General features: G+C 66.4%; 105 protein-coding genes, 1 tRNA gene, 1 other RNA gene and 1 pseudogene (1 of these 108 running past the window's edge). 72 read left to right on the top strand and 36 right to left on the bottom strand.

From position 1 onward, the window contains the following. Nucleotides 1–384, bottom strand: a 384-nt coding sequence (locus O5O53_RS06320) for a hypothetical protein (protein ID WP_269510063.1), incomplete at its 3' end; no start/stop codon positions are given. 199 nt (nucleotides 385–583) lie between these two features. Between O5O53_RS06320 and O5O53_RS06325 the strand changes: the two genes are divergently transcribed. The 3 genes from O5O53_RS06325 to O5O53_RS06335 are packed head-to-tail and all read left to right on the top strand — an operon-like array spanning nucleotide 584 to nucleotide 3,255. Further along, the gene (locus tag O5O53_RS06325; RefSeq protein ID WP_269510066.1) at nucleotides 584–1,399 is read left to right on the top strand and encodes a trimeric intracellular cation channel family protein; all 816 of its coding nucleotides are present in this window, start codon (nucleotides 584–586) and stop codon (nucleotides 1,397–1,399) included. A 41-nt stretch (nucleotides 1,400–1,440) separates the two neighbouring features. Next, entirely contained in the window at nucleotides 1,441–2,283 is an 843-nt protein-coding gene (locus O5O53_RS06330) for a trimeric intracellular cation channel family protein (RefSeq protein ID WP_269510069.1), read from the top strand. 54 nt (nucleotides 2,284–2,337) lie between these two features. Next, complete coding sequence (locus tag O5O53_RS06335; RefSeq protein WP_269510072.1) at nucleotides 2,338–3,255, top strand: DMT family transporter; 918 nt, start codon at nucleotides 2,338–2,340, stop codon at nucleotides 3,253–3,255. 394 nt (nucleotides 3,256–3,649) lie between these two features. On the opposite strand, the gene O5O53_RS06340 is transcribed toward O5O53_RS06335, so the two are convergent. Beyond that, nucleotides 3,650–4,765 (bottom strand): hypothetical protein, encoded by a 1,116-nt coding sequence (locus O5O53_RS06340; RefSeq protein ID WP_269510075.1) that lies wholly within the window; start codon nucleotides 4,763–4,765, stop codon nucleotides 3,650–3,652. Nucleotides 4,766–5,147: 382 nt separating this feature from the next. Between O5O53_RS06340 and O5O53_RS06345 the strand changes: the two genes are divergently transcribed. The 3 genes from O5O53_RS06345 (at nucleotide 5,148) to O5O53_RS06355 (ending at nucleotide 7,396) form a co-directional block, all read left to right on the top strand. Further along, a complete protein-coding gene (locus O5O53_RS06345; protein WP_269510078.1) occupies nucleotides 5,148–5,468 on the top strand; it encodes a hypothetical protein in 321 nt (106 codons plus the stop codon). Then, nucleotides 5,458–6,852 carry an NAD-dependent succinate-semialdehyde dehydrogenase gene (locus O5O53_RS06350; protein WP_269510080.1) on the top strand — a complete coding sequence of 465 codons (1,395 nt, stop codon included), beginning with the start codon at nucleotides 5,458–5,460 and terminating at the stop codon, nucleotides 6,850–6,852. The genes O5O53_RS06345 and O5O53_RS06350 overlap by 11 nt, the downstream gene beginning before the upstream one ends. 82 nt (nucleotides 6,853–6,934) lie before the next feature. Continuing rightward, nucleotides 6,935–7,396: a nucleotidyltransferase domain-containing protein gene (locus tag O5O53_RS06355; RefSeq protein WP_269510083.1), complete on the top strand. Its 462-nt coding sequence runs from the start codon at nucleotides 6,935–6,937 to the stop codon at nucleotides 7,394–7,396. 146 nt (nucleotides 7,397–7,542) lie between these two features. Here O5O53_RS06355 and O5O53_RS06360 read toward each other — a convergent pair whose 3' ends face one another. Further along, nucleotides 7,543–8,343, bottom strand: coding sequence for an HAD-IIA family hydrolase (locus O5O53_RS06360; protein ID WP_269510086.1), 801 nt, complete (start codon nucleotides 8,341–8,343; stop codon nucleotides 7,543–7,545). Further along, a complete protein-coding gene (locus O5O53_RS06365) occupies nucleotides 8,340–8,633 on the bottom strand; it encodes an acyl carrier protein (RefSeq protein ID WP_269510089.1) in 294 nt (97 codons plus the stop codon). The genes O5O53_RS06360 and O5O53_RS06365 overlap by 4 nt, the downstream gene beginning before the upstream one ends. A gap of 17 nt (nucleotides 8,634–8,650) precedes the next feature. Between O5O53_RS06365 and O5O53_RS06370 the strand changes: the two genes are divergently transcribed. Further along, on the top strand, nucleotides 8,651–9,532 hold the full coding sequence (locus tag O5O53_RS06370; RefSeq protein WP_269510093.1) for a YPDG domain-containing protein: 882 nt from the start codon (nucleotides 8,651–8,653) through the stop codon (nucleotides 9,530–9,532). 370 nt (nucleotides 9,533–9,902) lie between these two features. Here the strand turns inward: O5O53_RS06370 and aceE are convergent, their stop codons facing one another. Then, nucleotides 9,903–12,698 carry a pyruvate dehydrogenase (acetyl-transferring), homodimeric type gene (gene aceE, locus O5O53_RS06375; protein ID WP_269510524.1) on the bottom strand — a complete coding sequence of 932 codons (2,796 nt, stop codon included), beginning with the start codon at nucleotides 12,696–12,698 and terminating at the stop codon, nucleotides 9,903–9,905. A gap of 199 nt (nucleotides 12,699–12,897) precedes the next feature. On the opposite strand from aceE, the gene O5O53_RS06380 reads away from it, so the two are divergent. Further along, nucleotides 12,898–13,308: a DUF3052 domain-containing protein gene (locus O5O53_RS06380; RefSeq protein ID WP_239357024.1), complete on the top strand. Its 411-nt coding sequence runs from the start codon at nucleotides 12,898–12,900 to the stop codon at nucleotides 13,306–13,308. A 93-nt stretch (nucleotides 13,309–13,401) separates the two neighbouring features. Here the strand turns inward: O5O53_RS06380 and O5O53_RS06385 are convergent. The 5 genes from O5O53_RS06385 to O5O53_RS06405 all read right to left on the bottom strand — a co-directional run bounded on the left by O5O53_RS06385 (nucleotide 13,402) and on the right by O5O53_RS06405 (nucleotide 16,244). Then, a tRNA-Val gene (locus O5O53_RS06385) sits at nucleotides 13,402–13,477 on the bottom strand. A 274-nt stretch (nucleotides 13,478–13,751) separates the two neighbouring features. Further along, nucleotides 13,752–14,186 carry a hypothetical protein gene (locus O5O53_RS06390; RefSeq protein WP_269510096.1) on the bottom strand — a complete coding sequence of 145 codons (435 nt, stop codon included), beginning with the start codon at nucleotides 14,184–14,186 and terminating at the stop codon, nucleotides 13,752–13,754. 26 nt (nucleotides 14,187–14,212) lie between these two features. Beyond that, nucleotides 14,213–15,139 (bottom strand): SURF1 family cytochrome oxidase biogenesis protein, encoded by a 927-nt coding sequence (locus tag O5O53_RS06395; protein ID WP_269510099.1) that lies wholly within the window; start codon nucleotides 15,137–15,139, stop codon nucleotides 14,213–14,215. Nucleotides 15,140–15,145: 6 nt separating this feature from the next. Next, nucleotides 15,146–15,622, bottom strand: coding sequence for a low molecular weight protein-tyrosine-phosphatase (locus O5O53_RS06400; protein WP_269510102.1), 477 nt, complete (start codon nucleotides 15,620–15,622; stop codon nucleotides 15,146–15,148). Further along, complete coding sequence (locus O5O53_RS06405; RefSeq protein ID WP_269510105.1) at nucleotides 15,612–16,244, bottom strand: HAD-IA family hydrolase; 633 nt, start codon at nucleotides 16,242–16,244, stop codon at nucleotides 15,612–15,614. The genes O5O53_RS06400 and O5O53_RS06405 overlap by 11 nt, the downstream gene beginning before the upstream one ends. Nucleotides 16,245–16,280: 36 nt before the next feature. Here O5O53_RS06405 and O5O53_RS06410 point away from each other — a divergent pair, with 36 nt between their 5' ends. From O5O53_RS06410 to O5O53_RS06430, 5 genes are all read left to right on the top strand, one after another. Further along, on the top strand, nucleotides 16,281–17,414 hold the full coding sequence (locus tag O5O53_RS06410) for a Nif3-like dinuclear metal center hexameric protein (RefSeq protein WP_269510108.1): 1,134 nt from the start codon (nucleotides 16,281–16,283) through the stop codon (nucleotides 17,412–17,414). A 9-nt stretch (nucleotides 17,415–17,423) separates the two neighbouring features. After that, nucleotides 17,424–18,104, top strand: coding sequence for a zinc ribbon domain-containing protein (locus tag O5O53_RS06415; RefSeq protein ID WP_269510111.1), 681 nt, complete (start codon nucleotides 17,424–17,426; stop codon nucleotides 18,102–18,104). 3 nt (nucleotides 18,105–18,107) lie between these two features. Beyond that, a complete protein-coding gene (locus O5O53_RS06420; protein WP_269510114.1) occupies nucleotides 18,108–19,250 on the top strand; it encodes a bifunctional RNase H/acid phosphatase in 1,143 nt (380 codons plus the stop codon). Between the two features lie 193 nt (nucleotides 19,251–19,443). Next, an RNA gene (gene rnpB / locus O5O53_RS06425) (RNase P RNA component class A) lies at nucleotides 19,444–19,834 on the top strand. A gap of 26 nt (nucleotides 19,835–19,860) precedes the next feature. Continuing rightward, nucleotides 19,861–21,246 carry an RNB domain-containing ribonuclease gene (locus tag O5O53_RS06430; RefSeq protein ID WP_269510118.1) on the top strand — a complete coding sequence of 462 codons (1,386 nt, stop codon included), beginning with the start codon at nucleotides 19,861–19,863 and terminating at the stop codon, nucleotides 21,244–21,246. Between the two features lie 13 nt (nucleotides 21,247–21,259). Here O5O53_RS06430 and O5O53_RS06435 read toward each other — a convergent pair whose 3' ends face one another. Beyond that, the gene (locus tag O5O53_RS06435; protein ID WP_269510121.1) at nucleotides 21,260–22,420 is read right to left on the bottom strand and encodes a galactokinase family protein; all 1,161 of its coding nucleotides are present in this window, start codon (nucleotides 22,418–22,420) and stop codon (nucleotides 21,260–21,262) included. 84 nt (nucleotides 22,421–22,504) lie between these two features. Here O5O53_RS06435 and O5O53_RS06440 point away from each other — a divergent pair, with 84 nt between their 5' ends. Beyond that, the gene (locus O5O53_RS06440; protein WP_269510124.1) at nucleotides 22,505–22,711 is read left to right on the top strand and encodes a hypothetical protein; all 207 of its coding nucleotides are present in this window, start codon (nucleotides 22,505–22,507) and stop codon (nucleotides 22,709–22,711) included. A 12-nt stretch (nucleotides 22,712–22,723) separates the two neighbouring features. Here O5O53_RS06440 and O5O53_RS06445 read toward each other — a convergent pair whose 3' ends face one another. Further along, the gene (locus O5O53_RS06445) at nucleotides 22,724–24,298 is read right to left on the bottom strand and encodes a CYTH and CHAD domain-containing protein (protein ID WP_269510127.1); all 1,575 of its coding nucleotides are present in this window, start codon (nucleotides 24,296–24,298) and stop codon (nucleotides 22,724–22,726) included. Nucleotides 24,299–24,380: 82 nt separating this feature from the next. Between O5O53_RS06445 and glnA (O5O53_RS06450) the strand changes: the two genes are divergently transcribed. The 6 genes from glnA (O5O53_RS06450) to O5O53_RS06475 are packed head-to-tail and all read left to right on the top strand — an operon-like array spanning nucleotide 24,381 to nucleotide 31,766. Continuing rightward, nucleotides 24,381–25,715 carry a type I glutamate--ammonia ligase gene (glnA, locus tag O5O53_RS06450; protein WP_194559604.1) on the top strand — a complete coding sequence of 445 codons (1,335 nt, stop codon included), beginning with the start codon at nucleotides 24,381–24,383 and terminating at the stop codon, nucleotides 25,713–25,715. Next, nucleotides 25,712–28,726, top strand: coding sequence for a bifunctional [glutamine synthetase] adenylyltransferase/[glutamine synthetase]-adenylyl-L-tyrosine phosphorylase (locus O5O53_RS06455; RefSeq protein WP_269510131.1), 3,015 nt, complete (start codon nucleotides 25,712–25,714; stop codon nucleotides 28,724–28,726). Before glnA (O5O53_RS06450) ends, O5O53_RS06455 begins: the two co-directional genes overlap by 4 nt. 44 nt (nucleotides 28,727–28,770) lie before the next feature. Then, the gene (locus tag O5O53_RS06460; RefSeq protein WP_269510134.1) at nucleotides 28,771–29,040 is read left to right on the top strand and encodes a Cgl2226 family protein; all 270 of its coding nucleotides are present in this window, start codon (nucleotides 28,771–28,773) and stop codon (nucleotides 29,038–29,040) included. Nucleotides 29,041–29,065: 25 nt separating this feature from the next. Beyond that, complete coding sequence (thrC, locus tag O5O53_RS06465; protein WP_269510137.1) at nucleotides 29,066–30,517, top strand: threonine synthase; 1,452 nt, start codon at nucleotides 29,066–29,068, stop codon at nucleotides 30,515–30,517. A gap of 27 nt (nucleotides 30,518–30,544) precedes the next feature. Then, on the top strand, nucleotides 30,545–30,691 hold the full coding sequence (locus O5O53_RS06470) for a hypothetical protein (protein WP_181888786.1): 147 nt from the start codon (nucleotides 30,545–30,547) through the stop codon (nucleotides 30,689–30,691). Then, nucleotides 30,675–31,766, top strand: a complete 1,092-nt coding sequence (locus O5O53_RS06475; protein WP_239356999.1) for a S1 family peptidase — start codon at nucleotides 30,675–30,677, stop codon at nucleotides 31,764–31,766. Before O5O53_RS06470 ends, O5O53_RS06475 begins: the two co-directional genes overlap by 17 nt. On the opposite strand, the gene O5O53_RS06480 is transcribed toward O5O53_RS06475, so the two are convergent. Beyond that, on the bottom strand, nucleotides 31,747–32,481 hold the full coding sequence (locus O5O53_RS06480; RefSeq protein WP_269510140.1) for a hypothetical protein: 735 nt from the start codon (nucleotides 32,479–32,481) through the stop codon (nucleotides 31,747–31,749). The genes O5O53_RS06475 and O5O53_RS06480 overlap by 20 nt on opposite strands. A gap of 27 nt (nucleotides 32,482–32,508) precedes the next feature. On the opposite strand from O5O53_RS06480, the gene O5O53_RS06485 reads away from it, so the two are divergent. The 3 genes from O5O53_RS06485 (at nucleotide 32,509) to O5O53_RS06495 (ending at nucleotide 34,713) form a co-directional block, all read left to right on the top strand. Further along, entirely contained in the window at nucleotides 32,509–33,033 is a 525-nt protein-coding gene (locus O5O53_RS06485) for an NUDIX hydrolase (RefSeq protein WP_269510143.1), read from the top strand. After that, a complete protein-coding gene (locus O5O53_RS06490) occupies nucleotides 33,030–33,587 on the top strand; it encodes a GH25 family lysozyme (RefSeq protein WP_269510146.1) in 558 nt (185 codons plus the stop codon). The genes O5O53_RS06485 and O5O53_RS06490 overlap by 4 nt, the downstream gene beginning before the upstream one ends. Nucleotides 33,588–33,675: 88 nt before the next feature. Further along, nucleotides 33,676–34,713 (top strand): HNH endonuclease signature motif containing protein, encoded by a 1,038-nt coding sequence (locus O5O53_RS06495; protein WP_269510149.1) that lies wholly within the window; start codon nucleotides 33,676–33,678, stop codon nucleotides 34,711–34,713. 55 nt (nucleotides 34,714–34,768) lie between these two features. Here O5O53_RS06495 and O5O53_RS06500 read toward each other — a convergent pair whose 3' ends face one another. The 3 genes from O5O53_RS06500 to glnA (O5O53_RS06510) all read right to left on the bottom strand — a co-directional run bounded on the left by O5O53_RS06500 (nucleotide 34,769) and on the right by glnA (O5O53_RS06510) (nucleotide 38,000). Then, nucleotides 34,769–35,695, bottom strand: coding sequence for a TDT family transporter (locus tag O5O53_RS06500; protein ID WP_269510152.1), 927 nt, complete (start codon nucleotides 35,693–35,695; stop codon nucleotides 34,769–34,771). A gap of 162 nt (nucleotides 35,696–35,857) precedes the next feature. Continuing rightward, nucleotides 35,858–36,457, bottom strand: coding sequence for a VIT1/CCC1 transporter family protein (locus tag O5O53_RS06505; RefSeq protein ID WP_269510155.1), 600 nt, complete (start codon nucleotides 36,455–36,457; stop codon nucleotides 35,858–35,860). A 76-nt stretch (nucleotides 36,458–36,533) separates the two neighbouring features. Then, on the bottom strand, nucleotides 36,534–38,000 hold the full coding sequence (glnA, locus tag O5O53_RS06510; RefSeq protein WP_302471000.1) for a type I glutamate--ammonia ligase: 1,467 nt from the start codon (nucleotides 37,998–38,000) through the stop codon (nucleotides 36,534–36,536). 45 nt (nucleotides 38,001–38,045) lie between these two features. Here glnA (O5O53_RS06510) and O5O53_RS06515 point away from each other — a divergent pair, with 45 nt between their 5' ends. Then, on the top strand, nucleotides 38,046–38,522 hold the full coding sequence (locus tag O5O53_RS06515) for an RDD family protein (protein ID WP_269510161.1): 477 nt from the start codon (nucleotides 38,046–38,048) through the stop codon (nucleotides 38,520–38,522). On the opposite strand, the gene O5O53_RS06520 is transcribed toward O5O53_RS06515, so the two are convergent. The 9 genes from O5O53_RS06520 to sucB form a co-directional block, all read right to left on the bottom strand. After that, nucleotides 38,519–39,808 (bottom strand): threonine/serine exporter family protein, encoded by a 1,290-nt coding sequence (locus tag O5O53_RS06520; protein WP_269510164.1) that lies wholly within the window; start codon nucleotides 39,806–39,808, stop codon nucleotides 38,519–38,521. The two genes, O5O53_RS06515 and O5O53_RS06520, sit on opposite strands and share 4 nt — an antisense overlap. Then, on the bottom strand, nucleotides 39,805–40,596 hold the full coding sequence (locus O5O53_RS06525; protein WP_437177847.1) for a DUF4191 domain-containing protein: 792 nt from the start codon (nucleotides 40,594–40,596) through the stop codon (nucleotides 39,805–39,807). The genes O5O53_RS06520 and O5O53_RS06525 overlap by 4 nt, the downstream gene beginning before the upstream one ends. Before the next feature lie 42 nt (nucleotides 40,597–40,638). Further along, on the bottom strand, nucleotides 40,639–41,682 hold the full coding sequence (gene lipA / locus O5O53_RS06530) for a lipoyl synthase (RefSeq protein ID WP_269510171.1): 1,044 nt from the start codon (nucleotides 41,680–41,682) through the stop codon (nucleotides 40,639–40,641). A gap of 5 nt (nucleotides 41,683–41,687) precedes the next feature. Beyond that, nucleotides 41,688–42,473 carry a lipoyl(octanoyl) transferase LipB gene (gene lipB / locus O5O53_RS06535; RefSeq protein ID WP_269510174.1) on the bottom strand — a complete coding sequence of 262 codons (786 nt, stop codon included), beginning with the start codon at nucleotides 42,471–42,473 and terminating at the stop codon, nucleotides 41,688–41,690. A gap of 28 nt (nucleotides 42,474–42,501) precedes the next feature. Beyond that, nucleotides 42,502–42,888: a glycine cleavage system protein GcvH gene (gene gcvH / locus O5O53_RS06540; protein WP_269510178.1), complete on the bottom strand. Its 387-nt coding sequence runs from the start codon at nucleotides 42,886–42,888 to the stop codon at nucleotides 42,502–42,504. Nucleotides 42,889–42,890: 2 nt separating this feature from the next. Beyond that, nucleotides 42,891–43,964 carry a glycine cleavage system aminomethyltransferase GcvT gene (gene gcvT, locus O5O53_RS06545; protein WP_269510181.1) on the bottom strand — a complete coding sequence of 358 codons (1,074 nt, stop codon included), beginning with the start codon at nucleotides 43,962–43,964 and terminating at the stop codon, nucleotides 42,891–42,893. A 9-nt stretch (nucleotides 43,965–43,973) separates the two neighbouring features. Then, complete coding sequence (gene gcvP, locus O5O53_RS06550) at nucleotides 43,974–46,787, bottom strand: aminomethyl-transferring glycine dehydrogenase (protein WP_269510183.1); 2,814 nt, start codon at nucleotides 46,785–46,787, stop codon at nucleotides 43,974–43,976. A gap of 74 nt (nucleotides 46,788–46,861) precedes the next feature. Beyond that, a complete protein-coding gene (locus tag O5O53_RS06555) occupies nucleotides 46,862–48,562 on the bottom strand; it encodes a dihydroxyacetone kinase family protein (RefSeq protein ID WP_269510186.1) in 1,701 nt (566 codons plus the stop codon). Nucleotides 48,563–48,633: 71 nt separating this feature from the next. Further along, entirely contained in the window at nucleotides 48,634–50,745 is a 2,112-nt protein-coding gene (gene sucB, locus O5O53_RS06560) for a 2-oxoglutarate dehydrogenase, E2 component, dihydrolipoamide succinyltransferase (RefSeq protein ID WP_269510189.1), read from the bottom strand. A gap of 122 nt (nucleotides 50,746–50,867) precedes the next feature. Between sucB and O5O53_RS06565 the strand changes: the two genes are divergently transcribed. Then, nucleotides 50,868–51,263: an oxidoreductase gene (locus tag O5O53_RS06565; protein WP_269510526.1), complete on the top strand. Its 396-nt coding sequence runs from the start codon at nucleotides 50,868–50,870 to the stop codon at nucleotides 51,261–51,263. A 208-nt stretch (nucleotides 51,264–51,471) separates the two neighbouring features. Here O5O53_RS06565 and O5O53_RS06570 read toward each other — a convergent pair whose 3' ends face one another. Beyond that, complete coding sequence (locus O5O53_RS06570) at nucleotides 51,472–52,959, bottom strand: leucyl aminopeptidase (RefSeq protein WP_269510192.1); 1,488 nt, start codon at nucleotides 52,957–52,959, stop codon at nucleotides 51,472–51,474. A 70-nt stretch (nucleotides 52,960–53,029) separates the two neighbouring features. Here O5O53_RS06570 and O5O53_RS06575 point away from each other — a divergent pair, with 70 nt between their 5' ends. Beyond that, nucleotides 53,030–54,136: a branched-chain amino acid aminotransferase gene (locus O5O53_RS06575; RefSeq protein ID WP_269510195.1), complete on the top strand. Its 1,107-nt coding sequence runs from the start codon at nucleotides 53,030–53,032 to the stop codon at nucleotides 54,134–54,136. On the opposite strand, the gene O5O53_RS06580 is transcribed toward O5O53_RS06575, so the two are convergent. Beyond that, entirely contained in the window at nucleotides 54,133–55,119 is a 987-nt protein-coding gene (locus O5O53_RS06580) for a nicotinate-nucleotide--dimethylbenzimidazole phosphoribosyltransferase (RefSeq protein WP_269510197.1), read from the bottom strand. The two genes, O5O53_RS06575 and O5O53_RS06580, sit on opposite strands and share 4 nt — an antisense overlap. A 3-nt stretch (nucleotides 55,120–55,122) precedes the next feature. Continuing rightward, nucleotides 55,123–55,827 carry a DUF3043 domain-containing protein gene (locus tag O5O53_RS06585; RefSeq protein WP_269510200.1) on the bottom strand — a complete coding sequence of 235 codons (705 nt, stop codon included), beginning with the start codon at nucleotides 55,825–55,827 and terminating at the stop codon, nucleotides 55,123–55,125. A gap of 140 nt (nucleotides 55,828–55,967) precedes the next feature. Here O5O53_RS06585 and O5O53_RS06590 point away from each other — a divergent pair, with 140 nt between their 5' ends. Next, a complete protein-coding gene (locus O5O53_RS06590; protein WP_034998489.1) occupies nucleotides 55,968–56,312 on the top strand; it encodes a HesB/IscA family protein in 345 nt (114 codons plus the stop codon). A 61-nt stretch (nucleotides 56,313–56,373) separates the two neighbouring features. On the opposite strand, the gene O5O53_RS06595 is transcribed toward O5O53_RS06590, so the two are convergent. After that, nucleotides 56,374–57,360: a S41 family peptidase gene (locus tag O5O53_RS06595; protein WP_269510203.1), complete on the bottom strand. Its 987-nt coding sequence runs from the start codon at nucleotides 57,358–57,360 to the stop codon at nucleotides 56,374–56,376. Between the two features lie 61 nt (nucleotides 57,361–57,421). Continuing rightward, entirely contained in the window at nucleotides 57,422–59,344 is a 1,923-nt protein-coding gene (asnB, locus tag O5O53_RS06600; RefSeq protein ID WP_269510207.1) for an asparagine synthase (glutamine-hydrolyzing), read from the bottom strand. Between the two features lie 345 nt (nucleotides 59,345–59,689). Here asnB and ctaC point away from each other — a divergent pair, with 345 nt between their 5' ends. From ctaC to O5O53_RS06670, 14 genes are all read left to right on the top strand, one after another. Next, nucleotides 59,690–60,784 (top strand): aa3-type cytochrome oxidase subunit II, encoded by a 1,095-nt coding sequence (gene ctaC, locus O5O53_RS06605; protein WP_269510210.1) that lies wholly within the window; start codon nucleotides 59,690–59,692, stop codon nucleotides 60,782–60,784. An 18-nt stretch (nucleotides 60,785–60,802) separates the two neighbouring features. After that, nucleotides 60,803–61,234, top strand: coding sequence for an aa3-type cytochrome oxidase subunit IV (gene ctaF, locus O5O53_RS06610; protein ID WP_239306640.1), 432 nt, complete (start codon nucleotides 60,803–60,805; stop codon nucleotides 61,232–61,234). 404 nt (nucleotides 61,235–61,638) lie between these two features. Further along, a complete protein-coding gene (gene ctaE, locus O5O53_RS06615; protein ID WP_239306639.1) occupies nucleotides 61,639–62,259 on the top strand; it encodes an aa3-type cytochrome oxidase subunit III in 621 nt (206 codons plus the stop codon). Nucleotides 62,260–62,322: 63 nt separating this feature from the next. Then, nucleotides 62,323–63,171: a cytochrome bc1 complex diheme cytochrome c subunit gene (gene qcrC / locus O5O53_RS06620; protein ID WP_239306638.1), complete on the top strand. Its 849-nt coding sequence runs from the start codon at nucleotides 62,323–62,325 to the stop codon at nucleotides 63,169–63,171. Beyond that, nucleotides 63,168–64,388: a cytochrome bc1 complex Rieske iron-sulfur subunit gene (gene qcrA / locus O5O53_RS06625; RefSeq protein ID WP_269510213.1), complete on the top strand. Its 1,221-nt coding sequence runs from the start codon at nucleotides 63,168–63,170 to the stop codon at nucleotides 64,386–64,388. Before qcrC ends, qcrA begins: the two co-directional genes overlap by 4 nt. Next, the gene (gene qcrB / locus O5O53_RS06630; protein ID WP_181888756.1) at nucleotides 64,388–66,019 is read left to right on the top strand and encodes a cytochrome bc1 complex cytochrome b subunit; all 1,632 of its coding nucleotides are present in this window, start codon (nucleotides 64,388–64,390) and stop codon (nucleotides 66,017–66,019) included. The genes qcrA and qcrB overlap by 1 nt, the downstream gene beginning before the upstream one ends. 540 nt (nucleotides 66,020–66,559) lie before the next feature. Beyond that, on the top strand, nucleotides 66,560–67,309 hold the full coding sequence (locus O5O53_RS06635; RefSeq protein WP_338026594.1) for a C40 family peptidase: 750 nt from the start codon (nucleotides 66,560–66,562) through the stop codon (nucleotides 67,307–67,309). A 160-nt stretch (nucleotides 67,310–67,469) separates the two neighbouring features. Then, entirely contained in the window at nucleotides 67,470–68,498 is a 1,029-nt protein-coding gene (locus O5O53_RS06640; RefSeq protein WP_269510217.1) for a C40 family peptidase, read from the top strand. After that, nucleotides 68,482–69,630, top strand: a complete 1,149-nt coding sequence (locus O5O53_RS06645; RefSeq protein ID WP_437177848.1) for a glycosyltransferase family 4 protein — start codon at nucleotides 68,482–68,484, stop codon at nucleotides 69,628–69,630. Before O5O53_RS06640 ends, O5O53_RS06645 begins: the two co-directional genes overlap by 17 nt. Nucleotides 69,631–69,641: 11 nt before the next feature. Then, nucleotides 69,642–70,595 carry an ROK family protein gene (locus O5O53_RS06650; RefSeq protein ID WP_269510220.1) on the top strand — a complete coding sequence of 318 codons (954 nt, stop codon included), beginning with the start codon at nucleotides 69,642–69,644 and terminating at the stop codon, nucleotides 70,593–70,595. Between the two features lie 14 nt (nucleotides 70,596–70,609). Next, on the top strand, nucleotides 70,610–71,338 hold the full coding sequence (locus tag O5O53_RS06655; protein WP_269510223.1) for a lysophospholipid acyltransferase family protein: 729 nt from the start codon (nucleotides 70,610–70,612) through the stop codon (nucleotides 71,336–71,338). Then, entirely contained in the window at nucleotides 71,335–71,550 is a 216-nt protein-coding gene (locus tag O5O53_RS06660; protein WP_034998511.1) for a hypothetical protein, read from the top strand. Before O5O53_RS06655 ends, O5O53_RS06660 begins: the two co-directional genes overlap by 4 nt. Continuing rightward, entirely contained in the window at nucleotides 71,551–72,060 is a 510-nt protein-coding gene (locus O5O53_RS06665; RefSeq protein ID WP_239306631.1) for a polyadenylate-specific 3'-exoribonuclease AS, read from the top strand. 80 nt (nucleotides 72,061–72,140) lie between these two features. Beyond that, nucleotides 72,141–73,529, top strand: coding sequence for a class II 3-deoxy-7-phosphoheptulonate synthase (locus O5O53_RS06670; RefSeq protein ID WP_269510227.1), 1,389 nt, complete (start codon nucleotides 72,141–72,143; stop codon nucleotides 73,527–73,529). Between the two features lie 825 nt (nucleotides 73,530–74,354). On the opposite strand, the pseudogene O5O53_RS06675 reads toward O5O53_RS06670, so the two are convergent. Further along, nucleotides 74,355–75,665: pseudogene (locus O5O53_RS06675) on the bottom strand (protein kinase domain-containing protein); the annotation flags it as partial. Here O5O53_RS06675 and O5O53_RS06680 point away from each other — a divergent pair. Next, entirely contained in the window at nucleotides 75,664–76,053 is a 390-nt protein-coding gene (locus O5O53_RS06680) for an Rv2175c family DNA-binding protein (protein ID WP_269510233.1), read from the top strand. The pseudogene O5O53_RS06675 and the gene O5O53_RS06680 overlap by 2 nt on opposite strands. On the opposite strand, the gene O5O53_RS06685 is transcribed toward O5O53_RS06680, so the two are convergent. The 3 genes from O5O53_RS06685 to O5O53_RS06695 are packed head-to-tail and all read right to left on the bottom strand — an operon-like array spanning nucleotide 75,956 to nucleotide 79,151. After that, nucleotides 75,956–77,461: an alpha-(1->6)-mannopyranosyltransferase A gene (locus tag O5O53_RS06685; RefSeq protein WP_269510529.1), complete on the bottom strand. Its 1,506-nt coding sequence runs from the start codon at nucleotides 77,459–77,461 to the stop codon at nucleotides 75,956–75,958. The two genes, O5O53_RS06680 and O5O53_RS06685, sit on opposite strands and share 98 nt — an antisense overlap. Beyond that, nucleotides 77,461–78,543 (bottom strand): polyprenyl synthetase family protein, encoded by a 1,083-nt coding sequence (locus O5O53_RS06690; protein ID WP_269510236.1) that lies wholly within the window; start codon nucleotides 78,541–78,543, stop codon nucleotides 77,461–77,463. Before O5O53_RS06690 ends, O5O53_RS06685 begins: the two co-directional genes overlap by 1 nt. A gap of 44 nt (nucleotides 78,544–78,587) precedes the next feature. Beyond that, a complete protein-coding gene (locus O5O53_RS06695) occupies nucleotides 78,588–79,151 on the bottom strand; it encodes a GNAT family N-acetyltransferase (protein WP_181888745.1) in 564 nt (187 codons plus the stop codon). Between the two features lie 155 nt (nucleotides 79,152–79,306). Between O5O53_RS06695 and O5O53_RS06700 the strand changes: the two genes are divergently transcribed. From O5O53_RS06700 to O5O53_RS06810, 23 genes are all read left to right on the top strand, one after another. Continuing rightward, nucleotides 79,307–79,741: an SAV_6107 family HEPN domain-containing protein gene (locus O5O53_RS06700; protein WP_269510238.1), complete on the top strand. Its 435-nt coding sequence runs from the start codon at nucleotides 79,307–79,309 to the stop codon at nucleotides 79,739–79,741. A gap of 90 nt (nucleotides 79,742–79,831) precedes the next feature. Next, on the top strand, nucleotides 79,832–80,224 hold the full coding sequence (locus O5O53_RS06705; RefSeq protein WP_181888743.1) for a DUF3040 domain-containing protein: 393 nt from the start codon (nucleotides 79,832–79,834) through the stop codon (nucleotides 80,222–80,224). Between the two features lie 414 nt (nucleotides 80,225–80,638). Beyond that, nucleotides 80,639–81,073 (top strand): division/cell wall cluster transcriptional repressor MraZ, encoded by a 435-nt coding sequence (mraZ, locus tag O5O53_RS06710; RefSeq protein ID WP_171192781.1) that lies wholly within the window; start codon nucleotides 80,639–80,641, stop codon nucleotides 81,071–81,073. 190 nt (nucleotides 81,074–81,263) lie between these two features. Next, the gene (gene rsmH, locus O5O53_RS06715) at nucleotides 81,264–82,277 is read left to right on the top strand and encodes a 16S rRNA (cytosine(1402)-N(4))-methyltransferase RsmH (RefSeq protein ID WP_269510241.1); all 1,014 of its coding nucleotides are present in this window, start codon (nucleotides 81,264–81,266) and stop codon (nucleotides 82,275–82,277) included. Nucleotides 82,278–82,298: 21 nt separating this feature from the next. After that, nucleotides 82,299–82,991, top strand: coding sequence for a cell division protein FtsL (gene ftsL / locus O5O53_RS06720; RefSeq protein ID WP_269510244.1), 693 nt, complete (start codon nucleotides 82,299–82,301; stop codon nucleotides 82,989–82,991). Between the two features lie 178 nt (nucleotides 82,992–83,169). Continuing rightward, a complete protein-coding gene (locus O5O53_RS06725) occupies nucleotides 83,170–85,059 on the top strand; it encodes a peptidoglycan D,D-transpeptidase FtsI family protein (RefSeq protein WP_269510247.1) in 1,890 nt (629 codons plus the stop codon). A gap of 21 nt (nucleotides 85,060–85,080) precedes the next feature. Further along, entirely contained in the window at nucleotides 85,081–86,565 is a 1,485-nt protein-coding gene (locus O5O53_RS06730; protein ID WP_269510250.1) for a UDP-N-acetylmuramoyl-L-alanyl-D-glutamate--2,6-diaminopimelate ligase, read from the top strand. Continuing rightward, complete coding sequence (locus O5O53_RS06735) at nucleotides 86,562–88,082, top strand: UDP-N-acetylmuramoyl-tripeptide--D-alanyl-D-alanine ligase (RefSeq protein ID WP_269510253.1); 1,521 nt, start codon at nucleotides 86,562–86,564, stop codon at nucleotides 88,080–88,082. Before O5O53_RS06730 ends, O5O53_RS06735 begins: the two co-directional genes overlap by 4 nt. A 36-nt stretch (nucleotides 88,083–88,118) precedes the next feature. Continuing rightward, nucleotides 88,119–89,219 (top strand): phospho-N-acetylmuramoyl-pentapeptide-transferase, encoded by a 1,101-nt coding sequence (gene mraY / locus O5O53_RS06740; protein ID WP_269510256.1) that lies wholly within the window; start codon nucleotides 88,119–88,121, stop codon nucleotides 89,217–89,219. Continuing rightward, nucleotides 89,195–90,619 carry a UDP-N-acetylmuramoyl-L-alanine--D-glutamate ligase gene (gene murD, locus O5O53_RS06745; protein WP_269510259.1) on the top strand — a complete coding sequence of 475 codons (1,425 nt, stop codon included), beginning with the start codon at nucleotides 89,195–89,197 and terminating at the stop codon, nucleotides 90,617–90,619. Before mraY ends, murD begins: the two co-directional genes overlap by 25 nt. A 51-nt stretch (nucleotides 90,620–90,670) precedes the next feature. After that, nucleotides 90,671–92,071 (top strand): FtsW/RodA/SpoVE family cell cycle protein, encoded by a 1,401-nt coding sequence (locus tag O5O53_RS06750; protein WP_269510262.1) that lies wholly within the window; start codon nucleotides 90,671–90,673, stop codon nucleotides 92,069–92,071. A 7-nt stretch (nucleotides 92,072–92,078) separates the two neighbouring features. Continuing rightward, a complete protein-coding gene (gene murG, locus O5O53_RS06755; protein WP_269510265.1) occupies nucleotides 92,079–93,161 on the top strand; it encodes an undecaprenyldiphospho-muramoylpentapeptide beta-N-acetylglucosaminyltransferase in 1,083 nt (360 codons plus the stop codon). After that, nucleotides 93,158–94,579 (top strand): UDP-N-acetylmuramate--L-alanine ligase, encoded by a 1,422-nt coding sequence (gene murC, locus O5O53_RS06760; protein WP_269510268.1) that lies wholly within the window; start codon nucleotides 93,158–93,160, stop codon nucleotides 94,577–94,579. The genes murG and murC overlap by 4 nt, the downstream gene beginning before the upstream one ends. 2 nt (nucleotides 94,580–94,581) lie before the next feature. After that, on the top strand, nucleotides 94,582–95,229 hold the full coding sequence (locus tag O5O53_RS06765) for a cell division protein FtsQ/DivIB (RefSeq protein WP_269510271.1): 648 nt from the start codon (nucleotides 94,582–94,584) through the stop codon (nucleotides 95,227–95,229). 133 nt (nucleotides 95,230–95,362) lie between these two features. Further along, entirely contained in the window at nucleotides 95,363–96,547 is a 1,185-nt protein-coding gene (gene ftsZ, locus O5O53_RS06770; RefSeq protein ID WP_269510274.1) for a cell division protein FtsZ, read from the top strand. Between the two features lie 14 nt (nucleotides 96,548–96,561). Next, a complete protein-coding gene (pgeF, locus tag O5O53_RS06775; protein ID WP_181888729.1) occupies nucleotides 96,562–97,287 on the top strand; it encodes a peptidoglycan editing factor PgeF in 726 nt (241 codons plus the stop codon). Next, nucleotides 97,280–97,978 carry a YggS family pyridoxal phosphate-dependent enzyme gene (locus tag O5O53_RS06780; RefSeq protein WP_269510278.1) on the top strand — a complete coding sequence of 233 codons (699 nt, stop codon included), beginning with the start codon at nucleotides 97,280–97,282 and terminating at the stop codon, nucleotides 97,976–97,978. The genes pgeF and O5O53_RS06780 overlap by 8 nt, the downstream gene beginning before the upstream one ends. Before the next feature lie 38 nt (nucleotides 97,979–98,016). Next, nucleotides 98,017–98,520 (top strand): cell division protein SepF, encoded by a 504-nt coding sequence (locus O5O53_RS06785; RefSeq protein WP_269510280.1) that lies wholly within the window; start codon nucleotides 98,017–98,019, stop codon nucleotides 98,518–98,520. Nucleotides 98,521–98,538: 18 nt separating this feature from the next. Continuing rightward, complete coding sequence (locus O5O53_RS06790; RefSeq protein WP_269510283.1) at nucleotides 98,539–98,850, top strand: YggT family protein; 312 nt, start codon at nucleotides 98,539–98,541, stop codon at nucleotides 98,848–98,850. A gap of 126 nt (nucleotides 98,851–98,976) precedes the next feature. Further along, nucleotides 98,977–99,942, top strand: a complete 966-nt coding sequence (locus O5O53_RS06795) for a DivIVA domain-containing protein (RefSeq protein WP_269510285.1) — start codon at nucleotides 98,977–98,979, stop codon at nucleotides 99,940–99,942. A gap of 236 nt (nucleotides 99,943–100,178) precedes the next feature. Beyond that, on the top strand, nucleotides 100,179–103,355 hold the full coding sequence (gene ileS / locus O5O53_RS06800) for an isoleucine--tRNA ligase (RefSeq protein WP_269510286.1): 3,177 nt from the start codon (nucleotides 100,179–100,181) through the stop codon (nucleotides 103,353–103,355). Between the two features lie 599 nt (nucleotides 103,356–103,954). Continuing rightward, entirely contained in the window at nucleotides 103,955–105,253 is a 1,299-nt protein-coding gene (locus O5O53_RS06805; RefSeq protein ID WP_269510287.1) for an HNH endonuclease signature motif containing protein, read from the top strand. Nucleotides 105,254–105,296: 43 nt separating this feature from the next. Continuing rightward, a complete protein-coding gene (locus O5O53_RS06810; protein ID WP_269510289.1) occupies nucleotides 105,297–106,679 on the top strand; it encodes a DNA polymerase IV in 1,383 nt (460 codons plus the stop codon). Here O5O53_RS06810 and O5O53_RS06815 read toward each other — a convergent pair. After that, nucleotides 106,668–107,558: an asparaginase gene (locus O5O53_RS06815; protein WP_269510292.1), complete on the bottom strand. Its 891-nt coding sequence runs from the start codon at nucleotides 107,556–107,558 to the stop codon at nucleotides 106,668–106,670. The genes O5O53_RS06810 and O5O53_RS06815 overlap by 12 nt on opposite strands. Nucleotides 107,559–107,632: 74 nt before the next feature. Between O5O53_RS06815 and O5O53_RS06820 the strand changes: the two genes are divergently transcribed. Continuing rightward, nucleotides 107,633–108,253, top strand: a complete 621-nt coding sequence (locus tag O5O53_RS06820) for a WKL family lipoprotein (RefSeq protein WP_269510295.1) — start codon at nucleotides 107,633–107,635, stop codon at nucleotides 108,251–108,253. On the opposite strand, the gene O5O53_RS06825 is transcribed toward O5O53_RS06820, so the two are convergent. Continuing rightward, nucleotides 108,250–109,182, bottom strand: coding sequence for a DUF6263 family protein (locus O5O53_RS06825; protein ID WP_269510298.1), 933 nt, complete (start codon nucleotides 109,180–109,182; stop codon nucleotides 108,250–108,252). The genes O5O53_RS06820 and O5O53_RS06825 overlap by 4 nt on opposite strands. Before the next feature lie 72 nt (nucleotides 109,183–109,254). Between O5O53_RS06825 and lspA the strand changes: the two genes are divergently transcribed. The 6 genes in view from lspA to O5O53_RS06855 are tightly spaced (at most 37 nt apart) and all read left to right on the top strand, a layout consistent with a single transcriptional unit that may run on beyond the window. Further along, nucleotides 109,255–109,764: a signal peptidase II gene (gene lspA, locus O5O53_RS06830; RefSeq protein ID WP_181888718.1), complete on the top strand. Its 510-nt coding sequence runs from the start codon at nucleotides 109,255–109,257 to the stop codon at nucleotides 109,762–109,764. Between the two features lie 37 nt (nucleotides 109,765–109,801). Next, a complete protein-coding gene (locus tag O5O53_RS06835) occupies nucleotides 109,802–110,683 on the top strand; it encodes an RluA family pseudouridine synthase (RefSeq protein ID WP_302471038.1) in 882 nt (293 codons plus the stop codon). After that, nucleotides 110,684–111,217: a hypothetical protein gene (locus tag O5O53_RS06840; protein WP_181888717.1), complete on the top strand. Its 534-nt coding sequence runs from the start codon at nucleotides 110,684–110,686 to the stop codon at nucleotides 111,215–111,217. Nucleotides 111,218–111,230: 13 nt separating this feature from the next. Continuing rightward, nucleotides 111,231–112,931: an RND family efflux transporter gene (locus O5O53_RS06845; protein ID WP_269510304.1), complete on the top strand. Its 1,701-nt coding sequence runs from the start codon at nucleotides 111,231–111,233 to the stop codon at nucleotides 112,929–112,931. After that, nucleotides 112,932–113,669: an ABC transporter ATP-binding protein gene (locus tag O5O53_RS06850; RefSeq protein WP_437177849.1), complete on the top strand. Its 738-nt coding sequence runs from the start codon at nucleotides 112,932–112,934 to the stop codon at nucleotides 113,667–113,669. It begins immediately after the preceding gene. Further along, on the top strand, nucleotides 113,670–114,248 hold the 5' end (the start) of the coding sequence (locus tag O5O53_RS06855) for an ABC transporter permease (protein ID WP_269510307.1). 690 nt of this gene lie beyond the right edge of the window; only the first 579 of its 1,269 coding nucleotides appear in the window; it begins with the start codon at nucleotides 113,670–113,672; its stop codon lies off the right edge, out of view. It abuts the gene before it with no gap.

Genomic DNA, 114,248 nt, shown 5'->3' on the forward strand with positions numbered 1-114,248 from the left:
GCGTTCCATTGTCGCCGCATAGGCCTCGTCGAATGTCATCGACGCTGCCGAATCGCGTTCGTCATCGTCGGGCCAATACCGCTTCGTCCAGGTCAGTGCCGCGGTGTCGTGGACATCGAACTCCACGGCAATGTCACGCACTGTCGCCTGCGAGGTCAATCTGCGTGCGACAACTTTTGCGATGGTCTCAGCGTCGTAGGCGCGTCTGGCACCGTCCAAGCTCTGGCCACGACGCTTGGCCGCAACCCAGTTGCCGACCGTCGCCACCGACGGTCGGCGACCACACGCGTGTTCAGCCCAGTCGCAGACCTCACGGGCAGACGACCCAGCCAAAAACCTCTCAACCGCACCAACGCGGATATCAGATGGAAAACCTGCGGGCATCGGAATACCTTCCAGCCCCCAACACTCCAACTTTTTGTCCGCGCTCCCAAATCGCCTGGTAGCCGGTTCTAGGTAGCCGGTTTCGGCCATGAGGGGGTCTCACGTTCCCCACCGCGCCAAGCCGCCCCCAGCAACCCCACACCGACCACCTAATGCCCGTCCAGACGCCGCCCCCACCGGAAAGCTAGCCTTGGCGCCCATGGACTTCTCTGATGACGTGGGCACTCTTTACTTTGTCCTCGAATACACCGGTGTGTTGTTGGCGGCCACGATCGGCGGGACCGTGGCCAAGCGGATGAACTTCGACATTGTGGGGTTCGCGTTCGTGGCGCTGATTTCGTCGTTAAGCGGTGGCCTCATGCGCGACGCCATACTTAACGACGGCCCCGCCGCCGCCATGACCAACCCCGGCTACCTGATCACCGCCACGATCGGCGGGCTGATCGCGTACTTTGCGCCCCTGCGCGGCAAGCTCTGGGAGAACTTCCGGTTCTACGCGGACGTGGTCACCATCGGTGTGTGGGCGGTAGGCGGCACGATCAAGGGGCTCAATGCCGAGCTGAGCTGGGTGCCGTGCGTGCTGCTGGCCGTGATCACCGCAACCGGCGGCACGCTCGCCCGAGATGTTGTGCTGCGGCAGATCCCGGCGCTGTTTACTAGCGAGAAGATGACGGTGTTCCCGGCGATCATCGCGTCGGTGATCATGTTGGTGCTCAACCGCTTCGACCTTGTGTGGGAGGGCATGCTGGCCGCCGCGATCGCCGCGCCGCTGTTTGCGTTGGCGGTGTACTTCGGAGGCGACAAGCTGTTGGGGCTCCAGACCAAGCGTCTCGAGCGCCCGCTGGAGGAGAAGATCGGCGAGGCGCTTGGCGTGGACACCGATTCGCGCCAGCCGGTCAAGTCCGGCGAGGACGTGCGCAACGCACTGGACAGCGCCTCGGACGAGCAGCTGATCCAGGCGCTGCGGGTGATGCTGCAAAACGAGGTGCGGCAGCGCACGGAGACCAAAACCTAAACCGGCCCCGCAGCGGCGCCAACCCCTTTACGATGGCGCGCATGTACTTCGACAACGTGCTCACCCCTGTGGGTTTTTCGTTTGCCGTGATGGATCTGATCGGCGTGTTCCTCAACGCTTTGATGGGCGGGCTTGTGGCCAGGCGGATGCGTTTCGACGCCGTCGGGTTCATGATCATCTCCATCATCTCCGGCATGGCCGGCGGCATGATCCGCGACGCCCTGATCGGATCCACCCCGGCGTCCGCGCTGCAGAACCCGTGGTACATCGGCACGGCGCTCGTCGGTTCGCTGGTGGCGTTCGCGCTGTCTATCGGCGGTCGCGCGTGGGAGCTGTTCCGCTTCCACGGCGACATGGTCATCGTGGGCGTGTGGGCGGTCACGGGCACGGTCACAGCGCTGCGTGCCGACGTCACGTGGTTCGGCTGCATCCTCATGGGCGTGCTCACCGCCACCGGTGGCATGGTCATCCGCGAGATGATGATCGGGCAGATTCCCAACATTCTCATTGACCGCCAGTTGTACGTGGTCCCGGCGATAGTGTCGTCGATAAGCGTGCAGCTCTTCTACGACCTTGGCTGGCAGTCGGTGGGCCTGGCGGTCTCCGCGCTGCTCGGGATTGCGCTGGGTGTGGCCGCGTACTGGCTGGATTGGTCGGTGCCGGGCGTGGAGGCGCTCGCGCCCGTGGACAGCTATTTCACGCGCATGAAGCACCGGGTCGGCGGCAAGCTTCCGCCCGTTACGTACCGGCAGCGCAGCGCCAACCCGACCCTGATTTCCGCGCCGACGCGTAAAGACGTGCGCGACGAGCTCGCCGCCATCGACGGCGACATCACCCACGAGGAGTTCATCGCCGCGCTCTACCGCGCCTACGGGCTGAAGTAGCTACCGCTGCGGGCTAGGGAAGTGGCCGCGCGCTCGGCGTGAGAAGATCGGCGCATGCTGTTGCTTGTGGCGCTCGCGGTAGGCGGGCTGATTCCGATCCAGACCGCGGCGAACTCCCGCCTGCGTATGAGCGTGGGGAACAAGCCGGTGGTCTCCGCGCTGGTGTCGTTTACGGTGGCGCTGCTTGTGGCGATCGTGGCGACGACGGTGCTGCAGGGCAACCCAATGCCGCAGTTTGACGACGGCGTGAGCGCGCCCTGGTGGGTGTGGCTCGGCGGCGCGATGGGCGTGTGCTTCGTGCTGGGCAACATCCTGCTGTTCCCGCGGCTCGGGGCGGTGCAGACCGTGGTTCTGCCGATTCTGGGTCAGGTAGTGATGGGCATGTGCATCGACCGCTTCGGCCTGTTCGGCGCGCCCGTGCTGCCGGTGACGTGGATGCGCGTGGCGGGGGCGTTGGTGGTGCTCGCCGGCATCGTTGTGGTGCTGCGGGCGGGGAAGCGGCCGCCTATCGACGGCGACGCGGCCGGCCTCGAACTCTGGCTGTTCCGCGCCCTTGGCGTCCTCGTCGGCGTGGGGTCCGCGGTGCAGACCGCGGTGAACGGCTACCTGGGCACCATCGCCGGGTCGTCGCTGCACGCCGGCGAGATCAACCTGGCCGTCGGTGCCTTGTTGCTGCTGGTGACAGTGCTGGTGACCAGCCCCCGCCAGCTTGCGCGGCGTCCGGAGCCGGGGCCGTGGTGGATGTGGGTCGGCGGCCTAGTCGGCGCGACCTTCGTGATCTCCGGCGCGACCCTGTCCCCGCTGCTGGGCACCGCCACCACCGTGATCGCGTTCAACGCCGGCACCATCGCCGCGGGCCAGGCGCTGGAGGCGCGCGGGGCGTTCGGCGCGCGGAAGAACCCGCTGACGGCGACGCGCCTGGCGGGCCTGGTGGTGATCTTCCTCGGCGTGCTGGCGGTGCGGTTGCTGTAGGGGAGATCAGCCGTCTGCTCCCATGACTGGGACTTGATCTTCCAATGTTCGAACGCGTCTCGTTAGGGACTCGTGACTGCAAATCAGCTTGTTTATGGTATCGCGGATCGAGATGCTGGTCCCTAAGTCAAAGGATGACTTCCGTTTCTTTTGGCTATCTTCTGATCGAGAATGGTTTGTTCGATCGCTCCCACGATTATCAAGTTTCTCCTGGGCTTCACCGTCCGAGTTAAACAGTTCGAATTCGTATTGTCGCTCTGTGTATCGAACCTTGGTGCGCTTTTTGGGATCGGTTGCCTCGGGATCCATACTTTCGGTGTTTATTGATGTGCTACCCATTTTCATCCTCTTGATTGGTCTAAGGGCGTCGGTACGCTTGACAAACGGTTGAATGTTACTTAAAAATTCGGGAAATGGCTGTCATCTGACGCCGGTGGCGGTTGAGTCGTACGACCAAGAACACCGTCAGGACTGTGAACGGTGCAAGTCCCCAGAAGAAAGAAACTAACCAGTACAGCGTCGCGAGTGGTATCAGAAGAAATAGAATGCTGAACAGCTCTGACCTGGACACCAGTAAGCCTTTCGATATGCGGTGACGTTTATGCTTGAATGCTGCATACTCGACACTGAGCCAGATGATGAAAAGCGTTACCCACACAATGGCGGTGTGATTGTCGATGGCAGTTACAAGGGGGAAATCTCGTCCACCAATCGAGACCTTGCGGTCGGCCAGCCGTCTACCAAGTCCTGTAGCTATTAGCCCCATCAGTATGTAAGTTAAGGAGGAAATGGTTACTAGAAGGGTGACCTCAAGATTCCTCTTGATTTTGCCGGTTCCCGGAAAGCGGTCAGCTAGCACAATGAATCGCTCAACTTCGTTGTCGCGGTAGGCGGTTAGTATTGTTGTCTGGGTCTTCGTATTTTCGGAGACCGACGCCAATTCACGTCTGAAACCTCGCGACGTTAATTTCAGGCTGTCACGTGCGACATAGCAGATCCCGAACACCAGAGCTGTAGTGACTGAGATTAACAAAACGTTTGGCGTGAATGCATAATGCATCAAATCGATTTGTCGGATCGCATGCGCTTTGGTATTCACTGCAAGAACCCGCAAGTACTCCCACACGACATTTAGGATCCCAACGGCCAAGATGGCGGAAGCCGCAACATATTGGACAGACTCGCCCGCGCTGGATTTAAATCGTTTGAGGGGATCGACCTCGATGGCGAAGTACAGGCCCACAAGCGCGACTACCCCCGTCAAAAATGCCCCGAGTGTCAGCGGGTTATTGGAGCCGAGGTCTCGGGCAAGCGCGTCGCCGTTTGTGTACAGCGTCGACGCTATTGACCCAGTTGCATAAAAGATCGCCCAAATTATGACCTGAGTGGCAACCATTGATCCCAAAAAGTTTCGCACAGTTGGATCCTTGGTATCCGGGAGGTGCTCTTCTCCTTGGATGTGGGGTGTACCGGCAATATCTTCTTGCTCCGATGTATCGGTAGGGGACACAGGCACTCCTATATTAAAGAAACCATAGAACGTTAATGCGTCTTATTATCCTATGTTGCTTTAATCGAATCCCACTATCAGTCTCCTCAACCTCAACCGAAGCTCGAACAAATAGGGGGATCAACCAGCGGTTGAGGGTTGCTCGAGTCAACTCGTGTGAAGCAATATCGGCCGAGAGAAATCAGAGGCCGTTGGGGAAGACGAACCTCTCGTCTCACACTCCGCCGCGCGCCGGGTCCGCCTAGTCACCGGGCCGGGCCGCGCGGCAGTAGCCGCCGGCACCCGCCGCGGCGCAAACATCCTGCCTAGTCACCGGGGTCGGAGTGTGCCGCCACCGATGCGGGCCGCCGCCACCAGGCGCCCGCAAGAAGGGTCCCCACCAATGACGACAACACTGGCCGCACCCACCTGCCGCGCCCCGCGCACCCGACTCGCGTGGACATTCTGCGTTGAGGGGATGGGGGTGCGGGAACGGCGGAGCGTCGAAAAGCAAATGCTCTTGCTTCCCGACGGCGCGCCCGGCGAAATCTGGTTCACCCGCTGGCAGCAGCGCGCGGACCGCACGTACTCGTGCCGCGAGACGATTTACGCCACGCACGACGAGATCGAGCCGTTCGCGCAGGCCATGGACCGGCTGTCGCAGGAGAAAAATTTTGTGGCGAGCCTCACGCCACGCTCCTACGATGGGCCGCATGTCTACTAAATACCGCGTACAAAACCCGAAAAACAACGAGATCGTCGAGTCCTTCGACTTTATCACCGACGACGCGCTCGAAACCGCGCTGACCACCGCAAACGACACGTTCAAGCAGTGGCGCGAGAGGAGCTTCGAGGAGCGCGCGGAGGTCCTTCGCAAGGTTGCGAAGCTTTTCGACGAGCAACGTGCCGAGCTGACCCGCATCATCGCAGAAGAGATGGGCAAGTCGGTCAAGGAGGGCGACGGCGAGATCAACGACGTCGTCGAGATCTTTAACTATTACGCCGACAACGGCGCTGAGTTCGGCGCCGACGAGGAGATCCCGAACCAGCGCGGCGGCACCTCCGTCATGCGCAAGGTCCCGCTCGGTGTGATCCTGGGCATCATGCCGTGGAACTTTCCGTACTACCAGGTCGCGCGCTTCGCGGCGCCGGCGCTGATGGCCGGCAACGTGGTGATGGTCAAGCACGCCGAGATCTGCCCGCGCTCTGCGGCGGCGATTGCCAAGATCTTCGACGAGGCGGGCGCGCCGAAGGGCCTGTACACGAACCTGTACGCCAAGCACTCGCAGGTCTCCACGCTGATCAACGACGACCGCGTCCAGGGCGTGTCGCTCACCGGCTCCGAGCGCGCCGGCCGCACCATCGCGTCCCAGGCGGGCCAGGCGCTGAAGAAGTGCGTGCTCGAGCTCGGCGGCACCGACGCCTACGTCGTGCTGGACGCCTCCGACGTCAAGGCCGCCGCGGAGACCGCGTGGAACAAGCGCATTGGCAACGTGGGCCAGGCCTGCACGTCCAACAAGCGCATGATCGTTATGGAGGACATTTACGACGAGTTTGTGCAGGCGTTGGTGGACCTGGCGGCGTCGTATAGCGAAGGCGACCCGCTCAACCCCGGCGACGGCAACGAGTTCTACCCGCTGTCCTCCCGCGACGCCGCCGAGCTGCTCGCGCAGCAGCTACGCCTGGCTGTCGAGGACGGCGCGAACCTGCGCGTCGGCGGCGAGGTCACCGGCAAGGGCGCCTACATCACCCCGGCCGTGATCACCGACATCCCCGTCGGCTCCGACTCCTACTACGAGGAGTTCTTCGGACCCGTGGCCGAGGTATACAAGGTGTCCTCTGAGGAAGAGGCGATCGAGCTTGCCAACAACTCCCGCTACGGCCTCGGCGGCGCCGTGATGTCCGAAGACGCCGAGCGCGCCAAGAAGGTCGCCGCGAAGATCGACACCGGCATGATCCACGTGAACATCCCGCAGGCCCGCGGCGCCGAGCTGCCCTTCGGCGGCGTGAAGGCGTCCGGCCTGGGCCGCGAGCTCGGCCCGCTGGGCATGGACGAGTTTGTCAACCACCAGCGCTTCTACGTCGCCGGCTCCGACTCGGCGGTGTAGTTGGGCTTTGGTCTAGGGGGCTGTGGTGTCACTTTTGACGCAGCTGTTTCAAAAATGAAACAAGCGTGTCAAGATTGACGCCATGAAGCTTCAGAACCCGTTCACTGCCATCTGCTCAGATGCGGATGCGGCGGTGCTGCTCTCGCTCGGCCGAGCGCCGGTGGAGCTCACCGCCCAGCAGGTTTACGGCCTGGCGGCGGGTCCGTCGCTGTCCAGCGTGCGCCGGAGTTTGGAACGGCTCGCCCGGACTGCGGTGGTTCATGAGCGGGTGCTGGGGCAGGCGAGGGGGTACTCGCTGAATCAACACCACCTGCTTGCTGGCCCGATCCAGGAAATCGCTCACTCGACCGAGGAGCTGTACTCCCGCATCGCGCAGTCCCTGGATACTTGGCCTGTGCGCGTGGCGGGGTGCGTACTTTTCGGTTCGGCGGCTCGCGGCGACATGGGGGATTCCAGCGACATTGATTTGCTCATTTTGGTGGACAGCGAATCGGTGGCGGTGCAGGCGGAAAATGGAGCGTACGAGCTATCCCGGCAGGTATAAGCCTGGACTGGGGTGCCCGCCAACGTTGTCGTGTGGACGCGCAACCAGGAAAACCCGGGCGCGATCCTTGAGAACATAGCGGGCGAGGGCAAAATCATATACGGTGACCCGCAAGAAGTTCAGGGGATTCTGAGGGGGATTGGTGGCTACTCGCCGTCCGCGTAAAACCCGTCGTCGAACGGGTCGCGGATGCGGTCCACCAGGTCCGCTACGGAGTCCAGGACCGCGGTGGGGCGGAAGGGGTACTTAGCTATCTCCGCGTCGTCGGAAATGCCCGAGCGCACGAGCACGGTGCGCATGCCCGCCTCGAGGCCGGCCTTGACGTCGGTGTCCATACGGTCGCCGATCATCACCGTGTTCTCGGAGTGCGCGCCGATGTTGTTGAGCGCCGAGCGCATCATCACCGGGTTGGGTTTGCCCACGTAGTAGGGGCGCATCCCGGTCACGGCGGTGATCATGGCGGCCACGGACCCGGTCGCCGGCACCACGCCCGCGGGCCCTGGGCCGGTGAGGTCCGGGTTGGTGGCGATGAACCGCGAGCCGTTTCGGATCAGGTTCGACGCGGTGGTCAGCGCCTCAAACGAGTAGGTGCGAGTCTCGCCCAGCACGACAAAGTCGGGGTCCGCGTCGGTGAGGATCCAGCCGATTTCGTGCAGCGCCGTCGTTAAGCCAGCTTCCCCGATGACGTATGCGGAAGCCACGCCCGCCTGCTGCGAGAGGAACTTCGCGGTGGCGGTGGCGGAGGTCCAGATGCGCTCCGGCTCGATGTCCAGACCCATGCGCATCAGCTTCGCGGAGAGGTCGCGAGGCGTCTGGATCGAATTGTTGGTCAGCACCATGAAGTCGATGTCTTCGCTGCGCAGCGCGCCGATGAACTCCTTGGCGCCGGGGATGATCTCGCCCTCGCGGTGCAGCACGCCGTCCATGTCGGTCAAATACGAAATCATTGGTGCTCCTCCACATAGTCAGCGAGATCCTGGGCGGTGGTGCGTTGGGCGTACACGTGCTCGTCGATAGGCACTCCAAATGCTTCCTCGATGCGAACCGCGAGCTCAATGCGGCTTAACGACGAAACCCCGCTCCTGTCCAACCTCGTCCCGGGCTCAATGTCGACGCCCGAGACGTCCTCCACGAGCTCCGCGATGCGCGCGAACGTGCCCCGCGCCTCCGCCTGCTCTTGGGCGTCCGTGTCGTCGGCGAGCAAGCCGCCAAGGTCCAACCGCTGCGAAAGTTCCATGCCGTTATGATAAGCGCATGCAACGCTTCGCACTTCCGGCCGTGGTCGTCGTCGCCGCTGGCCTGCTCGCGCCCGCCGCCTCCGCCGCGATGTCCGACGAGTATTCGCCGCACTTCGATCCGGCGCCGCGGCATGCGGCTGTGAAGCCGGGGGACGGGTATTCGGAGACCGTCGAATACGAGCTTCTCGGTGTGCCGGAGGGGACGAAGTGGAAGCAGACCGGCGAGGACACGCTGCGGAAGAAGGCGCAGCTGTTCAACGGGGAAACCGAATTTGTGGACAAGCCGCTCGGCGTCAGGCTGAACAACTACACCAGGGAAACACCCCCGCAGCCCGGCGAAAACGTCATCGACTTTTCGGTCCGCGTTTTGTTCCCGGACGGGTCGAATGAGCTGTATTCGCAGAAGGTCGCGCTGACCTCCGACGACGCGTTCTACTACAACCCGCTTTACGACGCCCGCGTCACCGCCAACCCCGGCCAGACCGTGACCTTGACGCCGGAGAACCAATACCAGCTGGATCTGCCGACGAACGCTCGTTGGAAAGTCACAGGCGGCGAGGGGTGGGACTGGAGCGTCGACCAGAAGACGGGCACCATCACCGCGACGGTGCCGACCGACTCCTACAGCGACGCAAACTTCGAGGTAGTCACTACGTTCGCGGATGGGTCGGAGCGCAAGACTTGGACCAGCATCGACAACTCTGGTGTCGGTGTGGAGCTGCCGGAGCCCCCGGCGGCGAAGCCGGATCAGGACTCGCCGGCGCCGGGCGGAGAGGGCGGCTCTAACGGGTCGTCCACGGCGCAGAAGGCCGCTCTCGTCTTCGGCATCCTGGCGCTGCTGGTAAGCGCCGCCGCCTTCGCGTGGCCGCAGCTGCAGCAGTTCCTGCCCAAGATGTAGGGGCCCCGGGCTCTCCCGGGGCCATCCCCGGGAATTTGTTCACTCGCGGGCTGCTAGCTGGTGAACAAACCCCTCATCTTCGCGGTGGTTTGTTCATTTTGCCCAGGTCGGATGTTCGAAAGGGGTGGGTTGATTCATCACGTAGTGAACAAATCCAGGCGTGCCGGTAGACGAGGACGCGCGGCCCAGACGCATCGCGGCGGAATCTGTCAGTCTGGCCCCATCGGCCCAGGTCGGCACAAAGGGCCGCCGTAATCTGTCAGGAATCCACCCAAGCCCCGCCCAAAACCACCCCAAAAAGGCACACGAAAAGGGGCGTTCCGCTACCGGGAACGCCCCTCCGTCGCTAGGCAGAAGGCCCTAACTCAAGCTACTCAGCGGCGTTCTCGTCGCCCTCGTCCTCGCCGTCGGTCTTGGCGGCGGTGGCGGTCGGGTCGTCGATCTTCAGGTCCTTCGCTGCCTGGGCGGCGACGGAACGGTCGATCTTGCCCTCGTTGGCCAGGCCGAGCAGGGCGGCGACGGCCATGGACTCGGCGTCGATGTTGAAGAAGCGGCGGGCGCCCTCGCGGGTGTCGGCGAAGCCGAAGCCGTCGGCGCCGAGCACGATGTACTGGCCTGGGACGTAGGCGCGGATCTGCTCCTGCAGGTCGGAAGCGAAGTCTGAGGTCGCGATGTACGGACCGGAGGTCTGCTTCAGCTGCTTGGTTGCGAAGGCCTCCTCGACATCTTCGCCCGGGTTGAGCAGCTGCTCGGTGGCCTTGGCCTGGCCCTCGCGGGCGAGCTCGGTCCAGGAGGTCACGGAGTAGATCGCGGCGCCGACGTTGTACTGCTCCTGCAGGATCTCCTGCGCACGCAGCGCCTGCTGCATGCCCACGCCGGAGGCGAGCAGGGAGACCTTGTTGTCCAGGTCCTTGCCCTCGTCGTAGAGGTAGATGCCCTTGTGCAGGCCCTCCACGTCCAGGTTCTCCGGGCGTGCCGGCTGGTGGTGCGGCTGGTTGTAGACGGTGATGTAGTACATCACGTTCTCGTCCTTGCCGGCGCCCTGGCCGTACATGCGCTCGATGCCCTTGGAGATGATGTACGGCATCTCGTAGGCGAACGCCGGGTCGTACGAGACAATGGCCGGGTTGGTGGACGCCAGGATCGGGGAGTGGCCGTCCATGTGCTGCAGGCCCTCACCGAACAGGGTGGTGCGGCCGGCGGTGGCGCCGATGATGAAGCCGCGGCCCATCTGGTCGCCGGCGGCCCAGAAGTTGTCGCCGGTGCGCTGGAAGCCGAACATCGAGTAGAAGATGTACATCGGGATCATCGGCTCGCCGTGGGTGGCATACGACGTCGCCGCGGCGATGAAGGAGGCCGACGAGCCGTCCTCGTTGATGCCCTCGTGCAGGATCTGGCCGTCGGTGGCTTCCTTGTAGGACAGCTGCAGGTCGTGGTCCACCGGCACGTAGTTCTGGCCGTTCGGGTTGTAGATGCCCAGGGTGGGGAACCAGGAGTCCAGGCCGAAGGTGCGGGCCTCGTCCGGGATGATCGGGACGACGCGCTTGCCCAGCTCCTTGTCGCGCATGAGCGCCTTGAAGGTGCGCACGAGCGCCATGGTGGAGGCGACTTCCTGCTTGCCGGAGTCCTTGAACAGTGCCTTGAAGGTCTTTTCAAACTCGGGCAGTTCCAGCGGGGTGTACTTCTCGCGGCGCTCCGGCAGGTAGCCGCCGAGCTCCTCGCGGCGGGCCTTGAGGTATTTGATTTCCTCGGCGTCCTCGCCCGGGTGGTAGTACGGCGGCAGGTACGGGTCCTTCTCCAGCTCTTCGTCGGAGATGGGGATCTGCTGCTTGTCGCGGAAGAGCTTGAGGTCTTCCAACGTCAGCTTCTTCATCTGGTGGGTGGCGTTGCGGCCCTCGAAGTTGTGGCCGAGGCCGTAGCCCTTGACGGTGTGGGCGAGGATGACGGTCGGCTTGCCCTTGGTCTCCAGCGCGCGCTTGTAGGCGGCGTAGACCTTGCGGTAGTCGTGGCCGCCGCGGCGCAGGTTCCACAGCTCCTCGTCGGTCATGTCCTCGACGAGCTTCTTGGTGCGCTCGTCGCGGCCGAAGAAGTGCTCGCGGACGTAGGCGCCGTCGTTGGCCTTGAAGGTCTGGTAGTCGCCGTCCTTGGTGGTGTTCATGATGTGGACGAGTGCGCCGTCCTCATCCTTTTCCAGCAGCTCGTCCCACTCGCGGCCCCACACGACCTTGATCACGTTCCAGCCGGCGCCGACGAAGAAGCTCTCCAGCTCCTGGACGATCTGGCCGTTGCCGCGCACTGGGCCGTCGAGACGCTGCAGGTTGCAGTTGATCACGAAGGTGAGGTTGTCCAGGCCGTACAGGGAGGCCATCTGGATCAGGCCGCGGGATTCCGGCTCGTCCATCTCGCCGTCGCCGAGGAATGCCCAGACGTGCTGCTGGTCGGTGTCCTTGATGCCGCGGTCCTGCAGGTACTTGTTAAAGCGTGCCTGGTAGATCGCGTTCATCGGGCCCAGGCCCATGGACACGGTGGGGAACTCCCAGAAGTTCGGCATGCCGTGCGGGTGCGGGTAGGACGGCAGGCCGCCCTGCTTGCGGGAGTGCTCCTGGCGGAAGCCGTCCATGTCGTCTTCGCTCAGGCGGCCTTCCATGAAGGCGCGGGCGTACATGCCGGGGGAGGCGTGGCCCTGGAAGAAGACCTGGTCGCCGCCCTGCGGTGCGTCCTTGCCCTTGAAGAAGTGGTTGAAGCCGACCTCGTACAGCGCCGCTGCGGAGGCGTAGGTGGAGATGTGGCCGCCGACCTTGATTCCGGGGCGCTGCGCGCGGTGCACCATCACTGCGGCGTTCCAGCGCATCCAGCGGCGGTAGCGCTTCTCAATCTGCTCGTCGCCCGGGAATTCCGGCTCGAGCTTGGTGGGGATGGTGTTGACCAGGTCGGTCGAGGACAGCGCCGGCAGCGGCACGCGCTTGGCGTTGGCGCGCTCGATCAGGCGCAGCATGAGGTAGCGGGCGCGCTCCGGATCGGATTCCTCCAGCAGCCCGTCGAGGGAGTCCATCCATTCCTGGGTTTCCTCCGGGTCTGCGTCGTGCAGGTAGGACGCTACGCCTTCGCGCAGCGAGAGAATGTTGGTGTCAACTTCGGACGCGTTCTTCACGCGAGCGTCTTCCATCTTGGTCTCTTTCTGGGCCACTTCAACCTCCTGGCTTCAGTCGGGCAATACGTCCCCAAGGATACGTGCTTACGCGCGCGCTTTCTTACAGCGGGTGGCCTTTGGTGAGACTAATCACGAGTTTCCAAGCATTCTTTGCTTCTCGACGTTAAGCTATCGCCCAAACCACACCATTTTGATACTTGGAGGACATGGAGATTTGAGTGCCACAGGAGTGGACACCTACGCATCCCGCCTGGGGGTAAAACCGGGTGATGTTGTGCAGGAGATCGGCTGGGACGAGGACGCGGATTCCGCCATCTCGGAGGCCATCGAGGATGCCATCGGGGCCGAGCTTCTCGACGAAGACGCCGACGAACCCTGCGACACCATCCTCCTCTGGTTCCGCGACGGCGACGGCGACCTCGTCGACGATCTCGTCGACGTCTCCCGCGGCCTCGGCCCCGGCGGCCGCATCTGGCTGATGACCCCCGGCGCCGGCTCCGCCTCCGCCGGGGTGGTCCCGCCCAGCGAGATCGCCGAGTCTGCCCAGCTCGCCGGCTTCATCCAGACGAAGGCGGACCGCTTCGGCGCCTGGCAGGGCTCCTGCCTCACACCCCGCAACCGCTAGCCCCGCCGGGTTCGCCGGGTTCGGGCCGCTGGTTCCGTCTTGGCGGCAACGCGAATGGTCCCGTTCCGGAATGCCGGAACGGGACCAATGATTTGGTGCGCCATGACGGGCTCGAACCGCCGACCTACTGGGTGTAAACCAGTTGCTCTTCCAGCTGAGCTAACGGCGCGCGTAGCAAGCAGAGTAGCAGAGCCGTTACGGGAAGCGAAAACTGCTGCTGGCTGGGTAACTCAGCTCATCTGGGCCGAGGATGCTTACCCCAGGATGCTTACCCGGCCAAGATGCTTACCCGAGGATACTTACTTCTCGAGTGGCGTGGCGGGCGCGGCCGGAGGTTCGTCGAGAAGTAAGCGTTTAGGAGTAAGCATCTAGCCTGGGGCGGGGTTTCGGTGCCCACAGACCCTGGGCAGGGGCGCCAGCAGAGGAGCGCGGGCAGTGCGGGGCTACAGCGCGCGGGACTCGACGGCGGCGAGGATGGCCAGCTCGAAGCAGGGGGAGGGGCCATCGAAGGGCACGTCGGCGACGTCCCACTCGGAGAACTGCACCCGGGCGGATCCGGCCGTGGAGCCCTTGGCGTCGGGGACAACGGAAAGGTCCCACAGTTCGACGCCGGCGGCGGCGCAGGCGCGGGCGGCGCGGGTTTCCAGGGAGCCGGGGCGGGCGAGAGCGAACAGAGCTTCGTCGGCGGCAGACTCGGCAAGTTCCGCGACCTGCGCCAACACCGCGAACGGGCGGGTGGGGAACACTACCGGGTGGTCGGCGACGGCGTCGTCGATGTCGTCAACCTCGATGTCATCCGCAAGACCAACACCCGCGGACTCGAGCGTGAACAGGGCGGAGTGGAGCTGGTCGGCGGTCGAATTCACGGCGGTAGACATCCGTCCCCCTCAACGATCAAGGAAAGCTAGCGTTCTTCTTCCTTATCGTAGGCCTTGGCCCACGGGTTGGCGCGGGAGGAGCCGTAGCGCTGGCGGGACCGGGCAGTGGAAACAGCGGGCACAGCGGGAGAAGGATCCGGGTCGGGGCTGCCGGCGGCGGTGGTGTCGTCGAGAAGCAATTGCTCCTGCTCGGCCTCGAAGCGGCGCCGCTCGCGGGAGTCGGCGTAGAGGAAGTAGATCAGGCCCGCTGGGGCGGCGAGGCCGAACAGGATCCACTGCAGCCCGTAGGAGAGGTGGTTGCCCGTTTCCAGCTGCGGCAGCGGGATCGGGTCGAGCACGCCCGGCTCGCCGCCGAGGAGCTGCAAGTACGGCGAGACCACATCGGTGCCGGTCAACGAGCCGACCTGGGCGGGGCTGATGGAGTAGACCATGTCGTAGCCCTGCTCGTGCATGGGCGGGTTGGGGTGCTCGCCTTCGTCGGCACGCAGTAGGCCGGTGATGGTGACCTCGCCGGAAGGTGCGGGCTCCACGGCGGGGACTTGGGTGGAGTTTTCGGCCTTCACCCAGCCGCGGTGGACCACGATCACGCGCCCGTCATCCAGGGCAAACGGGGTGAGGACCTGGAACGCGGGTGTGCCGTCGACGGGCCGCAGGCGCAGCAGCACGTCCTGGCCTGTGTAGTGGCCGGTGGCGACCACGCGGGACCACTCGGCGTCCGCCCCCAAGGAGCCGTCGGCACCCACGCGGGAGGACAGCGGCTCCGGGTCGTGCTCGAAGGCGGCGGAGATATGCTCGTTGCGCTCCACAAGCGCCTCGTTTTTGCCCAGCTGCCACGGCGCCAGGAACGTAAACGCGTAGTAGGAAAAGACGCCGATGAGAAGCGCCGCGATGACCCAGCCGGGGGTCAGCATCTGCCGCCACCACGGCTTCGGGGTCTGGTTTCTGGCGCTCACGCCGGGTCAGTCTAGTCGGTCGCGCACCCAGGCAATAATGCCGTCAGCTGCGCTCTCGATCTGTTCGCGCACCACCGTAAAGCCCTCGGGCCCGCCGTAGTAGGGGTCGGCCACGCCGACGCCGTCTTCGGCAGCGGGGTCGAAGGAGCGCAGCAGACGCACCTTCTCTTCCGGTACGCCGCGCGCGACCAGCTCGGAGACGTGGTTGGTGTCCAGCGCGACAATCAAGTCGGCTTGCTCCTGTGCAAACCCGAACTGCTGGGCGCGGTGCGCCTCGCCGTCGTAGCCGTGGGCGGCCAGTTCGCGCCGCGCCCGCTCGTCGGCTTTCTGCCCGACGTGCCAGCCGCCAATGCCTGATGACGTCACCGTCACCGCATCCCCCAGCCCCGCCTCCGCGAGCTTGTCCCGCACGATCACCTCCGCCATGGGGGAGCGGCAGATGTTGCCGGTGCAGACAAAATCGATGTGCAATTTAGAACTCACGGATGATCCTTTCCAGCTCGGCGGCGTCGCGCGCCACAAAGTCAGCCAAATCCCACTCTTCGGCAGCGCCGTAGCCCCAGGTCATGGCCACGCTCGGGATGCCAAATTCCTTCGCGCCCTCGAAGTCGTGCAGCCGGTCGCCGATCATCAGCGGCCGCTTCGGCGCCACCTCATCCAGCACGTGCCGGATCACGTCGACCTTCTTCGCGCGCACCCCATCATTGGACGCCGCGCCCAAAAAGTCGATGTGTTCCAAAAGCCCCGCGCGTTCCAAGGCGGCACGGGCGAAGCGTTCGCTTTTCGACGTCGCCGTGCACACGCCGTAGCCCTCCCCAGCTAAACGCCGCACTAGCGCATCCATCCCGGGGTAGACCTCGAAGCGCTGCCACCCCTCGCCGGACATGTAGTCCGAGTAGGAGCGCATGGCGGTATCTACCTGCGCAGCACTCATGCCGAGTGAGCGCATCGTCTCCGGCATTGGCGGGCCCGGGATGCGGCGGATGAACTCCTCCTCCGGCGCCTCCCAGCCCACGGCCTCCAGCCCGACTAAAAAGCCGTGCCGGATGCCGGGGAAGGAGTCGATGAGCGTGCCGTCGACGTCGAAAAGCAAAGTAGCGTTCACGCCACCCCACTGTTCCAAATTTGTAGGCTGGCTGCCATGACAGACGTAACAGTGCAGAAAGTTGTGGACGCGCTGGAGGCCGCTTACCCGCCCGCGCTGGCCGAAAGCTGGGACCAGGTGGGGCTGATCTGCGGCGACCCGGATGCGAAGGTGACCAAGGTGGCCTTCGCGCTGGACTGCACCCAGGAGGTGGCCGAGCGCGCCGTCGCCGCGGGCGCCCAGCTGCTGGTCGTGCACCACCCGCTGCTGCTTCGCGGCGTGCACTCGGTGGCGGCGAACACGCCGAAGGGCAAGGTCATCCACACCCTGCTGGCCGGCGGCTGCGCGCTGTTTGCCGCTCACACCAACGCGGATTCGGCCCGCCCGGGGGTGTCCGACAAGTTGGCGGAGCTAGTCGGTATCACGCCGGGCCGCCCGATCAAGCCGGTGCTCCTCGACGCCACCGACCGCTGGGGCGTGCACGTCCCGCCGGCAGCCGCCGCGGACCTGAAGCGCGCACTGTTCAGCGCCGGCGCCGGCGCGATCGGGGACTACCGCGAGTGCGCCTTCTCCGTCGAAGGCACCGGCGAGTTCACCCCGGTCGAGGGCGCGAACCCCACAGACGGAGCCGTGGGCACGCACTACACGGGCGACGAGATCCGCGTCGAGTTTGTGGCGAGGGCGAGGGACCGCCGGAGGATCGTCGAGAAGCTGCGCGAAGCGCACCCCTACGAAGAACCCGCGTTCGACGTGGTGCAGATGGCCGACACCCAGGACCTAGAGAAAGCGACCGGCCTGGGCCGCATCGGCGAACTGCCCGAACCGATGACGCTGCGCGAGTTCACCCAGCAAGTGGCCAACGCGCTGCCGGAAACCGCGTGGGGCGTGCGCGCCGCCGGCGACCCCGACCAGATTGTGCAGAAGGTCGCCGTTTCATCCGGCTCCGGCGACAGCTTCCTCGCAGATGTGGCGCGGCTCGGCGTAGACGTCTACGTCACCTCCGACCTGCGCCACCACCCCGTGGACGAGCACCTGCGCGCAGGCGGGTCCGCCGTGATCGACACCGCCCACTGGGCCAGCGAGTTTCCCTGGACCGAGCAGGCGGAGAGTATCGTGGCTCCGTTAAGCGTGGACACCGAGATCCTACACATCCGCACGGATCCGTGGACCATCTCCGCGCACCCCGAGTAAGGAGAAACGATGCACCTTTCCAAAGACCTGCAGCCCGTCCTCCTGCAGCTCGCGCAGGCAGACGCCGCGTCCTCGCAGCCGCGCGTGCGCCCCGAGGAGCAGGAGCTTCAGAAGCTTATCGACGAGCGCAAGCGCCTCACCGACGCCTCCGCCGCAGCCCAACTCGCAGTCGACGACATGGAGCTGGAAATCCTGCGCATCCAGGAAGACGAGCGGAAGCTGAAGAAGCGCGAGCTGGACGACAAGCGCCAGTTGTCCGCCGAGACCGATCCGGAGCGCCGCAAGGACCTCGAGCACGACCGCTACGCCGCGAAGTCCCGCATCGCGGACCTGCTCTCCGAGCTGAAGGAGGCGCACAACGAGATCGCCGCGCTGCGCAACAACCGCGACGTGCACGCCGCCCGCGTCGACGAGGCCAACCGCAAGGTCGAGGCCGCCCAGCGCGCCGTGGACGCCCTACCCGAGGAAGAGATCGTGGACACCGATGCGCTTCGGGCGCAGCTGCCTGACGACGTGCTCCGCGCCTACGACGACATCAGCGCCGCCAAGTTCAACGGCCGCGCCTGCGGCGGCTGCTTCATCCAGCTGCCGCCGGCCGAGCGCGCCGAGGTGCTGGCGGAGCCGGAAGACGAGCTTCCCACCTGCCCGAACTGCGGCACGCTGCTGGTGCGGGTTTCTCCGGCGGAGTAGCTGATGCAGGTATCGATGTACTGCGACGGCGGCTCCCGCGGCAACCCGGGTGTGGCCGGTTCCGGCGCGGTGGTCTACGACGCTTCCGGGGAAACGCTCGGCGAGATCGCCTACGTCGTGGGCAAAAAGTCCACCAACAACGTCGCCGAATACTACGGCCTGGTGCGCGGCCTGGATGCCTGCCGTGAGGTCGGGGCGACGCAGGTGGACGTGTTCATGGACTCCAAGCTGGTCGTGGAGCAGATGACCGGCCGCTGGAAAATCAAGCACCCGGACATGCAAAAACTGGCGCGGGAGGCGCGCGATTTGGCCTCCTCGTTTGAGAAGGTCACCTACACCTGGGTCCCCCGCGCGAAAAACAAAAAGGCCGACGAGCTGTCCAACGTGGCCATGGACGCCGCCGCCCGCGGCGACAAACCCGGCATCGTCAAAGGCACTGGCGTGTGGGTGGGGGAGAAGCGGGGGGAACCGGAGGACGTCGAGAAGCACACGCACCAGACCGCGAGCCCCGCGCAGTGGGCGGGTGCCGACGCGCCGCGCACCCGGTTCATCCTGCTGCGGCACGGGCAGACCCAGCACTCCGCCGAGCAGCGCTTCTCCGGCGCCGCCGAGCCCGAGCTGACCGACACCGGCCGCGACCAGGCGCGCCGGGCCGCCGACGCGCTGAAGAAGTTCGGGCGCATCGACGCCGTCGTCGCCTCGCCGCAGGCCCGCGCGCAGGGCACCGCCCGCATCGCCGCCGGGGCGCTCGGGCTCGACGTGGTTGTGGAGGAGGGGCTGCGCGAGATCGACTTCGGCGACTTCGAAGGGCTCACTCGCGACGAGGCCGTAGCGCGGGATTCGTCGGCGTTCGACGAGTGGCAGTCCTCGCCGAATAACGCGCCCCCGGGCGGCGAGTCGCTGACCGCGCTGCACCGCCGGGTTTCGCGCACACGGTCGAAGCTGCAGGAACGCTACGAGGGGAAGACCGTGCTGGTGGTCACGCACATGACGCCGGTGAAGTCGTTCGTCCGCCAGGCCCTCGGCGCCGGGCCGGAGCTGTTCAAACACCTGTTTTTGGACCTGGCCAGCATCAGCGTCGTGGACTACTACGGCGACTTTGGCGTGGTGCGCTGCGTCAACGACGTCGCCCACCACCGCGGGTAGGTTTCGGGGCTAGATGCTTACCCCAGGATGCTTACCGGGGGAGAATGCTTACTCCTAAACGCTTACTCCTCGAGTGGCCGCGAGAAATGCTCGGCAACGCTCTCGAGGGATAAGCATCCTGGGGTAAGCATCCTCGCACGATGCCCGACAGTTCCGTTCCAACCGGCGGAAAGCGTATGCTGTACCTCGCGAATGAGCCGGCCGGGCGGCCGCGGCACCGCGAACCACCGTTGAACGGGAAGGCGCGGGTCGAGGAAAGTCCGGACTCCACAGGGCACGGTGGTTGCTAACAGCAACCCGGAGCGATCCGCGGGAAAGTGCAACAGAAAGTAGACCGCCTCGGCAACGAGGTCAGGGTGAAAGGGTGCGGTAAGAGCGCACCGGCATCTGCGGTGACGCAGGTGGCCAGGTAAACCCCACCGGGAGCAAGGCAAGAGCCCCCGCCGCAAGGCGGAGGTCGTCGGACGTAGGCTGCCCGCCCAGTCCGAAGGTAGCTGCTTGAGGCGCCCAGCAATGGGTGGTCCAGATGGATGGTCGCCGCCCCGCACGGGGAACAGAATCCGGCTCACAGGCCGACTCATTCGCCCTTTTCGTGGCACGATGGCTTCCTATGAAGCTCTACGCCGCGCCCCTGAACTTCCGCTCGATTGCGCGCGAATTCGACGTGCGCACAACATTTGCGCCGGAGCTCCACGCCGAAGCCGCCCAGCTTGAGGACCGCTTTTCGTATTTGCGTATCGACGCCCGCTCCGTGCCCCTGGTCACCATTGATCCCGTCGGGTCGAAGGACCTGGACCAGGCAGTGCACATCGAGGCCCGCGACGGCGGCGGTTACGTGGTGCGTTACGCGATCGCGGATGTGGCTGCGTTCGTGGAGCCGGATTCTGCGGTGGCGGCGGAGTCGTTGGAGCGCGGCCAGACCATCTACCTGCCCGACGAGCCCGCGCGCCTGCATCCGGAGGAGCTTTCGGAGGGCTCTGCTTCGTTGCTTCCCGACGTGGATCGGCCCGCCGTGCTGTGGACGTTCGAGCTGGACGAGCGCGGCGAGGTCGACTCCGCACACGTGGAGCGCGCGCTGGTGCGCTCCGTGGCACGGCTGGATTATGAGGGCGTGCACGAAGACATGCAGGCAGGGACGGTGCACCCGTCGATTGCGCTGTTGGAGGAGGTCGGGCAGTTGCGGCAGCAGTCTTCGCTGCGCAGGCACGCGATCAACCTGCGCCTGCCGTCGGTGCGCGTGGTCGGCGACGGCGACACCTTCGAGCTGGTCATCGAGCCGCGCCACCCGGTCATGGACTACAACTCGGAGATCTCGCTGCTCACCGGCATGGTGGCGGGACGGATGATGGTCGACGCCGGGGTGGGATTCCTGCGCACGTTGGGCCCGGCGGATGAGGGCGGCGAGGCGGAGTTCCGTCGAGAAGCACGCAACCTGGGCTACGAGGTCGCAGGCGACATCGGCGAGTTTTTGGCCGGCGTGGACGCCGACACCCCGCGCGGGATGGCGGTGATGCGCGAGGCGCAGAAACTGCTGCGCGGGTCCGGCTATGTGGACCTGTCCGAGAAGCAGGCGGAGGTGCACGCCGGCATCGGCGGGTTCTACTCGCACGTCACCGCGCCCTTGCGGCGGCTGATCGACCGCTACGCCACCGAAGTCTGCCTTGCCATCTGCGCAGGTGAGGACGTTCCAGAGTGGGTCGAGCGCGACGCCCCGCGGGTGATCAAGACGATGGGGCGGTCCTCCCAGCTCGCCAACACGGTGGAGAAGGCGTGCCTGCACTTGACGGAGGCGACGGTGCTCGAGCCGTGGGTGGGGCACAACTTCGACGGAGTGACGTTGAAGAGCGGGGAGGACGCTGCTCGCGTGTTCATCGTGGACCCGCCGGTGCTCGCGCCGTCCGCGGGTGCGCCCGAGGAAGGCGCCGAGACGAAGTTCTCCCTCGTGCGGGCGGAGCCGGCGGCGCGCGAGGTCGGGTTCGCCTGGCCCGCTGACTAGGGGGCGGGAAGCCCTACCCCTCGAGGCGGGCGGGCTCGCCGGCGGCGACCTCCACCACCTCGAACTCGCGCGCCATCGCGGACGCGAACGCGTCCGCCTCCTGCACAGGCACGAACGCGATCACGGCGTCGGAGGTGCCGATGGCGGCGGGACGGGCGGCGACGGCGCCGCGCTCGCGGGCCAGGGCGACGAGAGCATCGGGTGAGGTCAGGCCGTGGGACTCGGAAGGCGAGTTGAGCAGGGTGAACAGCTCGTTGGCGCGGCGCGAGCGCAGGGCCTTCGCGGCGGCGAGGGAGCGCAGCGTCTCCGATTCGCAGAACTGCACCCAGCGCCGCGCGGCCTCCGGCTCCGGCGCATTCGAGTCACCTGCGGTGCGGCGTGCCTCGACCCATTGGACGGCGCGGCCGGGGGCGTCGGGAAGCTGGCGCAGCGAGGAGACGCCGAAGTTGGAGCAGGCGGCGTCGATGAACGCGCGGCGCTCGGCGATCGCGTCGCGGGACTGCGTAAACGGCGCGCCGAGCTCCTTCGACACGGAGAACACGCGCACGCCGTGGCGCGACGGGTGCGGCGCCTGGGTTAACGAGCCGTCGGCGTAGTCCACCACCGACACCCCCTCGGCCCCGCGCAGCGCCACCGAGTGGCGGGCGCGCAGCACCGGCTGCGACGAGTAGGTGGCCACGGCGTGCGAGCAGATCTCTGCAAGCCGGGCCCGGAACGGGGCAGTGTCCACGTCGTCGTGCGAACCTGCCAGCGCCAGCGCGATCGCAGCGTCGGCGGCGTACAGCGCGCCCAGGCCCGCGCCGACGGGCACGTCCGACTCCACGGTGATGTCCATGCCAGCGGTGTCGCGGGAGAGCACCTGGCGCTGCACCAGCGTGTGCACCAGCCCCCACCAGCGGAGGGCGAGGCCGTCGGCGGGTTGGTCATCGTAAGGCAATTGTGCCTTAAACTCCTGGCCGAGCGGGCCGTTGGCCGCAATAGAGATCACGCCGTCCGAACGCGGGTGCACCGCCGCGGCCGCGCGCAGCGACACCGTGCCCGCCAGCGTCACGCCACCGAAGTGGTCGACGTTTTCACCGATGAGCACCCACGTGCCCGGCGCGGATGCGACACGCCCAGACGCTGCGCTAACGCGCTCCACAGGGGAGACGGAGGGGGTTTCAAACAATGCCATGTCACGCTCCTTTTAACCGCCACCACACTACCAACCGCCCCGGTACAGTCGGACGGGTAAGCAAACCACGAAAGGAACGAAACAATGGCAGACGAGCAGTTCTACTACAACCCGACCACCGGCGAGGTCACCCAGGGCAAGGAAGCCGCCTGGGACAACCGCATGGGCCCCTACGCCACCCGCGAGGAGGCCGAGTCCGCGCTGCAGATCGCCGCGCAGCGCAACAAGAGCGCCGACAACCAGGACGAGGCGGACGACAACTGGGGCGAGGCCCCGTCCTGGGAGAAGTAGCCCGGGTAAGCCCTACGGCTTGATCTTCTTAAACGCCTTGCGCACCTCGCGCACGGCCTCGTCGTAGCCGCTCAAGGCCTGCTCCCCGCGGTCGAGTTCGCGCTGGTAGAGCATGCCGTAGCTGAAGGTGTCCTCGCCGCGTTCGCGGGCCTCCTCGGCAAGCCGCTGGATGCGGTCGCGCGAGGTCACAGCGTCCTGGAAGTCGCCCAGCTTGGATTGCAGCGCCTTGCACGCCTTCGCCAGTCGCCCCGCCTTCAAACCGGCGTCGGCCGCGGCGTTAGCGGAGTACCGCAGCTTCTTCGCGGCCTTGCGCACGTCGTGGACGTAGTCTTCGCGCTCGTGCAGCGGCAGGTCGGTGTCGTGGTAGTGCTCGTCGACCTTGTCGTGGCGCTTCTTCAGCTTCTTGTAGCCGCGTTTCAGGTGGTCGTAGAGGACCTCCTTCGACTCCGCCGGGGTGTCCTCAGACACCTCTTGCTTTGCGACGGGCGGCACGGCCAACAACCCGTCAATCGCGTCCAGCAGATCCATGAAGCGCTGAGAGTCGAGCATGGCCACGATCTCGGCGTGGGCCTCGTTGTAGTCGCGGCGCATATCGCCGGCGATGTGCGCGCGGGCGGCGTCGTCAACCAGCCCGGACTCGTCCGAATCCAGAAGCTCCAGGAAACGCTCTTCGACCACTTCGGCGTCGCGGGCCACGCCCAGCACGCCGGCGGCGTACTTCAGCTCGTCTTCAAGCGCGCCGAGCTGCTCGCCCTCCAAAACACCCTCGAACGTCTCCAGCAGGGAGCGCATTTCGCGGGTTGCCACGCGCAGCTGGTGCACCGAGTCGTACTCGTCGGCGCGCACGCGCGGCTCCCAGGAAACGATGGCGTCGCGCTGCTTGCGCAGGGAATCCACCACGGCCGCCGCCGGGGAGTCCGCCTCCAGCTCGGCCTGCATGTGCGGCGGCAGGGGAGCGGTCTTGACCGAATCACCCAGCGCGGTGGCCAGCTTCGACGGCGAGGACGACTTGCGCGCGCCCGCCGAGATCAAAAAGCTCGTGCCCTGGTTAATCAGCGTCTCGCCCGCTTCGGTGCCGGCGAGCGCCTCGGCCAGCTCGAGCTCCCACTCGCGCCAATTGGTGCGCTCGCCGCCGGGAAGCAGCGACCAGGCGGTGACGTGGTCGTCGCAAAACTCAGCGACCTCGCCCTCAGCACCGGCCAGCAGGATCTCCACGCGGCGGTTGTCCACCTGCGCCACCGGCGCAAGCTCTTCGGTGCGCACAATCGAGCGCACCTGGGCCAGAAGTTCCTCGGGCACGGCCGATGGATCGTCGAGAGGCATCCGCACCTCGTTGCGCCCGCCCTCCTTAGGCAGCTTGAGGTGCCAACCGTCATCCGCACCACCGGTGCGGCGGCGCAGCGTGATCTTGGAACGCGTCAGGCGCAGATCCTTCGTGTCGTAGTACACGGCGGAGAGGTTGTGCTCGCGCATGCTGGCGATTTCCTCCACGCCGGGCAGTTGCGTCAGGTCCGGCATGCCGGTGCCCTCGTCCACGGCGAGTTTGATCTCCACCTCGAGGAACTGCTCGGGTGCTTGTGCAGCCATGATCGTTGTCCTCCTTCAATGGTTTGTCACCCCCAAGCTTAGCCTGCTTTTCGACGCCCAAAGGTCGCTACAGTTGAGCAGCATGAGCGCCCAAACCGACAACGTGCTGCGAATGGTGGAGCAGCAGGACATCGCCTTTATCCGCCTCTGGTTCACCGACATCTTCGGCTCCTTGAAGACCGTGATGATGTCGCCCGCGGAGCTGGAAAGCGCCTTCGAGGAGGGAGTGGGCTTCGACGGCTCCTCCATCGAGGGGTTTAGCCGCGTCTCCGAGTCGGACACCCTGCTGCGGCCCGACCCGTCGACGTACCAGCCGCTGCCCTTCGACGAGGAGGCGGGCCTGCAAACCGCGCGGATGTTCTGCGACATCACCATGCCCGACGGCGACCCGCTCTACGCCGACCCGCGCCAGGTTTTGCGCCGCCAGATCACCAACGCCCGCGACATGGGCTTCGAGTTCGTGGCCAGCCCCGAAATCGAGTTCTACGTGGTCAAACCCGGCCAAGGCGACCAGCCGCCCACACCTGCGGACAAGGGCGGCTACTTCGACCAGGCCAAGCGCAACGAGGCGCCGAAGCTGCGCCGCATGGCCGTCTCCGCCTTGGAGTACATGGGCATTGTCACCGAGTTCTCCCATCACGAGGGCTCGCCTGGCCAGCAGGAGATCGACCTGCGCCACACCGACGCACTGACCATGGCCGACAACATCGTCACGTTCCGCTACATCGTGAAAACTGTCGCGGAGATGAACGGCGTGCACGCCACGTTCATGCCCAAGCCGTTCAAAGACCTCGAGGGCTCGGCGATGCACACCCACTTCTCCCTGTTCGAGGGTGACACCAACGCCTTCCACGACCCGGACGACGAAATCAGCCTGTCCAAAACCGGCCGCCAGTTCATTGCCGGCATCATCGAGCACGCGGGCGAGATCTCCGCGGTGACCAACCAGTGGGTCAATTCCTACAAGCGCCTGCAGTTCGGTTCCGAGGCGCCCACCGCCGCCACCTGGGGTATTTCCAACCGCTCCGCCATGGTGCGCGTGCCCACCTACCGCCTGCACAAGGCGGATTCGCGCCGGGCGGAGGTACGCTCGCTGGATTCCGCGTGCAACCCCTACCTGGCCTTTTCCGCGATCCTCGCCGCAGGCCTGAAGGGCATCGAGGAGGGCTACGAGCTGGACGAGCCCGCCCGCGACGACGTGTTTGCCCTGACCCGCCGCGAGCGCCGCGCGATGGGCTACCGCGACCTGCCCAACTCGCTGGACCAGGCGCTGCGTCAGATGGAGCGCTCCGAGTTCATGGCCGAGGTGCTGGGCGAGCAGGTCTTCGAGTTCTTCCTGCGCGCCAAGTGGGCCGAGTGGCACGACTACACCGCCCAAATCACCCCCTGGGAGATTGATACGGGGATCGACCTGTGATTTCACCCGCCAAGCTCGGACTGACCAGCCCGCGCGCCGCCGAAGACATCGAGGAACTTTCGCTTCACGACGAAGCTTCGCTCTACACCCTCGCCGGCGCAAGCGACCCGGACCTGGCGCTCAACAACGCCCACCGGCTCTTCGACGCGCTGGGAAGCGGCTGGGCGCAGCTGCTCGAAGCGCTACGCGACTTTCCCGTCTTCCGCACCCGGTTGTTCGCCCTGCTGGGCGGCTCCACCGCGCTGTCGGACCACCTGATCGCGCACCCGCAGCAGTGGCGGCTGCTGCTCGAGGACCTGCCCGATGAGGCCGAGCTCTACCGCACCATGCTCGTCGCAGTGGGGGTCGACGCTGACGGGCCGGGGTTGTATAAGGCGGGGGAGGGCGAAGTAAGCGCGGCTAAGCAAAAGCTCCGCGCCACCCACCGCGACCTGGTGATGCGCATCGCCGCCGCCGACCTCGCCGGCACGTTCGCCGCGGTCAAGGGCTACGGCGAGGGCGAATCCATGAGCTACAGCTACACGACGGAGCGGCTGACGTGGCTCGCGGACGCCGCGCTCACGGCCGCGCTCGCGGTGGCGGTGCGCGACGTCTACGGCGACGAGGAACCGGACGCGCAGCTAGCCGTGATCGCCATGGGCAAGTGCGGCGCCGGCGAGCTGAACTACATCTCCGACGTCGACGTGGTGTTCGTGGCCGAGCCCGCCTCGCCGAAGATCACGCGCGTGGCCGCGGAGATGATGCGCATCGGCTCCGCGTGCTTTTTCGACGTGGACGCGAACCTGCGGCCGGAAGGCGCCTCCGGCGCGCTGGTGCGCACGCTGGAATCGCACCAGGCGTACTACCGGAAATGGGCCGAGACCTGGGAGTTCCAGGCGCTTCTGAAGGCGCGGCCGCAGACCGGGACCATGGAGTTGGGGCGGGCGTACTCCGAGGCGATCGCGCCGCTGGTGTGGGAGGCCTCCCAGCGCGACTCCTTCGTCGAGGACGTCCAGGCAATGCGCCGGCGCGTGTTGGAAAACGTCCCGGCCGAGGTGCGACGCCGCGAGCTGAAACTCGGGCCCGGCGGGCTTCGCGACGTCGAGTTCGCCGTGCAGCTTCTGCAACTCGTGCACGGGCGCATCGACGACACCCTGCGCGCCCGCAACACCTTGGAGGCACTCACTGCCCTGGCTAAGGCCGGATACGTCGGCCGCGACGACGCGCGCGTGCTCACCGAGGCCTACGAGTTTTTGCGCCTGTTGGAACACCGGCTGCAGCTGCAGCGCTTCAAACGCACCCACCAGCTGCCCGAGCCGGACGACGAAAAGCGCAACCGCTGGCTCGCCCGCGCCGCCGGGTTCACCGCCAACCACCGCGGCACCGCCCCGGACGCGATGTACCGCGAGCTCAAACGCGTGCGCCGCGACGTCTCCGACCTGCACGAGCGGCTGTTCTACCGCCCGCTGCTCGGCGCGGTGGCCGACATGTCCGTCGGCGAGGCCACCCTCTCCGCCGACGCGGTGAAAGCCCAGCTCGCCGCGCTCGGCTACCGCCACCCGGCGCGCGCCTTCGACCACCTCTCCGCGCTGGTCAAGGGCACCTCGCGCAAGGCCAAGCTGCAGGCGATCCTGCTGCCGTCGCTGATGCACTGGCTCGCCGACACCGCCGACCCCGGCCAGGGGCTTTTGAACTACCGCAAGCTTTCGGACGCCGCCGTGGACCGCAGCTGGTTTCTCCGCATGCTGCGCGACGAGGGCGTGGCGTCGCAACGCCTCATGCATATCCTGGGCACCTCGCCGTACGCCTCCGACCTCATCATCTCCGCGCCCGATGTGGTCAAACTCCTCGGCGACGGCTCCAACGGGCCGAGGCTCCTCGACGCCGCCCCCGACCAAGTCCACAAAGCCATCCTCGCCTCCGCCAAGCGCCACCAGGCTGACCCCGACAAGGCCGTCGCCGTGGCGCGCTCCCTGCGCCGCGCGGAGCTCGCCCGCATCGCGTCCGCCGACCTGCTCGGCCTGATGGAGCCGCGCCAGGTCTGCCTCGAGCTGACCTACGTGTGGGAGGCCGTGCTCGAGGCCGCGCTGCGCGCCGAGGTGCACGCCGATCTCGCATCCTCGCCTTACGACGAGCCTCCCGCCCGCATCGCCGTCATCGGCATGGGCCGCCTCGGCGGCGCCGAACTCGGCTACGGCTCGGACGCCGACGTGATGATCGTCGCCGAACCGAGCGATGCCGCCGATGAAGCGGACGCCATCGCCTGGGCGGCGAAGATCGTCGACCAGATGCGCGCGCGGCTGTCCAAGCCCTCCGGCGACCCGCCGCTCGAGGTGGATCTGGGACTGCGCCCCGAGGGCCGCTCCGGCCCGGTGGTGCGCACCATCGCCAGCTACGAGCGCTACTACCGCGAGTGGGGTGAAGTCTGGGAACGCCAGGCGCTGCTGCGCGCGGCCGTCGTCGCCGGCGACCGCGGAGTGGGAGATGCGTTCCTGGAGGCCATCGACGCCTTCCGCTACCCGGCCGGCGGCGCAAAACCCGCCGACATCCGGGAAATCCGCCGCATCAAAGCCCGCGTGGACAACGAGCGCCTGCCGCGCGGCGCCGACCGCGCCACACACACCAAGCTCGGCCGCGGCGCGCTCGCCGACGTCGAGTGGACCGTGCAGCTATTGACCATGCAGCACGCCCACACCCACGAGGAGCTGCGCACCCCGTCCACCCTCGACGCGCTGGACTTCCTCGTCGAGCTCGACGACCCGTCCGTCATCCGTGGCTCGCACGCCGAGATACTGCGCACCGCGTGGCTCACCGCCACCCGCGCCCGCAACGCCATCGTGCTGGTCACCGGCAAGCGCACCGACCAACTTCCCGCGCCGGGCCCGCAGCTCGCTCAGGTCGCGGGCTCTGCCGGCTACGACCCCGACGACCAGCAGGAGTTCCTAGAGGACTACCTGCGCATCACCCGCCACGCCCACAAGGTGGTCGAGGAGGTGTTCTGGGGCGAGGTGCCGTCGCACGAGTTCGATTAGGGCGGGGAGGCGGAGTGGCGTCGATAGGCAATATGCTCGAGCCCATGGCAGTGAACATGACCATCGACCTGAACAACGCCACCTTCGCAGACCTTGTCGCGCTGGTGGACGCCGCGCGCGTGGCCGGCGTCGACCCCAAGACCGGGCTGGAGCTCGACGGTGAGACGCTGAGCATCACCGTCGAGCCGGCCACCCGTACGCCCGCGCGCGAGCATGCGCCCGAGAAGGAGCGCACCGTGCCGCCGCTTGGCGACGCCGCGATTCGCTCGGTGGTGGATATTTTGACCGGTCGACAGGAACCGCCCCGCCGGTAGACACCCATGACGTAGACTGCGCGGGGTGGACTACATCTCAACTCGCGACGCATCGGCGCAGCCGCGCTCCTTCACAGACATCCTGCTCACAGGCCTAAGCCCCGACGGCGGCCTGTTCATGCCGGCGGTGTACCCGTCCATCACGCCGGAACTGCTGAGCGAGTGGCGCGAGCTTTTGCTTCACGACGGCTACGCAGCCCTCGCCGCCGAAGTGCTGAAGCTTTACGTTGACGACATCCCCGAGGCGGACCTCGAGACCATCGCGCGCCGAGCGTACCGCACCCCCGTCTTCGCCGACGAGGAGATCGTGCCGGTGACCCGCCTGAACGACACGCTGCACATCGGCCACCTGTCCGAGGGTCCGACCGCCGCGTTCAAGGACATGGCGATGCAGCTGCTCGGCGAGCTGTTCGAGTACGAGCTGGCCCGCCGCGGTGAGGAGATCAACATCCTGGGCGCGACCTCGGGCGACACTGGCTCGTCGGCCGAGTACGCGATGCGCGGGCGCGACGGCATCCGCGTGTTCATGCTCACCCCGGCCGGGCGCATGACGCCGTTCCAGCAGGCGCAGATGTTTGGGCTGGACGACCCGAACATCTTCAACATCGCCCTGGACGGCGTGTTCGACGACTGCCAAGACGTGGTCAAGGCCGTCAGCGCGGACGCGGGGTTTAAGTCGAAGTACTCCATAGGCGCGGTGAACTCCATCAACTTCGCGCGCCTGCTCGCGCAGGTGGTGTACTACATCGCGACCTACCTGAAGGTCACCGAGACCAACGACGAGCGCGTCTCGTTCTGCGTGCCCACCGGCAACTTCGGCAACGTGTGCGCGGGCCACATCGCGAAGCAGATGGGCCTGCCCATCGACCGCCTCATCGTGGCCACCAACGAAAACGACGTGCTCCACGACTTCTTCGCGCGCGGCGAGTACCGCCCCCGCTCCGCCGCGGAGACCTACGCGACGTCCTCGCCGTCGATGGACATTTCGAAGGCGTCCAACTTTGAGCGGATGCTTTTCGACGCCACGTTGCGCGACTCCGACCTCACCCGCGAGCTGTTCGCCAACAGGGTGAAAGACGGCGGCTTCGCTGCCACCGATCTGGGCGGGGAAGAGGCGATGGAGCGCATCCGCGGCGAGTTCGGCTTCGCCTCCGGCACTTCCACCCACGCCGACCGGGTGGCCACCATCAAGCGCGTGCACGACGAGTTCGGCGTGCTGGTGGACCCGCACACCGCCGACGGCGTGTTCGTCGCCAAGCAGCTTGCGGACGAAGTGGACACCCCGATCGTGGTGCTGGAAACTGCGCTGCCGGTGAAGTTCGCCGACACGATCGCCGAGGCGATCGGCAAGGCGCCGGAGGTGCCGGAGCGCTTCGCCGGCATCATGGACGCGGAGCGCCACGTGACCGACCTGCCCAACGACGCTGAGGCCGTCAAGGCGTTTATCGCCGAGGCCATCGAGGGCACTAACGTCTAGGGCACACCAAGGAAGGAGTGGGCGCGCATGGCACAGGAGCAGTTCGCAGGCCCGGAGCACTACACCGACTTCGACCCGGAGAAGTTCATCCGGGACATGAAGATCATGGCCGAAGAGAAGGAGAAGGACGGCGAGTCCGGCGACGAGGGCTCGGCGGTTGACGCCTCCGAGTAGCCAGGGCGGTTCAGCCAAGCGCTACCAGCCCGAGCAGGGCCCGCAGTGGCGCTTCCCGGACATGCCCGGAGAGCCAGCGCCGCAGCGGCAGCAGTACCCGCAGCACCCGCTGAAGTTCCCCGACATGCCGGGCCCCGGCTCCACGGCTCGGGCGCGTCGCAGCGGGCTGCAGACGGGCGGGTGGATCACCGTCATCGTCGCGACGGCGATGATCGTGGGCATCGTGGTGTGGCTGGGCCTGAACGCGTCGAAGGTCCCCACCGGCACGGTGGAGGAGCGCGAGGCGCTGTCCGAGGTGCAAACGCCTGACGACGACGCTCCCGCGCCGGAGAACGAAAACAACGTGCTCGTGCCCGCGTTCGCCCCCTGGGCACCGGGGACGAAGATCCAGACCACGGACCACCGCCCGGCGCCCGGGGAGCATTTCACGGCGCAGTCGTGCACCGCGGCGTTTTCGTTTACCGGCAAGGACGGCCGGGCGTATGCGGTGACCGCCGGCCACTGCGGCCGCGAAGGCGACCTGGTGTGGCCCACCAACGCCTCCACCGCCTTCGACTACGCCTCCGAGGTCGGCCACTTCATTTTCTCCGGGCTGTATTCGCAGAACACCCCGGAGACGGAGGGCGCGGACGTCGGCATCATCGAGATCACGGACCCGGACCGGTTCATGGACGTGGTCGGCGCGCCGATACCGACTGGGATCGGGGAGGGCCTTGGGCCCGTCGATAGGGTGTGCAAAACGGGCGCGACCACGGGCTACACGTGTGGCGATTTCGAGGACACTGAGCGGGTGCAGATAGTCAACCTCGACCCCGGCGTGGAGGACGAGACCTTCGGCGACATCGCCGCCGTGTGCGCCGCCTCCGGCGACTCGGGTGGGCCGGTGTTCGCCGACGTCAACGGCCGAGCCACCGTCATCGGCGTCGTCTCCGGCACGGAAGCCGGCCGCGCGGGCGAGGAGTGCTACGAGGGCATGGAGGATCCGCACCTGATGAGCTACTCCAACGTCAATCAGGTCATGGCCGTGATCCGTCACGCGGTGCCGGACGCGGAGTTTATTCCCCGGCGTTGGTGACAGGGTTGGCGAGCAGCGGCCAGCGCTTGAGGTGCTCGCCGGTTTCCCTGTCGTTGTCCACCACCACGACCTCGTCGTCGGTGTAGCCGTTGAACGTCACGCGGTCGATCTCGTCGGGGCGCTCCACATCGAGCCACCGCTTCGACAGCGCGTCGGCGTCGTCCACGTCCATCCAGTTTAGGGTGATCACGCGGAAGTGGTTGTGCGACGCGTAGTCCACAAACGACACCGAATCGGCGCCCTCTGCCACGCCGAAATCGATGTACTGGGCGAGGGTCTCCGGAGGGAGCGTCGAGAAGCAAAAGCCCCAGAAGTTAAAGCGCATCCCGCTTTTCGACGTCAACGTCACCGTATCCAGACAATTCTGCTCCAGCAGACGCGACAGGTGGCCCGCGATCTCGGTGGAGTCGTCCAGGGCGCCGTCCACGACGTCGCCGCGCATCATCGCTCCCGAGTTCGTCTCGCCCACGCGCACGTTGTCGATCAGGTTCGGTCGGATGCTCGCCGCGACGTTGCCCGGATCCGCCGGCGCCGGGTTGAACGGGCGCTCCGGCTGCGGCAGCTCCGCGTCCTCCGGGGTGCTCGCCGTGGTGCGGCTCGCCGCCATCGCCACACCGAAAATCACCAGGATGACCAGCGCGCCGTACACCGCGACGAACAGCGGAGCGGGGACGCGTCTGACCCAGGGCTGCGTGTCGGAAACGGCAGTGCTCATAACTTCAGGGATTGTACACTTGCCACCATGCCTATCCCGGAGTTCATCGTGGAAACCCGCAAGAAGATCGGCACCGACCTGATGTGGGTGCCGGCCGTGTGCGCCGTCGTGCTTCGCGACGCCACCGTTTCCTCCCCGTGGGCCGTCCCCGAAGTGCTGCTGGTGCGCCGCGCCGACAACGGCGAGTGGACGCCTGTGACCGGCATCGCGGACCCGGGCGAGGAGCCGCACGTCGCGGCTGTGCGCGAGGTGCTGGAGGAAACCGGCGTGCGCGTGACCGCCGCCGCGATTTTGGGCGTCGGCGCGCACGGCCCGGTCACCCACGCGAACGGGGATAAGGCCAGCTACATGACGGTGCAGTTGCGCTGCGAGCCGCTCGACCCCACCGCGGAACCGGTGATCGGCGACGATGAGAACATCGAAGCCGGCTGGTTCCCCATCTCCCAGATGCCGGTGCGCGACCCGAAGTGGCGCCTGGCCATCGCCGACGCCGCCTCGCAGCGCCGCCACCCGGGCAGCTTCGCGCCGCGCATGGGGCTGACCAAGCGGTGAGGCTCGGCGTCGACGTCTCGGAGCACCAGGCCGGGCTCGACGTCTCCCGCTTCGACTTCGTCATCGCCCGCACGACCGACGGCACGTACCAGGACGCCGCGTTTTCGTCGTTCGCCCCACACGCGACCGCCGCGTACCACTTCCTGCGCGCCCCGTCCGAAGGGACCTCCATCGCGGAGCAGGTGTCGGCTGCGCTCGAGGTTCTCGGGGGCCGCCGCTTGCCCATGTGGCTCGACGTGGAGTCCCCTGCGGGGCTTTCGCTTCTCGACGTCCGCTCCGCCCACCACACCTTCACCTCTGCAGGCGTCGAAGTAGCCGGGGTTTACACGAACTCCTGGTACTGGCGGCGGCACATGCTGATGGCGGACGTGGCCGAGTTCGGCGCGTTGTGGTTGGCGCAGTGGGGCTCGAACCCGGTGGTTGACGTTGCTGCGTCGCCTTTGGACGTGGGGGACTGGCCGCGCCCCGTCGGCCTTCCGACGCCCAAGGTGTGGCAGTTCACCTCGCGCGGCTGCGTCGACGGGTTGGACGTAGATTTAAATTTGGCTCTGTGAACTGCGCGTTGTGAATTTCTCAGGTTAAGTTATCCACAATTCGCCGCGGGTCTGGTGTTGGGGGTTGCGCTGGCTTAGCTTTCGGTGCATGAACTTCACTGACTTTGTTTCCGCAGGCGTGGCCGTGCTCGCCGACTTCGACCGCGACGTAGCCATGGCCGCCGGCCTATCGTCTGGCCGTGTGCGCGACCTGGCGCGGGTGCACCACGCGTATTACGGGCCGACCCAGTTCACCCGCAAACAACGCGACGCACTCGCCGCCGCGGAAGGCTTGCCTGTGGACCAGCTCGTCCACATCGAGAAAAAGCTCCTCGCCGTCGAAGGCGCCGCCGAACGCTGGCGCATTAGGTTGGATTTGGTGCGCCACCGCGGCTCCTACCGGGCGTTGACCAAGCGCATCAAACGGTTGATCAAACAACCCGTCAAACCCGCCCCACCCTCGTGTAAGTTCAGCCGCTCGAAAGCGGGCATGCGCACCATGATCCTCACCTACAACGAGCGCGACCTCGCGGACCTGGAGCACCTGCTGCGCCAACTCATCGACGCCGACGACCCCGCCGCCGCCCAAATGGCCCACACGCTTATCGGCATCCTGCGCGACGGCAAAGGCGTGCCGAAGGCGAATTTCCGGCCGATCATCCTGGTGCCGATCGCCGACTGGGCCCGCATCCACTCCGGCCACGCAGACGAAGTCACCCTGATCTGCACCGACGGCACCACCATGACCGGTGCCGAATACATGGAGCACGAATTCGGCGACATACTCGAAGTCGCCGCGTTCCACCCCCAGGAAGGCCCAGTCAACCTCTACTACGGTCAGCGCTGCGCCAACCCCAAACAAAAGGTCATGTCGAAGCTGCTCTGCCCGTCATGCGCGTTTCCCGACTGCAAACACTCCGCCGAAACCACACAAACGCACCACATCAACGCATGGCGCTACGGGGGAATGACCAACATGGACAACCTCGCAGAACTCTGCCCCTTCCACAACGGGGTCAACGCCGACAACAGGCAAGGCCCGTTCGGCTACATCGACAACCCGAACGCGCGCATCCACTGGGTCGCCCCCAACGGCACACGCGTCCCCATGACCACCCCGGGGGCCATGGAGCTGCTCTTCGACTAACCCGCCCACACACCGAAACCCGCCCCAAAAGGGCGGGCACATCGGCATGCCGTTTTTAGCGGCGTCCTTCAATCGCCCAGCTGATGAAGCGGGCGGAACACAGCGACCAGTGCACGATGAGCAAGAACGGCAGCGACAACGCGATGACGTCCAGCCAGTGCGAGCCGTTGACAAGCGCGACCTGGTGCCCGCCCATGCTCACCGTGCCCGGCGGGAAGGTGCACGCCCACCAGGCGGGGGAGTACTCCACCCAGCGCGCGACGTTGGGGTAGAAGTTGAACATCGCCCAAATGCCCAGGGGGATAGCCAAGACGAGCGCGACGTAGCCGTAGTGGATGGAGAATTTTCCGGGGAACAAAATCTGCATCGCGGTGGTGGATTGGCCGATCACGCCCAGCGGCACCCATGCCGTCGCCGACAGCGGCCCCGAAAGGTCCACCTTCCCGTGCCACGCGGCCCAGTACACGCGGGCGAACGTGGGCACCGCGGTGAACAGGGACATCAGGAAGAACACGGTGCCAAGCACTTGGTAGAACTGCCCGTAGTCGCGGGCGAGCCAGCCGGCCACCGACGCGGAAATCATCGGGCCGACCAAAGGCAGCCCCCAGGTGAACTTCGGCGCGCCCTCGAAGCGGCTGAGCTGGATAGCCCAGGTGATGACGGTGACGGGGGCTCCGACCCAGAAGCCGATGAGGCGGTAGACGCCTTCGTCGGTAAGCCCGGATAGCGCGGCCCCCAGTGCGAGGATGCCGATGAAAAACATCGACCATTCCGCCATGGTGGTGCGCTCGAAGCTGGGGTGGCGGTAGCGCGCGAACCCGTACACGAGCACGACGAGGATGAAGCACGCGATCGCGGCGAAGACGGCGGCGAAGAACTCATGGTCCATTTCCACGAGCAATCGCGACACGATTGAGGTGCCCATGAGGCTGCCGCCCCACGCGGGGCCGGGCGGTGGCAGTTGGCGGAACTTGTCAGTCACTCAGCGCATGGTAATCCCTTTTTGTGCAAGGTGCTCGCGTGGCCCGCCGGGCGGGACCCGTTGCATCAAATCGGCCCCGGCAGCACAAAACCCGACCTGCGGTTTTGCGCCGATTCGGTCGGGTTCTGGTTGGGCAGGTCACTGTTGGACCGCGTTGTGTTTCTAGCCCACGTTCGCTCCGAACAGCGAGCCGATGGCGAACGTCGCCGCCAGCGCGATGGTGCCGCCGACCACGATGCGGGTCACCGAGCGGGCGACCGGGGCCTCGCCGAGCTTCGCGGACAGCGCGCCCGTCAACGCGAGCGCCACCAGGGTCAGCACGAAGATCGCGGCGATGCGCCAGGATGCGGGGGCGAGCAGCGCCGTCGCAAAGGGCAATGCGGCGCCGAGCAGGAACGACAGGAACGACGCGATGCCCGCGGACCACGGGTTGACCTGCATCTCCTCGGACATGCCCATGGCGCGCTCGGAGTCGCGCTGCGAGGACACTGAGACGTATTCGCCCAGCGCCATCGACACCGCGCCGCCGATCACCGCGGCCAGGCCCGACATCGCGATCGTGGTCGCATCGGACGTCGCGCCCGCCACGCCGACAACCACGGCGGCGGTGGAGACGATGCCGTCGTTCGCCCCGAGCACCGCGGCGCGCAGGCGGTTCAGCCGCTCGCCGGTGCCGGGCTCATGCCTATCGACGCCACCTTCCGCCGTGCCCGGACAATCCGCCGGGCAGTCGGGGTGGGGGCGGTTCATCAGATCAGTCATGACCTAATCATCGCCCGGCCGAATCACCCCCGCAAGGAAGTTCGGCCTGCCTTACTGCAGGTCAGGCTATGCAAACCTAGCAGTCGAAGTACATCTCGAACTCCTGCGGGGTGGGACGCAGGCGCACCGGGGTGATCTCGTTGTCGTACTTGAGCTTGATGTAGGTCTCGATGAGGTCCTCGGTGAACACATCGCCCTCGGTGAGGAAGTCGTGGTCCTCCTCCAGCGCATTGAGCGCGGCCTCGAGTGAGGTCGGCGCCTGCGGGATGTCCTTGGCTTCCTCCGGCGGCAGCTCGTAGAGGTCCTTGTCCACCGGGGCGTGCGGCTCGATGCGGTTCTTGATGCCGTCGATGCCCGCCATGAGCATCGCCGCGAAACCGAGGTAGGGGTTGCCCGACGGGTCCGGCGCACGGAACTCGATGCGCTTGGCCTTCGGGTTCGCGCCGGTGATCGGGATGCGGATCGCGGCGGAGCGGTTGCGCTGTGAGTACACCAGGTTGATCGGCGCCTCGAAGCCCGGCACGAGGCGGTGGTAGGAGTTCAGCGTCGGGTTGGTAAACGCCAGCACCGCACCGGCGTGCTCGAGCAGGCCGCCGATGTACCAGCGGGCGATGTCGGACAGGCCGCCGTAGCCGGACTCGTCGTAGAACAGCGGCTCGCCGTCCTTCCACAGCGACTGGTGGGCGTGCATGCCGGAGCCGTTGTCGCCGGCGAGCGGCTTGGGCATGAACGTCACGGTCTTGTCGTACAGCGTCGCGGTGTTTTTGATGATGTACTTGAAGTCCTGCAGGTCGTCGGCCGCGTGCAGCAGGGTGTTGAAGCGGTAGTTGATTTCCTGCTGGCCGCCGTTGCCCACCTCGCGGTGGAAGCGCTCGATGTCGAAGCCGGCGGCGGCGAGGTTGCGCACCATCGCGTCGCGCACCTCGACGGTCTTGTCGTGCGGGGCGACGGGGAAGTAGCCGCCCTTCCAGCGGTTCTTGTAGCCCAGGTTCGGCGAGCCGTCGGCCTCGACCTCGTTGCCGCGGTTCCACCAGCCTTCCTCGGCGTCGACTTCGTAGAACGCGGAGTGGCCTTCCACCTCGTAGCGGATGGAGTCGAACAGGTAGAACTCCGCTTCTGCGCCGATGGAGCAGGTGTCGGCGATGCCGGTGGAGCGCAGGTATTCCTCGGCCTTCTTGGCTACGTTGCGCGGGTCGCGGGAGAACGGCTCGTGGGTGAACGGGTCGTTGACGAAGAACTTCACGTTCAGGGTTTTCGCACCGCGGAACTGGTCCAGCTTGGCGGTGGCGAGGTCCGGCATGAGGGTCATGTCGGATTCTTCGATGGTGGTGAAGCCGCGGATGGAGGAGCCGTCGAAGGCGAGGCCTTCTTCCATCACGTCTTCGTCGAACATCGATGCCGGGATGGAGAAGTGGTGTTCGATGCCGGGCACGTCGGTGAAGCGCACGTCGATGAATTCCACCTCCTCGTCGGCGATGAATTTCTTGACGTCTTCGATGTTGTCGAAGGACACGGGTGGTACTCCTCGTTGTGTGTCGGACATAAGCGGTTTCAAGTCTACGCGCGCGTCCCGCTACGCTTCGGAGGCATGGCTGCTTCTCGACGACAAACCTGGCACGACGGTCCCGAAATCCCCAACCAATTCTCAGGGGAGGACGCTCTGCCTGACTACCCGGGGCAGTTCTTGGGGTTGCCGAAGGAGGGGCAGGGATCCCAGGCGTCGGTGCTGCGCCGCATGGGCGGGGTGCTCATCGACTGGGCGTTGTGCGCGGTGGCGGCGTCGCTGATCACGGCGAACACGTCCGCGTTGGGGGACCGTTACACCGCGACGTACCTGCTGTGGATCGTCCTCGGCATCATCTGCGGCTGGCTGTTCGCCCGCACCCCGGGCATGGCGGCGCTGGGCATGGGTGTGGCCCGCGTGGACAAGGAGGCCCCGGTGGGGCTGTGGCGCGCGGCGGTCCGCACGATCCTGACGGGCTTTGTGCTGCCGGCGGCGCTTGTGGACGCCGACGGGCGCGGCATGCACGACCGCGCCACCACCACGACGGTGATCCGCACCTAGTTGTTGATGGGGCGTTCCTCGCCGACGAGTTCGTGGTCGAAGTCGATGTACCGGAAAAACGCCCAGGTCGGGTCGGTGAGCATGCGTCCGACGGAGAGCCCGCCGGCGATGAACAGCACCACGAAGGACACTTCGGTGAATTTCGACAGCGCGTTGATGATGTCGCCGACCGCGAAGTTGTGCACCGCGGCGTAGATGACGGGGCCGGGGATCATCACCACGGCTGCCGGGATGGTCACGGTGGTGCGCGGCACCTTCGCCACCTGGCCCAACACCCCGCCGGCGATGCCGATGATCAGCGCGGCGACGAACGCGGCGAGGTAGGAGCGCACCCCGTCCGCAAGCAATGCGAGGCGCGCGGCGTTGGCCACCATCCCGAGGGTTGCGGCGATGAGCGCCATGCGTCTCGACGAATTGAACAGCAACGCAAAGCAGCCCACACTGACGAAGCTGGCCAGCGCCCCGGAGACCAAAAACTCCGCCGACCTCGGCACCGCCGCCGACGGCAGGTTCGGGGTGCCGGAGAGCATCGCCACCACGGAGACGGTCAGCATGATCACCACGATGATCTCGAGCGCGAAGAACAGTCTCGGGATGCCGGCGGTGAAGTCGAAGCGTGCGAGGTCCACAAACGAGGTGAACAACGGGAAGCCGGGGATGAGAAACAGCACGGCCGCGACGAAGCCGGGGGAGACCACGCCCGCTATCGGCACCACCTGCGCCAGCAGCAGGAACGCCGCGGAGGCAACAAACGACGCGGTCATGGTGATGCCGATCAGGTTGAAGTGGGCCTTGTGTAAAAACGCGCGCACGAGCTGGCCCAGCATCGCCGCCAGGCACACCAGCGCGGCGGTGGTGAGCCCGAACTGGTTCAGCACTGCGAATCCGGCGCAGGCCAGCCCGGCGGCGAGCGTCGATATGCGAAAGCCCCAGCGTGGAGAGGGGATGCGTTCAATCTCGTCCAGCACCGCGTTGATGACCTCGGGGGTGCGGTAGCTCTGCAGCAGCGAGTGCGCGGCGGTCTCCAGCGCCTCGATGCGCGAGGCGTTGACACCCGGCAGCGGCACGTCCGACACGGCGGTGCGGAACTGCTCGCCGCGGTGGAACGTGCAGCTGATGGTGTTGAAGCCGACGATGACGTCGGCGTTGTCGAAGCCCACGGAGCGCGCGCAGCGCTTCACCGCGCGGATCACGCGGTAGCCGGACGCGCCGGCAGCCAACAGCAAGACGCCGAAGCGAAGACAGGTGTTCGCCTCGGCGTCCATCGGCGGGTTGTGTGCGGTCACTTGCCGCCCTTGCGCTCCTGCATGCGGCGCATCTTGCGGTTCATTCCCGCCATGTTCTGCGCCTGCTTCGGCAGCGGGCCGCCCGGCAGGCCGGCGGCCTGGGCGCCGCGGCCGCGGGAATCCATCGCGTCGAGCTTGGCGGCGAGGTTGTACACCTCGTCCTTCTGGTAGTTCTTCGGCAGCTTGAGCAGGTGCTTCTGCAGGTCGCGGTTGCGCACCTGGCCTTCGCCTTCGCCAGCGTAGACCTCGTAGACGGGCACGCCCGCCAGCAGGCGCTCCACACGCTTGTGCTCCTTGCCCATCAGAGACTTCAGGCGGTTCGGGTCGCCCTCGCCGACGAGCACGACGCCCGGGTTGCCCACCACTCGGTGCACGGTGTCCATGTGGGTGTTGGCCTGCACACCGGTTTTGGTCTGCCAGACGATGCCCATCGTGTTGCGCATGTTCTCCAGCGTCCAGCCGGCAGCGCCGGGGGTGTCGCCGACCTCGTCGTACATGGACTTCTCCAGGCGGCGGGAGAAGATGAACATCGCCAGCACAGCGCCCAGGATCAGGCCCATGATCAGCCAGAACCACTTCGCGCCCCACCACAGGCCGAGAAGGAAGAACAGCAGCCCGCCGCCGAGCACGCAGGCGAGCATGATCGGGATGAGCGCCCTGTCGCGCTTGCGCTGGATGTCGAACGCCTGCTTGAGCTGCGAGCGGGTTGCTTTGCCCTTGGCGCGCTTCGCGGCGCGCTGTTCTTTCTTGGCGGCTTTCGCCGCTTCCTTGTCCTGCGTCTTAGCCATGGCCATAACTGTATGCCACAGCTAAGACGCGGGCCAAAGACCCTAGCGGGTCTCCACCGGGTGGTCTGCGGAGGCGCCGTACTTCTTCAGCAGGGTGGAGGCTTCTTGGGCAGTATCGCCTTGCGACGTCTCCGCCAAGTGCACGAGATTCTCCGGCAGCTCGAGGCCGCGGTGGGCCATCGCCTCGACGTAGAGCTTGCCGGCACGGTAGGAGGAGCGCACCAGCGGGCCGGACATGACGGCGCCGAAGCCCATCTCGTAGGCGGCGTCGCGGTACTCGATAAACTCTTCCGGCTTCACCCAGCGGTCGATCGGGTGGTAGGTCGGGCCGGGGCGAAGGTACTGGGTGATCGTGATGATGTCGCAGCCTGCGTCCACCAGGTCGTGCAGCGCCTCGAGGACTTCCTCGCGGGTCTCGCCCATGCCGAGGATGAGGTTGGACTTGGTGATCAGCCCGAAGTCGCGGGCCTGGCGGATCACGTCGAGGGAGCGCTCGTAGCGGAACGCTGGGCGGATGCGGCGGAAGATGCGCGGGACGGTCTCCACGTTGTGGGCGAAGACCTCGGGGCGGGCCTCGAAGACCTCCTGGAGCAGGTCCGGCTTGCCGGAGAAGTCCGGGGTGAGGTTTTCCACGCCGGTGTGCGGGTTGAGCTCGTGGATCTTGCGCACGACCTCGGCGTAGAGCCAGGCGCCCTCATCGTCGAGGTCGTCGCGGGTGACACCGGTGATGGTGGAGTAGTTCAGGTTGAGGCTCTGGACTTCTTCTGCCACGCGGCGCGGCTCGTCGCGGTCCAGGGGATCCGGGCGGCCGGAGGCGATGTCGCAGAAGTCGCAGCGGCGGGAGCAGCGGGATCCGCCGATGAGGAAGGTCGCCTCACGCGACTCCCAGCACTCGTGGATGTTCGGGCAGCCCGCCTCTTGGCACACGGTGTGCAGGCCCGCGCCCTTGACCTTTTGCTTCATGTCCTCGTACTCGGGACCGGTCTTGACGGAGTTGCGGATCCACCGCGGCTTCTTCTCAATGGGTGTTTCGGAGTTGCGCGCCTCAACGCGCAAGAGCTTGCGGCCTTCTGGTGCTACAGTCACGCTATTTACCGTACCTTCCGTGTCAAACCCTTCGAGGGGTCCGGTCGGGTGGCGAATGTGTGGTCCGCGACGACCAGTTCGCCGGACAGCGCCCGCTCCAGCTCGCGCACCATCGGGGCGGCCATATCGGCCGGGGTGATGTCGCGGCCGAGCTCGAGTGACAGGGTGGTCACGTCGGCGTCGTCGATGCCGCAGGCGACGATGTGCTCGTAGTGCTCGAGGGTGTTGTTGCAGTTCAGGGCGAGGCCGTGCATGGTCACGCCGCGGGTGATGCGGATGCCCAGGGCTGCGATTTTGCGTTCGCGTGTCGACGCCTCCGGGTCCACCGCCTTCGTCTCCTCCGGCACCCAGACCCCGGAGCGGCCGTCGACCCGGCCCGCCGTGGTCACGCCAGCGTCGCGCACGACCTGGATGAGCGCCTCCTCTAGGCGGCGCACGTAGTCGACCACGTCCACCGGTTCGGCGAGCTTGATAATCGGGTAGACCACCAGCTGGCCCTCGCCGTGCCAGGTGATGCGCCCGCCGCGGTCCACCGGCACCACAGGCACGGGGTAGGCGGGGTCGGGCATGTCCTCCGGCTGCGTGCGCTTGCCGGCGGTGAAGGTGGAGGGGTGCTCGAGGACCAGCACGGTGTCGGGCAGTTCGCCTTTGGCCCGTCGAGAAGCAATGTCTGCTTGGAGGTCCCATGCCTCCTGATAGTCCACGAACCCCAGCTCGCGCACATCAATGGGCGCGGCTGAGGCTCGGATGGATTTGTTGGCGGGGAAAAACGGGTCGCGCGGGGCAGTCATGCCCCTCAACCTTAGTCCCCGGCGGGAACTACATGCCGTTGGAGGAGGCGTACTCGTCGGCGGTCATCAGCGGGCCGACTTCCTCGACCTCCACCTCAAAGAGCCAGCCTTCGCCGTACGGGTCGTTGTTAATGGCCTCGTAGGCGCCGTCGATGTCCTCGTTGACCGCGGTGACCGAGCCGGTGACCGGGGAGTACAGGTCGGAGACGGACTTGGTGGACTCGATCTCGCCGCAGGTCTCGCCGGCGGTGACGTTGTCGCCCACCTGCGGAAGCTCCGCGAAGACAACCTCGCCGAGGCGGTCAGCAGCAACGTGGGTAATGCCCACGCGCACGGCCTTGCCGGCGGCCTCGTCCGGGGTGGCGTTGATCCACTCGTGGTCCTCGGAGTAGTAGAAGTCCTGCTTCAGCTCCATGGTTATGCGTCCTTTCGGGAGTAAAATGGGGTCGGTGCAATAGTAAACGGGTAACGGCGTCCGCGGATGTCGATGTCCACGTCTGTGCCCTTTTCAGCATGCGCCGGGTCCAGGTGCGCGAGCGCAACCGGGTGGCCCAACGTCGGCGACGGCTGGCCGGAGGTGACCACGCCGATCTTGTCGTCCGAGTCTGCGAGGAAGACCTCGGCGCCCTCGCGGGCAGCGCGGCGCTGCTCGGAGGTCAAACCCGCGATGACCACGCTCGGCTCGCGGCCGGTTAGCGCGTCCTTGCCCACGAAGTCCGCCTCCTTTTTGGCGAAGGCGCGGCCCATGCCGGCCTCCACCGGGGTGATCTCGGCGGTCAGCTCGTGGCCGTACAGCGGCATGGAAGCCTCCAGGCGCAGCGAGTCGCGCGCCGCCAGGCCGCAGGGGGTGCCGGAGCCGATCACGGCGTCCCACACCTTCTGCGCGTCCTCGCGGGCGCAGAACAGCTCGAAGCCGTCCTCGCCGGTGTAGCCGGTGCGGGCGACGAACGTTTCAACGCCGTCGAGGGTCATCCACGCGCCGGAGTAGTAGGACAGGGCGGAGGCGTCGTCGCTAAGCAGAGGCTCCAGCACCTCGAGCGCACGCGGGCCCTGGACCGCAACCAGCGCGAACGCCTCCGAATTGTTGCTCAGCTCCACGTTGAAGTCGCCTTTGCGGGCCTCAAACGCGGCCCACACGGCGGCAGTATTCGCGGCGTTGGGCACGACCATGAAGTGGTTTTCGGAGAACTTGTAGGTGATCAGGTCGTCCAGGATGCCGCCGTCCTCGGCGACGATCATGGAGTACTTCGCTTTGCCTTCCTTCAGCGCGGAGAAGTTGGAGATGAGCGTGTAGTCCAAAAACGCGGCGGCGTCGGGGCCCTGGACGGTGATCTCGCCCATGTGGGACAGGTCGAAGATACCGACGTCCTTGCGGACGGCGCGGTGCTCCTCCAGCTCGGAGCCGTACTTCAGCGGCATCTCCCAGCCGCCGAAATCGGTGAAGCTCGCGCCGAGCTTCTCGTGGGTGGCATGCAGCGGGGTCTGTGGCATTGGTTCTCCTTAGGATTCGGTTTCGATGTCGAAGGCTTCTGGCGGCGGGCATGCGCACTGGAGGTTGCGGTCGCCGAAGGCCTCGTCAATGCGACGCACCGGCGGGAAGTACTTCGCGTGCACCAGGGAGGCGACCGGGTAGGCGGCCTTCTCGCGGGTGAACTCGTACGGCCACTCGGAGCGGATCACACTCTCGGCGGTGTAGGGCGCGTTGTGCACGACGGACTGCTCGTATTCGACGTTGCCGTCGATGATCTCCTGGATCTCGGCGCGGATGGAGCGCATCGCTTCGATGAAGCGGTCCAGCTCGGCCAGGTCCTCGGACTCGGTCGGCTCCACCATCAGCGTGCCGGCGACCGGGAAGGCGAGGGTGGGGGCGTGGAAGCCGTAGTCGATCAGGCGCTTGGCCACATCGGCTGCGGTGACGCCGGAGGCGTCGGTAAGTTCGCGCAGATCCAGAATGCACTCGTGGCCGACCAGGCCGTCGTTGCCGGTGTAGAGCACCGGGTAGGAGTCATTCAAAGCGCGAGCGATGTAGTTCGCGCCCAGCACGGCGTGCTCGGTTGCGCTGCGCAGGCCGGCGGCACCGGACATGGCGATGTACGACCAGGAAATCGGCAGCACGCCAGCGGAGCCGTACAACGTGGAGGTCACCGGCACGCCACCCTCGCCGTCGGCGGCAGTCGGGTCGCCTGGCAGGAACGGGATGAGGTGCTCGCCCACGCCGATCGGGCCCACGCCCGGGCCGCCGCCGCCGTGCGGGATGGTGAACGTTTTGTGCAGGTTCAAGTGCGAGACGTCGCCGCCGAAGTCGCCCGGGCGCGCGATGCCGGTCAGGGCGTTCATGTTCGCGCCGTCGATGTAGACCTGCCCGCCGGCCGCGTGCACCTTGTCGCAGACCACGCGCACGTCCTCTTCGTACACGCCGTGCGTGGACGGGTAGGTGAGCATGATCGCGGCCACGGCGTCGGCGTGCTTTTCCAGCTTCGCGTCCAGGTCCTCAAGGTCGATCGAGCCGTCGTCGGCGGTCTTGACCACCACGACGCGCAGGTTCGCCAGCGTCGCCGACGCCGCGTTCGTGCCGTGTGCAGAGGCCGGGATGAGGCAGATGTCGCGCTCGGTGTCGCCGTTGGCCACGTGGTACGCACGGATGGCCAACAGGCCGGCCAGCTCGCCGGTCGCGCCGGAGTTCGGCTGCACTGACACCTCGGCGTAGCCGGTGATTGCTATCAGCCAGGCGCGGATTTCGTCGATAAGCTCGCGCCACCCCTCGGTGTACTGGTCGGGGGTGTAGGGGTGCACGTTGGCGAAACCCGGCCAGGTGATCGCCTCCAGGCCGGCGGTGGGGTTGAGCTTCATGGTGCATGAGCCCAGCGGGATCATCGTGCGGTCCAGCGCGAGGTCCTTGTCGCCGAGCTCGCGGATGTAGCGCATCATCTGCGTCTCGGAGTGGATGCGGTTGAACGTCTCGTGGGTGAGGAACTCGGTGGTGCGCTCCAGCGCCGCCGGGATGCGCGCGGCGCCCTCAGCGGTCGTCGCCCCGAAGCCAGCCAGCAACGCCTCGACGTCGGCGTCGGTGGTGTCCTCGCCGAAGGAGACACCGACGGTGGTCTCGTCGATTGCGCGCACCAGGTACCCAGCATCCGCCAGCTTTGCGACGACCTCCGCTGCCCCCGCAACCTCAACCGCCACCGTGTCGAAGAATTCGGCGTGCTTGACTTTCACGCCGGCAGCCTCGAGCGACGCGGCGAAGTCTGTGGCGCGCTTATGCACCGCACGCGCGATGTCCTTCAAGCCTTCAGGGCCGTGGTAGACGGCGTACATCGACGCGGTGACGGCCAGCAGCGCCTGCGCGGTGCAGATGTTGGAGGTGGCGCGCTCGCGGCGGATGTGCTGCTCGCGCGTCTGCAGGGCCAGGCGGTAGGCGGGGTAGCCCTCGGCGTCCTTGGACACGCCCACCAGGCGGCCCGGCATCTGGCGCTGCAGCTTCTCGCGCACCGCCATGTAGGCCGCGTGCGGGCCGCCGTAGAACAGCGGCACGCCGAAGCGCTGCGTGGTGCCGATGGCGATGTCCGCGCCGAACTCGCCGGGGGATTCCAGCAGCGTCAGGGCCAGGATGTCGGCGTCGACGGCGACCAGGCCGCCGCGCTCGTGGATCGCCTCGATCACCGGGCGCGGGTCCACAATGTCGCCCTCGGTGCCCGGGTAGGCGAACACGGCGCCGACGAGGTCCTCGCCGACCACGCCCTCGGCCAGGTTGGCCACCTCGACCTCTAGGTCGATCGCGCGGGCGCGCTCGGAGGCGACTGTGATCACCTGCGGGTGCAGGCGCGAATCCAGAAGCACCCGGCGGCCCTTCTTCACCACACGCGACATCAGGCCGACGGCTTCGGCGGCGGCGGATGCTTCGTCGAGAAGCGAAGCGTTCGCGATGTCCAAACCGGTGAGATCCTGCACCATGGTCTGGAAGTTCAGCAGCGCCTCAAGGCGGCCCTGCGAAATCTCGGCCTGGTACGGCGTGTAGGCCGTGTACCAGCCGGCGTCCTCCACCACACCGCGGCGGATCACGGGCGGGGTCAGGGTGGAGGAGAAGCCCTGGCCGTAGAACGCGCGCAGCACGGTGTTCTTGTCTGCGAGCTCGCGCAGGCGGTCCTGGGCCTCGTACTCCGTCAGCGCCTCCGGCAGGTCGAGCGGCTGCTCCGCCAGGATGCCGGAGGGCACCGCGGCGTTGATCAGCGCATCGATGGAATCGTAACCCAGGGCATCCAGCATTTTCTGCTGTTCTGCCTGGTCTGGGCCGATATGGCGGGAGATGTAATCCAACTGGGGCTCCTTGAAAATCGGGGCGTGATAACCACGCGACAGCTTAGCTGTTTCTCAGCCCCAGAAAGCCCGATTTAGAACTCGTCTACACCCGCTTCTCCGAACAGCCACGTCACCGCGATCGCACCCGGATCCGGCACGTCTTTCGCACTCTCGCCGAGGTAGGACGCGCGGCCCTTTTTCGCCTGCATGCCGCGGGTCGCCTTCGCGCCCTCGACCGCCGGGGCGAAGACGTGCGCGAGCACCTCGTCGACGCTGCCGGTGGCGTCTTTGGCGGCGCGGGCGGCCGGTGCGAGGGCGTCGACGAGCGTGTTGTCGCCCTCCTTCGCGCCGCCGAGCTCCGTGATGGCGTCGACGCCGCGCTGCAGCCCCTCGGCCAGCGCCCCGGCAAACGCGGCGCCGTCCGCGTCGCGCGAGTCAACACCCGCGTCCTCGAACGCGTCCGCCATCTGGCGGAAGAGCGTGCCCAGCACCGCCCCCGAGGTGCCACCGGCGCGCACCAGCATGCGGTGGGCGAAAAAGTTCAGCACCTCTGCATCGCCGCCCCGCACAGGCCTATCGACGTCACCAAAGGCTGCCTCCATATTCTGACCGAAGTCGCCGTCGCCGGCCTCCCGGTCCAGGGCGGTCAGGTCGTCGTAGCTGGCGGCGAGGCGCTCGACGAAGCCGGTCAGCCACGCGTTCTCCTCGCCGCTATCCGGCTGTGCCTCGTTGTCGACCATGCGCGCTTCCGCGTACTCGGGGTCCGCGACGGTGCCGGGCCAGGCGGGGGAGGCGGTGTCGGCGTCGATGAGCTGGATCAGCTCGTCGTCGAGCACGGTGAGCGTGAGTGAAATGCCCGCCATGTTCAGCGAGGTCACTAGCGTGCCGCGCATCCCGCGGCGCACCTTCAGCCCCCGTTGCGTCAGCTGCTTGACCGCCTCGCCGAAGACCAGGTCCTGCTCCAGCTGGCTCGTACCACCCAGGCCGTTGACGAAGAGCATGACGTCCTCGCCCTCAACGCCGGCGTCGCGCAGCGAGGACAGGATGCCATCCAGGAGCTCTTCCACCAGCGCGGCGGCGGTCAGCTGCGCGCCAGCAATGTCGCGGCGCTCCACGCCCGGCTCGCCGTGGATGCCCACGCCGATCTCGATCTGGCCTTCGCCCAAGTCGAACGTCGCGCGGTCCGAGGTCGGGGAGTGGCCCGGCTGCAGCGCTACCGCCATGCTGCGGGACTGATCCGCCGCGCGCTGGGCAACCTCAGCCACCGCCTGCAGGTCGTCGCCCCGCGCCGCCGCAGCGCCGGCGACCTTCTCCACGATCACCGTGGCACCCGTGCCACGGCGGCCCGGCGAGTCGTCGTTGTCGATCTCGGTGGCCACGTCGTCGTCCACAAGCACCTGCGCCACCTCAGCGTCGGCGTGGTTCGCGGCGACGGTGAAGTTCATCACGTCGCCGGTGTAGTTCTTCACCACGTGCACCACGCCCGCGCCGCGGTTGGCCCACTCCGTGGCCGCGCCGATCTGCACCGCGTTGGGGGAGGTGAATAGCAGGCCCGGGCAGGCCGCATCCAGCATGCCGGCGCCGATGAAACCGGCGTGCATCGGTTCGTGGCCCGATCCGCCGCCGGAGATGACGGCTACTCGGGGTTCGCCTTTGGTGGCGTCGTCAAGCAAAAGCCCCACGAAGCCCTCGTCGTGCCACTCGGCGCAGGGGTGCGCGGCGACAAGGCCGCCGAGGGCCTCGCGCATGAAGTGGTCGGTGGAGTTACGAAATGATTTGAACGTGTCAGCCATACCGCCACTTTATGCCAAAAACGACGAAACCCGGCACCGAAAGACGGTGCCGGGTTCAGCGCATTCCGGGGCTAGATGTCGAGATCAGCCTCGAAATCGCCCTGCTCGATGCGGTCCTTGATCGTGGTTACGAAACGGCCCGCGTCCGCACCGTCGATCAGCTGGTGATCGTAGGTGAACGGCAGGTAGCACATCTGGCGGATCGCGATGGAGTCGATGCCGTCCTCGGTCACGATGACCGGGCGCTTCTCAATCGCGGCGGTGCCCAGGATGCCGGCCTGCGGCGGGGTCAGCACCGGGGTATCCAGCAGCGCGCCCTCGGAACCGATGTTGGTCACGGTGAAGGTCGCACCGGACAGATCGTCCGGACGCAGCTTCTTGTCGCGCGCGCGGGACGCCAGGTCCGTGATCGCCTTCGCGATGTCGGCCAGGTTCATGTCCTGCACCTGCTTGATAACCGGTACCAGCAGGCCCATCGGGGTGTCCACAGCGATGCCGATGTTGACGTCGGAGTGGTAAGTGATCTCCTTCGCGTCAGCGTCGTAGGAAGCGTTGACGTTCGGGTGGGACACCAGCGCCTCGGCCGTGGCCTTGATGAAGAAGGCCAGGTAGGTGATGTTTGCGCCATGCTTCTCGACGAATGCCGGCTTGACCTTCTTACGCAGCTCCGCAACGCGAGTCACGTCGACCTCCTGCACGTGGGTCAGCTGCGCGGTGGTCTGCAGGGACTCCACCATCTTCGCTGCGGTGATCTCGCGGATGCGGTTCACGCGCTGGGTGGTGCCGATGAGCTCCGCCTTCGCCGGGTCCACGGACTTGGTGGACCAGTTGGCGCGCGGGCCCTTCGGTGCGTCCGCCTGCTGGGTCGTCGCCTTGTCGTCGGCCTTTGCACCGCCAGCCTTGCCGCCCTCGGCTGCCGCCAGGACGTCCTGCTTGCGGATGCGGCCGCCGACACCGGTGCCCTCAACCGTGCTCAGGTCCACGCCGTGCTTGTCGGCGAGCTTGCGCACCAGCGGGGTGACGTACGGGACGTTGTCGCCGTTGTTCACCTTGGCGGACGCGTTCTTGGACTCGGTGGACGCAGCCTTCTCAGCCTTCGGCTCGGTCTTCTTCGGCTCGGCCTTCTTCTCTTCCTTCAGTTCCGGCTTCTCTTCAGCCTTCTCTTCGGCCGGCTCCTCTGCCTCGGCCTCTTCAGCCTCGTCGGCGTCGTCTTCCTCGACGGCGGCGTCAGCGTCGCCGATGATCACGATGACATCGCCGACCTCGACGGTGTCGTCTTCCTCAGCCAGGATCTCCAGGATGGTGCCCTCGACCGGGGACGGGATCTCGGTGTCGACCTTGTCGGTGGAGACCTCGAGCAGCGGCTCGTCGACCTCAACCATGTCGCCGACGGACTTCAGCCAGGTGGTGATGGTGCCCTCGGTGACGGACTCGCCGAGCTCCGGCATCTCAACCTTGGTGCCTGCACCGCCGGAAGACTTCTTCTTCGGCTCGGCCTTCTTCTCTTCCTTGGGCTCTTCCTTCTCCTCGGCCGGCTCCTCTGCCTCTGCCTCGTCCTCGTTGGAGTCGTCGGAAGCTGCTGCAGCATCAGCGTCGCCGACGCGGGCGATGACATCGCCGACCTCGACGGTGTCGTCCTCTTCAGCCAGGATCTCGATCAGGGTGCCGGCAACCGGGGACGGGATCTCGGTGTCGACCTTGTCGGTGGAGACCTCGAGCAGCGGCTCGTCGACCTCAACCTCGTCGCCGACTTCCTTCAGCCAGGTGGTGATGGTGCCCTCGGTGACGGACTCGCCCAGCTCCGGCATCTCAACGTCGGTGGCGTCGCCGGAGGCCTTCTTGGCCGGCTTGTCGTCCTTCTTCGGCGCCTCAGCCTTCTCCTCGGCCGGCTCCTCAGCCTCGGCCTTCTCTTCCTTCTCGTCGGAGGAGGAGTCCGCTTCCTCGCCCTCGTCGCCGATGATGGCGATCACGTCGCCGATCTCAACGGTGTCGTCCTCGTCTGCCTTGATCTCCAGGATTACGCCTGCGACCGGGGACGGGATTTCGGTGTCGACCTTGTCGGTGGAGACCTCGAGCAGCGGCTCGTCCACCTCGACCGTGTCGCCGACTTCCTTCAGCCACGTGGTGATCGTGCCTTCGGTGACCGATTCGCCCAGCTCGGGCATCTCAACTGAGTGCGCCATTTCTTAAGTCTCCTCATTGAAACGTTGGAAGCTATACAGGCACAAAGCGTACCTGTAATAAGCCCCGCACGTTGCCCAAGGGGTGACCTTTCCTGTCCGAGGTGCACCGTATGATGTGGGACGTGTTCAACCTGTTCGGCAAAGGCAAGAAGTCCACGACGTTTAAACCTCCCCGCGCGCCGGGGGAGACGATTCGTCCGGACGATGCGCAGTACCTGCGCGACTGGGTCGTCGGCAGGTCCTATGTCGAGGGCTTTGTCGAGCCGGAAACGATGGTCAACGAGATGTCCGTCGTCCTCGTCGACGAGAAGGGCAACTACACCCGCCGCCGCATCGGCGGGCCCAAAGGTATCGACCAGGTGGCCGGCATGCTGGGCATCATGCTCTACGACGTCGAGGAGACCGGGTACCCCGACCGCATGCGCAAAAAGATCGAGCAGGAGCGCATTCTGCGCAAACGCGAGGAGCAAAAGGAGCGCCGCGCCCGGTTCGAGCGCGGCGAAAACCCCTACGGCTAGTTTGTACGAATCGACAAAACGCCCCGGCGTGCTGGTTTCCCACCTGGGAAAACGCCGGGGCGTTGTTGATTCGTACAAAAGACGCCGTTTGCGGGCTCCGCATTGCGGACAACCTCGTAAAAGTTGACATTCTGCCGAATTCGGCCCGTGGCGAACTGCGGAAATGTAGGGCTGTTGTCAGATCTTGCGAGCGCCGGGGCGTAAAAAGCTATTGCTTATCGACGAGGCGCGACAACGTCTCCACAATCGTCCGCACAGGCGCGCCAGTGGCACGCTTCGGGGTGTAGCCGTAGGGGGTGCCGCCGTTCCAGGCGGGCCCGGCGACGTCGACGTGCGCCCACTCGACGTCCTCCGGCACGAAGCGGGACAGATACAGGCCCGCAAACAGCATGCCGCCGGTGCGCGCGTTGTGGGTGTTGCGGATGTCGGCGATGGGGGACTTCAGCTCGTCCTCCTGCTCTTCCAGAAGCGGCATGGCCCAGGCCTGCTCGCCCACGCCGCGGCCGGTCTCGGCGATGAGGTCGCGCAACTTATCGGAGCCCATCACGCCTGCGGTGCGGTTGCCCAGCGCCACTAACTGCGCGCCGGTGAGCGTGGCCGTTTCGATGAGGTAGGCGGGGCCGTCTTCGCAGGCGCGGGCGATGGCGTCGGCAAGCACGAGGCGTCCCTCGGCGTCGGTGTTGATGACCTCGCTGGTGATGCCGCCGTAGTGGGTGATCACGTCGCCCGGGCGGGTGGCGGTGCCGGACGGCATGTTCTCCGCCAGGGGCAGCCAGGCGTCGACGCGCACCGGCAGTTCAAGGCGCGCCGCCGCCGCGATGACGGCGAGCTGGGCTGCGGAGCCGCCCATGTCCGAGATCATGTCCTCCATGCCGGAGCCGGGCTTGAGCGAGATGCCGCCGGTGTCGAAGGTGATGCCCTTGCCCACCAGCGCGACCTTCTTGGATGCACCTGAAGGCGCCCAGGTCAGGTGCACCAGGCGCGGCGGGCGCGACGAGCCGCGGCCCACGGCGAGGATGCCGCCGAAGCCCTGCTCTTCCAGCGCGGACTCGTCGAGCACCTCGATGTCCAGGCCAGCCGTGGAGGCGACCTCGCCCATGACGGACGCGTAGGACTCGGGGTAGAGGTAGTTCGCCGGGGTGTTGACCAGGTCGCGCGCCAGGTTCACGGACTCGGCGACAATCACGGCGGCGTTGTACTCGGCCTCGTCGGCGCCGACGACGGTGACCTCGGTGGTCTGCGGCGTCTCGGCGTCGGTGTTCTCGTCGTCCTGCACCTCGGCCTGGGACTTCAGGCCGGTGTAGGTGTAGCCGCCCAAAAGCAGGCCCTCCACCACGGGGGTGACGCCGAACTCGGCGGAGATGGCGGCGCGCTCCACGTCGTTCAACGCGCGCGCTGCCGCACCCACGCCGCGGCGGACGGCTTCATCGTCGATCTCGGAGGCGTCGCCGAGGCCGAATGCGGTGACCAGGGAGCCGTCGATAAGCAGACGCGTCACCTCGCCCTCGGTGCCCTTGGCGCCGACCGCAACCAGCGCCTCCAGCAAACCCTTCGGGGCGAGTGCGGTGACCGGGACCTCGATGCCGTCCTCGCCGTTCGCGACGGGGATAAGCAGCGCCGCACCCTCAGGGGCGGTGGCGCCGAGCGTCGTGCGCACCGTGGTGCCGCGGGCGGGGAGGCTGATGTCGAAGGCCATGGATGTCCTTTCGTTGTGCGGGCAATTACACCCTGTGAGGGTACTGAATGAGGGGAGTACCCTGGCCGGTATGGCTGAGATCGAATTCACAATTACCCCCACCGCAAACCCCACCCCCGACGCCGAGCGCGCGAAGATCCTCGAAGACCCGGCGTTTGGCCAGCAGTTCACGGACCACATGGTCTCCATCGACTGGACCGAGGACGAAGGCTGGCACAACGCGCAGGTACGCGCCAACGAGCCGATCTCGCTGGATCCGGCGTCCAACGTGTTCCACTACGGCCAAGCCATCTTCGAGGGCCTGAAGGCCTACCGCCACACGGACGGCAGCATCACCGCGTTCCGCCCGGAGCAGAACGCGAAGCGCCTGAACAACTCCGCCAATCGCATGGCCATGCCGGAGCTGCCGGAGGAGGTCTTCCTGGAGGCGGTGCGCCAGATCGTGGACATTGACAAGGCCTGGGTGCCGGAGGCCGGCGGCGAGGCGTCGCTGTACCTGCGCCCGTTCATGATCGGCACAGAGAAGACGCTGGGCGTGAAGCCGTCGTCGAGCTACAGCTTCTACATCATCGCCTCCCCGGCCGGCGCGTACTTCTCCGGCGGCGTGAAGCCGGTGAGCGTCTGGATCTCCGAGGATTACGTCCGCGCGGCCCCCGGCGGCACGGGCGACGCGAAGTTCGCCGGCAACTACGCCGCGTCCCTGCTCGCGCAGCAGCAGGCGGCGGAGAAGGGCTGCGACCAGGTGGTCTGGCTCGACGCGATCGAGCGCAAGTACATCGAGGAGATGGGCGGCATGAACCTCATGTTCGTCGAGGGCTCGGGCGCGGACGCGAAGATCATCACGCCTGCGCTGTCGGGTTCGCTGCTGCCGGGCATCACCCGCAAGTCGCTGCTGCAGGTGGCCGAGGACCTGGGGTACTCCACCGAGGAGCGCAAGATCACGGTGGAGGAGTGGCGCTCCGGGGTCGAAAACGGCACGATCACCGAGACCATGGCGTGCGGCACCGCGGCCGTGATCACCCCGGTCGGCACCGTGAAGTCCAACGAGGGCGAGTTCACGGTGAACAACAACGAGGCCGGCGAGGTCACCATGGCCATGCGCGAGCGCCTGCGCGGCATCCAGACCGGCGACGCCGAGGACACCCACGGCTGGAACACCGTGCTCATCGAGAGCTAGTTGCTTGTCGACGCACCTTCGGCCAGCACCTCGCCCGCCAACTCCGCGGCGAGGTTGAGCTGGCCGAGCGCGGCCAGGGCCCCTGCGCCCTGGCCCGTTTTCATTTCCAGCGACAGTACCGGCGTCAGATTGAGTGCCTCGAGGCAGCCGGCGTGGGCCGGTTCCGCCGTGGATTGGCCGGCGATGAGCCAGTCCTTCGTGCCGGGGGCGAGCCGCTCGGCCACGTAGGCGGCCAGGGTGGGGTAGGCCTCGCCGAGTAGCACCGGGGTGCGGCGCGCGGCGGACTGGGCGATCAGCCCGACCAGGAACGCGAAGTCCGGGCCGGTGAGTTCGGCGCAGACGCGCTCGGTGTCCTCGCGGAAGCCGCGCACGCGGAACATCGCGTCGCGCACAGCGGCGACCTTGACCTTCCACACCTTGTCGTTGATGCCGGAGCCGCGGCCGATGGCTTTCACCGGCTCGGTGCGGGTGAACACACCGTAGACCGCCGCGGCGACGGTGGTGTTGCCCACCCCGATGTCGCCGGGGATGATCAGGTCCGCGCCCGAATCGATCTCGTTGTCTGCTACCTCCGCGCCGGCGGCGAGGGCGGCGTCGAACACCTCGGGGGAGGTGGCGGGCTCCACGTCGATGGCACCGGTGGGGGTGTCGAGGTAGTCGCCGATGAAGCGCACCGTTGCACCCGCGAGTCGCGCCGCGGCGTGGGCCGGGCCGCCGCCGGCGCGCAGCTGCTCGGCCTGGGCCTCGCCGGCGTCGTCGGTCCACGCGGACACGCCGCGCGCGGCCACGCCGTGTGTGCCCGCCACAACCACGACGCGCGGGCGGACGAACGGGGCGGGAATGTCCTTGCCTTGCACGGAGGCGATCCTGGACGCCAGGGAGCCCAACCTGCCCAGCGCCAGCCCCGCAGCCGAGCCCGCCAATGCGTCGGCGACGGCGTGGCCGTGGGACTGCTTCGGGGCGTCAACCGGCGGAAACTGCATGGCCTAAACCTTCTCGCCCACGGCCACGCGCGGCTTCGGGGTGCGCCAGTTGCGCGGCTGGGTGGCGCGGGAGAAGGCGTACATGCCCAGGCCGAAGCCGGTGTCGGCCTCCGGGAACTTCTCGCGCACCGCACGGTTGGCGCGGATACCGATAATGAAGCCCTCGATGAAGATGGTCAGCATGAACAGCAGGCTCAACAGCGACAGCACCGCGGACACGCGCGGCAGCCAGGTGCCGATCAGCATGATCAGCAAAAGCACCAGCGCGGCCGGCATGACGTAGTTGTTGAAGAAGCGCTTGGAGTCCACCCAGTCGCGCACGAACCCGCGGACCTCGCCGCGGTCGCGCTCGGTGAGGTAGCGCTCGTCGCCGGCGTCCATGCGGGCCTGGATCTCGCGGTTGCGGGCGCGGTTTTCCTCCCGCACCTTCTTCTTGTGCGCCTTCCACTCCTCCTTGGACATGGTCTTCTTCAGCTCTTTTTCGCGCTGACGGATCTGTGCCGGGGTGGCGGCGTTGGGGTCGCGCACCACGCCGCGCTTGATCTCTTGGTCGATGCGCTTCGGCGTCGGGCGGCCCTTCGGCGGGGTGTAGCCCTTGGGGAGCTTCTTTTCCGCCTGCTCGACCTGCTCAGCCTCAGGCAGCTCGACCTTCGTCGAGCCCTGCGCCGCGTCTGCGCTCTGCTCGGTTTTCTGCCAGGGAAGTTTCACGCTCATTAGGCTACAAGGCCCGCGTGCGGGAGTGGAATAACCCGGCACGCCTACCGGTTGCACTGTGCATGGCCAGTGGCGCGTAGCATGGGCGCCACTCCACATCGAAAGACTTGAGTCGAGTCACGAAGGAGACTGCAATGACTGCCCCCACCTCTACCACCGGCGTGAACCTCACCGAGGCCGCCGCTGCGAAGGCGAAGGCCCTGCTTGATCAGGAGGGCCGTAACGACCTGTCCCTGCGTATCGCTGTCCAGCCGGGCGGCTGCGCCGGCCTGCGCTACCAGCTCTACTTCGACGACCGTGACCTGGACGGCGACAAGGCCGACGAGGTCGGCGGCGTGCGCTTGGTCGTGGACAAGATGAGCGTGCCGTACCTCATGGGCGCGACCATCGACTTCGCGGACACCATCGAGCAGCAGGGCTTCACCATCGACAACCCGAACGCGGGTTCCGCCTGCGCTTGCGGCGACAGCTTCAACTAAGCACTCCCTGCTTATCGACGAAAGCTCCGCACCACCGACCGGTGCGGAGCTTTTTCGCGTCTTATGCGCAGCTGTGCTCGGCCGCGAGCCACGCGAGGGCTGCGTCTTCGTCGCCGGGCTCATCGGGCTGGATCGGGTCTTCGGAGAAAATTTCGCCGGTGCGTGCCTTATCTTTCGCAATGGTCAGCATCAGTGCGCTGCCATCGGGGAAGTCGTAGACCATGTTGGCTGAGGCGTAGCCGGCTGTCGGGGCCCCGAAACTCTTGGCGTGGTCCAAGCCTCGGAACGCCAGCATGGTGGCCTCGGCGGAGGAAGCGGTATCGCCGTCGACAAGCACTGCGACCGGTGCGTCCCACTTGCCGCCGGAGGTAGTCGTCGGGCTACCGCCGCCGCGCACCCCGTTGCCCTCGATCGTTACGGGGCTGGAGTACGCGTTGGAGACAAACTCCAGTGCTGTGCCGTCCGGCAGTAGGGGAGAGACCCCGGCGAGCATCGGCCCCATGTCGCCTCCGTCGTTGCCGCGGAGGTCCACCACCGCGCCGCAGGCACCGCCGTCGCGAGCGGCAGCCAGCCCCTTGGCAAGCGTGTCGGCGTAATGCTGGCCGTCGCCGTGGCGGCCCACACCGGGCAACGTCGCCCAGGCCACGCCGTCTTTGACATTCACAGACGGGGAGCGGGTGTCCGCTTCACTTGCGTTGTCCTGCTCGGCACCAGGCTCGATGAGCTTGGAGTGCTTGCCGCCGGCAGCCTTCACGGCATCGTTGAGGGCGGAGCGGACGTCGTCACGCGAAGATGCCCCCTGAACTGCATCTTCTGCTGCGGCGCGCGCGGCCCGGAACTCCTCGGAGTCTCCGTAGATGCCCTCCTCCGACAGATCCAACACTGTCTTTGCGTAGCGGCGTGGTGTGTCCGTGCCCCAGAATCGCGCGGTTCCCGAAAACTTCGCGGTCATGGTGGGGCCGTAGACGAACGCGGCGGCGACGGCGACAAGTATCAGCGCGCCGAGGATGCCGGCTACTGCGATGAGGACTTTCCGTGCAGTTGACATGCAGTCCATTGAACCAGGCAGCCGTCATGCCGGCAGCCGGATTCGCCGGAAAATGGCTGCGTTAGAGCTGGACCGGGTAGTCCTTGTGCTCGATCTGCGGGTCGATGCGGTGCTCGACAAAGATGCCGTGCCAGACCATGAACGCCAGCACCGTCCACAGGCGACGGGAGTGGTCGGAGACGCCGTCGCGGTGCTCCTTGAGCATCTCCAGCACCTGGTCCTTGGCAAAGATGTCGTCGGTCTGGGACTCGCGGATGGTGTCCTGCGCCCAGCCGAAGAGCTCGTCGCCAGCCAGCCAGTGGCGCATCGGCACCGGGAAGCCCAGCTTCTTACGGTGCAGCACGTGCGGCGGCACGATCTGCTCCATCGCCTTGCGCAGCGCGTACTTGGTGGTGCCGTTGGCGATCTTCTGGTCAAACGGGATGGTCTGGGCGACCTCGAAGACCTCTTTGTCCAAGAACGGCACGCGCAGCTCGAGGGAGTTGGCCATGTTCATCTTGTCGGCCTTGACCAGGATGTCGCCGCGCATCCAGGTGAACAGATCCAGGTTCTGCATGCGGGCCACCGGGTCCATCTCGGTGGACGCCGCGTAGATCGGAGCGGTGACCTCGCGGTGGTCCCACTCGCGTTTCGCCCACGGCAGCACGCGGTTGAGCTGGTCGAAGTTGAAGGAGCGGGCGTTGCCGTAGTAGCGGTCCTCGATCGGGGTGGTGCCGCGCTCGAGCAAGCTCTTGCCCTTCATGCCTTCCGGCAGCACGCGGCTGAGCCGGTTCAGGCCCTTGTTCAGCGCGCCCGGCAGCTTCTCAAACGGCGCGAGGGACAGCGGCTCCTTGTAAATGGTGTAGCCGCCGAACAGCTCGTCGGCGCCCTCGCCGGAGAGCACCACCTTGACGTGCTTGCGGGCCTCCTGCGCCACGAAGAACAGCGGCACCAGCGACGGGTCCGCCACCGGGTCGTCCAGGTACCACATGATTTTCGGGATGGCCGCGGCGTACTCCTCGGGGGAGACAATCTTCACGATGTGGTCCACACCGATCGCCTCGGCGGACTCGGCGGCCACGTCAACCTCGGAGTAGCCCTCGCGCTCGAAACCTGTGGTGAAGGTGAGCAGGTTCGGGTTGTGGCGCTTCGCCAGGGTGGCAATGGCGGTGGAGTCGATGCCGCCGGAGAGAAACGAGCCCACGGTGACGTCGGCACGCATGTGCTTTTCCACGGAGTTCTCCAGCGCACGCGCGATGCGGTCGTAGAGGACCTGCTCCTTGCCCTTCGTCACCGGCTGGGACTTAAAGTGCGGCTTGAAGTAGCGGTCCGAGTGCACCTCGCCGCCCGGCTTTAAGGTGACGGTGCAGCCGGACTCGACGCGGCGGATCTCCTTGTGCAGGCTCTCCGGCTCGGGCACGTACTGCAGGTCCACGTAGTGCTCGATCGCGCGGCGATCAAGGTCCAGGCCTAGACCAAGCTCCGGCGCCATCTCCAGGATGGACTTCTTCTCGGAGGCGAAGACCGTGCCCTTGTCCGTGGCGGCGTAGAACAGCGGCTTGATACCGAACTGGTCGCGCGCCGCAAACATCGTCTGCGTCTCGGTGTCCCAGATGACGAAGGCGAACATGCCGCGCAGGTGCTCCACCACGTTCGCGCCCCAGTGGTGGAAGCCCACCACGATCGGCTCGCCGTCGCCGCTTGTGTTGAAGGTGTAGCCGGCGGACTGGAGCTCCTCGCGCAGCTCGATGTAGTTGTAGATCTCACCGTTGAACGTCAGCGCGTAGCGCTCCGGGTTGTCCGCCGGGCCCCAGCGCAGCGGCTGGTGGGAGTGCTCGATGTCGATGATGGCCAGGCGATTAAACCCGAACACCGCAGAGTCGTCGTTCCAGGTGCCGGCGGCGTCCGGGCCGCGGTGGTACATGCACGGTAGGGCGCGCTCGACAGCATCAACGAACTTGGCTGCGTTTGCGTCCGCGCTAAGCAGGGCAAGAAGGCCACACATACTCAAACCTCTCCGTTTATATAAGCTGCGCCGTTGTTACGCGGCGGGGAGTCCCCTCAACAATAGGGTTTTCGGGGACGATTTCGTGAACCGGAACCGCCCAACTTTCGCCGTGCCCCATAAGGGGGCCAACTTATGGATGAACTTTTTCACGGGTTCGTTTGCTTGGCGGAGCGTTATCGTCGCTAAGCACTTGCTTATCGACGTTCCCCCGGTGCCCGCGGCTGCGCCTCCCTCCGAGATTCCGACGGGGTAGGCGAGATGAACTATTCTGACCACGTAAGAATGTTCTGTCATGAGCATGGGCATTCAGTGTTTTTAGTGTGGACAGGAAGGCAGACACACGTGGATAAGGAAGTAAACCGCGGTATCGCCAGGAAGCTCGGCGTCGCGGGCGCGCTCCTGCTCGGCAGCTTCGGGCTTGCCGGCTGTGACGTTGCTGCGCCGGAGGCGCTCGCAAACATCCTCGACATGGGCTGGCCGGACCCGGTCACCCCGGAGGGCACCCAGATGTACAACTTCTGGGTGTGGACCTGGCTTGCCGCCTGGATTATCGGCATCATCATGTGGGGCCTGTTCATCATGGCCATCGTCCGTTGGAACGGTAAGGCTCGCGCCAAGAAGGGTGCCGGCGAGTTCCCGCGCCAGCTGCAGTACAACGTCGGCCTCGAGCTGGGCCTGACCATCCTGCCGGTCATCATTGTGATGGTGCTGTTCTTCTTCACCGTCCAGGCGCAGACCAAGACCACCGCCCTGGACAAGGACCCGAAGGTGACCGTGGACGTCACCGGCTACCAGTGGAACTGGAAGTTCGGCTACGCCAACGTTGCCGGCGACCTGACCGAGGACGGCAAGGACTACGACGGTCTGGACTCCGAGCGTCAGGCGCTCGCCGAGGAAACCAAGTACGACCCGGAGGACATGCACAACGCGAACCCGATTCACGGCACCTCCATGGGCGACCAGTCCTACCTCAACTTCAACGAGATTGAGACCATCGGCTCCACCGAAGAGGTGCCGGTGCTGGTGCTGCCGACCGACACCGCGATCGAGTTCCGCCTCGCCTCCGGCGACGTGAACCACGCGTTCTGGGTTCCGGAGTTCCTGTTCAAGCGCGACGTCTACGCGCATCCGGAGAACAACCAACAGCAGCGCTCGTTCCAGATCGAGCGCATTGAGAAGGAAGGCGCATTTGTCGGCCGTTGCGCCGAGATGTGCGGCACCTACCACTCGATGATGAACTTCGAGGTCCGCGCCGTGAGCCCGGAGAAGTTCGAGCAGTACATCCAGTTCCGCCGCGACAACCCGGACGCACCGAACTCCGAGGCACTGAAGTCTATCGGCGAGGATCCGTACGCAACCTCCACCCGTCCGTTCGTCACCCAGCGCGATGCGACCCGCGACGGCAACAACACTGTCGACCCGAACGCGAACGTTTAAGAAAGAGAGAGCGAAGCCATGGGAACTGGATCAAAGGTTTTCTACGCCATCGGCACCTTCCTTGCTTTGATGGCCGTGTTCTACATCCTCGCTACGACGTGGATCGGCGAGGACGCGTACCTGTTCGGTATCGAGTGGATCGGCTCGGTCGGCCTCGTACTTGCCACCGTCTTCTCCTTCATGCTGGGCGGCTACCTCAGCATCACTGAGCGCCGCATGGACATCGTCCCGGAGGACTGGGAAGAGGCGGAGATCGAAGACGGCGCTGGCGTGCTCGGCTTCTTCTCTCCGAGCTCCATCTGGCCGTTCACGATGGCGATGGCGATCTGCGTGCTCGGCTTGGGCATTGCCTTCTGGCAGCTGTGGCTGCTCGCCCTTGGTGCGGTGTTCCTGATCTGGGCCACCACCATGCTGAGCCTGCAGTACGGTATTCCGCGCGAGAAGCACTAAACGCTGAAACGAAAATTCCCCCGCCGCGATGGGTCGCGGCGGGGGAATTTTTGCGTTTGACGGTCGAAAATGGTCCGATCATCCGAAAGTTTGTCCCCCATTTTGCGCGGGCGGGCAAGCCGCGGGAGATGTGAGATCAGGCACACCGGGGAACTTTTTGAGACCGGGAGAGCCGGCCAGAAAATTGTCGGCCAATTCTGCGAGGTAGGGCGGTAGGCGTGCACCCGATGCGATGACCAGCATCGTTCTAGTCGGATATGAGGCAGAAAAGTTCCCGTGGATATGAAAAAAGTTTTTCCGCAATACGGGCCATGTGAAAAGGTGCTGGTTGCGCGCGAGTTCACAGGAAAATTGCGGGGGTGAGTGAGATGAATATCAGGACGAAATAGGGGATAATCTCATCCGTGACGACCGCAATGACAAACCAAGATATGGCGACGCCGCAGAATCGCGTCCCAGCGCTGAACCGTCCGAACATGGTCAGCGTGGGCACGATTGCGTTCCTCGCCCAAGAGCTCATGTTCTTTGCCGGTTTGTTCGCGATGTACTTCACGTCGCGCGCAAACGGCCTCGCTAACGGTGACTGGAGCACCCAGACCGATCATCTCAACATCGTGTTCGGCGGAATCATCACCGCCGTGCTGATCGCGTCCTCCTTCACCTCCCAGTTCGGTGTGTTCGCCGCCGAGAGGGGTGACGTGTTCGGCCTGCGCAAGTGGTTCACCGTGACCATTGTGCTGGGCGTCATCTTCCTCGGCCTGGTGGCCTTCGAGTGGACCGAGATGGTCACGGCCGGCGTTACGCCGCAGTCTTCCGTCTTCGGTTCGGTGGTGTACATCATCACCGGCTTCCACATGGCTCACGTGACCGCCGGCATCATCGCGTTCATCGTGGTGCTGCTGCGCGTGGCCAAGTCGAAGTTCACCCCGGCTCAGGCAACCGCCGCAATGGCAGTTTCCTACTACTGGCACTTCGTCGATGCCATCTGGATCGGCGTGTTCATCACCATCTACATCGTTCAGTAGTCCTCTTCCAGGTGAATGCCTGGGGGAGCGGAAAAGTTCTGAAAAGTCGATAAAGGGAACACAATGGAAAACACACCCAAGAAGAAGCGCCAGGGACGCAAGACGCAGCGCACGCTCGCTGGCGCTGCGGCCTTGACGCTGGGGTTGACCGGCGCGGGGCTTCTCGCGTCTGCACTGACCCCGAACGCACAGGTGGCAACGGCGGCCCGTGATGAGCAAGCGATGATCCAGGAGGGCAAGGACCTCTACGACGTCGCCTGCATCACCTGCCACGGCGCAAACCTGCAGGGCGTTCAGGACCGCGGTCCGTCGCTCATCGGTACCGGCGAAGGCGCCGTGTACTTCCAGGTCAACTCCGGCCGTATGCCGATGATGTCCAACGACGCGCAGGCGGAACGCAAGCGCCCGCGCTACACCGAGGAACAGGCTCTCGCCCTCGCTGCCTACGTTGCAGCGAACGGCGGCGGCCCGGAGCTGGTGTACAACGAGGACGGCTCGCTTGCCATGGAGGAGCTCCGCGGCAAGGACTACGACGGCAAGATCCAGGAAGGCGACGTCGCCCGCGGCGGCGAGCTGTTCCGCCTGAACTGCGCTTCCTGCCACAGCTTCACCGGCCGCGGCGGCGCACTGTCCTCCGGTAAGTACGCGCCCGCACTGGATCCGGCCAACGAGCAGGAGATCTACCAGGCCATGCTCACCGGTCCGCAGAACATGCCGAAGTTCTCCGACCGTCAGCTCTCCGCTGACGAGAAGAAGGACATCATCGCCTTCATCAAGTCCACCAAGGAAACCCCGTCCCCGGGCGGCTACGCCCTCGGTGGCCTAGGCCCGGTTTCTGAAGGTATGGCGATGTGGATCATCGGCGTGACCCTGGTCGCTGCCGCTGCTATGTGGATTGGATCTCGCTCATGAGTGATGTGAAGAAGAATTACACGAAGGAAGAGCTGGACCGCATGAGCAATGCGGAGCTGGCTGCCCTGGGCACCGAGCTCGACGATGTCACGGTGGCGTACCGCAAGGAGCGCTTCCCGGTCGAGGGCGATCCGCGCGAGAAGTCCGCTGCTGCCGGCATCGGTATCTGGCTGACCATCTCGATCATCTCGGCGTTGGCCTTCCTCGGCGTTTACCTGTTCTGGCCGTGGGAGCCGAAGTTCCACGGCGATGAGGGTCTGTTTATCTACACCCTCTACACCCCGCTGCTGGGCCTGACCGCGGCTTTGGCGTTTGTCGGTCTCGGCGTGGCGATCATCCAGTACGTGAAGAAGTTCGTGCCGGAAGAGATTGCAGTGCAGCGCCGCCATGACGGCCGTTCCAGCGAGCTGGACCGCCGCACCACCACCGCGCTGCTGAACGACGCATGGGAGACGTCGACCCTCGGCCGTCGTTCGGCACTGAAGGGCCTGCTCGGCACCGCTGGTGTCCTCGCCGGCCTGATGGTGATCGCCCCCCTCGCCGGCGCGATCAAGAACCCGTGGAAGGTCCGCCACGAACTGGACTACCACGGTGACGGCACACTGTGGACCCACGGCTGGACCATCCAGGACAAGGGCGTGAAGGTCTACCTCGGCCGCGACACCGGTGCCATCGCCGAGCTGCACGAGGGCGACACCGGTTCGCACTACACCACCGCGGGCGTGTCCCGCCTGGTGCGCATGCGCCCGGAGGACCTCGCGGCAGCCGCAATGGAAACGGTGTTCCCGCTCTACCCGGAGGACGTCAATGACGGCGACGATTACGATCCGACCCGCGACGTCTACGAGCACCACATGCACTCGATCCACGGTCCGCGTAACCCGGTCATGCTCATCCGCCTGCGTTCCAAGGACGCGCAGAAGGCGGTCGAGCGCGAAGGCCAGGAGAACTTCCACTACGGCGACTACTACGCCTACTCCAAGATCTGCACGCACATCGGTTGCCCGACCTCGCTGTACGAGGCTCAGACCAACCGCATCCTGTGCCCGTGCCACCAGTCGCAGTTCGACGCGCTGCAGTACGGCAAGCCGGTCTTCGGCCCGGCCGCCCGCGCACTGCCGCAGCTGCCTGTGACTGTTGACGAAGACGGTTACCTCATCGCCAACGGGAACTTCATTGAGCCCGTCGGCCCGGCATTCTGGGAGCGTCAGTCCTAATGAGCACTAAACTTGAGCAAGTCGCGGACAACGTTGATTCGCGCTACACAATCTCGGGCGTGCTGCGCCCGCAGCTGAACAAGGTCTTCCCGACCCACTGGTCCTTCATGCTCGGTGAGATGGCGCTGTACAGCTTCATCATCCTGCTGCTGACCGGTATTTACCTGGCACTGTTCTTTGACCCGTCCATCACGAAGGTCATCTACGACGGTGCGTACCTGCCGCTCAACGGCGTCGAAATGTCCCGCGCGTACGCAACCGCGCTCGATATCTCCTTCGACGTCCGCGGCGGCCTGTTTGTCCGCCAGATGCACCACTGGGCCGCGCTGATGTTCATGATGGCGATGTTCGCCCACATGATGCGCGTGTTCTTCACCGGCGCGTTCCGTCGCCCGCGTGAGGCTAACTGGCTCATCGGTGTCACCCTGGTGCTGCTGGGCATGATCGAGGGCTTCATGGGCTACTCCCTGCCGGACGACCTGCTCTCCGGCGTCGGCCTGCGAATCATGTCCGCGATCATCCTGGGCCTGCCGATCATCGGCACCTGGATCCACTGGGCAATCTTCGGCGGCGACTTCCCGTCCGACCTAATGCTGGACCGCTTCTACATCCTCCACGTGCTGATCCTGCCGGGCATCATCCTCGCCCTGGTTGCGGCTCACCTCGCGCTGGTCTGGTTCCAGAAGCACACCCAGTTCCCGGGTCCGGGCCGCACCGAGAACAACGTCGTCGGCGTGCGCATCATGCCGGTGTTCGCAACCGAAGCTATCGGCTACATGATGGTTGTTTTCGCGGTGCTGGCCGGCATGGCTGGTCTCACCTCCATCAACGCGATCTGGAACCTTGGCCCGTACAACCCGTCCCAGGTCTCCGCTGGTTCCCAGCCGGATATATACATGCTGTGGACGGACGGCGCCGCCCGTGTCATGCCGGCGTGGGAGCTCTACCTGGGCAACTACACCATCCCGGGCGCGTTCTGGGTGGCCCTGCTCTGTGGCCTGATGGTCGTGCTGCTGATCACCTACCCGTTCATCGAGCAGAAGGTCACCGGCGACACCGCCCACCACAACCTGCTGCAGCGTCCGCGCGACGTTCCTGTGCGCACCGGTGTCGGCGTCATGGGCCTGACCTTCTTCCTGCTGCTGACCCTCTCCGGTGGTAACGACCACGTGGCGCACTTCTTCCAGATCTCGCTGAACGCGATGACCTGGGTCGGCCGCATCGGCCTGATCGTGCTGCCGCCGCTGGCGTTCTTCATCACCTACCGCCTGTGCATCGGCCTGCAGCGCTCTGACCGCGAGGTCCTCGAGCACGGTATCGAGACCGGCGTCATCAAGCGCCTGCCCAACGGCGCGTTCGTGGAGATCCACCAGCCGCTGGGCCCGGTGGACGAGCACGGCCACCCGGTGCCGCTGGAGTACGCAGGTGCCCGCGTGCCGAAGCAGATGAACCAGCTTGGCTTCGCGGACTCCGACACCATCGGCAAGTTCTCCCCGGCGGAGCTCGGCGTCACTGAGCGTGTGCGCGACGCTGAGGAGCAGAAGCACCACGAGGCCGTCGAGACGATGCGTGCGCTCGAGGCGACGAAGGATCGCTCCGACCGCGACGCAACTCACGAGAGCGCAGAGTAAAAATAGCGCTCTTGCGGTCGTAAGCTGACCCCCTTTCCCGGCTATGGGAGAGGGGGTTTTGCTTTGTTACAAACGCGTAAACAAGGCCATGTGACAAAGACCACAGGAGATTTAAGGTTGTGTCTGCGTGCAAACCTTGAGCGAAGCCGCGCGGGCTGAGTGACGCCCATAAAACACCAGCTTACAGATGGAAAACTGCCTTGTTCTGCGTCCCTGAGGGGACGTTAACGCATGCTGAGAGGCGGTCGTGTCACACAAAATTTTTGTTGATAACGGAACTGTAACGGCGTGGCGGGTGGACACCGTTGTTGCCGTTTCGTAACCTGTTCGAGACATTGCGACAACAGCCGTTGGCAGCATGTACCGAAAACAACATATGAGCCGACACCCGAAGCGGCGATCCGAATCCGCGGACCGTACGCCATGGGGACCGGGGAACCGCAGTGGAGCCAGAAGCTCCCGTGGGGCGCAGGGTCTTTTCTCAACGCCCGGCCCGACAGCTAACCCGGTTGGCGAAGAGAAGATATGGAGAAAACTATCGTGGCAAAGCACCGTCGCCAGGACAACACCGCAGCACGCGCAGCAGCGGCTACCGTAGCCGTCGCAGCGGGCGCCGCTCTGGTCGCGCCGGCCGCCGCCTCCGCAGCAGAGGTCCGTGTTCCCAACACTCCGGTTTCCGTCCAGGTTCCGGGCATCGAGAATGTCCCGGGCATCGCATCCATTCCGGGCATCGACGCTTGGATCCCGTCGCTCGCAGGCGCACCGGCAAGCGGCAACGTCCAGAACGCCATTGCCTCTGTGAAGGCAATGCCGGGCGTGGCCAACGTCCCGGGCTTCACCCAGTTCCTCGCTAACGTCGAGCAGCAGGTCCGCCCGGCGGCTCCGGCTCAGGCACCGGTCCAGCAAACCTACTCCGCACCGGTTGCCGCACCGGCTCCGGAGCCGTCCATTGGCGAGCGCATCGTTTCCATTGCGCAGTCCAAGATCGGCTCCCCGTACGTCTACGGCGCTGCGGGCCCGAACGCCTTCGACTGCTCCGGCTTCACCTCCTGGGTTTACGCGCAGGCTGGCAAGTCCATCCCGCGCACCTCGCAGGCACAGGCGTCTGCCGGCCAGCAGGTCGCGCTGAGCGACATCCAGCCGGGCGACATCGTCGCGTACTACGGCGGCGCTTCCCACGTTGCCATCTACGCTGGCAACGGCCAGATCATCGACGCGCTGAACTCCGGCATCCCGGTCGGCTACCGCGATCTGCACATGATGCCGATCCACTCCGTGGTCCGCTTCTAAGAGCAGAAACTGTGCCCCGTCCCGCATCGCGGGGGCGGGGCATTTTTTCTCTCTTACCTCAGTATTCACTCAAATCACACGTTGAGCATTTTGCTTGGCGACGGGCCCGGGAGCAGCTATAGTTTGTTCGTTCGCGCCAAAATCTGAAGAGGTGTCCACCGTGGGTAAGCACTCCCTCCGCCCCAACCGCTCCCGCGCCGCCGTCGCGGCCACTGTCGCCGGCAGCGTCATCGCCACAACGGTGTTTCCCGCGACCCCCGCATACGCGGACGACGTGGACGCGTTGATCGAGGAGATGGAGTCCGTCTCCCACGACGCCACGGCGAAGGCGGAGGAGATCAAGGAGCTGGAGGACGAGATCACCGAGTCCGAGGCGAAGCTGCGTTCGGCGAACGCCCGCGCCGCCGAGGCAAAGTCCCAGCTCGAGTCTCTGCGCGGAGTGTCCGACGCGCAGCGCAAGAACGTCGGCGACATCGCGCATTCGCGCTACCGCATCCCCAAGTCCGACGCGATTTTGACCACCCTGGATTCCGGCAACCCGCAGGAGGCGATCGACCGGTCCGCGTACCTGGCTGCATTGGGCCGCAACTCGCAGCGCGCGCTGACGGAGCTGGAGGACGCCAACCGCGCCGCCGGCGAGCGCGCGAGCGTGGCCAGCATTGCGGTTGCGGAGGCGCAGCACGCCCGCAACGAGCTGGACGGCAAGCGCAAGAAGCTGGAGGAAGAGCACGAGGAGCTGGATCTGCGCGTCGCCGACATCGAGCGCCGCGTGGACAGCCTGAACGAGGCGGACCGCCAGCGGTGGATGAACAAGGACAACCCGGTGGATTCCGCGTCCCTGCCGGGCGTGGACTCCGGCATCGTCGCCGCGGCCATGGCGCAGCTGGGCAAGCCGTACGGCTGGGGCGCTGCCGGCCCGGATGCGTTCGACTGCTCCGGCCTGATGGTGTGGGCCTACGCCCAGAACGGCATCGGCATCCCGCGCACCTCGCAGGCGCAGCTTGCCGGCGGCACCCCGGTGTCGCTGGACGCCCTGCAGCCTGGCGACATCATCGGCTACTACCCGGGCGTGACCCACGTGGGCATGTACATCGGCGACGGCATGGTGGTCCACTCCTCGGACTACGGCATCCCGATTCAGGTGGTGCCGCTGAACTCCATGCCGATCCAGGGTGCAGTTCGCTATTAAGACGCTGCTGGTCACCAACGACTTCCCGCCCACAGTGGGCGGGATTCAGTCGTATTTGCGGGACTACGCCGGCGAACTGGCGAACCGTCTCGGCCCCGACAAACTCGTGGTGTTCGCCTCCACCCAAGACGCCGACGCGGCCCGCGAGTGGGACGCGTCCGCGCCGTACACGGTGGTGCGCTGGCCGCGCCGCGTCATGCTGCCCACCCCGGCCACAAGCCGCGAGATGCAGCGTCTCATCCGAGACCACGGCATCGGCACGGTGTGGTTCGGCGCCGCCGCACCGCTGGCGCTGATGGGCGCTGCCGCGAAGCGCGCCGGCGCCGCCTACGTCATCGCCACCACCCACGGCCACGAGGTCGGCTGGGGCATGCTGCCCGTCGCCCGCCAGGCCCTAACCGCCATCGGCCGCAGCGCCGACACCGTCACCTACATCTCGGACTACACACGACAGCGCCTGAGCGCGCTAGGCACCCGCCCGCGGTTCGTGGCGCTACCGTCCGGCGTGGACACCGAGTTCTTCCGCCCCGCCACCGCCTCCCAGCGGGCCGCCGCCCGCGAATTCCTCGGCGTCGGCGACGCGCCGCTGGTGGTGTGCTCCTCGCGGCTGGTGGCCAGGAAGGGGCAAGATGTGCTGATTCGGGGGTGGCCGGAGGTTCGTCGACAAGCAAAAGGCGCCCGGCTGGTCATCGTGGGCTCCGGGCCGTACGAACGGAAGCTGAAGGCGATGGCGGGCGAGGGCGTCGTGTTCACGGGCGCGGTGCCGGGGGAGCGGCTGCGCGACATCGTGGCGGCCGCGGACGTGTTCGCCATGCCCGCGCGCACGCGCCTCGGCGGGCTCGACGTCGAGGGCCTCGGCATCGTCTACCTGGAGGCGCAGGCGTGCGGCGTGCCCGTCGTCGCGGGCGACTCCGGCGGCGCGCCCGAGACGGTCACCGCGGAGACTGGGGTGGTGGTGGACGGCCGGGACACGGGTGCCGTCGCTAAGGCGATTGCGCAGCTGCTTCTCGACGACCAAAGGCGCGCCCTGATGGGTCGCGCCGGACGCGCGCATGTGACCGAGCACTTCTCCTGGGACGTGCTCGGGGCGCGGTTGGCTGCGCTATGCAGCGCTCGCGGGCGGCGGGACTAGACTGCCATTCCATGGTTGCTCACTCACCGATGACCGTCGGATTCGACATCGGCGGCACGAACGCACGCGCAGCAGTGGTGGACGCTGACGGGGTGATCGTCGATTCGCTCGGCACCGACACGCCGCACGACGCGGAGGGGCTCACCCGCACGATCGTGGAGATGGTCGGCGAGCTGCGCGCATCCCACGACATCGGGGCGGTGGGCGTGGCTGTGGCCGGGTTTTTGGACCCGGACTGCGAGATCGTGCGCTTCGCGCCGCACCTGGCCTGGCGCGACGACCAGCCGGTGCGCCGCGACCTCGAGCAGGCGCTGGGCCTTCCGGTGCGCCTGGAGCACGACGCGAACTCCGCCGCGTGGGGCGAGTACCGCCACGGCGCCGGCCGCGACCTGGACACGTGGGTGTTCTTCGCCGTCGGCACCGGCATTGGCGCCACGCTGATGCACCACGGGGAGATCTACCGCGGCGCGTTCGGCACCGCGCCCGAGTTCGGCCACATCACCGTGGTCCCCGGCGGGCGCGTGTGCTCCTGCGGCAAACAGGGGTGCTTGGAGCGCTACGCCTCCGGCACGTCGCTCGTGGACTGCGCAATTGAAATCGCCACCAAGGGCAGCTTTCGGGATTCGGCGGTGTACCGGGCGGTCGTCGAGAAGCGAGCGAGCGGACACGACGTCATGGCCGCCGCACGCGCCGGCGACCCGCTGGGGCAAGCCGCGCTGGACAGCTTCTCCACCTGGCTCGGCCGCGGGCTGGCAATCGTGGCCGACGTGCTGGACCCCGCGCACATCGTCCTCGGCGGCGGCGTGAGCGAGGACGCCGACCTGTACCTGGACGATGCCCGCGCGTCCATGTCCGCCAACATCGTCGGCGCCGGCTACCGCCCGCAGCCGGAGATCCTGTGCGCTGAGCTGGGATCCCGGGCGGGTATGATCGGGGTCGCTGATCTGGCCCGTGAACTGCTGTAGAAGGCGAGTAAACGATGAACAACAAGTGGTATTCCCTGTTCAAGGTCATCCTCGGGCCGCCGCTGCTTGTCTGGAACCGCCCCACCATCGAAGGCGCGGACAACATTCCCGACGAAGGCGCCGCGATTTTGGTGTCCAACCACCAGGCCGTGCTGGATTCCTTCTACCTGCCGCTGATGGTCCGGCGGCAGATCACTTTCCCCGCCAAGAAGGAGTACTTCACTGGCACGGGGCTGTCCGGGCGCATCCAGAAGTTCTTCTTCTCATCGGTGGGCCAGATCCCCGTGGACCGCGATTCCAAGGACGCCGGCGACGCGCTGCAGAACGCGGCGGAAAGCGTGCTGGGCAAGGGCGACCTCTTCGGCATCTACCCGGAGGGCACCCGCTCACCGGACGGGCGAGTGTACAAGGGCCGCACCGGCATGGCGCGCGTGGCCATGGCCACCGGAGCGCCCGTTGTGCTCATCGGCATGGTCGGCTCCGGTAAAGCGAACCCGATCGGCACGACAGTCCCGCGGCCGGTGAAGGTGCGCATCAAGGTTTCCGAACAGATCCACCCGCACGCCTGGGCGGCCGAGCACGGCTTCGACCCCGCATCTCGCGAGGTCATGCGCCCGTTCACGGACTACTGCATGCACCGCCTCGCGGACATGGTGGGGGAGGACTACGTGGATGTTTACGCCTCGGACGTGAAGAAGTCCCTGGCGGAGACGGGGGAGTACCCGGAGGAGGCACGCCCGTGAACAAACCGCTGATTATCCGTTTTGCGCTGGTCGCTGTTGTTGTGGCGATCTACCTGGTCGCCTCCGAGGCGGGCTGGTACCCCAAGCTGGCTGGCCCTCTCGCCGTGTTGGCGGTGGCTGCTGTCATGTTCTGGCCTCGCCGCGGCGGCGGTCCGAAGGGGCCGTCGAGACGCGAGCTTCTCGACGACATCCGGTCGGAGCAGCGCAAATAAATGCGGTATTTCTACGACACTGAATTTATTGAAGACGGCTCCACCATCGAGCTCGTCTCCATCGGCATTGTCGCCGAGGATGGCCGCGAGTTTTACGCCGTGAGCACGGAGTTCAACGCCTCCAACGCCAATGAATGGGTGCGCGAAAACGTGCTGAGCAAGCTGCCGCGCGCCTCGCACCCGGCGTGGAAGCCGCTGCAGCAGATCCGCGACGAGGCCCACGCGTTCCTCACCGCCGGCCGCGGCAAGCCCGAGCTGTGGGCGTGGGTCGGCGCCTACGACCACGTGGTGTTCGCCCAGCTCTGGGGCGACATGGCCGGCCTGCCCAAGGACCTGCCGCGTTATACGCGCGAGCTGAAGCAGTACTGGCAGATGGCGGGCCGTCCGCGCCTGCCGAAGGTGCCGGACGGCAACCACGACGCGCTCGTGGACGCGCGCCACAACCTGCGCAAATTCCGCGTGTGCATGGAGGCATTGCCTATCGACGCCTCCGGCGCAGTGTCCAAATAGTGAGACAGTTTCTTCACCGTTTGGGAAAGTGCAGGTGAAATAGGTTGTAGTGCGGTGGGATTCGTGCTACTACTGATTGGGTGAGTTGGACAATCGACATCCCCAAAGACGTACTGCCGGACCTGCCCCCGCTGCCGGGCGACCTGAACGAGCAGTTCCAGGACGCAATCTCCCGCGACGCGAAGCAGCAACCCTCCTGGGACCCCACCCAGGCGCAGTACGTGCGCAAGATCCTCGAGTCCGTGCCGCCGGTCGTGCTCGCCCCCGAGGTGGAGGAGCTGAAGGCCCAGCTGGCGGACGTCGCCAACGGCAAGGCGTTCATGCTGCAGGGCGGCGACTGCGCCGAGACCTTCGAGTCCAACACCGAGCCCCACATCCGCGCCAACGTCCGCACCCTGCTGCAGATGGCCGCGGTGCTGACCTACGGCGCGTCCATGCCCGTCGTGAAGCTCGCGCGCATCGCCGGCCAGTACGCGAAGCCGCGTTCCTCTGACCTGGACGCGAATGGCCTGCCTAACTACCGCGGCGACATCGTCAACGGCGTCGAGCCCACCGAGGAAGCCCGCCGCCACGACCCGGCCCGCATGGTCCGCGCCTACGCAAACTCGTCCGCCGCGATGAACCTGGTCCGCGCCCTGACCGCGTCCGGCACCGCCGACCTGCACAACATCAACGACTGGAACCGCGAGTTCGTGACCAACTCCCCGGCGGGTGCGCGCTACGAAGCTTTGGGACGCGAGATCTCCCGCTCCCTGGCCTTCATGGACGCCTGCGGCGTGCGCGACGACAACCTGCGCACCTCCAACGTCTACGCCTCCCACGAGGCGCTGCTTGTGGACTACGAGCGCGCCATGCTGCGCCTAGCCACCGACTCCAAGGGCGACACCAGACTCTACGACCTGTCCGCCCACCAGCTCTGGATCGGCGAGCGCACCCGCGGCATCGACGACTTCCACGTCAACTTCGCTGCTCTGATCTCCAACCCGATCGGCATCAAGCTCGGCCCCACCACCACCCCGGAGGAGGCGGTCGCCTACGCCGACAAGCTGGACCCGGACCGCGTCCCTGGCCGCCTGACCATGGTCATCCGTATGGGCCAGGACAAGGTCCGCGAGGTCCTGCCGGGCATCGTGAAGGCCGTCGAGGCGTCCGGCCACAAGGTGGTCTGGCAGTCCGACCCGATGCACGGCAACACCTTCACCTCCTCAAACGGATACAAAACCCGCCACTTCGACAAAATCCTCGACGAGGTCCAGGGCTTCTTCGAGGTCCACCGCGAGCTGGGCACCCACCCGGGCGGCATCCACATCGAGCTCACCGGCGAGAACGTCACGGAGTGCCTCGGCGGCGCCCAGGACATCACCGACGTCGACCTGCCCGGCCGCTACGAGTCCGCCTGCGACCCCCGCCTCAACACCGAGCAGGCCCTCGAGTTGTCCTTCCTCGTCGCCGAGATGCTGCGCTACTAGCTTTCGGTCTGCCTGTGCACTCCGCCGGTCTGCGGGGCCTCCGGGGTCTTCGGGGCTATTGGGCCCGCGGAACCTTCGGGGCCGGCAGGTTTTGTACGAATCGACAACGCTCCGGCATTTCCCCAGGTGGGGGAATGGAGACCCGGGGCGTTTTGTCGATTCGTACAAAATTGCGCTGCTTGCGGACTCCGCATTGCGGACACCTCGGCCAGTACCAACGGTTGGTCGGTGCCCACTATGCAGCTGCATAGCGGTGGGTGGTGGCCCCTCGTAAAAGCTGACATTCTGCCGAAATTGGCCCTTAGTGACCTGCGGAAATGTCGGGCGGTCGTCAGATCTTGCGAGCGCCGGGAGGGGGGCGGCGCTTGCGGACTCCGCATTGCGGACAACTCGGCCGCCATCAATGATTGGTCGTCACCCACTATGCAGCTGCATAGCGGTGGGTGGTGGCCCCTCGTAAAAGCTGACATTCTGCCGAAATTGGCCCTTGGTGACCTGCGGAAATGTCGGGCGGTCGTCAGATCTTGCGAGCGCCGGGAGGGGGGCGGCGCTTGCGGACTCCGCATTGCGGACAACTCCGCCGCCACCAATGATTGGCCCGCACCCACTATGCAGCTGCATAGCGGCAAGGCGCCGGTTGCGGACTCTGCATTGCGGATAACTCGGCCGTCACCAATGGTTGGCCGGCACCCACTATGCGGCTGCATAGCGACGAGGCGCCGGTTGCGGACTCTGCTTTTGCGGACAGCTTGGCCGTCACCAATGGTTGGCTGATACCCACTATGCAGCTGCATAGTGGAAGTCGCCCGGCTAGGGCTGGGGAACGATGACCTCCGGGATTTCGCCGTACATGCCGGAGCCGAACCACCAAGCCCCCAGCGCCACGGCGACGATCGCGATGATGGCGAAGACGGCGTACAGGGCCACGCCGAACGGGGAACGATTCGACACGGGTTTAACGGTGGGACGTCGGGAAGCGGGCTCGCGGGAGGAGGGGGCATCCGGGGCGTCGGGGGAGATCTGCCTCGGCGCAGGCGCAGGTGCCGGGCCAGCGGCCGGGACTGGCGCCGGAATGGGTGCCGCACCAGCCGCGGGCCACTGGCCGCGAGCCGGGCCGGGCGCCGGCTGGGCGGGCCTGACGGGGGAGGGAGAGACGCGGGTGGGGGCGTCGTCGCCGGGGAAAAGGCGCTGGTGGGCAGCGCCACCCGCGCCGCCAACTCCCGCGGCCAGTCCGAAGTTGGTCGGGTGCTCGGCGGCGCGGTGCGCGGCGGAGTTGCGAGGCGCCGGCACGGTGTAAGACGGAAGCCGCAGCTCACTAGCTACGTCGTCCAGCGCCGCCAAAAACTCGGCGGCGTCGTGGAACCGGTCCTGCGGGTTGCGGGCGGTGGCGGTGGCCACGAGCTCGTCGAAAAGCTTGGGCACCCCCGCGATCAGCGAGGACGGCGCGGGCACATCGGAGCGCAGCCGCGCGTACGCGTGGGCCAAGGGGGTCTCGCCGCTAAACGGCGTGCGGCCGGTGAGCAGCTCGAAGAGCACGATGCCGGCGGAGTAGACGTCGGAGGCCGCCGTTAGCGCCCCGCCGTCGACTTGCTCGGGCGAGAGGTAGGCGACGGTGCCGACGATCTGGTCGGTGGATTGGGTGGTTTCGGCGGCGGCACGCACGAGTCCGAAGTCGGAGAGCTTGACGCGGCTGGAGGCGTCGATGAGCACGTTGTCGGGTTTGATGTCGCGGTGCACCATGCCCTTCGCGTGCGCGACCGAAAGCCCGGTGAGCATGCCGCGCATCACGGCCGCGGCGGCGTGCGGGGGCATGGGGCCGCGCTCTGCCAGCAGCTCGCGCAGGGTGCCGCCGGTGATCAGCTCCATGATCAAAAACACTTCGCCGCCGGATGCGGAGAAGTCGTACACGTTGACCAGGTTCGGGTGGCTGAGCTGCGCCATTGCGCGGGCTTCGCGGCGGAAGCGTTCGCGGAAGACGTCGTCGTGCACGTACTGCTCGTGCATGACTTTCGCGGCCACTTCGCGCCCGAGCCGCGCGTCGACGCAGCGGTAGACCGTGGCCATGCCGCCGCGCGCGATTGGGCGGTCGACAACGTAACGCCCGTCCAGTGTCGTGCCTGCGCGCAAGGTTGCCATGTGTACCAGAGTAGAATCGCCGACCGTGAGCGCACAAACGAATCTTGAGCAATTGCTTATCGACGAAACCCTGCTGCCGTTCCCGGATGTCGCCGAGAAGCTGGGCGTGCCGGTGACCAAGGTGCACGACTACATCGGCGCGAAGAAGCTGGTGCACTACGTCAAGGACGGCAAGAAGGTTGTGCCGGCGAGCCTGTTCGGCGAGGACGGCTTGAGCAAGTTCGTCTCCGGCGCGATCACGGTGCTTTTCGACGGCGGCTACGACGCCGACGAGATCCTGGCGTTCCTGTTTACGCCGGATGAGTCTCTGCCGGGGCGTCCTGTGGACGCGCTGCACGGCCAAAAAGCTCGCGAAGTGATCCGCCGCGCGCAGGCGATGGCGTTTTAGCCGGGTCTCTAAACAGCCACTCCACCGCCACGACGGCGGCGATTGCCGCGAAGGCGAGAAACCACATGTCGTAGAGGCGGTGGTTGCCGCTGCCCTGGAACGCCAGGGCGACAACTATCGACGCCCCGACGGCCACCCGCACCACCCAAGCCGGTGGCTTAAACGTGCCTGCCAGCGAGATGACGGAGGCGTAGTACCAGGGCAGCGTCACCGCGTTTGCGGCAAACGCCACGGTGTATGCGGCGGTGGTGCCGGCGACGGCGCGGCGCTCGTAGGCCTCGCCGCGGCGGGGGCGGAAAATCCACCACACCACCGCCAGGCCAACCAGCATGAGCACGGAAAAGACGGTGCGGGTCCAGCCGAGGGCGGTGTTGTAGCGGAACGTGTCGTCGAAAAGCTGGAGCACCGGCGTGATCAGTTCGGCGGCGAGGGTGGGGCCGGCGAGCGGGTTGATCACCTTCGAGTTGCCGGTGATCTCTTCGAGCCACCCCCAGGTGGTGCCGGATGCCCACGTGACCAGCTGAATCACCGCGACGTTGACGGCGAGCGCCCACGCCCCGCAGGCCACGAGCATGCCGGCGGCGCCAAGCGTGGTGGTGCTGCGGCGCTTGACCATCAGCCACACCACGAACGGCAGCGCCACCGCCGCGGTGGCTTTCAGCGACACCGCCAGCGCGATCAGCGCGATGCCGGGGGTGCACCAGCGGCTGCGCAGGCACCATAGAAGGCCCACGCTGACCAGACCGACCATCACGGCCTCGTTGTGCATGCCGCCGATGAGGTGCAGCAGCATCACCGGGTTGGCCGCGCCCAGCCACAAAGCGAGCGCGGGATCGCCGCCGATCTGCGTGGCAATGCGCGGCAGGGCCCACACGATCAACGCGAAACCCGCCAGCGAAATCAGCCGGTAGACCACCAGGCCCAACGTGACGTTCTCGCCGACCAGCCACGTCACCGCCTTGCCCACGCCGAGGTGCAAAGGACCGTACGGCGTGGTGGTGTTACGCCAGTCGTGGGAGACCTCCCACAGGTACGGACCCGGGTTGACGGCGGCGCCTTCGGAGTACGGGTCGAAGCCGTCGCGAAGCATCGCACCCTGCATGAGGTAGGAGTACACGTCGCGCGACAGGATCGGCGCGCACAACGCGAGAACGCCCGTCCACCAGCACACGCTGCGGCGCACCTGCGCCAGGCCGGGCCGGGTCTTCCACAGCAGCACCCACGCCACCACCAGGCCGAGAATGCCGGCGGTGAGCAGCACGTCCATCAGCGCGCGGCCGTGGCCGTAGGACAGGTGCTCCAGGTCCACCGCGCGCAGCAGGCCGCCGCGGTAGCGGGTCGCGCCGGCGCCGAACGAACCCACGGCGATCAGCGCGCAGGCGGCCACGCCCAAATGCTGCGGGCGCATCACATCCGCCGGTCGGTGGCCTTGTGCGCGAGCACGGTGAGCGCTTCAACGGCGGCGTCGTTGATGCCGGCGCCGGCCAAAAAGCCCAGGCCGGAGGCGGTGAGCTCCTCGATGCGCGCCTCCACCGCGTCTTCCGCGCCGCTGGAGCGGATGAGCGCTGCTAATCGACGCAGCTCCGCCTCGTCCTCCGTCTTCCCAATCCCGTCACGTAGCTCTTGCGCGGCGGCCGGGTCCGCCTGGTCCAGCAGCTCGAGGGCGGTGGCGAACAGTTCCGTGCGCTTGCCTTCGCGGATGTCGTCGCCGGTCGGCTTGCCGGTCACCGCCGGGTCGCCGAACACGCCGAGCAAGTCGTCGCGCAGCTGGAACGCGATGCCGATGTCGCGGCCGTAACCACGGAAGGCGTCGATAAGCGAATCGCCCGCACCCGCAAGCGCCGCGCCCAGGTGGAGGGGGCGCTCGATGGTGTACGCCGCTGTCTTGTAGCGGTTGACGCGGTTGGCCATCTCCACCGACTCGCTGCCGAGGCTCTCCAGCATCATGTCCAGCAACTGGCCGCCGATGACCTCGGTGCGCATGCCCACCCACGGCTCCGCGGCGCGCGCGAGCGCGTCTTGGGAGACGCCGGAGTAACGCCACATGTCCTCAGCCCAGGCGAGTGCGAGGTCGCCGAGCAGGATCGCCGCGTTCGTGCCGTAGAGCTCCGCGGAGCCGAGCAGGCCCTGGCTGCGGTGCTCCGCTTCGAGCGCGCGGTGCACCGTGGGGTTGCCGCGCCGGGTGTCGGAGGCGTCGATGATGTCGTCGTGCACCAGCGCGCACGCCTGGATCAGCTCCAGCGAGCTGACCGCGCGAAGCACTGCCGCGGGGTCCTCGGTGCCGTGAAGACCGCCGGCGCCGACGAACCCGGCCCATCCGTACGTGGGGCGCACGCGCTTGCCGCCGCCGAGGACAAAGCGACGCAGGTGGCCCACGGCGTGGGCGACAGGCTCACCAATGGTTTCGACAGCCTTCGCGCGCTCGTCAAAAAACGCTGCAAGATGCTGCTCCACCTGTGCCGGTACGTCCTCGAGCCCAAGATTTTTCACGCCCACGCTCCTCGTGCCTGAAATTCGTGCTTTCCCTGCAAACCCTACCCAGTGGGGTTTTGCAGATCGAGGGCGAGGATGGCGAAGGGCCGTTTATCTCCCTCATAGAGGAAATTGCGCGCCACGTCCGTGAAACCGAACTTTCGGTAGAGCCCGAACGCGTTGTTCGCCTCGCCCGCAACCTCCGGAGTAGACAGCAGCGCCCAGCGAGTCGGGGCTTCCCGCAGCAGCTCCGTGAGCAGGCGGGAGCCCAGACCATTGCCTTGCAGGGCGGGGGAGACGTGCACCTCCGCGACCTCGAAGTAGCTGCGCAGCATGTCCCGGTCCTGATCCGTGATCCCGCCGTTCGCCTCCATCGCGCGCACGAGTTGGCGGTCCCACCAGCGCTCCCGGGTGCCGATGAAGCCGTAGGCGACGCCCACGACCTGGCCGCCCTCGATCGCCGCGATCGCAGTGAAACCGGGGGAGCGCACCTCGCCCTTCCACACCTGAATGCGCTGGCGGCGCATAGACCGCGGGTACCCCATGGCCTCGATATAGATGTCAACGAGCGTGGGGACGAGCATCAGGAACTCGGCTGCCGTGAGGCGCTGGATGGTTGCAGTCACCCCTCTATGGAAGCACTTGCGGGTGCGGGGCGTGACAAGAACCCAAACATTGGTTCGAACACACGTTCGTTTGAGGGGCCGGTGGTGTCGAACGGGTGTTTTAGGGTGAGCCCATCACTTAAACGAAAGCAATGTTTGCGCAGGAGGAAGCGATGATGGGAAGCGTAGTTTCGGCAACAACCGGTGCGGTGTACGGGCGGGGCGCGCGTATCAGCAAGGCGGACCAGTTCCTGGCCGCGGCCGAGGAGCTGATTGGACTGGCGCACGATGATTTTGAGGCTGGCAGGCACGACGTGGCGATGGAAAACGCCTACCGTGCGGCGCTTCGGGTCGCCGGGGCGCGGAACGCGGGCTCGCCGGTCGTGCGCAAGCGCAAGCGGCTGCCCACGAACGCGTGGGACAAGCTCGCGCTCACGGGCGACGACGGCGCGCATTGGGCGGCCGTGTTCAAGCGCTATTCGGCGCAACGCGGCAGGGTGGCGTCCGGCATTGAAACGGATCCGGGCGCGGCCGTCGTGCACCGCTTACTTGCGGATGCGGAGGAGTTCTACCTGTCCACCCGTGCAGGGGAGGTGCCGATGGCCGCCTAGCGGGACGAAAGTGGGACACGGGAACAATCTGCGTACCATGGCCGTTAATCGGATATTGTCAGTCCGCCATCGGTATCTGGAGAGTGAGCAGTGTCTCTATCTGAGCAGGAAATGCGGGCGTTGCGCGAAATTGAGCAGTCGCTCTTCGCGGACGACCCGAAATTCGGTAGCAGTGTCGTGACTGAATCTGGCTTCGGTTCCGCGCCTAAGACGGGGCGATTGACCATGCGCAGCGTCGCGCTGATCGTCTTGGGGCTCGTGCTGCTGCTCGGCGGCGTGGCACTGGCGAGCTTGAGCATTTGGACGATTGTGCTGAGCATCATCGGCTTCGCAGTCATGCTCTTCGGCGGCATCATGGCCCTGCGCACCCCGTCGAACCAGTCGTCCCCGTCCGCACGCGCGTCCAGGCAGGCAAAGCCCCGCACCCAGCGCAGCGCCAGCATGGAGGAAAGCTTTCGTCGGCGTTTTGAGGACCGTCAGTAATATTTAGCGGCATCTGCGGCAGCGCCTTCCCGGCATAGCGGGAGGGCGCTTTTTCGTGCCCGCCCCAAATCCCCCACTTCTCCCCACTGGCGCCCCGTAGGTGCCAAAACCTGGGTGCAGACGTTCCACTCGGGACGAAAGCCATGGGGTTAGAGAGGTAGAAAGTGGCGTGTGTGAGCCGTGGTTCGAGACTTTGCGGGTAAACTCCCCACGGCGAAATAGCGGCTTTGAGCTGTGAAAACGCGACACGGCAGAACAAAAAACTGCCGAGGTGTGGCGTTTGTGGGGGAAAGTGGGTTAAAGTGGGGCCCAGCGGAGTGACGTGGCGTGCATCTTGACTACGTGCGCGGTACGGAACGAAGCCGAGAAAATTTCACAGCCAACGTCAGAAAGTGAAGGAAGGTAGGTCGCCGGATGTTTCTGGGAACCTACACTCCCAAGCTCGACGACAAAGGTCGCCTGACGCTCCCCGCGAAGTTCCGTGAGGATCTTGCGGACGGGTTGATGGTGACCAAGGGGCAGGACCACTCGCTTGCGGTGTACCCGCGTGACGAGTTCGCCGCCCGCGCCCGCAAGGCCGCAGCGGCATCCCGCACAAACCCCAAGGCGCGCGCGTTCATCCGCAACCTGGCTGCCAGCGCGGATGAGCAAACGCTTGACGGGTCTGGGCGAATCACCCTGTCCCCGGCGCACCGGGAGTACGCAAACCTTTCCAAGGAGTGCGTGGTCATCGGTTCGGTGGATTTTCTCGAGATCTGGGACCTCGAGTCCTGGAATAAGTATCAAGAAGAGACTGAAGCCGCGTTCTCCGCGGCGGATGACGACGACATTCTCTCCGGTCTGCTGTAGGGCTGACTACCCGGCAGCAGGCATCGACTACGGAGAGCGTGTACGGACTCTGTCCGGGGCGTGAAGCGTTCTGGTGTACTTCCCCGACATCAGAACAGCCGCCCCGGGCAGGGCTCTATGCGCTCCCCGCGCTGACATCGCTGACACACCGCACGAGCTTGGGACACTAAAGGGACACGGAGGGCATGGCATGGCGAACTTCACGCTCGCTGACGACCCGCACGGTCACGTCCCCGTCATGCGCGAACGCATGGCTGAACTGCTCGCGCCCAGCGTCGAAAAGTTCGGGGCAAATGCGGTGCTTATCGACGGCACGCTCGGCGCCGGCGGCCACACAGAGCACTTCCTCACCGTGTTTCCCAACGCACGCGTGATCGGCGTGGACCGGGACCCGAACGCGCTGCGTCAGGCGTCGGAACGCTTGGCGCCTTTCGGCGACCGCTTCACCGCGGTGCAGTGCCGCTTCGACCACGTCGACGAGGCGGTGGCGGACAACGCCGGCGACATCTTCGACACGGCCCGCGAGCACGGCATCGCGGGCGCGCTGTTCGACCTCGGCGTGTCGTCCATGCAGCTGGACCAGGAAGAGCGCGGCTTTTCCTACCGGGGCGACGCCCCGCTGGACATGCGCATGGATCAGACCCAAGGCATCACCGCGGCCGAGGTGCTCAACACCTACAGTCACGGCGACCTGGCCCGGATTTTGAAGACTTACGGCGACGAGCGCTTCGCCGGCAAGATCGCCTCCGCCGTGATCGCGGAGCGTGAGCGCGAGCCCTTCGACCGCGCCGCGCGTCTGGTGGAGCTGCTCTACGCCACCATCCCGGCGGCGACCCGCCGCACCGGCGGGCACCCCGCCAAGCGCACGTTCCAGGCGCTGCGCATCGAGGTCAACCGCGAGCTCGAGGCGGTGGAAAACGTCGTGCCCGTGATCACCGACCTGCTCGGTGTCGGCGGGCGCGCGGTGTTCATGAGCTACCAGTCCCTGGAAGACAAGATCGTCAAAGCCGCGTTCAACGAGCTCACCACCTCCAAGACCCCGGTTGGCCTGCCGATGGACTTGCCGGGCACCGAGCCGGAGTTCCGCACCGTCACCCGCGGCGCGGAGAAGGCCCCGGCGGAGGAGATCGAACGTAATCCCCGCGCCGCACCCGTGAGGGTGCGTTGCATTGAAAAACTCAGCCCCTCCCAGCCCACCCACTAAGCCCGACAAAGGACGGACACCATGGCCGCACGAGCAACGAGATCGGCAACGCTGACCCGTAACCAGAGCCGCACACAGGGCCGCACCCCGCGCCGCACTGAGCACCCGGCCAACCGCGTGCGCACCATGCCGGGTGTGAAGCCGCACGTGGAGCACCCGAAGTCCCGGGGCCGCCTGGGGTCGAATCAGGTGGTGTCCGTCCGCGGGCGCCGCGTGGCCACCACGAAGGCGCGTTCCAAGTTTTCCTCGCTATCCCAGATTGCGTTGCCGCTGCTGGTGGTTGGCATCGCCGCGGCAATGATCTTGTCCGGTATCGCAACTACGCAGACGTTTGCGATCCAGAAGCTACAGGCGCGTGAGCAGGAGCTGTCCAACGAGGTCGAGTCCCTCAATCGCGACTTGGAGGACCGTCGTTCCTCGGCGGCGCTTGCGCAGCGCGCGGATTCCATGGGCATGGTGCTCGCCGGCGAGCCGGGTGTGGTCGCAGTCAATGAGGAGGGCCACGCTGAGGAACAGCGCCCCTACAACCCGGAGTCGGCCACCAAGCTGGTGGATGTCAACGGAGAGGGAAGCCCCACCTCCCGCGCCTCGTCGGACAACCGCGCGACGAAGGAGCTGGAAGACGCTCTGACTCAGCGTCCGGGACGCGCCGCGAACGCTCCGCGCCTTGACAATTTGGCGCCGTACCAGGCCAACGTTGCGGCCCGGCCGTAGCGGAGGGCGTGGCGCACCTAGGTATCTGCCCGGGGGCGGGGCATGATGGTTGTCGACAAAACGGCGGGTACCAGCCAGTGGATATGGGAGGTGAGCAGTGCCACGCACTCACGCTAACGCGCAGGTAAGGCCAGAGAAGCCAGCGCCGGCTTCCCAAAAGCAGATCACGGGTACGCGCGTGTATTGGCTTGCTATCGCTTTCTTGGCGGTGGCGGCCTTGCTTATTGGACGCCTGTTTTGGGTGCAGGTGATCATCGGCGACGAACTGCGCGAGCAGGCCAACGATCAACGCAGCCGCACCTATGTGGACCGCGCGCGCCGCGGCGAGATCGTGGACCGCGACGGCAACAAGATGGCATACACCATGCAGGCGCGCTCTTTGACGGTGTCTCCGGTGCAGCTGCGCAAGGAGCTCAAGGAACAGCAGGAACTTGAGATGCGTGTGGACGGCATGTCCCCGGAGGACATCGCCGCCCAGGTCGATGCCCGCGTGGAAGACCAGCTGCGCACGATGGCCAACGAGATCCCGGGGATGATCGGCGACGGGGAAGTGGTGCGCGACGTGCCAGCGAATACCGCCACCGGCGAGCCGACCACCAAGGTCGGCCAGGTCAGCGCCAAGGAGATCCTGGACAAGCTGCACGCCGACACCAGCTATGAGGTGCTGGTGCGCAACGTCGATCCGGACGTGGCCGCTACCGTGGCGGATGCCTTCCACGGCATCGCGGCGGACCACCAGGACATCCGCCAGTACCCGAACGGCGCGGTCGGCGAGAACATCATCGGCAAGGTGTCCATGGACGGCCAGGGCCAGTTCGGCATGGAAGCTTCCCGCGACGCGGATCTCACGGGCATCGACGGCCGCTCCACCGAGGACGTTTCCGCGAACGGCCAGTCCATTCCGGGCTCGCTTCGCGACGTCGTTCCGTCCGTCGGCGGCGCCCAGATCGAGCTGACCATCGACCTGGATCTGCAGACCTACGTCCAGCAAACCCTTGAGCAGGCGAAGGCCAACTCGCTGGCCAAGCAGGCCCAGGCCGTGGTGCTGGATGCCCACACGGGCGAAGTGCTCGCCATGGCCAACACGGACACGATCAACCCGAACGGCAACGTGGACCAGCAGGTCAAGCAGGGTAAGGACTTTGAGAACCCGAGCGTGTCGCACCCCTTCGAGCCCGGCTCTGTGGCGAAGGTGATTACTGCTGCCGCGGCGATCGACCAGGGGCTAACGGACCCGTATGAGGTGCACCAGGTGCCCGGGTCCATCGACATGGCGGGTATTACGGTGCGCGACGCGTGGGAGCACGGCGTGATGCCGTACACCACCGCCGGCATCTTCGGTAAGTCCTCCAACGTGGGCACCCTCCAGCTCGCGCAGCGTCTGGGGGAGGAGCGTTTCTGGGACTACCTGAACCGTTTCGGCATCGGCCAGAGCACCGGCATTGAGCTGCCCAACGAGTCCGCGGGCCTGCTGCCGGTGCTGGAGCAGTGGTCCGGCGGCACCTTCGCCAACCTGCCTATCGGCCAGGGCATGAGCTGGACCGCGCTGCAAATGGCCGGCGTGTTCCAGACGATTGCGAACGAGGGCGAGCGGATCCAGCCGCGCATCATCCACAAGATCACCGGCCCGGACGGGGAGGAGATCGCGCAGGAGGAGCCGCAGCGCACCCGTGTGATCAGCGAGGAAGCCGCCCACACCACCCTGGACATGTTCCGGTCCGCGTTCCAGGAGGACCCGACCGGCGTCAACAGCGGCACCGCCCAGGGAAACAACTTGGAGGGCTACCAGTTCTCCGGCAAGACCGGTACGGCGCAGAAGGTCAACCCGGACACCGGCGCGTACTCGCAGAGCGCGTACTGGATCACCTTCGCCGGCGTCGCTCCCGCGGACGATCCCCGCTTCGTCGTTGCCGTCATGCTGGACGAGCCGCAGCGCGGTGTCCTCGAGGGCGGCAACGGCGGGCAGTCCGCGGCGCCGATTTTCAAGCAGATTTCGGGTTGGCTGCTCAACCGTGAGAACGTGCCGCTGAGCCCGCCGGCAGAGCCGTATCCGTTGCAGGGCCAGTAGATACAGATGGAGGACTCACCTATGACAAGCTTGCAGCATCTCGCCGACATCGCCGGCGCGCGCATCGTCAACCCGCCGAGCGCGGACGCGCCGGTGACCTTCATCGGCCTGGACTCGCAAAACGTCGAGCCCGGCGGCCTGTTCGCCGCGCTGCCCGGCACCCGGGTGCACGGCGCGACCTACGCGTTCGACTCAGCCGCCGGCGCGATACTTACCGACGAAGCCGGGCTGGCGATTATCCAGCAGACGGCCGACCGCCGCCCGGTGCTGGTGGTCGAGGATGTGCGGGCAATTTTGGGCCATGTGGCGGCTGAGGTGTACGGGCACCCGTCGCAAAGCTTCATGCTCCTTGGCGTGACCGGCACGTCCGGTAAGACCACAACCACCTACATGCTGGAGAAAGGGCTCACCGCAGCAGGCTGCAAGGTGGGGCTGATCGGCACGACCGGCACGAAGATCATGGGCCGCGACGTGGCCACGGAGCTGACCACGCCCGAGGCGCCGATGCTGCAGCGGCTGTTCGCGCAGATGCGCGACGAAGGCGTCACGCACGTGGTCATGGAAGTTTCCTCGCACGCGCTGATGCTGGGGCGCGTCACCGGCTCCGACTTCGACGTCGCCGCGTTTACCAACCTCTCGCAGGACCACCTGGATTTCCACCCGACCATGGAGGATTACTTCCAGGCGAAGGCGCTGTTTTTCGACCCAGCGAGCGAGCTGCGCGCCACACGCAGCGTCATCTGCGTCGACGACGAGTGGGGCCGGCGCATGGCCGCGCTCGCCGAGGCACCGGTCACTGTCGCCACCACGGGTGGCGCCGATGTGACCGCGGAGCTTGTGCGTATCGACGACCAAGGCCGCCAACGTATCCAGCTCACCGCCGACGAATCCCACGAGTTCACACTGCCGATGCCGGGCGCGTTCAACGTGGCCAACGCCGCCCTCGCCGCGGCTGTCGCCCAGACTGCGGGCGTGGAGCTGGAGGCGTTCTTGCACGGCCTGGAGCAGGCGGCGGTGCCGGGGCGCATGGAGCGTATCGACGAAGGCCAGCCCTTTGTCGCCGTCGTGGACTACGCCCACAAACCGGCCGCCATCGGCGCGGTGCTGGCCACCCTGCGCGGCCAGGTGGAAGGCCGCATCGGCGTGGCCGTCGGCGCGGGCGGCGACCGCGATTCCTCCAAGCGCCCACTGATGGGCGCCGAGGCCGCCAAGGGCGCGGACTTCGTGGTGGTCACCGACGACAACCCGCGCACCGAGGACCCCGCCGCCATCCGCGCCGCGGTGCTCGCGGGCGCCTGCGAGGCCGGCACCGGCGCCGAGATCGTCGAGGTCGGCTCCCGCGGCAAAGCCATCGACGCGCTCGTCGAGTGGGCGCGCCCCGGAGACGCTGTCATCGTGGTGGGCAAAGGCCACGAGGTCGGCCAGCTCGTGGGCACCGAGAAACTGCACTTCGACGACCGCGAAGAGATGCGCAGGGCAATCACAGAAAGGCAATCTCGAGCATGATCGACATGACGCTGGCGCGCATCGCCGAGATCACCGGCGGGCGCTTGAGCCCGGAAGCAGACCCGGACACGCACGTCACCGGGTTTGTGGAGTTCGATTCGCGCAAAATCGGCCCCGGCGGGCTCTTCGTCGCCTTCGCGGGGGCGCGCGTGGACGGTCACGACTTCGTGGACAAGGCCGCCGAGGCCGGCGCCGCCGCGTCGTTGACGACGAGGGAGGTGGGTAGGCCTTCGGTGATCGTCGAGAAGCTGCCGCCCCGCGAGGGCGACAACTCGGACCTGGCAGCGAACGACCCGGACGGCTCCGCGGCGGGCGTGGTGGACGGCATGTCCAAGCTGGCGTCCGCTGTCGCGCGTGAGCTGACGGACTCGCACGGGCTGACCATCGTCGGTGTGACAGGTTCTGCGGGCAAGACGTCGACGAAGGACCTTATCGCGGCTGTGCTTTCGCGCGCTGGCGAGACGGTGGCGCCCCCGGGCAGCTTCAACAACGAGATCGGCCACCCGTACACGGTGCTGCGATGCACCGAAGACACAGACTTTCTGGTCGCGGAGATGTCGGCGCGCGGCGTCGGCCACATCGCGCACCTGGCCGCCATCGCGCCGCCGAAGATCGGCGTGGTGCTCAACGTCGGCTCCGCGCACATCGGCGAGTTCGGCTCCCGCGAAAACATCGCAAAGGCGAAGGGGGAGCTGGTGGAGGCGCTGCCTGAAAGCGGCGTCGCAGTGCTCAACGCGGACGACGAGCTCGTCGCCGGCATGGCCGCCCGCGCGGACGCGCGCGTGGTCACCTTCTCCGAATCCGGCAACACGGCCGCAGACTACTATGCCACGGGCGTCGAGCTCGACGCGGTCGCTCGCGCGTCCTTTACTATGCACACCCCGAACGGAGAGCCGCAGCGCGTCACGCTCGGCGTGTTCGGCGCGCACCAGGTGGGCAATGCGCTCGCCGCGGCGGCCGTGGGCACGGAGCTGGGCATGGATGCGGCCACCGTGGCCGAGGCGCTTTCCGCGGCCAGTTCGGTGTCCGTCAACCGCATGGACGTCAATACGCGCGCCGACGGCGTGACCGTGATCAACGACGCCTACAACGCCAACCCCGAATCCATGCGCGCGGCCATCGCTGCGCTCGGCTACACCGCCGCCGCCCGCCCGGGCGTGCGCTCGGTGGCGGTGCTCGGCGAGATGAGCGAGCTCGGCGCCGGCGCCGAACAGGAGCACGCACTGCTCGCGGACGAGCTGGCGCGCTACCGCGTGACGCACCTGGTGGCCGTCGGCAAGTCCGATGCCATGGCCGCGCTGACGCGGCGCGCGGAGGAACGGGGCATTTACACCACCGCTGTCGCCGACACCGACGAGGCCGCGCAGGCGGTGCGCGAGTTGCTGGCAACTGCCCCGGCGGGGGAGGACAATTGGCGCGAGCGCGCCGACCGGGATGTCGTCCTGGTAAAGGCCTCCAACGCCGCCCGGCTGTGGGTGGTGGCGGAAGCGCTCCTGCAAGGGCATACCCTTAGGTAGACACTCGACGTAGAGAAATAGCAAGGTACAACTTCCATGGTTCAAGTTATCTGCGCCGGAATCATCAGCTTCTTGGTTTCGATCTTCCTCACGCCCACGCTCATCCGGTACTTCAACCGGCGGGCGATGGGCCAGGAGATCCGGGAGGATGGTCCGGCGTCCCACGCCCGCAAACGCGGCACTCCGACGATGGGCGGCATCGCCATCCTCGTGGGCATCACCATGGGCTACCTCGGCGGCAGCCTCGTCGCCCTGTTCACCGGCCATTCGGCGTTTACGGCCACGGGCCTGATCGTGCTGTTTCTCACCCTGTCCCTGGGCCTGGTGGGCTTCGCGGACGACGGTATCAAGCTGTTCATGCACCGCAACCTGGGCCTGAACAAAACCGCGAAGCTGGTGGCGCAGCTGGCCATCTCGCTGATCTTCGGCGTGCTCATCCTGCGCTTCCCGGACGAGAACGGGCTGACCCCGGGATCGCAGTTCCTCAGCTTCGTGCGCGACATCGAGACGATCGACCTGACCTTCGGCGGGGGGACCATCGGCACGGTGTTCTTCCTCATCTTCATCTACATCCTGCTGGCCGCGTGGTCGAACGCGGTGAACCTCACCGACGGGCTGGACGGGCTCGCCTCCGGCACCACCGCCCTGGTGATGGCCGCGTACGTCGGCATCACCTTCTGGCAGTTCCGCAACTCCTGCGACGCCGTGGCCGCCGCTGGCTGCTACAGCGTCCGCGACCCGCTGGATCTGGCCATCCTGGCCTCCGCGGGCTTCGGCGCTTGCGTGGGGTTCCTCTGGTGGAACGCCGCCCCGGCGAAGATCTTCATGGGCGACACCGGCTCGCTCGCGCTCGGCGGCCTGGTGGCGGGCCTGTCCGTGGGCTCGCGCACGGAGCTTTTGATGATCATCATCGGCGCCCTGTTCGTGCTCGAGGCCGCGTCGGTGGTCATCCAGGTGGCGTCGTTCAAGTCCACCGGCAAGCGCGTGTTCCGCATGGCGCCGTTCCACCACCACTTTGAAAACGGCGGCTGGCACGAGACCACTGTCGTGGTGCGTTTCTGGATCATCTCCGCCATGGCGTTCATGCTCGGCCTGGCTGTGTTCTACGGCGAATGGCTGAACGGGGCGAACCTGTGACGCAGCCGATCCTGCCGGACTACACCCTGGTCGCCGGCGCCGGCGTGTCTGGCCTCGGTGCGGCGCAGCTGCTTGAGCGCGCCGGCACCCGCTTCACCGTCGTGGACGACAACGAAGCCGGCCGCGCACGCGCCGAGGCAGCCGGCTACGACACCTGCACCGGCGACGAGGCCCGCGCCCGCTTCGGCGAGGTCGGCCTTGTGGTCACCTCGCCCGGCTGGCGGCCGGATACGCCTTTGCTTGTCGACGCCGCATCCGCCGGCATCGACGTCATCGGCGACGTCGAGCTGTGCTTCCGCCTGGACCGCGCCGGCGTGTTCGGCGACCCCCGCACCTGGCTGGTGGTCACCGGCACGAACGGCAAAACCACCACCACCGGCATGCTCGCACAGATGATGATCGAGGCCGGCAAAGACACCGGCCTGCGCGCGGGCGCGTGCGGCAACATCGGCGTCGCGGTGGGGGAGGCGATGCTCGCGCCGGAGCGTTTGGACGTGCTGGTGGCTGAACTGTCCAGCTTCCAGCTCCACTGGTCCTCCCAGCTCGTGCCCGATGCGGGCGTGCTGTTGAACCTGGCCGACGACCACATCGACTGGCACGGCAGCTTCGCCGACTACGCCGTGGCCAAGGCGAAGGTGCTCAAGGCGCCGGTGGCGGTCGCAGGCATCGACGACACCGAGGTCGCGCGGATCGCCGCCGGCACGGGGCGCGGGGACATCGTGGGATTCACGCTCGGCGAGCCGGCGGACGGCCAGGTTGGTGTGGTGGGCGGACGCATCGTCGCAAAGCTTGGCGGAACAACGGTGGATGTCGCATCAGCCGACGGCATCGAGCCCGCTGGTGCCGCAGGTGTCCTAGACGCGCTGGCCGCCACGGCGGTGGCGCTGACCCAAGGTGCCAGCCCTGAGCACATCCAGCGCGCGCTGGACGTGTACCAGGTGGAGGGCCATCGCGGTGCGGTCGTGCACTCCGGCGGCGGGGTGGACTGGGTGGACAACTCCAAGGCCACCAACCCGCACGCGGCGGATTCGGCGCTCACCGGCGCCGGCACCGTGGTGTGGGTCGCCGGCGGGCAGCTCAAGGGCGCGTCCGTGGACGCCGTGGTCAAGGCGCACGCCACGCAGTTCCGCGCGGTGGCGCTTCTGGGCGTGGACCGGGAGCTGATCCGCACCTCGCTCGAGCAGGTCGTGCCGGAGGTGCCCGTGTTCGTCTCCGATGCGCAGGACCCGGAGCAGGCGATGGACGAGGTCGTCGCGTGGGCGGCCACGCAGGCGCAGCCGGGGGACACCGTGCTTTTGGCGCCGGCCGCCGCGAGCTTGGACATGTTTTCCGGTATGTCTGCGCGTGGCGACGCATTCGCGGCTGCCGCAATGCGACACTGGGACCCGCACAACAAGTAAGCTCAACTCAAGGTTGAGGTTTTCTTCCGCGGTTCCAATCGAAAGGGCAGCATGACGGTTCAACGCGCACCCCGGCAACGCGCACCACGGCCGGACGCCCCATCGAAGCTCAGCGCAGGCGTCAGGCGCATCCGGGATGCGCTCGATTCCCGGCCGCTTATCGACTACACCATGATCCGCAGCATCGTGCTCTTCCTCGCCGGACTCGGCGTGGTCATGGTGATGAGCTCGTCAATGGCGACCTCGTTCGCCGCGAGCGCGAGCGTGTGGTCGCTGGCGGCGCGCCAGTTCGTGATGGTCGTGCTCGGCCTCATCGCGTTCTGGGCGGCGCTGAAGACCCCGCCGGAGCGGCTGCGGGGCCTGAGCAACTGGCTGATGATCATTGCGGTCCTGCTGCTGATCGCCGTGCTCACGCCGCTGGGCACTGGCCGCGCAGAGGTGGGCTCGCAGTCCTGGCTGGTGGCCGGCCCGCTTCGCCTGCAGCCCTCCGAGTTCGCCCGCGTGGCCATCGCCATGTGGGGCGCGAAGATCCTGGCCAACAAGGACCCGCGCCGCCTGAGCACCCCGAACAACGGGTTTGCCGCGTTCCTCACCGTTTCCATCATCTGCGTCGGGCTGATCGCCATGCAGGGAGACATGGGCATGGCGCTGTCGCTCGCCGTCGTGGTGGCGTTCATCCTGCTCTTTGCCGGCGTGTCCCTGAAGGCCGTGGGCGTCGTCGTGGCCTCGGGCCTGGTGGCCCTGGTGGTGATCTTCCTCTCCGGCAGCTTCCGCTCTGACCGCTTCCACGTCTACTTCGACGCGTTGCGCGGCCACTTCGATGATACGCAGGGCATCGCGTTCCAGTCCCACCAGGGCTTCCTCTCACTGGCGGACGGCCATATCTTCGGTGTTGGCCTGGGCCAGTCCCGCGCGAAGTGGTTCTACCTGCCGGAGGCGCGCAACGACTTCATCTTCGCCGTCATCGGCGAGGAGCTCGGTCTGTGGGGCGGCGCGCTGGTCATCACCCTGTTCGCGCTGCTGGGCTTCTTCGGCATGCGCACCGCGCTGCGCGCGCAGACGCAGTACCAGACGCTCATGGCTGCGTCCCTGACCGCCACGGTGGTCTCCCAGGCTTTCATCAACATGGCCTACGTGGTGGGCCTTCTGCCGGTGACCGGCATCCAGCTGCCCATGCTGTCCGCCGGCGGCTCCTCGGCCGTGTTCACCCTCGGCGCGATGGGTGTGCTGGCCTCGGTGGCGCGCCACGAGCCGGACGCGATTTCTTCCATGCAGAACTACGGCCGCCCCCTGTTCGACCGCATGTTCTTCATCGGCGAGCCCCGCGCGCTCAAGCAGCGCCGCCCGGTGCCGTCCGCCGCGCCGCGCCGCGAGCGCTACGGCACGCCGGTGACCCAGCCGGTCGCCGCGGCCTACCATGGGCAGCCGCACCGCCGGACGCCGCGCCGTTAGGAGAGCTATGACTACCGAAAACTTCAGCGTCGTCATCGCAGGCGGCGGCACCGCGGGCCACATCGAGCCCGCACTCGCAGTCGCGGAGGTGCTTCGCGACGCCTACGGGGTCACCGTGGTCGCCCTCGGTACTGAACGGGGCCTGGAAACCACCATCGTGCCCGCCCGCGGCTTCGAGCTTTCCCTGATCGACCCCGTGCCGATCCCGCGCAAGAAGCCGTGGAAGCTCGCGGCCGTGCCGTTCAAGCTGGCGCGCAGCGTGCGCCAGGCAAAGCAGTCGATGAAGCGCTGCGGCGCTTCCGCCGTCTTCGGCACCGGCGGCTACGTCTCCGGCCCGGCGTACCTGGCCGCGAAGGAGCTTGGTCTGCCGTTTTTCGTGCTGGAGACCAACGCCCTGGCCGGCATGGCCAACAAGCTGGGCGTGAAACTCGGCGGCACCGGGTTGAACGCGGTGCCCAACTCCGGCATGGACGGCGAAGTCGTCGGCGTGCCGGTGCGCCCCGGCGTGGGCGTAGACCCGGACGGCGCGAAGCGCGAGCGGGGCCTGCGCATGTGGAACCTGCAGGAAGACCGGCCGACCATCCTGGTCACCGGCGGCTCGCAGGGCGCGGTGAGCATCAACGCGGCGTTGGCCGACGCGGTGGAACGGCTTACCGGCGCGGGGTACCAGATCCTGCACGCCTACGGCCGCAAGAACGACGCGCCGGCAGCGCACGACCACTACACGGCCGTGCCGTACATCGACGACATGGAGGCCGCCTACGCCGTCGCCGACGTGGTGGTGTGCCGCTCCGGCGCGATGACGGTCGCGGAGAACTCCGCCGCCGGCATCCCCGCCATCTACATCCCGCTGCCGCACGGCAACGGCGAGCAGGGACTCAATTCCGCCCACCTCGTCGACGCGGGGGCTGCCCTGCGTATCGACGATGCGGCGCTGAGCGGCGACGTACTCGTCGACAAGCTGCTGCCCCTGAAAGAACCCGCCGCCCGCGCGACAATGCGCGCAGCACTCGAGGATTCGGGCGCGGGCAGCGTCGCCGAGGACTTGGCCGCGCGGATTGCCGCGGCTGCTGGAAAGGACACAAAATGACAGATCTCTCCCGCGTCCACCTCATCGGCATCGGCGGGGCCGGCATGTCCGGCGTGGCGCACATCCTGCTGGACCGCGGCGCGACTGTGACCGGCTCCGACGCCAAGGATTCTCGCCCCGTGCGCGCGCTGAAGGCCAAGGGTGCCAAGGTCGCACTCGGCCACGACGAGGCCAACCTGGAGCTGTCCGGTGAGCTGCCCACCGCCGTGGTGACCAGCTTCGCCGCCATTCCGCAGGACAACCCGGAGCTGGTGCGCGCCAAGCACGAGGGCATCCCGCTGCTGCGCCGCTCCGACCTGCTCGCCGAGCTGATGGAGGGCTCGACCCAGCTGCTACTCGCGGGCACGCACGGCAAGACGTCCACGACCTCAATGGCGGTGGTGGCGCTGCAGGCGGCGGGGGAGGACCCCTCGTTCGCCATCGGCGGCCAGCTCAACCGCGCCGGCACCAACGCCCACCACGGCCACGGCGACGTGTTCGTGGCGGAGGCCGACGAGTCCGACGCTTCGCTTCTGCGCTACTCCCCGGACGTCGCAGTCATCACCAACATCGAGCCGGACCACCTGGATTTCTACGGCACCCGCGAGAAGTACTTCCAGGTCTTCGACGACTTCGCGGACCTTGCCAAGCACGTGGTGGTCTGCCTCGACGACGACAACGCCGCCGCCTGCGGCGAGCGCGCTCTCGAGCGCGGCTTGACCGTCTCCGGCTACGGCACCGCCGAGGCCGCCGCCCGGCACCCGAAGATCCCGGCGGCCGCGGTGATCACCGGCGAGCGCCAGGAGGGCGAGCGCACCGTGGTGGAGGCGCAGCTGCGCACCGACCGGATCTCCGGCGACGTGATGTACACGCTGGCGATCCCGGGCCGCCACATGGTGCTCAACTCGGCGGCCGCGCTGCTGTCCGGCGTGCTCGTGGGCGCCGCCCCGGCGAAGCTCGCCCAGGGGCTCAGCGAGTTCACCGGCGTGCGCCGCCGCTTCGAGTTCAAGGGAGAGGTGGGCGGCACCCGCGTCTACGACGACTACGCCCACCACCCGACGGAGGTCGCCGCCGTGCTCACCGCCGCGCGCGACAAGGTCGCCGCCGAGGGCAACGGCGCCCGCGTCGTCGTCTGCTTCCAGCCGCACCTGTACTCGCGCACCCAGGAGTTCGCCGGCGAGTTCGCCGAAGCGCTTTCGCTTAGCGACGAATGCGTGCTGCTGGACATCTACGGCGCCCGGGAAACGCCGGTGGAAGGCGTGACCTCCCGGATCATCGCCGAAAAGATGACCGCGCCGGTACGTGTGGAGCCGGACTTCTCCGCGGCGCCTGCGACCGTGGCGTCGGTGGCGAAGCCGGGCGACCTCGTGCTCACTATGGGCGCGGGCAGCGTGACCATGCTGGCGGACGAGATCCTCGCCGCCCTGCAGGAGGCGTAAAGATGTCCCGCCGCGCGATCGCCATCGTTGCCGGCTGCGTAGCCCTTGTGCTCGCGGTTGTGGCGGCGCTGCCGTTCACCCCGGCTATGCCGGTAGACAGCGTCAACGTTGAAGGTGCAGTGAACCTGCCAGCGGAAGAAATCGAGGGGTTGTCCGGCGTGCAGCCGGGCACCCCGATGGGGCGTGTCGACGTGCGCGGGGCGGCCCAAAACGTGGCCGGCAACCCGTGGGTGGACTCGGTGACGGTGAAGCGCAACTGGCCCAACGCGGTGGATGTCACGGTGGTGGAGCACACCCCGGTGGCCTGGATCGACCAGGGCGGCGAGCCGCACCTGATCAACAGCGAGGGCAAGGATTTCGTGGTCGCCCAGCCGCCGCTGGGGGCGGTGCAGCTCGTCGGCATCAGCGAAGCGCAGCTGCCGAAGGCGGTGGAGGTCGCCTCCGCGATCACGGACCCGGCCCGCCCGCAGGTCCGCGAGCTCACCAGCGACGGGGACCACAGTTTCGTGCTCAAGCTCGACGGCGACAGGACTGTCACGTGGGGTGCGTCCGAGGACAACCACAACAAGGCGCTCGCGCTTGAGACGGTGCTGCAGCTGGACGGAAAAACATTCAACATTTCCAACCCGGAACTGGTCACTTCGCGCTAAAACCGCAGGTCACAACCCTAAAGTACAGGTTTAGGGTTGTGACACGCCGATCCAGAAAACAAAAAACCGCGCGCTTTCACACAAGATGGGTAGCAACTCCAAAAACCAACTTGTGAAAGGCGAGACCACCATCATGACCTCTCCCGCCAATTACCTCGCCATGATCCGCGTCGTCGGTGTCGGCGGCGGCGGCGTCAACGCCGTCAACCGGATGATCGAGGAAGGCCTCAAGGGCGTCGAGTTTGTCGCGATAAACACTGACTCCCAGGCACTGCTGTTCACTGATGCCGACACGAAGCTCGACATCGGACGCGAGGCCACCCGCGGCCTCGGCGCCGGCGCCAACCCCGAGGTTGGCCGCACCTCGGCCGAGGACCACAAGCAGGAGATCGAGGAGTCCCTGAAGGGCTCCGACATGGTCTTCGTCACCGCCGGCGAGGGAGGCGGCACCGGCACCGGCGCCGCCCCGGTGGTCGCCGGCATCGCCAAGAAGATGGGCGCGCTGACCATCGGCGTGGTCACCCGCCCGTTCACCTTCGAGGGCAAGCGCCGCACCCGCCAGGCGCTCGAGGGCATTGAGAACCTCAAGGAAGTCTGCGACACCGTCATCGTCATCCCGAACGACCGCCTGCTGCAGCTGGGCGACGCGGAGCTTTCGATGATGGAGGCCTTCCGCGCGGCGGATGAGGTGCTCTACAACGGTGTCCAGGGCATCACCAACCTGATCACCATCCCGGGCATGATCAACGTCGACTTCGCGGACGTGCGCTCCGTCATGGCCGACGCCGGCTCCGCCCTGATGGGCGTCGGCTCCGCCCGCGGCGACAACCGCGTGATGGCGGCAACCGAGCAGGCCATCAACTCCCCGCTGCTGGAGACCACCATGGAGGGCGCCAAGGGCGTGCTCATCTCCGTCGCTGGCGGCTCCGACCTGGGCCTGATGGAGGTCAACAACGCGGCCTCCATCGTCGAGGAGAAGGCCGACGAGGACGCCAACATCATCTTCGGCACGATCATCGACGACAACCTGGGCGACGAGGTCCGCGTGACCATCATCGCCACCGGCTTCGACGAGAAGGCCAACGCCCGCCCGGCCGAGCCCGCTGAGCAGGAAGCGCCGCAGGCGCAGCCGGAGCAGACCTCCACCAAGGTCGTGGAGGCCGAGCCAGCCAAGGAGGAGTACCAGCCGCGCCACCGCTACGAGCCGTCCACCCGTAGCGGCCTGTTCACCGAGCGTGAGCGCGAGCCCCGCGAGCCCCGCGACGGCGGTTTCGACGGCGGCTTCGATGACGTCGATGTGCCGGACTTCATGCGCTAGATAAGCTGGCAGGCATGCCAGATCTTTCCTCCCGCCCCGTCCGCATGGTGTTCACCTCCCGTGCGGGCGGGGTTTCTGCTGCCCCCTACGATTCGTTCAACCTGGGCACCCACGTCGGCGACGACGCCGCCGATGTCGCCGCGAACCGCGCCCGGCTCGCGCAAATACTTGGCCTGCCCGAGGAGCGCTTCGTGTGGATGGAGCAGCTGCACACCAACACAGTCACGCTTATCGACGGACCTTCGGCCACCCCCGTGGAAGCCACCGACGCCATCGTCACCAGAGAAAAGAACCTGGCCCTGTGCGTACTCGTGGCTGATTGCACCCCGGTGCTGCTGTCGGACCACACCGCCGGCGTCATCGGCGCGGCGCACGCCGGGCGGATGGGCGCGCGCAACGGGATCGTGAAAAACACCGTCGAGGCGATGGTGGGCCTCGGCGCTGAGCCGTCGCGCATCCAGGTGCTGCTGGGGCCTGCCGCGGCCGGGGAGTCGTATGAGGTCCCGGAGGGGATGGCTTTAGACGTCGAGAAGCATTTGCCCGGCTCCCGCACCCGCACAAAGAAGGGCACCCCCGGCATCGACGTGCGCGCCGGGCTGGTGCGCCAGCTGATGAGCCTGGGGGTGACCCACATCGACGCGGACCCGCGCGACACCATCACCGACAAGGACTTCTTTTCCCACCGCCGCGAAGGTGTGACCGGGCGCCAGGCTGGCGTAATTTGGATGCCAAATGTCTGATCTCGCACGAAACCTCGACACTGTCCGCCAACAGATCCGCGACGCGGAGCGCGCCGCCGGCCGTGAAGAAGGCAGCGTGGCACTTTTGCCGGTGACGAAGTTCCACCCGGTGGAGCGCATCATCGAGCTGGCATCGCTCGGCGTTGTGCTGGTGGGGGAGAACCGGGAACAGGAGGCCCGCGACAAGGCGGCGGCGCTTGAGGAGCGCTGCGGCATCGCCATGATCGGCCAGATCCAGTCCAAGAAGGCAAACTCGGTGGCGCGCTGGGCCTCGGAGGTGCACTCGCTGGACTCGCTGAAGCTGGCCCACGGGCTGGACCGCGGCATGGCGCTGGCGCTCGAGCGCGGCGACCGCACAGGCGAGACCCTGCCGTGCATGGTGCAGCTGTCTTACGACGGCGACACTGCCCGCGGCGGCGCACACCTCGACGACGTTCCCGCGATCGTGGCAGCGGTGGAGGAATCCGAGCACCTCGAAATGGCCGGATTCATGGTTGTGCCGCCGTTGGATTCGCAGCCCCGCGAGGTGTTCGCCCAGGCGCGCTCGTTGACGGACGACTACGCCGCGAAACTCAAGCGCAACTTGAGACTTTCCGCAGGTATGAGCGGTGATTTCGTCGACGCGATCGAGTGCGGATCCGATATCGTGCGTGTCGGAACAGCCCTCCTCGGGCCCCGGCCCGTACTCTGAAATCCACCGCGAATCACCCCATAAAAGGAGCCGCCCGCATGTCCTTCTTCGACAGTGCTAAAGATTTTTTCGGCCTCGGCCCCGTGGATAACGCCGAGGACGACGCCTACTACGACGACCCGCAGTACAGCTCAAACGCCGCCGGTTCCACCGCCTACGACCGCGCAGACCGCGCAGACCGTGTGGAGCGCCCCTCGCGCATGGACCGCCCCGCCGCGCGCGACTACGGCCGTGAAACCGTCCGCCCCAGCTACCGCTCCACGACGCACATCGTCACCGCGGCGCCGCGCAACTACAACGACGCCAAGGAGATCGGCGAGCCGTTCCGCGACGGCGACGCTGTGGTCATGGACTTGACCGACCTGGACACCGCCGACGCGAAGCGCATCGTCGATTTCGCCGCCGGCCTGTGCTTCGCGCTGCGTGGCAGCATGCACAACCTGTCCCGTGGCGTCGACACGCGCAAGCGCCTGTTTGCCATCGTTCCGGAGAACGCGAAGCTGGAGAAGGACGACCTGAAGCGTGCTGCCGGCTTGCGCTAGCCGGTAGGGTGATTCGCCGTGGCACTTTTTGGAGCAATCATCTACGCCCTGGTGGGTCTGTACTCGCTGCTGGTTATCGTGCGCATCATCATTGAGATGGTGCAAGCGTTTTCCAAGCAGTTCGACCCGCCGCACTGGTTCATCATGGTGGCCGAACCTATCTTCCGGATGAATGATCCGCCGGTGAATGCGCTGCGCAAACTCATTCCGCCCCTGAGGCTCGGCGGAAGTGGTGTGGGCCTGGACGTGAGTGTCATTGTCCTGTTTTTCATCCTCATGCTCATCCAGATGCTCATCGGTGCCGTGCTGATTAATCCGGCGTTGCGATAGCTTTACTTGAGCTTTAGCCCGGCTTTACGGCTAGGCTGGGCTACACTCGTCGAACGAAACCGTTACAATTCAGCAGATAATGCTTCGCGCGAGCGAGTACTCACACGATTATCGAAGGGAACGCAAATGCCGCTGACACCAGCAGACGTGCACAATGTCGCTTTCAGCAAGCCGCCGATTGGCAAGCGAGGCTACAACGAGGACGAGGTGGATCAGTTCCTCGACCTCGTGGAGGACACGCTTGCACAGCTGCAGGATGAGAACGACGAGTTGCGTTCCCGCCTGGAGGAGGGCGGCCAGGGCGCTGTGGCTGCAGCCCCGGTGAAGCGTTCCGAGGACTCCGAGAAGGTCGACGAGGCCGCTATCCGCCGCGAGGTGGAGCAGAAGGTCCGCGCCGACTTCGAGGCGCAGCTGCGCTCCGCGAAGCAGGCGCAGGAGAAGGCTGAGGCTGAGGCCCGCTCTGCCAAGGACGAGGCCGCAAAGGCCCGCAAGCAGGCTGAGGAGGCCGCGAAGGCTCCGAAGCAGGCAACCGCTCCGGCCGCTGCCGCGTCCCAGCCGGCCCGCAGCGACGTTTCCGCTGACACCCACGTGCAGGCAGCCAAGGTGCTCGGCCTGGCGCAGGAGATGGCAGACCGCCTGACCAACGACGCGCAGGCGGAGGCGTCCTCCATGCTCGCCGACGCCCGTGCCGCGGCAGAGCGCGAGATCGCCGATGCCGAGTCCAAGTCCAAGAAGCAGCTCGAGGACGCGCAGACCCGCTCCCGCACCCAGCTGCAGGACGCAGAGACCCGCTCCAAGCAGATGGTCGCCGACGCGCAGAAGAAGGCCGAGGAGACCACCAACGAGGCCAACTCCCGCGCTGAGGCGCAGATCCGCCAGGCGGAGGAGCAGGCGAACAAGCTCAAGGCAGACGCCGAGCGCAAGCACACCGAGATCATGAACACGGTGAAGCAGCAGCAGACCGCACTGGAGAACCGCATTGCGGAGCTGCGCACCTTCGAGCGCGAGTACCGCACGCGTCTGAAGACGCTGCTGGAGTCCCAGCTGGAAGAGCTCGAGTCGCGCACCAACACCGCGCCGAACGAGAAGTAGTACCTGACTCTTCACAAACGCCCAGCATCCCTGTAGGATGCTGGGCGTTACTCGTAACACGCAATGATCCGGCCATCACCGGGGAGCGTTTCCGGAAGAACGGCTTTGGCTTACTAGACCCGGACGTCACACACGGAAGACGTAACTTCCTTCACCGCAACGAAGTGGGGGCATTTGCCCCAAGCAGGGTGGTACCGCGCAGCAATGCGTCCCTGCACGGCTGAAGGAGTGATGTCATGGTTGGCAACGTCTACCCTAAAGTGGACATGACCGGCGGCAGCGACCGCTTCCCGGAGATGGAGCGCGTCGTCCTGGACTACTGGAACACGGACGGCACGTTCAAGGCCTCCCTTGAGCAGCGTGAGGGCTGCGAGGAGTACGTGTTCAACGACGGCCCTCCATTCGCCAACGGCATGCCGCACTACGGCCACCTGCTCACCGGCTACGTCAAGGACATCGTGCCGCGTTTCCGCACCATGTCCGGCTACCACGTCCCGCGCGTGTTCGGCTGGGACTGCCACGGCCTGCCCGCGGAGCTGGAGGCGGAAAAGCAGCTCGGCATCACCGACAAAGCCCAGATCGAGGACATGGGCCTGGAAAAGTTCAACGAGTACTGCGCCAAGTCCGTCATGCACTACGCGGGCGAGTGGGAGGACTACGTCACCCGCCAGGCCCGCTGGGTGGACTTCGAAAACGGCTACAAGACCATGGACCCGGAGTACATGGAGTCCGTCATGTGGGCGTTCAAGGAGCTCTACGACAAGGGCCTGATCTACCAGGGCTTCCGCGTCCTGCCGTACTCCTGGGCCGAGCACACCCCGCTGTCCAACCAGGAGACCCGCCTGGACGACTCCTACCGCGACCGCCAGGACCCCACCGTTACCGTCACCCTGCCGTTTACAGGCGGGCGCGCAGGCTACGCGGCGGAGAAGACCTGGGCCGAGCACCCTGATCTTCACGACGCCTCCGCTATCGCCTGGACCACGACCCCGTGGACCTTGCCGTCCAACTTGGCCCTCGCGGTCCACCCCGAGGTGGAGTACTCGTTGGTTAAGGTCGGTGCGGACGGGGCCGAAGGTTTCGTCGATAAGCAATTGCTCTTGGCGACGAATCTGCTCGGCGCCTACGCGAAGGAGCTCGGCGAGTACGAGGTCGTGGCCACCTACGCCGGCGCGCAGCTGGAAGGCCTGGAATACGAGCCGGTCTTCGACTACTTCCGCGACCACGACAACGCGTTCATGATCCTCAACGCGGACTACGTGACCACCGAGGACGGCACCGGTGTGGTCCACCAGGCGCCCGCCTTCGGTGAGGACGACATGCTCACCTGCCAGGAATACGGCATCGACCTGGTCATCCCCGTCGACGCCGACGGCAAGTTCACCTCGCTCGTGCCGGAGTATGAGGGCAAGCTCGTCTTCGACGCCAACCGCGACATCATCCGCGACCTGCGCGCCAAGGGCCGCGTCGTGCGCGACCAGACCATCGTGCACTCCTACCCGCACTCCTGGCGCTCCGGCGAGCCGCTGATCTACATGGCGCTGCCGGCGTGGTTTGTGAAGGTCACCGAGTTCCGCGACCGGATGGTGGAGCTGAACCAGGAGATCGAGTGGATCCCGTCGCACATCCGCGACGGCCAGTTTGGCAAGTGGCTCGAGGGCGCGCGCGACTGGAACATCTCCCGCACCCGCTACTGGGGCTCGCCGGTGCCGGCGTGGGTCTCCGACAACCCGGAGTACCCGCGCGTGGACGTCTACGGTTCCCTGGATGAGCTGGAGCGCGACTTCGGCACTCGTCCGAAGTCCCTGCACCGCCCGCACATCGACGAGCTGGTGCGACCGAACCCGGACGACCCGACCGGCAAGTCCATGATGCGCCGCGTGCCGGACGTGCTGGACTGCTGGTTCGAGTCCGGCTCCATGCCGTTCGCGCAGTACCACTACCCGTTTGAGAACCGCGAAGAGTTTGAGACCCGCCAGCCGGCCGACTTCATCGTGGAGTACTCCGGCCAGACGCGCGGCTGGTTCTACCTCCAGCACGTCATGTCCACCGCGCTTTTCGACCGCGTCGCGTTCAAGAAGGTTGTCGCCCACGGCATCGTGCTGGGCTCCGATGGTCTGAAGATGTCCAAGTCGAAGGGCAACTACCCGGATGTCATGGAGGTATTCGACCGCGACGGCTCCGACGCCATGCGCTGGTTCCTCATGTCCTCGCCGATCCTGCGCGGCGGTAACCTGATCGTCACCGAGCAAGGCATCCGCGAGGGAGTGCGCCATGCGCTGCTGCCGATCTGGAATGCCTACACGTTCCTGCAGCTGTACTCCTCGGAGGACGCGCAGTGGTCCGTGGACTCGGATAACGTGCTCGACCGCTACATCCTAGCCAAGACGCACGACCTGGTCGCAGCAGTGGGGGAGGCGCTGGACGACACGCGCATCGCCGACGCCTGCGACGAGGTGCGCCGTTACGCCGACACGTTGACCAACTGGTACGTGCGCCGCTCCCGCGACCGTTTTTGGGAGGGCCAGGAGGCGCACCCGGAGGCGTTCAACACCCTCTACACGGTGCTCGAGGTCGTCTCCCGCGCGGTGGCGCCGCTACTTCCGTACGTCTCCGAGGTGATCTGGCGCGGGCTTACCGGCGGCCGTTCGGTGCACCTGACGGATTACCCGCAGGCGACCGAGCTGCCGGCCGACGCTGACCTGGTCGCCGCCATGGATGCGACCCGCGCGGTCTGCTCTGCGGCGTCGTCAGTGCGAAAGGCGAACAAGCTGCGCAACCGCCTGCCGCTGCCGAGGCTCACCGTCGCGCTGCCGGATTCCGCCAAGCTTGAGCCGTTCCGCTCCACCATCCGCGACGAGGTGAACGTGAAGGACGTCGTTTTGACTGACGACGTTGACTCCGCCGGATCCTTCGAAGTCGTGGTCAACGCGAAGGTGGCTGGCCCGTCGCTGGGCAAGGACGTGCAGCGCGCCATCAAGAACGTCAAGGCCGGCAACTACGAGCGCCGAGGCGACGACGTGGTGGTCGACGGCGACATCGTACTCACCCCGGAGCTTTACACCGAGCGACTGGTGGCGGAGAACCCGGAGAGCACCGCGCGTGTCGACGCCGACGGCACCGTCGGCCTAGTCGTCCTGGACACCGAGGTCACCGAGGAACTCGAGGCCGAGGGCTGGGCCGCAGACGTGATCCGCGGCCTGCAGGACGCCCGCAAGCACGAGGGCTTCGAGGTCTCCGACCGCATCGCCGTGGTGCTGGCCGTGCCGGCTGAGAAGGAAGCGTGGGCCCGCACCCACGCGGACCACATCGCCGCCGAGACCCTGGCGACGTCCTTCGACGTGGTCACCGAGCCCGTCGAGGGCCACGACATCGTCGACGGCGTCACCGCCACCGTTCGCAAGAACGGCTAGGTTCTACTGGGGAACCTGGGGCCTCACTCGTGCAGGGTGGGGCCCTTTTGCCTGCTGAGCTGGGGTGGGCGGATAGGCCATCGTTTTTGGGCACTATGCAGTGGCATAGTCTTTCTAACCAACTGTGGGGTGGTACCCACTATGCAGCGGCATAGTTTTTCTAGCCGATATTGGGGAGGCGCCCACTATGCGACGGCATAGTCTCGCGGGGTGCTCGGGGGAGGTTGTCCACTATGCAGCGGCATAGTCTTTTGGGGTGTTCAGGTGGGGCGCTTGGAGAGTGGCGTCGGCTATGCAGCGGCATAGTTTTTCTAACCAACTGTGGGGTGGTACCCACTATGCAGCGGCATAGTCTTTTGGGGTGTTCAGGTGGGGCGCTTGGAGAGTGGCGTCGGCTATGCAGCGGCATAGTCTCACGGGGTATGCGGGGCGGGGCGTTCACTATGCAGCTGCATAGTTAAAGGCTCCTATGTTCGACATTCCAAATCAGTTAAGGCACATGCGTTGTCCACTTCAGTGGACATTTTCCGCAGAGCCCTTGACTCGAACACATGAGCGTTCTATAAAGGTGTCAATGTTCATGAGCGAGGGGATTAACCATGACAATTGCGGTGGACGAACGGACGGAAGGTCAAACGGGTGGCCTGTCGGCAGAGGTGCTCGAGGACCAGATCAAATGCAATCAGTTGTCGGCGAATCACCACCGGGCGCTAATGCTCGATGCGGTGGGACAGTTCGACGAACAAGAGCTCGCGGAGCAGTACGGGGAGAAGTCGACGGCAACGTGGCTGCGCAGCGAGCTCAACCTCCCGCAGGCCACTGCGTTCGAGTATGTGCGCGTGGCACGGGGGCTGAGGAAGTTCAGGCGTTTGTACGACGCATTCGAATCAGGGGTGATGCCGTATTCGACTGTTCGCTTCCTTCTCCCGTATTTGGACGAGCACAACGAGGAACAGCACGTCAAACTAGCACTGAGCATGTCGTTTGCTGATCTCCAGATCGTACTCGCCGGGGCAAGGCCCAAAGAGGAGGACCCGATTGAACCTTTCGCTCGCGCCCGCGAGTGCGACGACGGCATGCTCGCCTTCGAGGCGAGGCTTCCCGCGGTTGCAGGCCAAAAGCTCCTGACTGCGCTGAAGGTGGCGCAGTTGGCCAGTTTCGGTCTGGAGGATGTGGACCCGGATGATCTGCAGGATCCGGAGAAGGTGCAGAAGCTTATCGACGATGCAGCTGCCGCCGAAGACGCCGTCCCGTCAGAGCAAGACCGCGCTCCGCGTAAGCGCACGAAGATCACCATGGATGACATCGTGCGTTCGGTGTCGCGTTACGGGCCTCCAGAAAAACAGGACGTGTACGGGGCTTTGTTGTCGATGATCGACATGGTCCGCGCCAACCCGAAGAGTCCGCTTCGCAGCCCCGGTGTGCAGGTCAACCTCATGGTGAGTCAGAGCGGGCAGTGTTGGATGCCGGAGAACCGCTCGGCACCTTCTGAGGACGTGCGCAGCTACCTCGCTAATGCGATGGTGCGTTTGCACTTGCTGGATGACACGGGACTGACTATCCGCGTCGGACGTTCGCGGAGGTTCGCTACAGACGGCCAGGTGCAGGCACTGCTCGCGATCTGGGGGTATCAGTGCGCCATGCCTGGATGTTCGCATAGGCGCTTCATAGAGATGCACCACATAAAGGAGTGGGAGCACGGAGGCATGACCGATTTGGACAACCTGATCCCGCTGTGCTCGAGCTGCCACTCCCAGGTGAGCCACGGAGTGATCACCATCGAGCGCCAGGGGAGCGATTTGTTCTTCACGTTCAAAAACGGTGCCCGGTTCGTCTCGCGTAATCGAAAGCAGCCGAGGCGGATGGAGTACGTCACCGGAGATTCGTTCGCCGGGTGAGGAGATTGGAACTAGGCGGTCCCGGTGGTGCACAGTGGTGGACATGAACCGCTGGGTGTTGCACATCGACATGGATGCGTTCTACGCCTCCTGCGAGCAGCTGACCCGGCCGACGCTCAAAGGACGCCCAGTGCTGGTGGCGGGAGTAACGGGCCGCGGCGTGGTCGCAGGCGCCAGCTACGAGGCACGCAAGTACGGGGCGCGCTCGGCGATGTCGACGCACCGGGCGGCGCGCCTGGTGGGGTCGAAGGCGGTGCTAGTGGCGCCGCGCAGGCCGGTCTACACGGCGGCGTCGCGGCGGGTGTTCGAGGTAATCGGCAGGCACGTGGACGTGGTGGAGCAGCTGTCCATCGACGAGGCGTTCATGGAGCCGGAGGACTTGGTCGGGGCGAGCCCGGAGGATGTGGAACAGTGGTCGAACGAGCTGCGCGCAGCCATCAAGGAGGAGACGGGCTTGCCCAGCTCGATCGGGGCCGGTCCGGGAAAGCAATACGCAAAGATCGGTTCGGGCCGGGCAAAGCCGGACGGGGTGTTTGTCATCCCGCACGATCGGCAGCTAGAGATTTTGCACCCGATGCCGGTCAGCGAGTTGTGGGGTGTGGGCCCGGTGACTGAGTCGAAGTTGCTCGCTGCCGGAATTGAAACGATCGGTGACCTCGCCAACCTCAGCGAGAAAGAGCTGGACATCGCCATCGGCGGCGCGGTGGGCAAGCAGCTGTGGTGGTTGGCGCGGGGCGTGGACGAGCGGCCGGTGGCGCCGAGGGCGGAGTCGAAACAGATCTCCTCGGAGCACACCTACCCGCAGGATCTGACCACCCCGCCTGAGGTGGACGCGGCGTTGGAGCGGGCGGCTGCGGAGTCTCACCGCCGGCTGCGCAAGGACGGTCGCGGGGCGCGAACGGTGACGGTGAAGCTGCGGATGGCGGACTTCCGCATCGAGTCGCGTTCGGCGACGCTGCCGTACGCCACCGATGACGCGGAGACGCTGCTGGCCACTGCCTTCCGGATCGTGCGCTACCCGGACGAGGTAGGCCCGATCCGGTTGGTGGGAGTGTCGTACTCGGGGCTGGAGGACACGCTGCAGGATGTGCTGTTTCCGGAGCTGGACCAGGCGATTGTGAAGCCGGCGCCGGTGTCGGCGGACTATGAAACCGGGGTGAGCGACCATGAGACGCAGTTCGACACGGAGGTGCACCAGGAGACCGCTCCGGAGCAGGGGGTGTGGCGCGCGACCCAGGACGTCTACCACCCGGAGTACGGCCATGGCTGGGTCCAGGGCGCCGGCAAGGGCTGGGTGACGGTGCGGTTTGAAACGCGGGCGACGGGCCCGGGCAGGATCAAGAGTCTGCGCGCGGACGACCCGAAGCTTGAACAGGCCGACCCGTTGGATTCGCTGGCGTGGGAGGACTGGTTCTCACAACAGTGAGCTCGGGTTCACGCCGCTGGCCAGCGCGGTGGCCAGCGCGATGCGGGCCTGGCCGGCGCTGAGGTAGCCGGCGGGCAGCGCGCCAAGATCGCCGAGGGTGGAGCCGCCGCCGGCCCCGCCGTACGCGAACGACACCTCGCCGTAGGGCACCGACGTGGCGACAACCACAGGGACCCCGCGACGCAGCAGCTTTGCGACGGCTCCGCCCATGCACGCCGACACATTGCCGGAACCGAGGGCTTCGAGGACGAGCCCGTCGATAGGCCCGAGCGCGCGGATGAGAGCGTCGTCGGCGCCGGCCCACGCGCGGATGATGGGGATGTTCAACTCGCCCAGTGGCGCGGGAGGCACCGCCATGGGGCGGGGCAGGGGCGTAGTGCTGGTCAGGGTGAAGGCGTGCTCGGCGGTGGTTTGCGTCTTCATCAATCCGCGCGCCGGGAGGGTCTCGCCGGCAAAGTGGACGAGCACGCCGGTATCGCGCCGGGTGGCGGCCACCTCGATCGCGCCGCGCAGGTTGGCGGGCCCGTCGGGGTGCGCATGGTCGGCGGAGCGCATTGCGCCGGTGAGCACCACGGGGCGGGAATCGGAGTGGACAAGGTCCAGCGCGAGGGCGGTTTCGGCCATGGAATCGGTGCCGTGGGTGATGACGAGGGAGGCGGAGTCGTCGAGAAGCGAAGTGCGCACGGTTTCGCGCAACATGTCGATCTCAGCCAAGCCCAAGGACGAGGAATCGAGGCTGGCGACGTCGATGGCGCGGACTTGGCGCGTGGTGCCGCAGCGGGCGACGAGTTCCTCGCCAGTGAGGGTGGGCACGAGCGCGCCGCGGGCGTTTGCAGTGGAGGCGATCGTGCCGCCGGTTGAGATGACTAACACGTTCATGCACACAGAGTGCCAGAAAGTTGCGGGTGTGCAGTAACGTGAAGCGAGAGATTTACGCTACGCAAGGAGAACACGTGAAAACACCGAAACTTGTCGCAGCCGCAGCTGTCGCGGGGCTTGCGCTGAGCCTGACGGCCTGCTCCGAGGATTCGGACACGACTGAAACTACCGCCGCATCCCAGGCGGCCTCCTCCGAGGCCGCCCCGGTGGCCGAAATGCCGACGGCGGAAGAGCTCAACGCTGTGCTGCAGCGCGCTGCCGACCCGAACCTGCCGATCGCCGAGCGAGCGAACACCGTGCAGGGCGGCGAGACCACGCCGGAGCTGTTCGACCTGATGACGCAGTCGCAGCAGGAATCCGGCGCGAACTTCCAGGTGGTCAACCCGGTGTTGCCGGGCTACACCGCCAACTCCGTGCTCGCCACTGTGAACTTCACCCGCCCGAACGCCGAATCCCAGCTGGCGGAAGACGTGGAGTTCATCAACGAGGAAGGCAACTGGAAGATCTCCAAGAGCTGGGCATGCTTCCTGGTCAGCAACACGCTGCCGCCGGAGCAGGTGCCCGACATGTGCAACAGCGGCGCCCCCGCCGCCCCTGAGGCGCCGGCCGAGCAGGCGCCGGCCGACGCGCCGGCCGAAGCCCCGGCCGAGCAGGCGCCGGCCGACGCGCCGGCCGAGCAGGCGCCTGGCCTCTAAGCGCCGTACTGCACAGCGCGGGTGATGTCCTGGACCACCCGCGCTTTGTCGTTTTCGCCGTAGATCAGGCGAGTGGTCCAGGCGGTCTGTCCGGAAACGGGCAGCGGGTGAGACAGGTCCACCACGATCTGGCCCTCGGAAGTTGTGCGCGAGGAATCTACCTGCACGCTTTCACCCTCGAGTTCGCCGGGGCCGTCTACGGTGACGGTGTTGTTCTGGGGGCGTTCCTCAACCTTCGTGTCCAGCGTCAGCGCGTCGCCGTCGCGCGAGACCAGCGTGTAGGTGGTGGTGCGCGTCATGGAGGCGTCGCCTGCGACGCGGTTTTCCACGGTCCACGTCGCGCCGGGGCCGATCGGCTCGTCGGGGAAGACGACGGTGCTGTTGATGAGGGCGAGCAGGGTGGGCTCGACGTGCTGCAGGCCGCGCTGCGGGGCGTCGGTAGGCGCGAGCAGTTTCAGGGTGGAGACGCGGCCGGTGTCGTCGGTGCGCCAACTCATGCGGAACCCCTCGGAGGCGGCCACGTCCTGGCCGATGTCCAGGTCGGAGTGCTTGCCGGAACCGACCACAAAGTCGATGCGGGAATCGGCGTCCTCTTCGCCGTCGGAAGGGGCGGGGGCGTCGCCGGCGGTCACGGTCAGCGGCAGGGTGGTTTTGTTCACGTCGCCACCGGCGGGTGCGTCGGCGTCCTCGCCCGGAGCTGCCACGTGCTGGTCCACGCCGGCGGACACGGCGACCGCGGTGTCCCACTCCGCGTCAGGGGAGTAACGCACCTCATCCGGGTTCTCGCCGGGGTTGACCAGGGTGACCGAAGGAGCGTCGATAGGAAATGCCGGCACCCCGGCCACCGGATCGTCATCTGCTGAGGAGCAGGCGGTGAGCGCGAGGGTGAGCGTGGCGGCGGCGGTGATACTGCGGAGGGTGCGGAACATTCTTCAAAAGCTACCTGGCCCGCGCAGCGGAATACAGGCAGCCCGCATGCGACCGGCTAAAGTGGTTCGGCGATGAAGCAGGACACGACAGCACAACGCACCCCGCGCTACCTCGTCTTGGTGGCTGCGGTCACGCTCGCGGTTGCCGCGGTGGACCAGCTGGTCAAGCAGCTGATGCTGAACTGGCTGGAGCCCGGCGTTCCGCAGCCGGTGATCGGGGACTGGTTCCGCTTCTACCTGCTGTTCAACTCCGGCGCGGCGTTTTCCATGGGGGAGAACCTCACCTGGTTGTTCACCGCGATCCAGCTGGCGTTCGTGCTGGGTGCGCTGTGGTTCGGGCCGCGCATGACCTCGAAGTGGGAGGCGCTGGGGCTCGCACTTGTTGCGGGCGGCGCGTTGGGCAACCTCACGGACCGCTTGTTTCGGGACCCCGGATTCTGGTTCGGCCACGTGGTGGACTACATCTCCGTAGGAAACTTCGCGGTGTTCAACTTGGCCGATGCGTCGATCACCGTCGGCGTTGTCGTGTTCATCCTGGGCACGCTCGCGGCGGAGATGAAGGGAGGCGAACGTGGGCGGTGAGTTCAGGGCCCTGCCCGTGCCTGAGGGGCTTGAGGGCATGCGGGTGGACGCGGCGATCGCCAAGCTCTTCGGAGTCTCCCGCTCCGTCGCCTCCGAGATGGCGGCGGAGGGCGATGTGCTTGTCGACGGAGCTGCCGCCCAAAAATCCGACCGCGTCACCGCGGGCGCGATGCTGGAAGTCACCCTTCCCGAGCCGAAGCGCGCCCCGCAGCCAGTGACCGAGCTGGTGGAGGGCCTGGAAATCCTGTACCAGGACGCGGACGTGATCGCCGTGGACAAGCCAGTGGGCGTGGCAGCGCATCCGACGCTGGGCTGGGAAGGCCCGGACGTGGTCGGCGGGCTGCAGGCGATGGGCTTTACCCTGCCGGACGCGGGACCCCCGGAGCGCCAGGGCATCGTGCAGCGTCTGGACGTGGGCACCTCAGGCGTCATGATCGTGGCGGCGAGCGTGCCCGCCTACTCCGTGCTCAAGCGCGCCTTCAAGGAGCGCACGGTGGACAAGACCTACCACGCGCTGGTGCAGGGGCTGCCGGATCCGATCGAGGGCACCATCGACGCGCCGATTGCGCGCCATCCGTCGGCAGGCTGGAAGTTCGCCGTCACCCAGGACGGCCGCCCGAGCGTGACCCACTACAGCGTCATCGAGGCATTCCGCCGCGCGAGTCTTTTGGACATCCACCTGGAAACCGGGCGCACACACCAGATCCGCGTGCACATGTCCTCGGTGGGGCATCCCTGCGTGGGCGACCCCATGTACGGCTCCGACCCGAACCTGGCCAAGGAGCTGGGCCTGAAGCGCCAGTGGCTGCACGCCACCAAGCTGGGGTTTACCCACCCGCGCACCGGCGAGTACATGGAGGTCGCCTCCGAGTACCCGGAGGATCTGCGCACAGCGCTGGATAAAGTGCGGAACGGCTAGATGCGCGCACTCGCCCTGGTGCTCGCGCTCGTGGCCGGGTTCTGGCTCGTCGGCGAGGCCAACCCGCCCGCCCCGCCAGTGCTGCAAGGAGACCAGCTCGGCCCGGAGGAGGGGGAGACCGCGCAGCAGTACGTCCAGCGCGCCGCCGCAACTCTCGACCACGATGAGGCCTCCTTCGCGTTGGTCACCTTCGACCGGCCGCTTGACCCCGACGATGCTGCCGCGGCACTCGAGCCCGCCCCGCGAGTGAGTGCGCTGGTGGTTCCGGGGGTGGCTCCGGTGGTGGTCCCGGAGGCGTCGATAGGCAAAATGCGTATCGACGTCCTCCGGTCCGCCACCGCCTCCCCAATCGCCGGAGCAGTAGTGTTTGCCCCGCGCACGCAACTGGAGCGGATTAACGCCACGGACACGGTCCTTGCTGTGGAAATGCTGCCAGCGGACGCGGTGTGGGGAGCGTTTTCCATCACTCCTTCTGCGACACGTGGGGGGTGTATAGTTTGCGGAGTTGTACGCAAGCCCGTTTTGCACCGTTAGGCAAGGAGAGCTCTTGACTTCCTCTACCGAAAACTCGACCGGACACAAGCGTCTTACCCGCGCGGGGCTTGCGTTGGTGACAACCTCCGCGCTCTTCCTCGGCGCCTGCGGTTTCGGCGGAGGCGGCGACGACAGTGCTGAGGGCGCGGGCCTGAACCCCGGCGACTACACCGTGGCCACCAACGAGGGCGTGTCCGACAGTGTTGTGGTCAACGGCACGATCGAGCCGATCCGCTCCGTGAACATCTCCACCCCGGTGCAGTCCGAGGTGGAAAAGGTGGCAGTCAAGGCTGGCGACCGCGTGCAGCCGCAGCAGTTCTTGGCCTCCATGAACTCCGAGCAGCTGGAGCGCCAGCTGGAGGTGCAGCAGAAGCAGCAGGCCAACGCGCAGGCCGACGCCCAGGCGCAGGTGGATCAGGCGCGCGCGGCGCTCAACGCCCACCAGGAAAGCGTGAACAACGGCACCAACGAGGCCATCCGCGCCGCCCAGGCGCAGGTCAATCAGGCGCAGGCGGCGTACGACGCAGCCGTGGCCGCCAACGGCGGACCCCGCATGATCAACCGCGGCATCGCGGCTGTTGAGCGTGCCGCCGGCGACATTTCCTCGAACCTGGGCATTAGGACAGCGCCCCCGGCCGCGCCGCAGCCACCGGCAGCGCCGGCCGCGCCGGCTCCGGAGCAGCCCGGCCAGCCTGGACAGCTAAGCCCGGAGCAGCTGGCGCAGCTGACGGGGGAAAACGCTGGTGGTGGCGCTGGTAGCGGCGCTGCCGTGGGCGCGGGCATGAGCGTCGAAGAAGCCAGCGCGGCGCTGCAGGACGCGAAGGCGGGCCTGGCCGCGGCGCAGTCCGCGGCGGCGCAGGAAGGCAACCAGCTGCAGGCGCAGCTGGATTCCGCCACGCGACAGGCGGAGACTGCACAGCTCGGCGACGGTGACGGCACCCTGGAATACCAGGTGCGCGAATCCACCATCTACGCCCCGATGGCGGGCCTGGTTACCAGCGTGGACGTGCGCGAGGGCGACATCCCGCAGGGCAAGCTGCTCACCATCGCGGATGACTCCCGCTTGGTCATCCGCACCGACGTGCGCGAGTCGGACGTCCCCAACGTCAAGGAGGGCGACCGGGTGGAGTTCACCACCACCGCCACCGGCAAGAAGACGTTTAAGGGCCGCGTCACCCGTATCGCGCCGGCGTCCGATTCCGTTGCCAGCGGCAACCAGAACCCGATGCAAGGCATGCCGCAGCAGGGCAACAACAAGTCCAGCGAGGTGACCTTCCCGGTGGAGATCGAGGTCACCGGCGACAAGGAAGGCCTGCTGCTTGGTGGTTCCGCCCGAGCGGAGATCATCACCGCCGAGGCGAAGGACGCGCTGAACGTGCCGCTGGACGCCGTCTACGGCGAGGACAACGACCAGAAGGTGCTCGTGCTGGCCACGGACGGCGACGACGCCACATCCGGCACCGTCGAGGAGCGCAAGGTGAAGACCGGCGCCTCCAACGACGTGGACGTCGCAGTCACCGGCGGCGAGCTCAAGCCGGGCGACATCGTGATCAACTGGCCGGATGAGTACCAGGGCCGCCTTGGCGAGAGCGTGGAGATCACGGACCCGAACTTCAACCCGGACCAGGTGCGTCAGGCGCGGGAGAAGAAAGAGCGCACCACGGCCACGGTGACGGTCACCAGCACCCGTCGTGCCGCCGAGGGGCAGCAGTAGATGACGGAGGCTTCCAAGCACGGCGGCATGGCCGATTCCGGCCTGCTCATCGACATGCGCAATGTGGTCAAAACCTACAACGAGGGCGAACCCAGCGAACTGACGGTGCTGCACGGGGTGGACTTCTACGCCGACCAGGGCGAGTTCGTCTCCATCGTCGGCCCGTCCGGCTGCGGCAAGTCCACGTTGATGAACCTGATCGGCATGCTGGATAGGCCCACGAAGGGTGCCTACGCCTTCAACGGCGAGCCGGTCTACGCCAAGGAAGACAAAGAGCTCGCGTCCTACCGCAGCAAGAACATCGGCTTCATCTTCCAGAACTTCAACCTGATCGGGCGCATGGACGCGCTGCAGAACGTGGCCATGCCCATGATGTACGCCGGTGTGGAGCGCAAGGAGCGCGACGAGCGCGCCGCCGAGCTGCTGGACCGGATGGGCATGGGCGACCGCCTGCACCACAACCCGAACGAGCTCTCCGGCGGCCAGAAGCAGCGCGTGGCCATCGCGCGCAGCCTGGCCAACGACCCGGATCTGCTTCTCGCGGACGAGCCCACAGGCGCGCTGGACTCCAAGACTGGCCGCATGGTGATGGACCTGTTCCACGAGCTGAACCAGGACTTGGGCAAGGCCATCGTGTTCATTACCCACAACCCGGAGCTCGCCGAAGAGACCGGACGCGTGGTGGAAATGATGGACGGCCGCATCGCCGGCGTGCGTCAACCGGGAGGGGCGAGCTAGATGAACATCCGCGAATCCATGCGGCTGGCCATGTCCAGCCTGAACACGAACAAGCTGCGCTCGCTGCTGACCCTGTTGGGCATCATCATCGGCATCATGGCCGTGATCATCATTATGACGCTCGGCCGCGCCCTGGAAAACGACGTCATGGGCGGCCTCGAAGACGCCGGAACCACCACCTACCCGGTCATGATCCACGAGCGCCCCGAGGAGGGCGAGGGCAGCGACGACCCGTTCGCGGGCTTCGGCATGGCCCCACCGTCGGAGGAGCGCGACGGCATGAGCTTGGACGACCTCAACGACCTGTCCTCCACATTCGGCGACCGGATCCGCGGCGTGGACATCGACGTCTCCGGCCAGGGCGAGGCCAGCACCGGCGACGATTCCGTCTCCGTCGGCATCAACCCCGCGCTGACCGGCTCGCTAGACCTGCGCAGCCTGAAGGTGCAGTACGGGCGCGGCATCACGCAGGACATGCTCGACGGCCGCCGCCCCGTCGCGGTGGTCTCGCCCGAGCTTGTTGAGGCGCTTTTCGACGGCGATTCTGCCGCCGCCCTCGGCTCCCGCTTCGACGTGGAC

The organism is Corynebacterium faecium (genome assembly GCF_027257105.1).
Taxonomy (GTDB): Bacteria; Actinomycetota; Actinomycetes; order Mycobacteriales; family Mycobacteriaceae; genus Corynebacterium; species Corynebacterium lehmanniae.

Coding starts and splice junctions, on each gene's coding strand:
- ctaF (WP_239306640.1), top strand. CDS start 60,803: ATGGGAACTGGATCAAAGGTTTTCTACGCCATCGGCACCTTCCTTGCT.
- ileS (WP_269510286.1), top strand. CDS start 100,179: ATGGTTGGCAACGTCTACCCTAAAGTGGACATGACCGGCGGCAGCGAC.
- O5O53_RS06460 (WP_269510134.1), top strand. CDS start 28,771: ATGGCAGTGAACATGACCATCGACCTGAACAACGCCACCTTCGCAGAC.
- O5O53_RS06810 (WP_269510289.1), top strand. CDS start 105,297: ATGAACCGCTGGGTGTTGCACATCGACATGGATGCGTTCTACGCCTCC.
- murG (WP_269510265.1), top strand. CDS start 92,079: ATGACTACCGAAAACTTCAGCGTCGTCATCGCAGGCGGCGGCACCGCG.
- O5O53_RS06480 (WP_269510140.1), bottom strand. CDS start 32,481: ATGAGCACTGCCGTTTCCGACACGCAGCCCTGGGTCAGACGCGTCCCC.
- O5O53_RS06765 (WP_269510271.1), top strand. CDS start 94,582: ATGTCCCGCCGCGCGATCGCCATCGTTGCCGGCTGCGTAGCCCTTGTG.
- O5O53_RS06650 (WP_269510220.1), top strand. CDS start 69,642: ATGGTTGCTCACTCACCGATGACCGTCGGATTCGACATCGGCGGCACG.
- O5O53_RS06390 (WP_269510096.1), bottom strand. CDS start 14,186: ATGTCTACCGCCGTGAATTCGACCGCCGACCAGCTCCACTCCGCCCTG.
- pgeF (WP_181888729.1), top strand. CDS start 96,562: ATGCCAGATCTTTCCTCCCGCCCCGTCCGCATGGTGTTCACCTCCCGT.
- O5O53_RS06730 (WP_269510250.1), top strand. CDS start 85,081: ATGACAAGCTTGCAGCATCTCGCCGACATCGCCGGCGCGCGCATCGTC.
- O5O53_RS06370 (WP_269510093.1), top strand. CDS start 8,651: ATGCAACGCTTCGCACTTCCGGCCGTGGTCGTCGTCGCCGCTGGCCTG.
- O5O53_RS06575 (WP_269510195.1), top strand. CDS start 53,030: ATGGCTGAGATCGAATTCACAATTACCCCCACCGCAAACCCCACCCCC.
- O5O53_RS06365 (WP_269510089.1), bottom strand. CDS start 8,633: ATGGAACTTTCGCAGCGGTTGGACCTTGGCGGCTTGCTCGCCGACGAC.
- glnA (WP_302471000.1), bottom strand. CDS start 38,000: ATGTCCGACACACAACGAGGAGTACCACCCGTGTCCTTCGACAACATC.
- O5O53_RS06505 (WP_269510155.1), bottom strand. CDS start 36,457: ATGACTGATCTGATGAACCGCCCCCACCCCGACTGCCCGGCGGATTGT.
- O5O53_RS06525 (WP_437177847.1), bottom strand. CDS start 40,596: ATGGCTAAGACGCAGGACAAGGAAGCGGCGAAAGCCGCCAAGAAAGAA.
- O5O53_RS06805 (WP_269510287.1), top strand. CDS start 103,955: ATGACAATTGCGGTGGACGAACGGACGGAAGGTCAAACGGGTGGCCTG.
- O5O53_RS06420 (WP_269510114.1), top strand. CDS start 18,108: ATGCAGGTATCGATGTACTGCGACGGCGGCTCCCGCGGCAACCCGGGT.
- O5O53_RS06410 (WP_269510108.1), top strand. CDS start 16,281: ATGACAGACGTAACAGTGCAGAAAGTTGTGGACGCGCTGGAGGCCGCT.
- O5O53_RS06700 (WP_269510238.1), top strand. CDS start 79,307: ATGGGAAGCGTAGTTTCGGCAACAACCGGTGCGGTGTACGGGCGGGGC.
- murD (WP_269510259.1), top strand. CDS start 89,195: ATGGCTGAACGGGGCGAACCTGTGACGCAGCCGATCCTGCCGGACTAC.
- mraZ (WP_171192781.1), top strand. CDS start 80,639: ATGTTTCTGGGAACCTACACTCCCAAGCTCGACGACAAAGGTCGCCTG.
- O5O53_RS06825 (WP_269510298.1), bottom strand. CDS start 109,182: ATGTTCCGCACCCTCCGCAGTATCACCGCCGCCGCCACGCTCACCCTC.
- O5O53_RS06580 (WP_269510197.1), bottom strand. CDS start 55,119: ATGCAGTTTCCGCCGGTTGACGCCCCGAAGCAGTCCCACGGCCACGCC.
- O5O53_RS06440 (WP_269510124.1), top strand. CDS start 22,505: ATGGCAGACGAGCAGTTCTACTACAACCCGACCACCGGCGAGGTCACC.
- gcvT (WP_269510181.1), bottom strand. CDS start 43,964: ATGCCACAGACCCCGCTGCATGCCACCCACGAGAAGCTCGGCGCGAGC.
- O5O53_RS06335 (WP_269510072.1), top strand. CDS start 2,338: ATGCTGTTGCTTGTGGCGCTCGCGGTAGGCGGGCTGATTCCGATCCAG.
- qcrB (WP_181888756.1), top strand. CDS start 64,388: ATGAGCACTAAACTTGAGCAAGTCGCGGACAACGTTGATTCGCGCTAC.
- gcvH (WP_269510178.1), bottom strand. CDS start 42,888: ATGGAGCTGAAGCAGGACTTCTACTACTCCGAGGACCACGAGTGGATC.
- O5O53_RS06665 (WP_239306631.1), top strand. CDS start 71,551: ATGCGGTATTTCTACGACACTGAATTTATTGAAGACGGCTCCACCATC.
- O5O53_RS06850 (WP_437177849.1), top strand. CDS start 112,932: ATGACGGAGGCTTCCAAGCACGGCGGCATGGCCGATTCCGGCCTGCTC.
- O5O53_RS06345 (WP_269510078.1), top strand. CDS start 5,148: ATGACGACAACACTGGCCGCACCCACCTGCCGCGCCCCGCGCACCCGA.
- O5O53_RS06835 (WP_302471038.1), top strand. CDS start 109,802: ATGCGGGTGGACGCGGCGATCGCCAAGCTCTTCGGAGTCTCCCGCTCC.
- rsmH (WP_269510241.1), top strand. CDS start 81,264: ATGGCGAACTTCACGCTCGCTGACGACCCGCACGGTCACGTCCCCGTC.
- O5O53_RS06515 (WP_269510161.1), top strand. CDS start 38,046: ATGGCTGCTTCTCGACGACAAACCTGGCACGACGGTCCCGAAATCCCC.
- O5O53_RS06655 (WP_269510223.1), top strand. CDS start 70,610: ATGAACAACAAGTGGTATTCCCTGTTCAAGGTCATCCTCGGGCCGCCG.
- asnB (WP_269510207.1), bottom strand. CDS start 59,344: ATGTGTGGCCTTCTTGCCCTGCTTAGCGCGGACGCAAACGCAGCCAAG.
- O5O53_RS06555 (WP_269510186.1), bottom strand. CDS start 48,562: ATGGCTGACACGTTCAAATCATTTCGTAACTCCACCGACCACTTCATG.
- qcrA (WP_269510213.1), top strand. CDS start 63,168: ATGAGTGATGTGAAGAAGAATTACACGAAGGAAGAGCTGGACCGCATG.
- O5O53_RS06330 (WP_269510069.1), top strand. CDS start 1,441: ATGTACTTCGACAACGTGCTCACCCCTGTGGGTTTTTCGTTTGCCGTG.
- O5O53_RS06360 (WP_269510086.1), bottom strand. CDS start 8,343: ATGATTTCGTATTTGACCGACATGGACGGCGTGCTGCACCGCGAGGGC.
- ftsL (WP_269510244.1), top strand. CDS start 82,299: ATGGCCGCACGAGCAACGAGATCGGCAACGCTGACCCGTAACCAGAGC.
- aceE (WP_269510524.1), bottom strand. CDS start 12,698: ATGGAAGACGCTCGCGTGAAGAACGCGTCCGAAGTTGACACCAACATT.
- O5O53_RS06570 (WP_269510192.1), bottom strand. CDS start 52,959: ATGGCCTTCGACATCAGCCTCCCCGCCCGCGGCACCACGGTGCGCACG.
- O5O53_RS06350 (WP_269510080.1), top strand. CDS start 5,458: ATGTCTACTAAATACCGCGTACAAAACCCGAAAAACAACGAGATCGTC.
- O5O53_RS06470 (WP_181888786.1), top strand. CDS start 30,545: ATGGCACAGGAGCAGTTCGCAGGCCCGGAGCACTACACCGACTTCGAC.
- O5O53_RS06750 (WP_269510262.1), top strand. CDS start 90,671: ATGACGGTTCAACGCGCACCCCGGCAACGCGCACCACGGCCGGACGCC.
- O5O53_RS06445 (WP_269510127.1), bottom strand. CDS start 24,298: ATGGCTGCACAAGCACCCGAGCAGTTCCTCGAGGTGGAGATCAAACTC.
- O5O53_RS06485 (WP_269510143.1), top strand. CDS start 32,509: ATGCCTATCCCGGAGTTCATCGTGGAAACCCGCAAGAAGATCGGCACC.
- O5O53_RS06815 (WP_269510292.1), bottom strand. CDS start 107,558: ATGAACGTGTTAGTCATCTCAACCGGCGGCACGATCGCCTCCACTGCA.
- O5O53_RS06325 (WP_269510066.1), top strand. CDS start 584: ATGGACTTCTCTGATGACGTGGGCACTCTTTACTTTGTCCTCGAATAC.
- O5O53_RS06680 (WP_269510233.1), top strand. CDS start 75,664: ATGTGTACCAGAGTAGAATCGCCGACCGTGAGCGCACAAACGAATCTT.
- O5O53_RS06595 (WP_269510203.1), bottom strand. CDS start 57,360: ATGTCAACTGCACGGAAAGTCCTCATCGCAGTAGCCGGCATCCTCGGC.
- lipB (WP_269510174.1), bottom strand. CDS start 42,473: ATGACTGCCCCGCGCGACCCGTTTTTCCCCGCCAACAAATCCATCCGA.
- O5O53_RS06430 (WP_269510118.1), top strand. CDS start 19,861: ATGAAGCTCTACGCCGCGCCCCTGAACTTCCGCTCGATTGCGCGCGAA.
- O5O53_RS06355 (WP_269510083.1), top strand. CDS start 6,935: ATGAAGCTTCAGAACCCGTTCACTGCCATCTGCTCAGATGCGGATGCG.
- O5O53_RS06685 (WP_269510529.1), bottom strand. CDS start 77,461: ATGCGCCCGCAGCATTTGGGCGTGGCCGCCTGCGCGCTGATCGCCGTG.
- glnA (WP_194559604.1), top strand. CDS start 24,381: ATGAGCGCCCAAACCGACAACGTGCTGCGAATGGTGGAGCAGCAGGAC.
- O5O53_RS06495 (WP_269510149.1), top strand. CDS start 33,676: ATGAACTTCACTGACTTTGTTTCCGCAGGCGTGGCCGTGCTCGCCGAC.
- O5O53_RS06435 (WP_269510121.1), bottom strand. CDS start 22,420: ATGGCATTGTTTGAAACCCCCTCCGTCTCCCCTGTGGAGCGCGTTAGC.
- mraY (WP_269510256.1), top strand. CDS start 88,119: ATGGTTCAAGTTATCTGCGCCGGAATCATCAGCTTCTTGGTTTCGATC.
- ftsZ (WP_269510274.1), top strand. CDS start 95,363: ATGACCTCTCCCGCCAATTACCTCGCCATGATCCGCGTCGTCGGTGTC.
- murC (WP_269510268.1), top strand. CDS start 93,158: ATGACAGATCTCTCCCGCGTCCACCTCATCGGCATCGGCGGGGCCGGC.
- O5O53_RS06785 (WP_269510280.1), top strand. CDS start 98,017: ATGTCCTTCTTCGACAGTGCTAAAGATTTTTTCGGCCTCGGCCCCGTG.
- O5O53_RS06780 (WP_269510278.1), top strand. CDS start 97,280: ATGTCTGATCTCGCACGAAACCTCGACACTGTCCGCCAACAGATCCGC.
- O5O53_RS06735 (WP_269510253.1), top strand. CDS start 86,562: ATGATCGACATGACGCTGGCGCGCATCGCCGAGATCACCGGCGGGCGC.
- sucB (WP_269510189.1), bottom strand. CDS start 50,745: ATGGCGCACTCAGTTGAGATGCCCGAGCTGGGCGAATCGGTCACCGAA.
- O5O53_RS06795 (WP_269510285.1), top strand. CDS start 98,977: ATGCCGCTGACACCAGCAGACGTGCACAATGTCGCTTTCAGCAAGCCG.
- qcrC (WP_239306638.1), top strand. CDS start 62,323: ATGGAAAACACACCCAAGAAGAAGCGCCAGGGACGCAAGACGCAGCGC.
- lspA (WP_181888718.1), top strand. CDS start 109,255: ATGAAGCAGGACACGACAGCACAACGCACCCCGCGCTACCTCGTCTTG.
- O5O53_RS06590 (WP_034998489.1), top strand. CDS start 55,968: ATGACTGCCCCCACCTCTACCACCGGCGTGAACCTCACCGAGGCCGCC.
- O5O53_RS06840 (WP_181888717.1), top strand. CDS start 110,684: ATGCGCGCACTCGCCCTGGTGCTCGCGCTCGTGGCCGGGTTCTGGCTC.
- O5O53_RS06415 (WP_269510111.1), top strand. CDS start 17,424: ATGCACCTTTCCAAAGACCTGCAGCCCGTCCTCCTGCAGCTCGCGCAG.